This window comes from Streptomyces sp. NPDC058092 (assembly GCF_042884935.1).
In the GTDB taxonomy this organism is placed as follows: domain Bacteria; phylum Actinomycetota; class Actinomycetes; order Streptomycetales; family Streptomycetaceae; genus Streptomyces.
This window is the reverse complement of sequence record NZ_JBHVSY010000002.1, coordinates 337647-450888: the sequence shown is the minus strand read 5'-3', so window position 1 is coordinate 450888 and position 113242 is coordinate 337647. Positions and strand designations below refer to the sequence as shown.

Here is a 113242-nt window from a genome sequence, read left to right as displayed (position 1 = left end):
CCCGACAGTCGGGTGCCTGACTCCAGGTACCGGACAGCCAGGTCCATGGTCATCACCGCGGCCTTCCGGCCTGCCGTAAACCGGTGTACCGGAGCTCCGCTTCCGAGGGGACAGCTTTGAAACTAAACGAACTGCTGGACGGGCACACCCACCAGGTGCTTCAGGGCGCCGTCGGAACGCGAATCAGCGCAGGAATGCACTTCGACGCCCATCGCATGACCCGTGGCTCGCTGTACATCGCGGTACCGGGCCACCGCGAAGGCGGCCCCGAAGCCATCACGCGTGCCGTGGAACTCGGAGCGGTGGCGGTCCTGGTGGAAGACACGGGCGTCGTCGTCCCGGACGGGGTGTGCGTCGTAGGCGTACCGGACGTCCGGGTTGCGGCCTCGGCCGTCGCCGCCCGCTACTACGGCGAGCCCGGTCGGGCGATGGACATGGTGGCGATCACCGGCACCAACGGAAAGACCTCGGTGTCGTACATGGTCGAGTCGGTCCTCCGGATCGCCGAGGGCGCGAGGGTCGGGGTCATCGGGACGGCCGGCAGCCGCATCGGCGACGACCCGGTGCCGATGCCGCACTCGGTCCTGACCACGCCGGAGTCGCCGGACCTGCAGTACCTGCTCGGTCACATGCGCGACCGCCGCACGGGCAGTGTCGTGCTGGAGGCCACCTCGATGGCGCTGCTGACCCACCGCGTGGACGACGCCCACATCGACGTCGGCGTATTCACCAACCTGACCCAGGATCACCTGGACGACCACGGCACGATGGAGAACTACCGGAACGCAAAACTGCGGCTCTTCCAGGGCCTGTGCCGCCATGCCGTCGTCAACGCCGACGACCCGGTGAGCGCCGGGATCCAGCGCCTGATGCCGGGGGCCGGGGCGGTCACCACGTACGCCCTGGACACCGACGCCGACGTGGACTACCGGGCGACCGACCTCTCCATGGACGCCACCGGCAGCCGGTTCACCCTCCACCACCAGGGGCGTACGTACCCTGCGTCCATCCCCGTCCCCGGACGGTTCTCGGTGTCCAATGCCCTCGCCACGGTCGCCGCCTGCCACGCCCTCGGCCACGACCTGGGCGCCCTCGTCGCCGCCCTACGGCTGATGCCGCCGGTCCCGGGCAGGCTCGAGCGCCACGTAACCCCGCTCGGCACCTCCGTGATCGTGGACTACGCCCACTCCCCGGACTCGCTGGAGAAGGTCCTGACCACGATCCGCGGCTTCGCCACCGCCCGCGTCATCACCGTCTTCGGCTGCGGCGGCGACCGCGACACCACCAAGCGGGCGGCCATGGGAGAGATCGCCGGCCGGCTCTCCGACCTCTGCGTCCTCACCTCCGACAACCCCCGCACTGAAGATCCCGGAGGGATCCTCGACCAGATCACCCCCGGCATCGCCCTGACCGGCACCCCGTTCGAGCGGATCCCCGACCGGAGTCAGGCCATCCGTTTCGCCCTCGCCGGCGCCGGGCCCGACGACGTGGTCCTCGTCGCGGGGAAGGGCAGCGAGCCGCACCAGATCATTGGTGAGGAGCTGCTTCCCTTCAGCGACATGGCCGTCGTACGGCAGCTCGCCGACGAGGTGTCGCTGTCACGGTCCGGGGCTGCTGGTGCCATCCCCCGCTAGGCGGCGTCTGACGAATGTTCACGCTGGGGTTCTCGGAGCCGAAGGATGAGCGAGGCCAAGGCCGGTCGCGCTGCTGACATCCGACAGCGGCGACATGACAAAACTCTGCGGTAATCACGTCCGGATCATCTCCCTATGACTCGTCGGCGGCCCGCGGAGGTGTGTCTCGGCACCTCCTCATCGAAATGGTCATCGGTGTGCAACCGCGGTGGACGGCACAGCGCCCCGATGCTCGTGCCCCATCCGTGCCCAGCCGAGCGGTCAACAGCGGTAGACAGGGGCGCCGAGAGACCACACCGGGAGCACCCCCAGCGCGGTGTAGCGCCAGGTCAGGGCATATGTGGCCGTCGCAGGCACCGGTGATTCCCAAGCTCAGAGCGCGAGTTCGGTTCTCGTCACCCGCTCCACGACGAACCCCCAGGTCAACGACCCGGGGGTTTTTGTTGTCCAGACCATTTTCATAGTGCTCGCCATTCGCGTGCCAATAACAGTGGCGCAATGAGTTGAACTGCCGGTGGATGATCAAGCAGCAGGACCGCTTGAGGAAGGCTTCGTAGCTGCCGGCTCGGCGTTCCCAGCGGATGCGGAGGCGACCACGAGATGCCGTGCGCCTCGCGCAGTTCGGCGGCGATCGCGGACAGCGGCAGGTGCTCCTGTGCCACGGCCCGCGCCGCGACCACGGCCGGCGCAAGCGGCAGGCCGCCGGTACGGGCGACGATCTCGCGGGCGGCGACCGGCTCGGCGCGTGTCCGGTTCGTACCGACCCGCGCCGCGAGCAACGCCAGCGCCTCCTCGTCCTCGGGCGGCTGCAGCACCAGCAGCCGGGCGCCGACGCGGGTGAGCAGCGTCGGAAGCGTCCCGCGGCTGGTGATGACGACAAGGCCGGGGCCGGCGCCGGGGAGCAGGTCGCGCACCTGGTCGGCCCCGGCGGCGTTGTCCAGCAGGATCAGCAGCCTCCGCCCGGTGGTCAGCGTGCGGAACAGCCCGGAGCGCACCGAGAGATCGTCGGGCACCTCGCCGGGCGCGACCCCGAGCGCCTGGAGGAACCGGTCGAGGATCTCCGCGGGCGGCTTCGGATCTCGTCCGGGGCCGAATCCGTGCAGGTCCGCGTAGAGGTGGCCGTCGCCGAACCGGTCGACGATCCGGTGCGCCCCGTGCAGCGAGAGCGTGGTCTTGCCGACCCCGGCCATCCCGGAGATCACCACGACGCCGCCGTCCGGCAGAGCGTCCATCCGGTCCAGTTCCTTCGCCCGGCCGACGCACGCCGCGCCCGGGGCGGGCAGCTGCGCCGGTACCGAGGAAACGGCCGAGGCAGAGAGCAGCGTCTCGTCGGCGCGCAGAATCCGGCCGTACAGCTCCTGCAACCGGGGATCCGGATCCACCCCCAGTTCGCCGCGGAGCAGCTTCAGGCACTCCGGACAGGAGACGATTGCGTCTGCCTGGCGGCCACATCGGTACAGCGCCGTCATCAGCAGCAGCCGCAGGTGCTCGTCCAGCGGATGGGTGTCCACCAGCGACCGCAGTTCCGGCAGTATCCGCTGCTCGCGGCCCAGTTCGAGGTCGATCTCGAGCCGGGTGCGCACCGCCGCCAGGTGCCGCCCGTCGAGCTCCGGCCGGTGCCGGTCCGCGCCGGGGCCGGTCACACCGGTCAGCGCGGGCCCGCGCCACTGGGCGTGTCTGCCAAGGGCGGTGTACGGGACGCGTGGTGATGGATCGTCAGGAGCCCTTGCGGCTGAAGTGTTTCAGGGCCTGCTGAGGCTTCTGGCTGCTTGTGGTTACCGTGTGACCGGGTGGGGTAGCTTCTGCGCGTTATCGAACCTGTGGACCATTTCACGGCTCGCCGGTACCGCCGAGATGCGTGACGTCCCCCGAGAGGAGGTGCAGTGATGAAGCTTCTCTTCGCTATCCGTAACAAGGTCGCAGCTACCAAGAGCCTCAAGGCGAACGCCTGGTACCTCTGGTACTGAACCCGCGCCGCTGCTGTGCGGCCGAGGTGACACCGTTGTCCGGCGCCGCCTGCTCTGGGGAGGCGGCGCCGGACAACGCTCAGCCGCAAGGTTCCACCCGGCTACCCCTTCCCACCGCACCGGAGCCCACGATGCCGCCGTCATCCACAGTGCGCCCGCGCACCACCGTGTTCGCCCCGCGCCTGGCCGCCCTCATCGACGACCACCTGGGCCGGGACGTCTTCCGGCTGGAACCCGACACGATCGGGGTCGCGGGATTCGAGGTCGCCGACCGCATCCTCGCCGCACGCCGGGCCACCGAGACGGAACGCCCCACTTTCAAACCGCTGCACGGACATTCCATATCGCGCGGCGAGGCTTCCGGCGTCACCCGCACGATCGGTAATGACGTACGCGAGGCGCTGGCCAAGCCGGCGCCGAAAGACGTGGACCTCTCCGGTTCCTGGCCGCTGACCGGGCACCTCTTCCTGCGCGACCTCATCCTGGGACAGGATCCCTACCGGCTGCGCCTGCTCATGAGCCGCAACCTCGAACTGACCCCCAAGCTCACCTGGTCGGTCATCGCGGTCGGCGCCGCCCTGCCCGGCTGGCCCCGGCCCGGCGAGCGGCTCACCGGGCTCGCGGGGCGGGCGTCGGGGGCCACCGGCTACCAGGAACGCCGGTACGCGATGGGTATGTACCGCCGGGCGGCCGCCCCGGTGTGCTTCACCGTCTCCACGCTCGTCGCCAACGCCCTGTGGCTCGGATCGCCCTTCGACGACAGCACGCCCAACCGCCACATCATTTATGAGGCGTTGCGGCTGCTGCCGCCCTCCTGGAACATCCTGCGCAATGCCTCGCCCGAATACCCCGTTATCGATGACCGGATCGGCGAGCGGGACGACGTCCTGCTGCTGCCCCTGCTGTCCCACCGGGACCCGGCCTTGTGGGACGCCCCGGACAGCTTCCGCCCGGAACGCTGGAAGGATCTCGACCCCGACACCGCCCCCGGCTACCTGCCCTTCGGTCACTCGTCGGAGCGCTGCTGGGGCCGGCACATGGTGATGCCCCTCGCTGAACTGCTGCTGGACCTCATCCGCGGTTCCGGACTAGTGGTCGACCCGGACCAGCGGGTCGGCAAGGTGCCCCTCCTCGGCCTGCTGGGCGTGGACGACGTACGGCTGACGCACGGGGCCTGAACGGCTCCTCACCCGCGGCCCCGGCCCGCACAGCGGGGAACCCCGGAACCTGCGCCACCACACCCCGCTACCCCACGGCCGGATCATCTCCCTCCGTGGCCGTCCAGCCGTTCCTGATCGCCCGAGACTGGTCGGACGTTGCGACGACCAACTTGTTCATGCCTGTCTGCCGGTGCCGGGGGGCGGGTCTTGATGTCAGTGCGGGCGAGCCTCACTCACCGCACGGGGAAGCCGAAGGAGTATCCCTGCTGCTTCAGCCAGGGCAGGATCTCGCGCAGAGCGGCCAAGGTCTGGGAGCGATCCCCTCCCGCGTCGTGGAAGAGGACGGTCGGCCCGTTGGAGATCTCGCTCTTGACGGTGGCGACCATGGTGTCCACACCGGGACGCTCGAAGTCTTTGGAGTCGACGTTCCAGCCCAGCGGCCGCATCCCCCGGGACGCGGCGAGCTGCCGGCTGTACGGGGTGAAAGCACCGCCCGGGGCCCGGTAATACTGCGGCCGGACGCCTCCGGACGCCTTGGTGATCATGCGTTCGGCATCCAGGATCTGCTGGGACTGGTATGCCTCGGACTTGGTGTCCATGGCGGTGTCGTGCGAGACCGCGTGGTCGCACAGCCGGTGCCCGGCCGCCACGACCTCTTTGACCAGGTCCGGGTGTGCCTGGGCCTGCGTGCCCACCATGCAGAACGTAGCCTTCACACCGCTGTCCTTCAGCAGTTGCAGTACCTGCGGCGTCCAGACCGGGTCCGGTCCGTCGTCGATGGTGATGTTGACGCCCCGGGCGCCGCGGTCCGAGGCGTGCGCGATGTCCGCCGCGACCTTGGCCACGGTCCGGTCCTGAGGCCGGGCGTCCGGCGCCGAGACACGCGCTTGCGGCTGCCGCCCTCCGGCGGGGTCGGCCTGCGCGGTCCACACCGAGGTGGCAGCGGCCACCGCTGTCACCCCGAGCGCCGCCGCGAGAAGCCGCCCGTGCCATCCCCTTCCCTTGTGCCTTGCCATGTCCGCCCACCCCTTTGCTGCCTCCGCCGATGCCCTGCCCTCATGAAGACATACGAACGCCCGCACAGGATCCCTCTGTTACCGATCGCAGACGAATCCGCAGGGTCCCGGCGACAAACGCAGGAGCTCCGCGACAGATGAGGGGGCGCAACGGCCGCGAAAAGGTGCCGGCGAGGGCGGCAGACGCTGATCCGCACGGATTGCGGCGGAGGCACCCACGCATGCGTCGAATGGCTCGCGAAGCAGGGCCGATGGCCGTCCCGCTCGGCCGCCACCCAGCTGATCACCACCGCCCGCCGCCGGCACCTGCGATTCACCCACCACTGGGACCGGACCGACGTCATCACCAGCGCGATCGAGCGACTCGACGCCCTCCCGAACCCCGGTTGACCAGCAGATCCGCCTGTCCCGACGAGCCTGAACCATCCCACCGGAAACATGAACCCCGGCGCCCACCCAGCGCGACAATCGGGCCAGCGGCCTGCCCACACGCCCCAACAAACGAAGAAGAGCCCGTCAGCAAGCTGACGGGCTCCCGCGAAAGATCGAGGCTAACCTGCCATCAGGTCAGATCGTCGGTGTGTCATCGACGATCTCCTTGTGCGGTTCGACAATGAACCTCCAGCCATCGCTGGGCTCCAGGAACCGCACTCGGGTCGGGTAGATGTCCAGGGCACGGCGGTCGCGGTTTTGGCTGTTCGTGTTCTTCCGCCCCCGGGCCGGCTCCTCGTACAGGTCGACCCTGACGTCCGGCACCGCGACGGTTTCCTCGCTCCAACGCTGAACAATCCCCGCGCCGAACGCGTCCCGTGCGGCGGAGTAGAGCGAATCCAGGGATTCCTTGTTCCCGTCGGGCACGAAAAGGGCGAGGTTCAGGAGGACGCCGGCACTCTGGAGAACCTCGATTTCTTCCCCTGCCTTGTCGGCAATCCAGATCCCACGCTCTTCGACATTTTCCGGGAGAACATGAATTTCCTCACCGAAGATCGTCCTCGCAGTGAAGGACCCTCCCTCGAAATTCTTACCCGGCTTCGTAAGGAAAGCCGGGGCGTAGCAGTCGAGAGGAAGGCCATCCATCTCCGCCGAGACGAAGATGCCGTCCTGGAGGCCCAATTCCGAAACCTCTCCGGCCGTAAGACGTCGAGCCGTAACCTTCTCGGTATTCACGCCATTCCCCTTTTTTCGTGGCGTCCTGTAAATTCATTAGGACTATACCATGAAAACGAACGCCCAATCCCTTTACGCACACCTTCGCTCTCACGATAGTACAGTCGACCCTCCGAGTAATTTCTTCCGACAGAACAACAGGCAAATCCTCTCGTATCGCCAGCGAAACGCAGCCCCCGTAGAGAAATACGGTGAGGCCCAAGAGGTGAGGCCCAAGAGGTGACTCACCGCTTCGGCGGGGTTTTCGGAACCAAGTCAGCCGCCAAGTGAAATGCGGGCGGCTTTGTTCGAATGGCAACCCGGCGACCCAATCGAGCGAACCACGGCGGTCGCCTCTCCGATCGGGCCGTGCCCTCCGCGTGCCCCAACTCCGAGAAATGCTCCGGTTAAGCGGCCGCCGCCGCCGCACCACATCGGTGGCGCGGCGGCGGCGAGCCTCGCATAGTGAGATCCGTTTCGTGGGGCCTACGTCACTTCATCGTGGGGAAGCGTTTCGTTTCGTCCGCAAAGTGCTGGGCCATCGGACCACCGACAACTGCGGTCGACACGCGGCATCAGAGCGGATGCCGCTGCGTCCACCATCCTGCGCGGTGACCACCAGGCCGAAGATGAGGTCGCTGAGATCAGCGGGTCTCAACTGGAGGTCACGGGCGACATCGGCCAGCGATGTGCCCTCGGCCCGTATGGCTTTATTCGCGAGTGAGTCGTGAAGTCGGTGGAGAGGCGTAGCTCGTCTCGGGCACGAGGGCGGTGTGCCGCAGGCGGCCGGCGCCTCGGTGCGGGAGCCCAGCAGACGCCAGGCGGGCTGCCGAGAAGGTCTGGACTTCCTGCTACGGGCCCTGCTGCCGCGCTCCGAACTCCGGGCCCGTAGGCGTTGGTCTGCAGGTGGCTACGCGCCGGGGCGGCCGTGTCACCGCAGCGGGCCCGACACCGCTCGGTGTCGGGCCCGTTGGGCGGTCAGCGCGTGGGCCGGGGTGCCTGGTCGGCACCCCGGCTCATGCGTCAGGCGTGGGAGCCGGCCTTGCGACGGCGTACGACGAACACCGCGCCCGCGCCGATCGCCAGGGCCGCGCCGCTCGCGAGGGCGAGCTGCGGCGTCGCGGAGGACGAGCCCGTGGCGGCGAGGCTGCCGCTCACGGGACTGGCCGACGCGCCGCTCTGCGGCTTGAGGTCCGAGGTCTTCGGCTTGGTCGTGCGGGGCTTGGCGTCGTCGACCTTGCCGGGCTTGCTGCCCGCGGCGGCGATCAGGAACTCGTAGCCCTCGAGGTCCGGGTTCCCGCCGCAGGTGCCGTTGTCGTTGAAGTAGTCACCGGCGACGAAGGTGATGCCGTTGCCCGCGGGGGCCGAGGCGTCGACCGTGAGGCGCATCTGGATGTCGGCGTGGGCGCCCGCCTTCAGCGGGCTGATGGCGTCCATGTAGTGCTCGTTGTCGACGGTCTTCCACGTCGAGGACGAGGCGGACGACCACTGCAGGTGCACCAGGTCGTCGATGTCCTTGAGCCCACTCTTGTCGGTCGCGTGGACGTAGGCGAACGGAAGCACCTCGTCCATCGTCTTGTCGGTGCCGTTGGCCACCCGGAGATTGAAGTTGACCTTCGTGCCGGCGACGACTGTGGACGGCAGACCCGTGACGACCGTGGTGAGCTTGGCCTCGGGGACGCAGTCCTCGCCGCCCTCACCGGCCTCCTCCTTCGCCTTGGCCAGCGCCTCGTCGGCGGCGGTCTTGTCAGCGAGCGCCGCCTTGGTGGCCTTCTGCGCCTTGTCCAGCGTCCGGACTGCGGCGACCCGCTCGTCGTCACGCGCGTCCAGGGCCTCCACGACCTTGGCATCGGCGGCGGCCTTGGCATCGGCGGCGACTGCGGCGGCGGCTTCCGCCTCGGTGAGAGTCGTCGCCGCGGCGGTCTTCTCCTCCTCGGTGGCCGTCTCCGGGAGGGCGTCGACCGCCGCCTTGGCGTCGACGACCGCCTGGTCGGCGTCGGTCTTCGCGGTGGCGGCGTCGGCCGCCGCGGCCTCGGCGGCCTTGGCTGCCACGGCCAGGGGAGCGGTGTCGGACAGGAGCGCTTCCAGAGCCGCGTGGGCGGCATTCTCGGCCGCCACGGCGTCGTCGTACGCCGCCTTCGCTGCGGCGGCGGCCTTTTCCAGCTCCGCGACGGACGGCTTCTCCTGCGTCTGCGCTGCCGGCTTGTCGTCGGCGAACGCGGGGGTGACCGACAGCAGGAGAGCAGGCGTGGTCACTGCGGCGGCAACAGCTGTGGCAAGAATCCGGCGAATCTTCACAAGAGCCCTTCGGGGTCCGAAAAGAGAAGAAGGGGTCGCAGTGGAATGGGACACGCAGATGCGACTTGAGGTGATCGTATGGCCGGGGCAACGGTCGACCGTCACGAGTTTTTCACCTGTTCCGGCCAATACCACAACACCGGGACAGACAGAAAAGACGAAAGGGTGCAGTTGCTTTCACTGGCTGTGCTTTCGCTGTGAGGAATGCCACATGACCCTGGTCAGCCGTGATGTCCGTGAGGTCTGGGAGAGCTCCTTCGACGAGCCGGCTCACAGCGCTCAGGCCGCTGCGTGAACCTCACGGACCTGCACCGCCGCCTGCTGACAGACGTGCTCGCCGTGGGCGGTGCCTACCCTCTGGCGCTTACCGGTGGCTACGCGGTTCAGCGCACGGACTGGCCGACCGGCTCAGCCAGGACCTCGACGTCGCGACCGAGAACCCGCAGCGCATGGAGGACATCGCTACTGCCGTGCGCACCGCATGCACGACGACTTGGTGCAGTACCGCAACCAGGATCTGTCGCAACCAGGATCTGCTGATCAACATGTGGCCCGCTCTCCGCACCTTGATCAGCTGCGACATCCGCGACGCCCGGGAGAGCAGCTTCCCAGAGCTGATTCACGACACGGCAGCCGTTACGTGAACCTCACAGACCTGCACCGGCGGCTCCTCGCGGACCGTGCGCACCGGGCTGGAAGAACGTGCCGGCGCGTACGGCCGTTGGAGACCGTTCCACTGCCCCGGGCAGTTGCGGGTGCCACGGGTGCTCCGGGCCGTCAGGCATGCGCTCCTTCTTCGTCCCGAGCCGGCCGGCCGGTCCTGAGGCCCGCCGCCCCGACCCTCCCGTAGGCCCGCGCCGTCACGCCGGTAGTCTCATCTGGCCGTTGTCGTGGCTGGGGGTATTCGCAGATGGAACGAGCACGCACGGAAAGCGCACTTCTGGACGGGTCGCGACGGATCGGCCCGTACCACCTCATCACCCGTCTCGACCCGAGCGGCCCCGGCCAACTGCCGGTCCCCGTACGCCGGTTCATCGGGCGCAGCGCGAACGGTGACCGTACGGTACTCATCAGCGCGCCACTCGACGGCGCCGATCCGGGGCGCTTCCTCGTCGAGGCCGACGCGGGCCGCCGGCTCCTCGGCCCGTGGGTACTGCCCGTCGCCGAGCTTGCCGCCCCGTCCGAGACCCCCTGGTACGCCTCTCCGTACCTTCCCGTACTCCCGCTCCCGGTGGCGCTCGCCGTACACGGCGGCCCGTTGCCCGAGCGCACGGTCCGAGCCCTGGGCGCGGCCCTGGCTGAGACCCTTACGGGCGCGCACGCCATCGGCATCACGCACGCCGGCCTGTCCCCCGCCTCCGTACTCCTCGCCTGGGACGGACCGCGCCTGACCTGCTTCGGCGCGGTCCGCGCGGCGGCCCCGGACGGCGAGCAGCGCACCGGCCTGCCCGGGCTCGAGCCCGGCAGCCTGGCCCCCGAGCAGGCATCGGGCGGGCGGCCCCGGCCGCCCGGCGACATCTACGGACTGGGTGCGGTTCTGGCATACGCGGCGACCGGCCACTCGGTCCCCGACTCCGCGGAACTACCCGAGTCACTGCAGTCGTTGGTCGCGCGCTGCCTGACGCGCGACGCCGCCGCCCGCCCGACCGCGCCCGAGGTGCTGCGCGCGCTGCCCGGAGCGTCGTCCACCCCCATGGCGACGGTCCTGGACTCGGCCGGTGCGCTGCTGGGGCCGGGCTGGCTGCCGAGCCGGGTGGTCGCGGCCATGGCGCGCCAGTCCGCGGAGGTCCTCGCCGCGGAAGTCAGTACTCCGATCTCACGGACGGCCAGGATCTGACGCGATGCTTTCCCCTCTGACCCATGACGATCCGGCCGGGCTGGCGGGCTTTCGGCTGCTCGCGCGGCTGGGCCACGGCGGCATGGGAACCGTCTACCTGGCCCGTTCGACGGGCGGCCGCACCGTCGCTCTGAAGACCATGCACCCGTCCATCGCAACCGACCCGGCGTCGCGCACGCGCTTCCGCCTGGAGACGGACGCGGCCCGCATCATCGGCGGCCACCACGGCGCCGTCGTCGTCGACGCCGACCCCCTGGCGCCCACCCCGTGGCTCGCCACCGAATACGTCCTCGGCCCGCCCCTCGACGACGCCATCGACCTCTGCGGCCCCCTGCCGGAGGGGTCCGTACGCGCCCTGGGCGCCGCACTCGCCGGAGCCCTCGCCCAACTCCACACCTCCGACGTCGTCCACCGCGACCTGAAGCCCTCGAACGTGATGGTCACCGCCTACGGCCCGAAGATCATCGACTTCGGCATCGCCCGCGCCTTTGGCGACGACCACCTCACCCGCACCGGAGCGGCCGCCGGAACCCCTGCCTTCATGTCCCCCGAGCAGGCCATCGGCCAGGAACACACCCCCGCGGGCGACGTGTTCGCCCTCGCCGGAGTCCTTCTTTACGCCGCCACCGGCCACGGTCCCTTCGGCACCGGACAGCCGGCGGACCTCCTCTACCGCGTCCGCTACGCCGACCCGGACCTCACCGGCCTCCCCCAGGCCCTGGCCCCGATCCTCGGCCCCTGCCTGGCCAAGGACCCGGCCCGCCGGCCCACCACCCATGAACTCGCCATCCAACTCCACAGCGGTCAGGGCCACTTCGCCGACCATCTGCCCGATGCACTACTGGCAGACATAGCCCGGCGGGCATCGGAGGTCTGGCAGCACCAGCCGGAGCGGCTTCCCACCCCCGCCGATCACGCAACCGCCGAGACCGTCCCGGTCACCGCCGCGCCCGGCATGAGCCGCCGCAAGCTCCTCACCGTCAGCGGCAGTTCACTGCTGGCCACGACAGGGATCGGCGCGGGTGTGTGGGCAGCGACGAGAGAGCGGGACCCGAACACGCCGAAGTCCACGGGCTCGGGCAACGCTCCTGCGGCTCTGTGGCGGAGAAGCATCGCAACGGCGGCACCCGCCGAGCTGGGGCGTCCGCTGGTGGTCGGCGACAAGTTGATCGTGACCACCGAGGCCGGAGTGAGCGCCGTCGAGGCGTCGAGCGGGCGGAGTCTCTGGTCCGGCAACCCGGTGCTGAGTTCCTGGGACGTGGCCACGGACGGAACGAAGCTCTTCGCGGTGGACTACTCCCTGTCCCCGGGAGAAGGACTGCGTATCGCGCAGATCGACCTCGACGACGGCTCGCTGATGGATCCGGCCGTCAACGAGAAGGCATACAACGGGAAGCTGGTGGGAAATCAGCTTCTCTGCGTCGGCGGTGACGTCGCTTGGCTGCTCACGGCGCGGGTGCGGAAGGAAGACACCGACGAGTCGAGCGGCGTCGGTCCCGAACGAGGCTGGCTCATCGCCTCCTTCTCGCTCTCGACCGGCAAGAGACGCACCGAGCTGGTCCTGGACGAGCCTGTGCCCGGGGAATACCCCTGGGTGACCGGCGTGCGCGCGATCGGCTCGAGCCTGGTCCTCTTCTTCCGTACGAAATCCGGCGGGGTCGACGTACTCGTCTGCGACACGCGCACAGGAACCGGCGTCTGGCGGGCACCCCTCGGCCTCAACGCCGACGATGCCGCCCGCAGTCCCGTCGCCGTGGACAGCAAGCACCTCTACACCGCGTCGGACGCGGTGCGGGCGCGGCGCATGACCGACGGCAAGGAAGCCTGGAGGTACCAGGGAACGAACGTGACCGCGTACGGACCTCCCACGGTGAAGGACGGAGTCGTCTACGCGGTGGAAGCAGCGGGAGCGCCGGGTCTCGTGGCCATCAGCGCAGACACGGGCGCACTCCTGTGGCGGGAGAAGAATCCCGTGTCGTCCGGGCACGAGCTGAAGGTGGCACCCACTGTCGGCGACAAGTACATCTACAAGCACGGTGCGGCGGGGCTGCGCGCGATCGATCTCCGTACCCACGAAACCGCCTGGCTCCACCCGGAGAGTCTCGACAGGTTCACCGCCCTGACCACGACGGGACTGCTCATCGGCGTCGGCGAAGGACCCGTGGTCGCTCTTCCGCTGGAGCCCTCGGACCACGCCTCCTCATAGGCTCCCCACCTCATCACCACGAAGGGCTCGGCTCACACCATGCAACCTCTCGGTTTCGGCGACCCGATCCGGCTGGGGCCGTACCGCATCGCTGGAGTGCTCGGCGAGGGCGGCATGGGCAAGGTGTACGTAGGTCACGACAGTTCCGGCCGCCTCGCAGCCGTCAAGGTGCTGCGTCCTGAACTCGCGCACAACCGCAACCTCGCCCAGCGGTTCCTGCGCGAGGCCCAGACCGCGCAGGCGGTGACCAGCACCGGCGTGGCACGCGTCGTCGGCTCGCAGACCGAGGGCGGGCGCCCCTGGATCGCCACCGAGTATCTGTCGGGGCCGACACTGGAGCAGGCGATCACGGACCACGGACCGCTGGACGACGCCGGCGTACGCGCGCTGGCCGGCGCCCTGGCATCGACGCTGCAGGAGATTCACGCGGCGGGGCTGATCCACCGCGACCTCAAGCCGGCCAATATCGTGCTCACTTCCTCGGGCCCCCGCATCATCGACTTCGGCATCGCACGCCCCGAGCACGGCCTCACCCTCACCACCACAGGCCAGGCACCGGCCACCCCCGGATACGGGGCACCTGAGCAGATTCTGGGTCAGCGGGTCGGCCCGTCGGCCGACGTGTTCTCCCTCGGTGCGGTACTGGTGTACGCGGCAAGCGGCAGGCAGGCGTACGAAGGTGCGCATGTCGCGGCGGTGCAGTACGAAGTGGTGCACGGAAGCCCCGCCCTCGACGCCGTGCCGCAAGCGCTCCGCCCCCTCATCGCCCCCTGCCTGGCCAAAGAGCCCGCACACCGTCCCCACCCCTCGTCGGTCATCCAGGCATTCGCACCCCCTCGCGGCGCACACCGGTTGTGGAAACAAGGCATTCTCGGCAGGCAGATCAAGGAGCACGAGACCCGGACACATCAGCTCACCACTCTGGCCGCCACCACTGTTCCGGGTGCGAAGCCGTCGCGGCGGCGCTTCCTCACCTCGCTCGCCGCCGGCGGAGCGGTGCTGGCACTGGGAGGAGGCACAACAGCCTGGTGGCTGACCAGAGGGCCCGATCTGCCCGACGCCGCGGACGCCGAACCGGCAAAGCTGCTGGCTTCCGGCGAGTACGAGCCGGGCACGCCGCCAAAACCCCTGTGGGGGCCGCTGAAGGCAGCCGCTCCGAGCGCGTCCATGCTGTTGCCGGTACGGGATGTCGTCATGTTCGCCGGCCCGTCGGGAGGACTTGCGGCGCACAGCGTGACCGACGGCCGGCAGAAGTGGTCGCTTCCGGAGGTGTCGCCGTCCGCGGGCTTCCTGCGGCTGACGGCCGAGCAGTTCGTCGCGGCCGATGCCGACGGCAACGTCCTTGCCTTCGACGCGTCCACCAGTGAGCCGCGGTGGAGTGTCCCGGCGAAGGCGGAGAGACTACTGGCCACCGCACCCGACGCGGCGCTCGTGTACGTGCTGACGAAGGACGGCGAGGTGGCCGCGGTCGACACCGAAGCCCGCAAGGTCCGCTGGACCGCGGAGGCCCCCGCGGGCATCGTCATCGACCCGGCGGCCGTGGCCGGTGCGGGATCCGGCCGGCTGGTCGTCTGCACAGCGGACGGGCACTACTTCGCCCTCGACTCGGCCGACGGCAGCAACGCCTGGCAGTTGGACGGCCAGGCCAGGACGGCGTTGACACCGGCCGTCGAGGACCGATTCGTCTACGTCGGCGGGAAATCGCTCCTGGCACTCGACCTGAAGAGCGGCGACGAGGTGTGGTCCGCGGCTTCGCAGTCGTTGAACCCCGATCAGGACGGGTGGGGCTCTCCCGCGACAACCGACGACTCCATCGCCGCCATCGACGACGGCCGTCTCTACCGGGTCGACAAGGCATCCGGCAGCGAAGCCGGTGTCTCATGGCCGGACGGCACCCTCCCGTCCCGCACTCCACCGGTCGTCCAGGGCAACACCCTGTGGATCGTCGAGGGGGGCACCTCGTCAGGCGTATCTGCCTTCGGGAACAGCCCGAGCGGCGAATCGGACGGCCGACTCATGTGGACCTACGAACCCGAGTCGAAAGGTCTCTGGCACATGGCCGCCGCGGGCAACCGGGTGTTCCTGCTGAACAGGGGCTCGGTCGTCGCCCTGCCGGTGTTCTGAACGTACGCTCACTGCCCGGACCCGCCGGTGCCACCGTACGGCGGATGCTGGTGTGGCGGGCCGGTCCTGAGACGGGTACGGACTGGGCGGCCCCGAACGTATGCGACCTTCACCCCGGACGCGTGGACCGTCGTCATGGTCCTCGCCGCACTCCGTGGCCCACCGATCCGACAACGCGGGCGATGACAGCCGGCAGTGCCCTCGAACGGCTCGTCCGAGGGCAGCAGCCGGCGGCGATTCCGGTTGTAATGCCGGCGACAGGGGACGCGGACCGATTCGTTGCTTCGATACCTGTGAAACGCGAAAGGGGTCACGCTGTGCCGGTGATGGAGCGTGTACCGGTCGGGGAGATCGGTGGCGACGAGGGGCAGTGCGCTTCGGTCTGTCCGCGGCGCCGACCCCTAGCGGCCGGACCGTTGCGGAGGGCAATCGCCGGTTCCGCCGCACCGCTGTAGCCGCGGTCGCACCTCGCGTGGCAGGAATGCGTGACCGTCGGCAGCCGCAGTCCGCAACCGGGTCGAGACCGCCGCCCGGGCCTGGAAGAGCCGGCTCATGGATTCCAACCAGTCACCCTGACCAGGAGACCGCTGCAGGTCGGGATGCCCGCATCCGCCCCGGTCGGCTGGGTGGTCTCGGCAACTGAGCCCTCGCCCTTCGGTGTTAGCGTCGCGTCCATGTCCAAGACCGAGATCGACTCAGTGACCGCCGAGTTCTTCGGCGCCTTTGACAATCGGGGCGGCAAGGCTGCCGACGTGGCCCGGATCCGGCGGCTGGTTCTTCCGAACGGCGTGATCGTCAAGACCGCCCCAGAGTTCACGGTCTACACCGTGGACGAGTTCATCGAGCCTCGCCGGCGACTGCTGTCCGACGGTCGACTGGTCGGGTTCTACGAGTGGGAGACCTCCGAGCGGACCGAGGTCGCGGGCGATATCGCGTCGAGGTTCGGCGAATACCGCAAGTCCGGAGTCTTGGACGGTGAGCCGTTCGAGGGTGGCGGGACCAAGACCATCCAGTTCGTCCGTACCTCGGACGGCTGGCGGATCACGGCAATCGCCTGGTACGACCGGCCCTGATTCGTCGTGCACTCCGTCGGGGCTGGATGGCCGGCCGAGAGACACTTCGGTCACCGAGGGAGACGCGTGCCACTACGTGCCGGTCAAGGGGGTCAGGAACCGGTGAACAGTGGTCGACAGGCAGCTCCCCACGACCCGCGGACGCACCACTTGAGAGTATGGGCCCCGGGCTCAGTCGGGCCCTTGGCCCCCCAGTGTGTGCCGCTGGATCAGCTGTGAAATGTCCTTCGCGGTGACGATTCCCACCAGATGGTGCCCGTCCACGACGAGAATGCGCATACCAGTACCCGGGCGGAGCTTGTCGAGAGCCTCACTCAGAAGATCACTCGGGGCGGCAACTGCGCACTGTGACAGCGGGACCGCCACCTCGCGCACCCGCAGCTCCTCCCGGCGCGCTCCCGGTATCCGGGCGAGCTTGCGTATCTGAACGATCCCGCTGGGACGGCCTTCGAAATCGAGCAGCGGCACAGCGGAATGGCGGGAGTTCACTGCCACCTCGTCGATGAAATGCCGGATGGTCAGCCAGTCGGCGCCGGTGGTCACCGGGCTGGACATGGCATCGGCGACCTTGATGCCCCGCAGTGCTGTGTGGATCACGGCGCGCTGCCGTTCGGTGCCGGCGACGACCGTGATGAAGAGACCGACGAAGATGAGCCACAGCCCGCCCGGCGCCCCGCGCAGGAAGGAGATCCAGCCGAAGGCCATCAGCAGCCCGCCCATGACCTGACCGCTTCGGGAGGCCGCCCGATCCGCACGTTCCCGGTCTCCGGTGCGCCACCACAACAGCGCCTGCACCACCCTTCCGCCGTCGAGCGGCGCAGCGGGAAGGAGGTTGAAGGCGCCCAGGAACAGGTTCGCCCAGCCGAGCCACACCAGAACGGCGGCGGGCACCGCCCAGCCAAACATCGCGTGCAGCCCGATTCCCGCTCCGAGCGCGACGCTTCCGATGGCCAGGCTGGTGAGCGGCCCGCTGATCGCCACTGCGAAAGCCACCGCGGCCGTCGGCGGTCGCCCCATCCGGGTCATCCCACCCAGCGCCCACAGCGTCACATCCTGTACCGCGATCTTCTTCCTGCGGGCAGTCGCAGCGTGTGCCGTCTCGTGGAGCAGGAGGCTGCCCATGAGCAGCAGGGCCCCCACGGCACTGGCGAAGGTGTACACCGCATCCGAGCGCCCTGGAGTCCATGCGGGGAGGGTCTGGCGGCCGAGACCGTACGCGAACAGGACCACCAGCAGCGGCACGCTCCAGTGCATCCGCAGTGGTACCCCGACAACTTGTCCGACACGGACCGAGCCGTTCATCGTCGTCTCCCGCCGGCTCGGCACCCGGTCCACCGGGCAGGACCTCGCGACCTGACTCCATGAACCGACCAGCACGGCACCCACCCACCATTGTCGCTCTCGGAATCTCCCGCAGTCGGCCAGGGACCAGGACGCGTTCCCTCCTCAGTTCCGTGGACCCCGTTCAGCGCGTCGCTGCGTAGATACGGTCGGGGAGGGCGCCGGATCTGGGCCGGACCTGCCGACAGCACTGTGGAGGTGCGTCATGGGGCGCAGCCATCACTTCCACCTCGATCAGGGTGACCACTCGATCACCGTGAACGTCGGGCCCGGAAGACACGGAGAGATCGAGCTCCTGGTCAACGGCAAAGTGGTCGCGTGCCGGAAGCAGCACGCCCCCGGGACGAGCTTGCTGACCGGCGAACTGCCCGAAGAGCCCGCCAGCACCTCCAAGGATGCGGACGCCGCATGAGTGAGCGCATCGAAACCGTCGTGCTGGACTCGGAAGGGCTGTCGGCCTGGATGGCACTGGACCGCCAACGGTCCGGGGCTTCGTCGTTGTCCAGACCTGCCGGGGCTCGCGTTGCGCCGATCCGGGTCGGGTGACCGGACCGGTCAGGAATCGAGAAGCGCCGGTCACCGGACCGCAACTAGCGTGATGGCCATGGACCTCACCATTCACACGACCATCCTCCCGCACGACGACCCGGACGCCGCCGTGGCCTTCTACCGCGACACCCTCGGCTTCGAGATCCGCACCGACGTCGGACAAGGCAAGATGCGCTGGATCACGGTCGGCCCCGTCGACCAGCCCGGCACCTCCATCCTCCTGGCGCCACCGGCCGCCGACCCCGGGGTCACCGAGGACGAGCGCCGCACCATCGTCGAGATGATGGCCAAGGGCACCTACGGCTGGATCCTGCTGGCCACCCGGGACCTCGACGGCACTTTCGAGAAGGTGCAGGCCGGCGACGCCGAGGTCGTCCAGGAGCCGACCGAGCAGCCCTACGGCGTCCGCGACTGCGCCTTCCGCGATCCCGCGGGCAACCTGGTCCGTATCCAAGAGCTTCGCTGAGGCGTTCGGCAGTCGGTTCGGCCTCGGTGGCCGGCGCCACGATCACCTCGCCGCCTGTCTCGGGAGGCAACCCACGTGCTCGCGAACATCGATGAAGGGAGTTCTCTCATGTGCCATCCTGCCTGGATGAGCGCACTTACCGCGGCGCAGCGCCTGAGCGACCTGGCGCGGCTGCGCCGCGTTCGCGATCGGATCGACCGGGAGTACGAGCAGCCGTTGGACGTCGAGGCGCTCGCCCGCGGCGCGAACATGTCGGCCGGACACCTCAGTCGCCAGTTCCGGCTGGCCTACGGCGAGTCGCCGTACGCCTATCTGATGACGCGGCGCATCGAGCGCGCGATGGCGCTCCTGCGCCGTGGCGACCTCAGCGTCACCGAGGTCTGTTTCGCGGTCGGCTGCTCGTCACTGGGCACTTTCAGCAGTCGCTTCACCGAGCTGGTCGGTGTGCCTCCCAGCGTCTACCGGCGCCGGGAGGCGGGCGGTGCGGCGGGGATACCGTCGTGTGTGGCGAAACAGGTGACCAGACCGGTCAGGAATCGAGAAGCGCCGGCGACGAGCCGTAACTAGCTTGGCCACTATGACCTCCATCGAGTCCGTCACCCTTGAGGTGGCCGATCCCACGGCCGCCGACCGCTTCTACACCGCCTTCGGTTCGGGTATTCAGGTGCACCTGCGAGCCTCAAAGGCGCCGACGACCGGGTTCCGTGGGTTCGCGCTGTCGCTCACGGTGTCCCGGCCTGCCGACGTCAGCAGCTTCATCGGGGCCGCCCTCGACGCCGGTGCCACGCCGCTGAAGCCTGTCTCGAAGTCGTTCTGGGGCTACGGCGGCGTCGTACAGGCTCCGGACGGGACCATCTGGAAAGTCGCGACATCCGCGAAGAAGGACACCGGCCCGGCCACCGGGCAGATCGAGCAGACCGTGCTCCTGCTGGGGGCCACGGACGTGGCCGCGAGCAAGCGGTTCTACGTCGACCGCGGCCTCGCCGTGGCGAAGAGCTTCGGCAGCAAGTACGTCGAGTTCGTCTCACCGGCGGGTTCCGTCAAGCTGGCGCTGTACGGGCGCCGTGCCCTTGCCAAGGACGTCGGCGTCCCCATCGACGGCAGCGGCTCGCGCCGGCTCGTGCTGGGCAGCGATGCCGGGTCTTTCACCGACCCGGACGGGTTTGCCTGGGAGGCCGCGTCGGTGACGCCCACGCCCTGATCCGTCCTCGCTGTCCGCCCGACCCGGCTGCCGGTCACGGGACGACCGCCCCGACGGATTCCTGCCCCTGGAGGGGCAGCGGAACACTCGCGCGAAACAGGACCGAGACCTCGTGCGCAACGGCCGTCGGCTCGGCTTCCCGCCGCACGGGAACACCCCCGGGTCCTGCTCACCCGTCCGCACCGCTGAGGGCGCGGAGTCACTGGTGCTCGTAGGCCAAGTGGTGTCGCCGGTGGGCGTCGAGGTCACTGGTGCTGTTCTCACCCGGACGACAACCGACCAGTTCTGAAGAAGTCGGCGCCGCAGCGGATCCCTGGCATCAATGGGTCCTGCTCAAGCCGCCGCGAGAAAGGAATCCCGCGATGAAGAGCACGCAGACATCCATCAGGAGCACCAGCGCAGTCGACGAGAAGTACGACGGTTTCACGGACACGGAACGAGGCGCGATGAAGGAGCGCGCCCAAGAGCTGAAGAAGGCCGCGCGCCGCGGTCCGCGTGCGGCCAAGGCGGACGGGGAGAGCGAGGTGCTCGGGAAGATCGCCGAGATGCCGGAGGCGGACCGTGTCCTCGCCGAGCGGATTCATCACATCGTCAGGACCAACGCGCCGGGCCTCTCGCCGAAGCTCTGGTACGGGATGCCCGCGTATGCCAAGAACGGCAAGATCATCTGCTTCTTCCAGAGCGCGCAGAAGTTCAAGGCGAGGTACGCCACGCTCGGCTTCAGCGACCAGGCGAATCTCGACGAAGGCACCATGTGGTCCACCGCCTACGCCCTGACGGAACTCACCGCCGCCGACGAGGCACGCATCGGCTCGCTCATCAAGAAGGCGATGAGCTGAGACCGGTCCTTTCCCCGGAACTGTCCGCCCAGTCGTCCCTGAACGGGGTGAAGGACCTCAGGACCATGGACGAGGTGACCGCCGTGAACAGGCTTGCCGAGGACTGGGCGGTCACCCGCCCGCTGATCGAACAACGTCTCGCGGCCGACGTCCTGCTCATCGGCACGCCCATGTACAGCTTCTCCGTCCCCGGCGCCCTGAAGACCTGGACCGACCGGGTGACCCTGCCTGACCGACCCGCTGTCAGCGGGGCCGATCGTCACCGAACCGGCGCCCATGCAAAACGCCCGGCTGGGAAACCCCAGCCGGGCGTCTGTCCGAACTGCTCGCGGCCCGGACAACCGGCCACGCGTTGCAACGACCACGGGAAACCGCCGCGTGCGGTCCCGGCCCCTCGTCGTGTGTACGTACTTACGCCGGCTTCTCCTCCAGGCGGGGGAACAGCACCGCGCCCTTCGTCACCGTCGTACCCACCGGGAGCCGGCCCCAGGTGCCCGCGTCCTGTACGCGCTGGTCGGACAGCGCGCCCAGGGACGCCTCGGCGCCGAGGGAGTCCCAGAGCTTCTGCGAGGTCTCCGGCATCACGGCGTTCAGCAGGACCGCGACACCGCGCAGCGACTCGGCGGCCGTGTACAGGATCGTCGCGAGGCGGGCCTGGCCCTCGGGGGACGTGTCCTTGGCGACCTTCCAGGGCTCCTGCTCCGTGATGTAGCCGTTGACCTGCTTCACGAAGCCGAAGATCGCCAGGATGCCGGCCTGGAAGTCCAGCTCCTCACCGATCTTCTCGTCGGCCGTCGCGACGGCCTTCGCCAGCCCCTCCTGGACCGCCTTCTCGGCGTCACCCGCGGCCGTGGCCTCGGGGAGCGCCCCGCCGAAGTACTTGCCGACCATGGCGGCGACGCGCGAGGCGAGGTTGCCGTAGTCGTTGGCGAGCTCGGAGGTGTAGCGGGCGGAGAAGTCCTCCCAGGAGAACGAGCCGTCGCTGCCGAACGCGATGGCGCGCAGGAAGTACCAGCGGTACGCGTCCACGCCGAAGTGCGAGGTCAGGTCCTGCGGCTTGATGCCGGTCAGGTTCGACTTCGACATCTTCTCGCCGCCGACCATCAGCCAGCCGTTGGCCGCGACCCGGCCCGGCAGCGGCAGACCCTGCGCCATCAGCATCGCGGGCCAGATCACCGCGTGGAAGCGCAGGATGTCCTTGCCGACCAGGTGGACGTCGGCGGGGAACGTCCCGTCGAACTTCTCCTGGTTGGCGCCGTAGCCGACCGCCGTGGCGTAGTTCAGCAGGGCGTCGACCCACACGTAGATGACGTGCTTCTCGTCCCACGGCACCGGGACGCCCCAGTCGAAGGTCGAGCGGGAGATGGAGAGGTCCTGCAGGCCCTGCTTGACGAAGTTCACGACCTCGTTGCGGGCGGACTCGGGCTGGATGAAGCCGGGGTTGTTCGCGTAGAACTCCATCAGCTTCGGGCCGTACTCGCTCAGCTTGAAGAAGTAGTTCTCCTCCTTGAGGATCTCCACCGGCGTCTTGTGGATCGGGCACAGCTTGACGCCGTTCTCGTCCTCGATGAGGTCGCCGGGGAGCTTGTACTCCTCGCAGCCCACGCAGTACGGGCCTTCGTAGCCGCCCTTGTAGATCTCGCCCTTGTCGTACAGGTCCTGCACGAACTCCTGCACCCGGTCGGTGTGCCGCTTCTCCGTCGTACGGATGAAGTCGTCGTTCGCGATGTTCAGGTGCTCCCAGAGGGGCTTCCAGGCCTCCTCCACGAGCTTGTCGCACCACTCCTGCGGGGTGACGTTGTTCGCCTCGGCAGTGCGCATGATCTTCTGACCGTGCTCGTCCGTGCCGGTGAGGTACCACACCTTCTCACCGCGCTGGCGGTGCCAGCGCGTGAGCACGTCGCCTGCGACGGTCGTGTAGGCGTGGCCCAGGTGAGGAGCGTCGTTGACGTAGTAAATGGGGGTCGAGACGTAGTACGCCGTCGCCCCCTGCTTCTCGGATCCAGTGGCCGCCATGGTCGAAATCCTAACGGCCTGCGGAAGATCGACTCACACCGATTACGGTCGGCCGCCCTCGGACCAGGGGGCGAAGGGGTCCTCGGCGTGGACGGAGAAGGCGGGGATGTCCAGCAACTCCGCCGGGGCAGGGACGACCGGGAGGTCGGTGCCGTCGCCATGACCCGAGCGGCAGTTCCGGAAGGGGCCGGTCACCGGGTGCAACAGCACGGTCATATGCGGGTCCAGATGGTGCAGCCACCAGTGCGACAGGCCGAGCCCCGTGTCCTGCCGCAGATATTCGAAGGCGCGCCACAGCACCCCGAGCCTGGCGATGACCTCCGGATGCTTCCACCAGTTCGGGCACCAGGCGCCCACCCCGGTGACGTCACGGTCCCGGAGTATCGGGGCGAGGTACTGGGTGACAAAGGCGTCGAGGGTCGGGAAGACAAGATCGCGCTGCTGTTCCTGACGGGTGACCGCATCGGCGTCGAAGGAGTCGTAGGGGTTCTCGGTGGTCACGGGGGCACTCCTCGTCCGTCACTTCTCGTCGGGCACTTCTCGTCGGGCACTTGCCGGCCATCATTTATCGGCAGTCGTTTGTCGGCAGTCGTTTGTCGGCATTCGTTTGTCGGCGGCCGCTTCTTGGCGGTTGTTCCCGGAGGCAATGGCTCATGCGGCGTGGCGGTGCCGGACGGCTTCGGACTCGGCGACGCGGCCCAGTCGCAGCAGAATTCCGGCGACCAGGGTGACCGCCTCCCGCTGCGCCGTGGTGTACCCGGCGGGGTCGCTGCGGGCCAGGTACCGGTAGAGCGCGAGCGACTCGCGGGCCGGTGCGAGAGCCGCGGCCGTGGCGTGCCAGTCGCCCCGGAGGGCGCCGCGGTCCAGGACCCGGGCCTGTTCCAGGAGGTGCCAGGCCAGATTGCCGAGGCTGCAGGCACCCTCCGCGAGGGCGGCCCGGCAGAGAGCGACCGCGCGTCGGGAGTGGGCCCGCGCCTCGGTGTACGCCCCCGTCCGCGCGTATGCCGAGGCGAGGCAGGTGTGGTCGGTGGCACGGTGGACGGCCGGCCGGGCGTCGGCCCCTGCGGCCGTCTCCAGCAGACGCAGCCCGGTGCGCACCGCGGCCCGGTGGCGGCCCGTGTTGCTCTGGGCGTTACGGAGGCGGGCGAGCGCGAGAAGGAGCCCGTCACGCGCAGTCTCGTCGCCCCCGGCGCGGAGCATGCCGGCGTACAGATCGACGGCCTCTTCGAGGAGCGGGATCACCTGACGGACGTCCGTCGGATTCTCGCCGAGGGCGCTCAGGCACCGGGCGAGCGCTTCGGCCCAGCTGTCGGGGTCCGCCCGGTGTCTGCGGCGCAGCAGGATCAGCGCCTCCCGCAGCAGGATGCGCTGGGCCACGATCCCGTCCTGCCGGTTGTAGGCGTAGGCGAGTTCGGTGAGGACGTAGATCAGTTCCCCTTCGCGTTCGTCGTGCTTCCTGGGAACACCGGCGGCTTCCCGCAGAAGCACACGCCGCAGAGCGACGCATTCGCACAGGGCAGTGATCGCCTCCGGGTATCTGCCGATCCGCGACAGGGTCCAGCCCAGATCGGACAGGGTGTCCGCGGTGCGTGCTCGTTCCGGGCCGAGGGGGTTCGGTATGAGGCGTCGCAGGGCCAGGGCGCGCGACGTGAAGTCCAGGGCCTCGGCCCACCGCTCCTCGACCCGGAGCAGGTACGAGATGCGGACGAAGGAGTTGGCCAGTGCGGTGCGTCGGCGTCGCCGCGGTGTCCCGGCGGGCAGTTCCTCGCGCAGCGAGGCGGCTCTGCGGGCGGTCTCCAGCGCCGCGCCCCGGTCGCCCAGGTCCTCGTGCACGAAGCTGAGATTGTGCAGGACCTCCGCGAACGGTGCCTGGTGGACGGCGGGGCGCTCGGCCGCCAGCGGTTCAAGGATGCCCAGGGCCTCGTCCGCCATGGCCATGGCCTCCGCCAGCCGGCCCGCCGTGTTGTAGGTGACGAAAAGGGACTGCAGTGAGTGCGCCAGGCGTGTCGCGTAGCCGTCACGGTTGGCCGCGGTCAGCCGCCGCAGCAGGGCCACCGACTGTTCGTCGGCGGCGATGGCCTGGTCGTACTCCTCGTCGTGCCAGTGCCCGACGCTCAGATCCCGCAGGCTGTAGGCCAGCAGGTCCTGATGCCGTCCCGGCTGCTCCTCGTTCAGCCGTTCGCTCTCCTCCCCCGCCCTCCGGCTGTGCTCGTCCGACTCCTCCCGCCGGTCCATCCGCCACAGGACGGAGGCCACCTGGCGTTCCGACTGGATGAGGTCTCGCCGGTGCGGGGCCGGGTCCTGGGCGGCGAGCCGCAGCCGCAGGCGGAGCGCGTGGTGAGCGGCCCGGGACTGGCTCTCCAGGTCGTCGTCGGAGAGGGCCATCGCGTACAGGTACAGCGCGTGGGCCAGATCGGCCTCGTGGTCGCCCGGTTCGTCCGCGACCGGGCCGAGGCAGAGCTCCACGGCCTTGCTGCCGGCCGCCAGCGCGGTCTGCTCGTCCGCCATGTCGAGGCTGCGTGTGGCCAGATTGCGGTACGCCCACGCCAGCACCGTCGCGGGCGTACCGGGCTCGGTGGCGTACCGGTCCAGGAGCATCCGCGCGATCCGCAGGGCCAGCGGGGCCAGCACATGGGAGCTGTCGGGCAGCGCGGCCGCGCACGCCCGGAGCACCGGCGCGGCGACCCGTACCTCGTCGAGGGTGCCGTTCAGCTGGGACAGGAGCTGCTCCGCCATGGTGGAGCGGCCCGCGTTGGCATGGCCGACCACCGCCCGGGTGAGCACGTCCAGGGTACGGATCTGCTGTTCCGGCGATCCGTCCCGGAACAGCGCGGTCAGCAGGCCGTCCGTTTCGATGAGGGTGCGGCTCGCGTGGTACTCCGCGATCCGGTCCGGGTGCAGCTGGCCCCAGTAGAGGGTGTTCTGCGGGGACGGATACAGGGCGCGCAGCCACTCGGCGACGCGGGTGCGCAGACCGGACGGGATGCCCGGGATCCGGCCGGCCGTGGCCACCGCCTCCGCCGGGCCGGACGCGCCGCACAGGGTCGCGGCGGTGACGGCCCGGGACAGCTCGGCCTCCCCGAGCGGGATGCCCACGGCGGCGGCGGACCGTACCCAGTAACGCTTCTCGTGCCTCAGAAGCGCCATCGGCAGTGGCTCGGTGGCGGGGGCGGACTGTGCCCGGTCGTGCCGGAGCAGGGCCAGCAGGGCACTCATCTGAATGGTGAGCGCCGCCTCGAAGACGGGCCGGTCCGCCGTGGGCGGCGGGGACACCGAGCGGGCCACCGACGGCCAGTCCACGCCGTGGTGGTCCGGCACCTGCCCCAGCAGTTCCGCCAGGTCCTTCGCCGCCTGTACGAACGCGGAGTCACGGTCGACGACCGAGTCGTCGAGGGCGGGCAGGAGGGTGAACGGGGCGAGGTCCAGGAGTTCGTGCACGGAGGCGGGGGCGTCCCTCGCCTCCGTCTTCCACGTGCCGATCGAACGGGACAGCAGCAGGACCCGGACGGGGTGGGCACACTCCAGCGACTGGCGGATCAGCTCCCGTATGAGATTCGGCCGGGACTCGGCATAGTCGACGACGAACACGGCGGGGTGCTGGATCCGGGCGAACCCGCCGATGTGCGGGAGCAGCGCCGCGGCGGTGTCCGGCAGCTCGCTCCGGATGAATCCGGCGGCCCAGCCGAGCGAGCGCATCGTGGTCACCAGCCACCTGGCGAGCCGGGTCTTGCCCTGGCCGCCGGGCGCCACCAGGACCTGCACGGCGAGCTGTCGGCCCGGCGCCTCGCACCAGGCGCGGAGCTCCTCGCGCTGGTCCGTCCGGCCGCGGAACGACACGGCCTCGACATCGGCCCGCAGCAGTGTCGCGGGGGAGACGAGGGCACGCTGCGGGGGCGCGGGCGAGAGCAGGGCGGCCAGGTCCGCGGCCTCGGCCTCGGGGCGCAGACCGGTGTGGGCGGTGAGTGTGCGGACGAAGGCGTCGTCCCGCAGCAGCTCATGACTGCGGGTGGCGGAGAGCCGGGCACCGGTGCGGGCTCCCCGGTCGTGCCGGACCACCCCGAGCAGCAGGGGGCCGCTGAACACCGCGGCGCCCGACATCCCGGACCACGGGGACACGCCGTCGTGCGGCGTGCCACCGCCGGGGCCACCGAACGTGGAGGCCGTCCCCAGCAGCTCGTAGCGGCCCTTGGCCCTGCCGGTCAGCGGATTGACGGTGGCCGACAGCTGCTCGACGCCGCTGCCGGAGGCGTCGCGCTGCATACGGGGGTAGCCGACACAGGAGACGGTGTGCCCCGTGGTGTCGGTGACCAGCCGCCCCCAGCGCTGGATGCGGAAGTCCCCGGACCCGTGCGAACAGGCGGGCGGCCGCCAGGCGGCTGCGGTGATGTGCAGCAGCGCCGCGTCGACCGTGTCGTCGAGCCGGGACCATACGGACGGGGCGGGCCACTCGGTGAAGGGCGGTGAGTCGGTGAAGGGCGGCGCGTCGGGATTCGGCGGTGCGGCGGGGTCCGGTGGCGTGGCGGGGATCGGTTGCGCGGAGGCGTCCGGTTGCGCGGCGGGGATCGGTGATGCGGCGGGGTCCGGGGGCGCGGAGGCGTCCGGCTGCGCGGAGAGGTCCGAGGGGACGGCGACCAGCGGCTCGGCGTCCTCGGCCAGCAGGTGTGCCGCGGTCAGCACCAGCCGGGGTGCGACCAGATAGCCCGAGCCGGTGCGGGTACGTCCGTCACGGTGGCGGACATGGATGCGGACCACACGGTGTTCGTCCACGGCACCCCACCCCCGTACGTCTCGTCCGCCGTGCCCGGCGCGTCCCGCCCGGAATCCGGGTCACCTACTCCCAGTCGCCGATCTGTACGTCCCCACCGCCCGGCCGCTCCGGTTTCAGCGTCAGGCTCACCCGCTGCACCGACCTCCGGCCGCTCTCCTGGCGGGCCTTCGCGTCGGCGACGCCGAAGCGGAGACCGCCACCGCCCTCCCGGGTCCGCATCAGCTCCAGCTCGAAGTCGACGGTGATCTGCTCCACACCGAAACGGACCTCGGAGCGCTGGGCCCTGCGCTGCGACTCGGCCACCTGGGAGCGCAGCAGATCGAGGGCGTCCGCCAGGTCGAGCCAGTCGTCGCCGTCTGTGGAACCGGTCACCGCACCCCTCCGTTTCATACACGGGTCCAACACCTTGAACATGTAACGCGCTTGAGGCCGGAGTTGGTTCCGGGAGCCCGGTGACAGGCTGTGCGGAGACCTTTGCGAAACATCCCTTCCGGTAACAAAGACGCATCCTGGGAGGGAGTGGACACGCATGCACGAGGCAGGGGACATCACGATGCGGGTACTGGTCGCCGAGGACGAGGAGATACTGGCGGAGCTGGTCGCCACCGGGCTGCGGCGGGCCGGGTTCGCCGTCGACACGGTGTACAGCGGCGATGCCGCCCTCGCCTACCTGGGGCTGCACGACTACGACGTCGTCGTCCTCGACCGCGATCTGCCACGGGTGCACGGTGACGACGTGGCGCGCGGGCTGGTCGCCTCCGGCTCCCGGACCAGGATCCTGATGCTCACCGCCGCCGGTTCCATGGAGGACCGGGTCGCCGGCCTCGATCTCGGCGCCGACGACTATCTGGGCAAGCCGTTCGAGTTCCCCGAGCTGGTGTCGCGGGTACGGGCGCTGCGGCGACGCAGCGCCCGCCCCGTACCGCCGCAGCTGGAGCGGCACGGCATCCGGCTCGACACCGTGCGGCGCACCGCTTCCCGGGAGGGGCGGGAGCTCGACCTCTCGCCGAAGGAGTTCTCAGTGCTCCAGCTGCTGCTGGAGGCGGACGGCGGGACCGTCAGCGCGGAGGAGCTGCTGGAGCGGGCCTGGGACGCCAACGCCGATCCGTTCACCGGCGCCGTACGCGTCTGTATGAGCAAGCTGCGGGGGAAACTCGGGGAGCCGGCCCTGATCCGTACCGTGCAGGGCGTGGGGTACGCCCTGTGAACCGCCCGCCGCGCGGCCCGTCGGTCCTGCGCGTCCTGCGTGTCCAGCGCGTTCCACGCGTCCCGCACGTCCAGCACTCCACGATCCGGACGCGGATCGCGCTCGTGTACGGCGGGGTGTTCCTGGTGCTCGGGACGGCGCTGCTCGCCACCGTCAACCTCGCCTCCCGTGCCGGTACGGACTCCCAGGCTCGCGCCATCGCCCGCACCGCCGCGGTCGTCCAGCCCGGCTACGCGGTGAACGGCCCCCTCGTCACCCGGCGGACTCTCGGCCCGCCCACCGTCTACGACCTCACCGACCACGTCAGCGACGCGGCCGGTCATCAGTTGCTCGTATGGTCCGTGGCCGCGCTGCTCGTCATGACGGCCTGCGCGGTCGCGGTGGGGTGGTGGACCGCGGGGCGGGTCCTGCGGCCCGTCCACGCCATGACCGCGAAGGCGCGCCGGCTCTCCGAGCACACCCTGCACGAACGGATCGCGTCCAGCGGCCCCGACGACGAGCTGAAGGAGCTCGGCGACACGCTCGACGCGCTGCTGGCCCGGCTGGAGAAGGCGTTCGACAGCCAGCGCCGGTTCATCGCCAACGCCTCGCACGAACTGCGCACCCCCCTCGCCACCCAGCGGGCCGCGATCCAGATCGGTCTGGACGACCCGTCCCAGGAGGATCTCGTACGGACCCGGCAGACGCTCCTGGACAACAACCGGCGCAGCGAGCGGCTCATCGAGGGGCTGCTGGTCCTGGCCCGCAGCGAACGCGGACTCGCGGCGAGCGAGCGGGAAGCGGTGGACCTCGCGCAGGTGGTGGCGGAGGAGGCGGCCCGGCACCCGGGCGTGAACGTCGACGCCGGGCCGTGCGCGGTACGGGGGAACCGGCTGCTGCTCGCACAGCTGGTGGCGAATCTGCTGGCCAACGCCGTCACGTACAACGTGCCCGACGGGACGGTGGACGTGTCCCTGGTGACGGCCGGCGGCGGGGCACTGCTGGAAGTACGCAACACCGGGCCCGTGGTCGACGCGGCGGACATCCCCGGGCTGTTCGAGCCGTTCCGGCGGGGCGAGGGCAAGGACCGGATGGGGCGGGGCTCGGGTCTCGGTCTCTCGATCGTGCGTTCTATTGCGGTGGCGCACGGCGGTACGGTCACGGCGGTGCCGGGCCCCGCGGGCGGGCTCGCCGTGACCGTACGCCTGCCGGTGGCTCAGCCTTCGGTCGCCGCTTCGGTCGCCGCTTCGCGCGCCGCGACCCAGGCGGGGAGGGCGGCGAGGACCTCGCGGTAGAACGTGGCGTCCGCGACCTCACGGGGGGCGGGGCCCGCGTGGAAGAACCCGGCGTTCGGGACGTCCAGCTTCCGCAGGAAGTCGAAGCCCTTCGCGTCCTCGTCGCCGAACGCGACGAACTGGAAGAACAGCGGCAGCCGCGCCGCGTCGGCCAGCGCCTGCTTGGCGGGCTGCTTGGCGTCCGGCGGGCCGTCCGTCTGGAAGATCACCAGAGCGGGGCCGGTCGCCCCCGACTTCTCGTAGTGCGCGACGACCTCTTCGACGGCGCGGTGGTAGTTCGTACGGCCGAGGCGGCCCAGGCCCGCGTTCAGTTCGTCGATCCGGCCCTCGTGGGCGGCGAGGTCGACCGTGCCGGTGCCGTCGATGTCGGTCGAGAAGAAGACGACGGGGACGGTGGCGCTCTCGTCCAGGTGCGCGGCGAGGGCCACGGTGCGGTCGCCCAGGTGCTGGGCGCTGCCGTCCTTGTAGAACGGCCGCATGGAGCCGGAGCGGTCGAAGACCAGGTAGACGGTGGCACGCAGCCCGGTCAGCCCGTGCGCCTCCAGCGCGGCCTGGGCGGCCTCGTACGGCTCGACGAGCCCGGGCGCACCGGACTTGACCCGGGCGAGGGGGAGGGCGGGCGCGGGGGCCGGGGTTGCTTCGGGGGCGGGGTCGGGGGCCGACGTGGCCTCCGGCTCGGTCTCGGTGGCGGGTGCGGGTGCGGGTGCGGCCTCCGGCTCCGGCTCGGTGGCGGCGGCGGCGACGGGCTCCAACTCCGGCTCCGGTTCGGTGGCGGGCACAGTCTCCGGCTCGGCGGGAGCCTCCGCCGTGGCGGGTTCGGGCTCGGTGGCCGGCTCCGCCGTCGGCTCGGAGGCGGTGGCGACGGGCTCGGCAGCGGTGGCGACGGGCTCCGGCCCCGGTTCGGTGGCAGGTGCGTCCGGCTCGGTGGCCGGGTCCGCCGTCGGCTCGGCGACGGCTGCGACGGGCTCGGGCTCGGCGGTGACGGGCTCGAGCTCGTCCACGGCAGCGGCCTTCGGCTCGGCCTCGGCAACGACGGGCTCCGGCTCGGTGGCCGCCTTCGGCTCGGCCTCGGCAACGACGGGCTCCGGCTCGGTGGCGGGTGCGGTCTTCGGCTCGGCGGGGGCCTCCGCCGTGGCCTCGGCCTTGACGGGCTCGGCCTCCGGCTCGTCCTCGGCAGGAACGTCGGCCTCTGCGACGGCCGTGGCCTCCGGCTCGGTCTTGGGGCCCTCCGCAGCAACCATCTCCGGCTCGGTCTCGGTCTCGGTGGCGGGCGCGGCCACCGGCTCCGTGACCTCGGCCTCCGCCGGCTTCGGCTTCGGCTTCGGCTTCGGGGCCGAGCCCTGGGAGGGGACCGTGGCCAGGGACGCCTTGTCGAAGGCCGCTGCCACCAGGTCGGATGCCAGACCGCTGTCACCGGTGGCGGGCCGGGGCGAGGCGGGGGCCGGTACCGAGGCCTTGGTGGCCGGGGCGGTTTCGCGCACCGGGGCGGATTCCGTAGCGGGCTCGTCCACCGTCGTCGTGACCGGCTCCGACTCCGCGGGCGCGGTGCGTTCGGTCTGGGGCGGGACCGTGGCCGTCGGCGCCGACGCCGGCGCGTCCTGCTCCGCGCGGTCGCGGCCGAACACCTTGCGCAGCAAGCTCCGAATGCCCATGGGCGAGGCCTTTCGCGTGAGTTGGGTGCGATAAATGTCCGACCTGCGGGATTCATCCCTGGCCAGGGCGGATACGTAAGGTTAGCGGCCGGATCCGGCCGTTCGGTGGTGCGGCCCGCCCGTGGGAAAACTGAGCCGCAACCGAGCTCCGACCGAGTCCTGCGCGCATGCCGTGCGGACCTGATGTACGTCGTTCACATGTGCCCACGTGGTCCCGAGTTGCCTGGTCGGCGTGAGCGGAAGGTGTGCCTGACCAGCAGTCAGGCGCACCGTTGCCTGTTATCCGGCATCGCCGTGGCGGGCGAGGTGATCAGTGGTTTCGGCTGATCCGCAGGAACTGATCCGGACCGGGATCCGACCGGATCAAAATCTGACCGGATCAGGCCTGTCGGGATCAGGACCTCACCGGATCAGGGCCTGGTTCACAGGACCTGGTCCGCGTCGCGTGACCTGACCCGGGGCCCGCACCGCACTAGAGTCGGCTGCATGGTTTCCGGTGAGGCGCCGCAGGCGGAGGGCAGCGTTCGGGTCGACGTCTGGATCTGGTCGGTCCGGCTGACGAAGACCCGTTCGCAGGCCGCTGCCGCCTGCCGCGCGGGTCATGTGAAGGTCGCCGGCGAGCGGGCCAAGCCCGCCCAGGCGTTGCACGTCGGCGACGAGGTGCGGCTCCGGCACGCGGGCCGGGACCGGATCGTCGTCGTGTCGAAGCTGGTCAAGAAGAGGGTCGGCCCTCCAGTGGCGGCGGAGTGCTTCGCCGACAACAGCCCGCCCCCGCCGCCGCGCGAGGCGGCAATCCAGGTTCCGGTACGGGACCGGGGCGCGGGGCGTCCCACGAAGCGGGACCGGCGGGAGATGGAGCGCCTGCGGGGGGCCGGGCCCACCGCCTGACGAGGAGAGCGCGGGCTGCGGCTACGGCTGCGGTGACGCGATCGCCCGCGCCGCCGCCACCTCCTGGCGCAGCGGAGCCAGTACCCCCTCCTCGTCGCCCGGCAGTTCCGCGCGTACGCCGACCAGGGTCTCGCTGGCGCGTATCCCCTCGGCCAGTTCCCGCAGTTGCCGCTGGATCCCGGCCACTTCCGCGGCGGGCGGTTCCGGTGCTCCGTGGTCGACGCGGACCCGGGCCGCCGTCGTCGCGTCCACGATGCGTTCGACCGCGACGACCAGCGGCCACCAGGCAGCGGCCCGGGTGCCGACCGGCGGCGGTTCGGTCAGGGCGCGCTGGAACTCGGAACGTACGACGGACAGGTCGCGGTAGATGCGGCGCCGGGCCCTCACCCGTTCCGCCCGGTCGCCGGGGCCGCCCGGCTCGAACGCGTACGCCACGTAGTCGGCGATGTCCGTCACCGCGTCCGCGAGCCGGTGGCCGATCCGGACGTGCCAGCTCTCCGGCCACAGCAGGTAGCCCGCCACGAGCACGATGGCGCAGCCGATCAGGCTGTCCAGGAAGCGCGGCCAGACCAGGTGGAAACCCTGGTGGTTCAGCAGGTCGGACAGGAGCAGGATGACCGGGGTGATGGCCGCGGTCTGGAACGCGTACCCCTTCGCCGTGAACGCCGGGATCAGTGCCGCGAGCACCACCATCACCGGCACGTCCCACCAGCCGATCGGCACCGCGGCGAGGATCGGCGCGGCGATCACGAGACCGGCCGCGGTCCCCACCGAGCGCAGCACGGCCCGCGAGAACACCGAGCCGAAGTCCGGCTTCAGGACGAACGTGACGGTCAGCGCGACCCAGTAGGAGCGGGGCACCGGGATCAGCGAGGTCAGCGCCTGCGCCAGGCCGATGCAGAGGGCCAGGCGCAGCCCGTACCGCCATGAGGGCCCGGAGAGCAGCACGTCGCGTGCCGTCCGCCGGATCCGTACCCCGAGCGCGGCGGGGCGGCCGAGCCGGTCGTCGACGTTGTACGGGTCGGGGTCGGCCTTGTGGACGACGGCCGCCGCGTGCCGCAGCGCGCTGTCCACCGCCCGGGTGGCGGGTGAGTCCGGGGCGGGCAGGGTGAGTTCGGCGTCGCCGGTGCGGCTCTCCTCGACGGCGGCGGCGAGTTCGCGTACCGCCGCCGGGATCTCGTCCGGGAGCGGGCACCGCCGGACGTGTACCGCGGGCGCCGCCTCGACGAGCGGGATGACGACGTTGAGCTGGGCGAGCAGCCGCACCATGGCGTTGCTGCGGCCGTGGTAGCGGGCCCGGCGGGCCAGGATCAGGTCGTAGGACGTGTTGAGGGACTGGGTGACGGCCTGCCGCCGCTCCTCGTACGCGTCGGTGCCCGCGGCGGCAAGCAGGTCGGCGACCGCGAGGTAGGTGCCCGCGACCGCGACCCGTTCCGGCAGTTTGCGCCGCAGCGGCCACGCCAGCAGCGTCATGGTGAGGACGAACAGGCCGCCGACCGTCAGCAGCAGCGGCGCCACCCACCAGGGTTTCGGCATCGGGAGCCCCGCGCCGACCACCGCGTTGAGCAGGAGCAGCAGCCCGGACACGGAAGCGACGGCGCCGATCGTCGACATCATGCCGGAGACCAGAGCGACCAGGGTCAGCGCGGCGACGGCCGCCCAGCCGGTCCCGAACACCAGCGTGCCCAGCATGATGCCGAGCGCGCCGAAGAGCTGCGGTACGGCGATGTTGAGGATGCGCATCCGGTACGCGTCGGCGGTGTCGCCGATGACGCCGGAGAGCGCCCCCATGGAGACGAGCGCGCCGTACGCCGGCCGGTCCAGCGCGAAGCCGGCGGCCAGCGGGCCGGCCAGGGCGAGAGAGGCGCGGACGGCCGCGGCCCAGGGGACGGGCGTGGCCGGCTGGGGGCGGAGTCCGCTCAGCAGCCAGGGGGGCGGTGCGGCACGCCTGCGTCCGGCTCCGGCCTCCGTGTCGGTCAATGCGTCCCCCTGTGTGGTGCGTTCAGCCCTCGTAGCCCTCGACCTCGTCGGCCGGCCGTACCGTCGCCGCGGACGGGTCCTCGCCGAACTCCCTGAGGGCGCGGCGCTGTCGCAGCAGGTCCCAGCACTGGTCGAGCCGGATCTCCACCGTACGCAGGCGGGACATCTGGTCCTCGGTGAGGCCCGATTCCCCGGTGGATCGGTTGCGCAGGTCCCGTTCCTCGGCGATGAGTCCGCCGATGTTGTCGATGATGTCGTGTTCGATGTCGCGTTCCCGGTCGTCCATGGCGTCTCCTTACGGGTCTGCGCGCGTGGTCCGGGACCGGAGTGCGATGACGGTCTTGCCGCGTCCGCCGCCCGTCCGGTTCCGGTCGAGGGCCTGCGGGGCCTTCTCCAGCGGGAGTTCGATGTCGATGGGCACGCGCAGTACGCCTTCGGCGGCGCCCGCGGCCAGGACGTCGAGCAGGACCGGGCTGGGTTCGAGCCGGAAGTCGATGCCGGTCACGTCCGCGGGGAGCGCGGCTCCGGCGGCGACGCCCCGCGTGGTGAGGGCGATCCCGCCGGTGCGTACCAGCGCGGCACGGGCGGCGAAGGCTTCGGGGATCGTGGAGACCAGGTCGACCAGTGCGTCGACGCCGTCCGGGCAGCTCTCCCGTACCGCCGCTTCGAGGGGGCGTTCCGTGGTGTCGATCGTGACGGTGGCGCCCAGGGCCGCCATCCGCTGGTGTTCGTCGCCGCGCACGGCCGCGATCACGCGTACGTCGCGGGCCGAGGCGAGCTGGGTCAGACAACTGCCGACGCCGCCCGCCGCCCCGATGACCAGCAGGCTCTCGTGGCCGCGGAGCACCGCGCTCTCCAGGATCTGGGCGGCCGTCATCCCGGCGGACGGCAGGGCGGCCGCGGTACGGAGGGGGAGGCCGGCCGGGACGAAGGTGATGGCGGAGTCCTGCGGCACGGACACGTAGTCGCAGTAGGTGCCGGCGCGGGCCGTCGGCCCTCCGGCCCGGCCGAAGTCGTGGGCGTCGCCGATCCGGCCGAAGACCTGGTCGCCGACCCGGAAGCGGTTCGCGCCGCGGCCGATCATGTCCACCCGGCCCGCGAAGTCCACGCCGACGACCAGCGGGAACACGCGCCGGGCGGGTCCGGCGTCCGGGGAGCCCTGGGCGGCCTGCCAGTCGCACGGGTTGAGTGCGGCGTACTCGATCCTGACCCGTACCTCCCCGGCTTCCGGCTCGGGCTTGGGCAGCTCGACCAGTGCGGGGTCGGCCCCGAACGCGCTGACGGCTATCGCTCGCATACGGAAGACCTCTCAGTCGCCCCGATCCGGCAGTCACGAGAACCACTCTTCCCCGGCGCGCCCGCCGCCGCACGTCGAACCGGGCCCGCTACACAACCGTCCGCCGCCGGGCCGCCCACCACCTCCCGAGCACCGCGCACACCGCCACCGCCAGCCCCGCCCCGAACACGATCCACGCCGTCGTGCGCAGGGAGCTCGTGAGCGCGTCGTACACCGCCGCCGCAGCGCCCGTCTCGCTGGTGGGCACCTCGGCGAGCACCCGGTCGCGGGCGACCGCGATCACCGCACGCAGCACGAGCGCCCCCAGCGCGAAACCGGCCCCGGCCACCGCCGTGGCGAAGAGCGCGGCGCGCCCGGAGCGCCCGCGCCCCGGCCCGCCGCGCACCCAGGCCACGAGCACCGTCAGGACGGCGAACACGACCGTGCCCACGGCGGGCCGGACGCCGGCGGCGCGCAGCCACCGGAAGGTCTGGCGCAGCTGGCCGGCGCGGTCGGCGGAGATGAGCGTGATGTCGGTGTGCTGGACCGGAATCCGGTCGGCGAACGGCACCCCGTTCCCCTCCAGGTTCTGTTTGACCTGTTGGGTGATGGGTGCCAGGTCGATGGTCACGGCCTCGCCGGTGTTGCCGTTCAGCGCGGCGCTGACGGCCTCGTGGGCGGTGCGGTTGGCGGCGTTCCACGCGGCCCGGAAGGCGTCCGTGGTGGTGAAGGACATGACCGCCTGGTGCAGGAAGTCCCGCACGGTGCTCTGGAGCGGACCGGCGTCGACCTGCTGCATCGTCGCGTCGGTGATGAGGTCGCCGACGGTGCCTTGCACGTCCGGGTCGGAGGCGAGCGGGGCGACCGCGGCGACGTAGCGGTCCGTGTTGTCGATCTCCAGATCCGCCCAGGCGGAGAGCGCGCTCAGCGGGACGAGCACAGCGAGCAGCACCAGTACCACCGCCGTCGGAGCCGCCGAGATGTACGTCCGCATCCCTCCAGGGAATCCCGTACGGAGCCGGTGCGCCCCGGGCCGTACGCCATCCGAGTTGCCGGGTGGTGCGGCCGGGTGTGCTCTGGAGGGACAAAGGGGCGACGGAAGGAGTTCTCCGCCATGGCCACACATGCAGCGATACCGACACGCGGACGGCCCCGAAGACGGTCACGTACACGTCAGCACAGCGCGCGCGCCTGGGCCGTTCCCGTCACGCTGGGTGCGGCGTACGGCCTCTACGCGTCGTTCGTCCTCCGCAACAACGGCGCGAGCGGCGGCCGGCAGTTCTGGTACGGCCTGATCACCGCGGTGGTGCTCGCTGTCCTGTGCTTCGCGCTGGGCCGGATCCAGCACACCCTGCTGCCCCTGGTGCGGGCGGCGGCGTACGGCGCGCTGACGGCCGCGGCGATCGGCCTGCTGGTCGGGGTGACCGGTTCGAGCGTGCTGCGGTCCTCGGCGCTGGGACTGGCGGTCGGCCTCGGGATGTTCATCACGACGTTCTACATCTTCTACACCCACGAGCGGACGTGAGCGCGCCTCCCGTGACATGAGGACGGGCCCGCGCTCGGCGCGGGCCCGTCCTCATGTCCTCCCCTGTGCCCGGTCGTGCTCAGTCGCGTACGACCGTCACCGGGCACGGTGCGTGCTGGGTGACATGGAGGCTGACCGAGCCGAGCAGCGTCGCCTTGAAGCCGCTGTAGCCGCGCGCCCCGACGACCAGCAGGTTCGCGCCCTTGGCGCGTTCCAGCAGGGACTGCGCCGGGTTGCCGATGACCACGACCTTGCTGACCTCGGCCGCGCCCTCGGCGCCCAGGGCCTCCTCCAGTGCCTCGGTGAGGGACACGGTCGCCACGGCCTGCGGGTCGAAGTCCTCCGGCATGCCCGGCATCATGGACGCCCAGCTCGTCGCGGGGTACTCCCAGCTGTTGACGGCCTCCACCTTGTCGCCGGTCAGTTCCGCCTGGCGTACGGCCCAGTGCAGTGCCTTGATCGACGACTCGGAGCCGTCAACGCCCACCACGATCCTGCCCATCTCTGCCTCCAGCTCGTTTCGGCTCAGTGCGCAGAGGCGTCGTGCGAGAAAACCCCGCACGACGCATCTTTCGATCCAACTCTAATCAAACCGGACAGGGCTTCGAGCGGCGGGGCCACTCGGGCGGGCCACTCAGTCGAGCCGCAGATCGGCGAGCTGCTGCTCGAACGGCACGACCTCGTCGTCGAGCCCGAGCGCCCTCGACGCCCCGGAGACCGCCCGGCCGCCCGCGATCATGGCCGCGAGCTCACCGCCCGCGCGCCGGATGCGGGACGGCAGGCCGTCGGTGTACTCGTCACCGGACGAGCCCCAGTCCTCCGAGGCCGCGTACACGGAGGTCGGTACGACGGTGGCCCGCAGGTAGGCGAAGAGCGGGCGCATCGCGTGTTCCAGGACGAGCGAGTGGCGGGCGGTGCCGCCCGTCGCCGCGATGACGACGGGCTTGCCGGTCAGCGCCGTGTTGTCGATCAGGTCGAAGAACGACTTGAACAGTCCGCTGTACGAGGCGGTGAAGACGGGCGAGACGGCGATCAGTCCGTCCGCCTCCGCCACCTCCTTGATCGCCCTTTCCAGGGCGCTCGGCGGGAATCCGGTCACCAGGTGGTTGGCGATGTCGACGGCCAGGTCGCGCAGCTCGATCACGTGGACCTCGACCGTGCGGTCCTGTTCGGCCAGCAGGCGTTCGCGGGCGGCGCCGGCCAGCCGTTCGGCCAGCAGCCGGGTCGAGGAGGGGCTGCTGAGCCCGGCCGATACGGCGACGATCCGCAGGGGCTCGGTGGCGAACACGGTGGACGTGGTGGACACGGCGATCAGACCTCCTTCGTGGCCGTACGGGCGGCGGCGACGGCCGGGTGCACGGGGGCGGAGTCCGGGACTCCGGCCGGCCGCAGGTTGGCGAACTCCTTGCGCAGCACCGGGACGACCTCCTCGCCGAGGATGTCGAGTTGCTCCAGGACCGTCTTCAGCGGCAGTCCCGCGTGGTCCATCAGGAACAGCTGGCGCTGGTAGTCGCCGACGGCATCCCGGAAGGACAGGGTCCGCTCGATGACCTCCTGCGGGGAGCCGACGGTCAGCGGGGTCTGCCGGGAGAAGTCCTCCAGGGAGGGCCCGTGCCCGTAGACCGGCGCGTTGTCGAAGTACGGGCGGAATTCCCGTACCGCGTCCTGCGAGTTCTTCCGCATGAACACCTGGCCACCGAGGCCGACGATGGCCTGCTCGGCGGTGCCGTGCCCGTAGTGCGCGTACCGCTGCCGGTAGAGGTCGACCATCTTCTTGGTGTGCTCGATGGGCCAGAAGATGTTGTTGTGGAAGAAGCCGTCGCCGTAGTACGCGGCCTGCTCGGCGATCTCCGGGGAACGGATCGAGCCGTGCCAGACGAACGGCGGGACGCCGTCCAGGGGGCGGGGGGTCGCGGTGAAGGACTGGAGCGGCGTACGGAACTTGCCCTCCCAGTCGACGACGTCCTCGCGCCACAGCTTGTGCAGCAGGGCGTAGTTCTCGATGGCGAGCGGGATGCCCTGGCGGATGTCCTTGCCGAACCACGGGTAGACCGGGCCGGTGTTGCCGCGCCCCATCATCAGGTCGACGCGGCCGTCCGCGAGGTGCTGGAGCGTCGCGTAGTCCTCGGCGATCTTCACCGGGTCGTTGGTGGTGATCAGCGTCGTGGACGTGGACAGGGTGATGCGGTCGGTGCGGGCGGCGATGTAGCCGAGCGTGGTCGTCGGGGAGGACGGGACGAACGGCGGGTTGTGGTGCTCGCCGGTCGCGAAGACGTCCAGGCCGACCTCCTCCGCCTTCTGCGCGAGCGCGATGGTGGCCTTGATCCGCTCGTGCTCGCTCGGTGTCCTGCCGGTCGTCGGGTCGGTGGTGACGTCTCCGACGGTGAAGATCCCGAACTCCATGGCGCCCGCCTCCAGGTTGGTTGAACCTTGAACTATCTTTCGCATCCTACAACGGGGCACCCCCCTGACCTATTCCGCCGAGGTGGGGCGGGTGGGAGCCGTGCGTACCCTGGACCGGGTTTCGAGGCGACGCGGAGGGCCGCAGGCGTCCGCGCGTGCCCCTGCCGGACGGAGGCTGGGTTGTGAGCGGGAGCAGCGGCGGCGGCAGCGAGCGCTGGAAGGAGCGCGGCGTGGCGCTGCGCGTCTTCGTGCACGTCTTCGCCACGCACCTCTTCGCGGGCTTCGTCTGGATCCTTTTCTACGTGGGCGAGCACGCCAAGAAGTGAGCCGGGCGGGGGCGGCGGTCGTCCCGGCCGGGCTTCGGCGCGAGCACTCCGGGGGTCGTTGTTCAACGTGACACTCGGGGGTGTGTTCGTCACGTTGAAAAGCGACCGCGTCGTGGTTCAGCTGTTGCGCCGGGGGTGCACGGAGGGGCATAGGTCTTCGGACGCAGGAGGCCGTACGCCCGGACCAGGACTGTGTGCCGATGCAGGCGAGGGGGCCGCGTGCCAGTCCGATCATGGCCATCGCCACCAGCGCGACCAGCATGGTCATGACGGTGAAATTGCGGTCGCGGAAGAGCGTGAACGGCACCAGCGGCTCCTGGTCCTGCTTGCCGCGCTGGTTCAGCAGGAAGCCCGCGACGAGCCCGGCTCCGGCGGCCAGCAGCGCCCAGATACCGGGGCCCCAGTGGTAGTGCTCGCCCTCCTGGAGGCCGCCGTCCGGTCCGTCCTGATCGCGGTGAGCGACATTGCCGCTCATCCGGACAGTGCCGTCGGCGAGATCGCCGCACGCACCGGCCTGCCGCAGAGTCAGGTGTCCACCGCCGTCGCTCGCCTCAAGGAGACGGGCGCGATCACGACAGCACCCGACCCCGCGGACCGTCGCCGCCTCTTGGTCCGACAGTCCCCCGGCCTCTCGGACCGGGTGGCGCAGGTCCGGGCGACCACGATCGACGACGCACTCGCCAAGGCGCTCGGTGCCGACGATCCGAAGCGGATTCAGGAAGTCGCCGATGCCCTTGCCGTACTCGCCCGACACCTGACTCCGCAGGCGCTGGCCAACCTGCGCCCGTAGGTGGGCGAGGAGTGGTCGGGCCGAGAACCGGTTTCGGCGGGAGCGGCGGCGGGTGTGGTGGCCGGCTCAGCAGGGTGTCGAGGCGGGGCCGAGCCTCGTTCTCGGCGGGGCGGTGGGCCGATGAGCGAGGCGGCCGACCGCACCGTCGTGCTCCGCTGGAGCCGGCATCCGCGTTGTGTATCGCTGGCCCGGGCGGAACTGCGCACCGCACTCGCGGGCTGGGGGCTCTGCGCCCTTGAGGAGTCGGCGGTACTCGTGCTCTCCGAGCTGCTGACCCATGCGGGGCAGCACGCCCGGGTCTCGCCGGGGCGGGAGATCGAGACCCGGTTCCGGCCGATGGCCGACGGGGTGCGGATCGAGGTTCACGATGCCTCGGACGTACCGCCCGATGTGCACGCGCCGGAGCCCGGCGCGTGCGGCGGGCGGGGGCTGGTCCTGGTGAGCGCGCCGGCGGACCGTTGGGGGTACGGCGCGCGGGGCGGGCCGGGAAAAGTCGTGTGGGCGGAGTTCGCCTCCGTTAGACTCGCCCCATGACCTCCGTACCGTGCCGAAACTGGTGGCGCTCCTCCTAGGAGCGGCCGCCTGATCTGCACGGAACCAGGGCCGTTCGATATGGACGGCCCTTTTTTCTGCCCTCGTACGGGTACGGAAGCCGATCCCGGCGGGCCGTCCTCCACGCAACCAGCACCCGCGAGGAGAGCCCCCATGACTACTACTGCCACAGTCGCCACCCCCGCCGCAGACACCGTCGATGTCGCCGCGTCCGCCCGGCGTCACAGTGCCGAGCTGGAGCGGCTGATTCAGCAGACCCCCGGCCGGTTCCGGGTGATGACCGGAGACCGGCCCACCGGGCCGCTCCACCTCGGGCACTACTTCGGCACCCTCCACAACCGCGTCCGGCTCCAGGACCTCGGCGTCGATGTCTTCGTGATCATCGCCGACTACCAGGTACTGACGGACCGGGATCTCGCCGAGCGGCTCTCCGAGCACATGGAGGGGATGCTGTTGGACTACCTGGCCGTCGGGATCGACCCGGAGCGCTCGACGATCTTCAACCACAGCGCCGTTCCCGCGCTGAATCAGCTGATGCTGCCCTTCCTCAGCCTTGTCTCCGTCGCAGAGCTGAACCGCAACCCCACCGTCAAGGACGAGATCGCGCACTCCCGGCAGGCGGCCGTCAGCGGGCTGATGTTCACGTATCCCGTGCACCAGGCCGCCGACATCCTGTTCTGCAAGGGCAACCTCGTCCCCGTAGGGCAGGACCAGTTGCCGCACCTCGAAGTGACGCGGACCGTCGCGCGGCGCTTCGACGAGCGGTACGGCCCGGTGTTCCCCGAGCCGGACGCGCTGCTCTCCGCCGCGCCCATGCTCCTCGGCACCGACGGCACGAAGATGAGCAAGAGCCGGGGCAACTCCATCGCGCTGGGCGCCACCGCCGACGAGACGGCGCGACTGATCAAGGGCGCGAAGACGGATGCCGAGCGGCGCATCACGTACGAGCCGGAGACCCGGCCCGGGGTGTCCTCGCTCGTGCTGCTGGCGGCGCTCTGTCTGGACCGCGATCCGCATGCCGTGGCCGAGGAGATCGGTGGCGGGGGCGCCGCCGCGCTCAAGCGGACGGTGACCGATGCCGTCAACAGCCGATTCGCGCCCATCCGGGCCCGGCGGGCGGAGTACGCGCGGGATCTGGCGTACGTACGCTCGGTGCTCCGGGCCGGCAACGAGCGCGCCAATGAGATCGCCGAGGCGACGCTGGACGAGGTGCGGGGGGTGATGGGCGGCGTGTTGTAGGCCCGGCACCCGGTCGGAACGCGGTCGTCCGGGCGCCCCGTGCCGCCACCTCCAGGATCGGTGCCGCTGCGGGCCGGCACCCGGATGTCGCGGGCCCGCCGGGCGCCCGAGAGCTCAGCGGTGCGTCACCGAGCCCCGCCTGCGCAGCAGTTCGGCCAGGCCCCGGCGGGTCGCGGCGATCACCACGCGGTCCTCGGGGCGCAGTACGTAGCCGGGGTGCAGGTCCCAGACCAGGCCGGACGGGCTGTCCGGGGAGAGCGGGGCCAGGTCCGGGCGGCGGTCGCCGGGCGGGGTGGCGTCCAGGGCGAGGACCCGCCAGGCGCCCGCCCGGAACGCCTGCTCCACCGTGTGGCCCTCCAACTGCCGGTGGCCCGCCACCTCGACCGCCGCGAACAGCATCACCTTGCGCTCGACCGGGATCGCGCCCAGGATCTGGCGGCCCATCATGGCGACCGCGAAGGCCGGGGCGGCCAGGTGGGAGACGGAACGGGAGCGGGTCACGGCCTGGGGGTGGGCGGTGCGCAGGGTGCGGTAGACGGCGGTGGCGAACTCGTCGTCGAACAGGCGCAGTGCCACGCGCAGGTCGGGCTTGACCGAGCGGGCGTAGAGGGCCGCCTCCAGGTTGGTGGTGTCGACGCTGGTCAGGGCGAGGAGGGCGCGGGAGCGCTGGATCTTCGCCGCTTCCAGGACGCCTTCCTGGGTGACATCGCCGAGGACCACCGGTACGTGCAGCCGGCGGGCGACCGGGATGCCGCGCGCGTCCGGGTCGTCCTCCACGCATACCACCGGTATGCCGAGTTCACGCAGCCGGACGAGGACCCGGGTACCGATCTTGCCGAGGCCGAGCAGCACCACATGGCCGGACAGGCCGCGTGGCGGGCGGCGCAGGGAGGAGGCCGTGCGGAGCGAGCCGAAGGCTTCCAGGACACCCGCGACCAGGAGCGGGAGCAGCATCAGGCCGGCTACACCCGAGAGGATTTGGATGATTTGGCGAGCCGTCTTGTCGCCGATCGCCGGGTCGCCCATCGCGAAGAGGTCGAGCAGAGTCAGGTAGGTGGCGTGCAGGGGGTCGTCGCCGGTGGTGAGCGTGGAGGCGATGGCGAGGCCCAGCACGGCCAGGCCGACGCCCAGCGCCGACCAGCGCAGCCGTCGCGAGAAGACCTGGCCGAGCGGTGCGCCCCGGCCGCCCATCCGGGGCGGCGGGCCGGGCGGGCCGGCCTGGCTGACCGCTTCCAGGACGATCGTGCCGCGGCCCGTCGCCGCCGCCACCTGCCGTTCGTCGGGCAGCAGCCGGGGGCCCTCGTCGCCGCTGCTGTCGGAGCCCTCGGTGCCCGCCGGGTCATGGGTGGTGGAGGAGAGCAGCGCGAGGGTGCACAGGCCGGGGTCGGCGATCTGGCCGCCCCCGGGCGGGGTGCGTTCGGCGGCGCGCAGCAGCAGGCCCTCCGCCTGGATGACCTTGCTGGAGCCGGTGAGGACGGTGGCCGCGAGGGCGGGGGCCGCCGTGTCGGCGTCGGAGAGGACGGTGGTGGAGGCGTCCAGGGCGGCCCGGTCCAGGCCGGGGGTGGCGACGGCGGCGGCCTGGTCGAGCAGCGTCTCCAGGTGCTGGCCCAGCTTGCGGTTGTAGAGCCGGATGACCAGCCGGAGGCGGGGGTTGAGGCGGCGGGCGGTCAGCGCGGCGCGGATGTTGCGCTCGTCGTCGTCGTACACCAGGGCCAGCGCGGCGGCCGAGGCGACGCCCGCCTCCTCGAACGCCTCGTCGGAGGGCTCCGGCGCCTCCAGGATGCGGACCGCCTCGACCCCGGCGTTGGTGTCGTCGCCGAGCGAGTCGGCGCCGCCGCCTCCGCCGTTGCCGCCGTTGCGGTTCATCGCCGAGGACATGCGACCGAACAGTGCTGACGCCAACCCACGTCCGGTCAGCGGCAGTTCGGGGCGGCGGGCGTCGCGTCCGGGCGGTAGTACGAGGGTTACCCGCTCCCCGTACACGTAGCGCAGTTCGACGGCGAGCCGCCGGGCCAGCGCGTCGTCGCCGCAGACGACCATGTGTCCGCTGAACGGGAAACGTTGGGGCTGCTGGGGAAGTGGGGGCACGTGACTCAGCATGCCTTGTTCCTCTCCCGTATATCTGGCGGGTCAGTGATCTTCTGACGGTCCGGCGGGCAGCAGTCCGGCGGACGGGGGTGCCGCGTGCCGGGCCTGCGGGTTGGTGAGCAGATGGCGCGGGTCCGCGACCCGGACGATCGCCGACTCGACCGCCGCGATCCGGTCCGCGAGCAGCCCCAGCGCCGCGACCGCCCGCGTCACGGGGTCGCCGTCCGGGCCGCCGAGCGTCTGCGTACGGACGTAGGAGGCGCTGATCGCGGACCAGCGCGCGGACTGTTCGGCGGTGAGACGGCCGCGCAGCGCGGCGAGTTTCAGCAGGTTGGACTCCGCGCCGGTGGTCAGCGTCTGGGCCTCGCCCGCGTAGTGGTCGTCGATGACGTCGGACAGCTCCGCCTCGTTCATCACCGGCACGATCCGCTCGGCGATCTTGTTCATGTTGCGGTACGAGCCCTGGAGCCGGAACGGGGGCTCGGTGCGCGTCGCGTCCGTCTGCGCGGCGGAGGCGATGTACGCGGCGTTCACGGCGAGCACCGTGTCCCGGGCCCGCAGCAGATGGCGCAGGACCGCGACGATCCGGTCCACCTCGGCGGGCGCGTACGGATGGTCGAGCCGGTCCGCGCCCGCTGCGCGGTCCGTGCCGGAGGCGAGCCGTACGAACAGGGTGAGATCGTCGCGGGAACGCCCGGCGAGCGGCGCCAGCACCGGGTTGGCGGTCAGCGCGTTCTCGATGAAGCTCAGCGCGAAGACGTCCTCGCGGCCGCTCAGCACCTCGCCGAGATTCCAGACGTCGGCCCGGTTCGCGAGCATGTCGGGGACACGGAACCGGGCCCCGGACTCGGTGTACGGATTGCCCGCCATGCACACCGCGAACCGCTTGCCCCGCAGGTCGTAGCTGCGGGGTTCGCCGTCCCGGACGCCCTCGATCCGGCGGGTGGCGTCGCAGAGCGGGATGAACTTCTGGAGCAGTTCCGGCGAGGTGTGCTGGATGTCGTCGAGGTAGAGGAGCGTGTTGTTGCCCGACTCCAGAGCGAAGTTGATCTTCTCGATCTCCTGGCGGGCGGTCGCGGTGCGCGCCTGTGCCGGATCCAGGGAGGTCACGTCGTGGCCGAGGTTCGGTCCGCTGATCTTGACGAGGACCAGGCCGAGCCGGTCGGCGACGTACTCCATGAGCGTCGTCTTGCCGTAGCCGGGCGGCGACACGAGCAGCAGCAGGCCCTGCGAGTCGGTGCGCCGGTCGGCGTCGGCGGTGCCGATCTGTTTGGCGAGGCTGTCGCCGATCAGTGGCAGATACACCTCGTCCAGGAGCCGGTTGCGGACGAACGCCGACATGACGCGCGGCCGGTGGTCGTCCAGCCGCAGCCGGGCCCGCTCGGTGGTGACGAGCGAGGTGCGCAGGCGCTGGTAGGCGCGGAAGCCGGGAACGGCAGTGGTACGGAACTCGGCGGTGCGGGCGAGGAGTTCGTCGAGGCGGACGGTGAGCCGGCCCCGGTCGATGCGCGGGTGGGTGCCGAGCAACCCGTCCACGGTGGCGGTGAGCGGTGCCTCGCACTCGTACCGCGCGAGCACCGGCTCCGGGCAGAGCTCCACGGCGACGGCCTCCGCCAGATCACCCGCGTCGGTCTCCGTGCCGCTCGCGGCGGCGTACGAGGCGAGCCAGCCCTCGACCAGCTGGCGCCGGGCGGGGAGGTCGTCGCGGAAAGCGGCGAGGTCCTCGTCGTACGCCGAGGAGCCCGTCGCACGACGGAACTTGTCCAGGAACTCCACGACGGCGGCGCTCGTGACGAATCCGGCGGGGCCTCTCGTCAGCTCCTCGAAGAGATACGCGGCGACGGCCCGGGAATCGTCGGGCCGGGAGGCGTCGGAGCGGAAGGGCCGAGATTCTCGTCCCCCGGAGTCCCCGCCCCGGGAGCCGTCGGCCCGGATGACGTCCGCCCACTCCTCCTGAAGGGCCGCGATGGCCGGAGAGAGGCCGAACGTCTCGCGGGCGCGGGCCAGCGAGAGGGCCCGCCGGGTCCAGGAGGTGCGCCGGGCCTCGTCCGTCCCGTACGCCCAGAAGAGCTGCGCCGCCGCTCGTACGGCGGGCGGGCAGCGCAGCAGTCCGGCGCCGGAGTGCAGCGCGAGCAGGGTGGTGAGGATCGCGGTGGCGTCCTCGTCGTGGACCCCGCGCTGGTAGCCCTCGTCGTACGCGGATGCCGCCGCCTCCCGTACCAGTGCGGCCAGTTCGCCGGCGTCCAGGGCGGCGAGCGTGTCGGTGCCGTGCTCGTCCAGGAGCCGGGCGGCCAGGTGCTCGGCCCGGCAGACGTGCGGGGACTCGGAGGGCAGCGTCCGGTCCCAGTACGGGCGGGTCGCCTCGAACTCCGGGTCGGTGACCGGCGCCCGGTAGTCCGTGCCGGTGAGGGCGAACGCCAGCCGGTCCCCGTGCGGGACGAGCGTCAGGTCGAAGGGCTGGGTGTTCACGGCGAACCGGTGCCGGCCGAGGCGGATCGTGGCACCGCCGTCCGCGTACAGCTCACTGCGGTCACGGAGTGCTCGCCCGGCCTCCTGCCGGGCGGCCAGCAGCTGCCCGTCCAGCTCCTCGGCGCGCACCGGGTCGCCGAGTTCGCGCAGCTCCTCGGCGGTGCGGCGGACCTTGGCGACCATCGGGTCGGAGGCGAAGTACGTGTGGACGGCGTCCAGGTCGGGCAGGGCGGCCAGCCGCCGGGAGACCGTCTCCAGGACCCGGGCCGCCGAATCCGCCAGCCGCTGCGCCCGTCGGGCGCGGGCGTCCTGCAAGGTCTGCTTGCGGGCCGAGAACGCCTCGTACACCTCCGTGCGCCGCTCGGCCAGCTCGGCGAGGAAGTCGTCGAACTCCGCGAACCGTGACTCCAGGTTCTCCAACTGGAGCAGCAGCCGCGCCAGTTGCTCGTCACAGGCGTCCGGGGTGTCCGCCGCGGCCAGCGCTCCCGTGACGGCCTGCCCGAGCAGCGCGAACTCGGCCGCGAACTCGGCGCGGCCCTCGTGGTCCAGGAGCTCGCGGCGGCGCGCGTCGAGCGTGGCGCGGGCCCGGTTGACCCCGCCGAGCACCTCGGCGATCCGCTCCAGGATCGACGTGCGCACCGTCGCGTCACCGATGTCGAGCCCGGCGACGACATCCGTGACGGTGCCGAGGCCCTCCGTCATCTCCGTCAGCCGGTCGCCGAGCACCGTCGCGTCCACGACGCCGGTGAGCGCGGACGCCTCGGCGGTGAGGCGGGCGATGTCCTCGTGGTAGCCGGCGAACGCGTCGTCGCGGCCGAGGAACGCGACGGCGCGCCGGCCGGCCGTTTCGATGTCCTCGGCCGTGGCGGCGGTGAGTTCGGCGATCCGCTCGGTGTCCGCGTACCGCATCTCGGCCAGCGTCGCCAGATGGCCGTGTGCGCGGCGCAGTTCGGTGAGCCGGTCGACCCAGGCGGCGGCCGAGCGCGGGGCCTCGCCCCGGATGCGGCGGACGAGTGTGGTGAGCCGGTCGGCCGTCTCGGTGAGTGCGTCGGCGGCCTGCCGGGTCAGCTCCCGCACCGTCTCGAACTCGCCGAGGACCTGCTGCGCGGTGTCCCGCAGCTCCGCCAACGGGTCGGCGAGTGCGCCGAGTCCGGGCTCGGTCAGCCAGTGGTAGCGGTCACGGGCGCGGGTGCAGTCCGCTACGAGCCGCGCGTACACGGCGGCGGTCGGGGTCGTCTCGGCGGCGCTGTGCGCGAGCGCGAGGCAGTCGGAGATGCCGCGCACCAGGTCGGCGTTGCCGACCCGGGCGAGGGGGCCGCTCCCGGCGGGGCGGGAGGCGGCGTAGGTGTCGGAGACGTACGGGGTCTGCCAGCGCTGCAACGGGTGGACGCGGGCCGGTTCGTCGCCCGTGGTGCCGGCCCGCAGGAGGACGAGCGTGCCGGTGTCCAGCAGGGCGTGGCCGCGGCCCTGGAGGGGAGTGGCGACCTCCTGCCGGATCAGGTTGTAGGGCAGGAGCAGGCTGCGGCCGTCGTCGGGGGAACGGAAGACGTAGAGGACGTCCTCGCCGTTCGGGGAGCGGACCGCGCCCTCGAAGACCGGGTCGGTGAGCGGTTCGGCGATGTCGAAGGTCTTGGCGGTGCCGGTGGTGAGGTAGTAGCCGCCGGGGAAGATGATCCCCTGGTCCTCCGGGAGCCGGTGGCAGGCGGGCCCGATGAGGTCCAGGCGCAGGACCGTGCCGAGCAGCGAGTTGAAGACCAGATACCGCCAGGACTCCTCGTTGTACGGGCGGACCCGGAGCAGGACCAGCGGGCCGATCACGGCATGCTCGACGTCCGCGTCGGCAAGGGACTGGAGGGGTTCGGCGACCGGCTCCTCGTAGATCCCGTCGGGGGTGTCGGTGTCGTCGACCGTCTTGACGGTGAGGGTGCCGCCCAGCGTGTCGACGAAGAGGACGGCGCCCGTGCCGTCGCCGTCGCCGCCCACCGCGATGTGCGGGTGCCGGCCGAGGACGTGGGACTCGCGGCCCGCGACGGTCCAGCTGAAGTCGTGCGACGGCGGGAAGACGTGGTCCCGGTCGCCGCGCGCGTCGAGGAACGCGCCGGGCGAACCGTCCGGGCCGAGCGCCCAGCGCAGCACCCGGATGCCGTCGGCGCTCTCCCCGGTACGGAAGACGGCGAGCAGCCTGCCGTCCACCCGGCGCAGCCGCAGGAGGCGGGCGTCGCGGTAGTAGCGGTGCAGGGCGGTGAATTCGCGTACGAAGGCCTCGTCGTCGAGCAGGCCGCCCTCGCCTGCGGGCAGCTCCTCCAACTCGGGTCCGTACAGGGCGAGTACGTCGCCCACCCCGGCCAGGTCCGCCGCCCCCGGGCCCCGTTCGAACCCGAACAGCAGCCGGCCGCCGACGGCCACCAGGTCGCGGGGTACGGATGCCTGCTCGGTACGGATCTGCTCGGCGCCGGTCAGCCGGAGCTCGGTCGAGCCGAACTCCTCGGTGCGCCGCGCGTTGAGCGCCTCGGCGCGGCTCACGAGTTCGGCCGCCCGGTCGTTCAGCCGGCGCCGCAGCACGTCGTACGTCCCCGCGTCCACGGGGCCGCCGGCGGCCGGTGCGGTCGTGGTGTCGGTTTCCATACGTACGGCTCTCCCTACGAGGTGTGTGGTGTGGGCCACTTCAGCCCGTCCGGCGATTGAGGACGGACGGTTCGCCGGAGCAGGCCTGACTCACGGAACGGTCCGGCAGAATCAAGCCCGTCCGGCGATTGAGGACAAAGCGGCCACCGGACGGGCTCGGGTTGGCCCTACGCGACCGGCGACCCGTTCCGCGAGGCGGGTACCTCGGAGACGTCCGCACCCGTCATCGCGGACACCGGCACGTCCGCCAGACCCAACTCCCGTGCCGCGGCCAGCAGCTGCTGCACCTGGCCCGGCGCGACCCCGGCCCCCGGCGCCCGCATCATCCGCATGAGCAGCGCGGACACCGTCAGGTTCTGCACGTCCCCCGTCGACACCGACCCCAGCACCCGCGTCAGATCGTCCGTGAACGACGACGTGCCGTTCAGCCACGGCCCCGCGAGCGCCTTCGCCGTGTCCGAGTTCTCGACGAACCCGTCGAGGCTCTTGCCCATCGAGATGGACGAGACGAGCCGGTCGAAGAAGACCGACTCCCCGCCGACGATGTCGATGTCGGCGTTCTCCAGCCCCGCGGCCAGCACCGTCGCCTGCGCCTCGGCGACCTGCCGCTGCACATCGAGCCCGGCCAGCCGGATCTCCTTCTCCGCGGCGAGCCGCAGCCGGTACTCCTCGTGCCCGCGCGAGGCGTCGTCCAGCGCCGCCATCGCGGCGGCCTTCTCGGTGAGCCCCGCCGCCTCGGCCTTCAGCTTCTCGCCGATCATCGCCGCGTCGGCCGTGGCCTGGGCCTGCGTACCCTCCGCCGCGGCGAGCGCCTTGAGCCTGGACCCCTCCGCCTCGGCCTTGAGCCGGGCGGACGCGGCCTCGGCCTCGGCGAGACCGGTCTTCTCGATGACGTCGGCCTCCGCGTCACGCACCTGGACCTCCGCGAGGCCGGGCGCCGCGGACTCCGCCTGGATGCCCTCGGCCAGCCGCAGCTTGGCCTGTGCGTCCAGGTCCGCGGTCTTCAGCCGGGCCTCGGCGAGCGTCAGCTGCTCGGCGGCCAGGTGGGTCGCCGCCGCCTCGGCGGCCTCCGCGGCCTTGATGTCCTTGACCAGCTTCTCCTGGGCCTCCGCCTCGGCGGCGATGATGACCGACCTGCGGGTGCGCTCCGACTCCTCCACGGCCCGCAGCGTCTTGATGGACTCCTCCTGCTCCGCGACCGTACGGTCCACGGCGATCCGCTCCCGGATCACATCGGCGACCTCTCGGCGCTCGGCCTCGACCTCCTTCGTCGCGGCGATCCGGTCGAGTTCGGTCTGCCGCTCGCGCCCGATGACCTCGATCAGCCGGTCCTTCTCGATGCGCTCGTTCTCCACGGCGATGACCCGCTCGCGGTTCTTCTGCGCGACGGCGATCTCCCGGGCCTGGTTCTCGCGCTGGATGCCGAGCTGCTCCTCGGTGCGGATGAACGCGGTCTGGGCGCCGAGCCGTTCCTCCTCCTGGACCCGGGCGGTCGCGGACTCCTCGCGGGCCCGCAGCGTCTCGACCTCGCGGCGCTGCTTGATCTCGGCCTCGGCCTGCCGGCGCTCCAGTTCCAGAATGGTCTCCCGGGCGTCGACGTTCTGCCGGGTGATCTCCTTCTGCTCGGTGCGCTGGTACTCGTTGGTGCGGACGTGCTCGATCGCGGTCAGCTCGGTGATCTTGCGAATGCCCTGCGCGTCGAGGATGTTGGCGCCGTCGAGCTGCGTCATGGGCGTCTGCTCAAGGAAGTCGATCGCCGCGTCGTCGAGGTGGTAGCCGTTCAGGTCCGTGCCGATGACCCGGATGATCCGGTCCCGGAACTCCTCGCGCTTGGTGTACAGATCGACGAAGTCCAGCTGCTTGCCGACGGTCTTGAGCGCCTCGGCGAACTTCGCGGCGAAGAACTCCTGGATCGCCACCTTGTCGCTGGCCCGCCCCGTACCGATGGACTGGGCGACCTTGATGACGTCCTCGACGGTCTTGTTGACCCGGACGAAGAAGGTGATGTGGATGTCGGCGCGGATGTTGTCCTGGCAGATCAGGCCCTCGCGCCCGGTGCGGCGGATCTCGATGGTCTTCACCGAGATGTCCATGTACTCGGCCTTGTGCAGCACCGGCAGGACGACGGCCCCGGTGAAGGTGACATCGACCTTCTTGGTCTTGGAGATGATCAGTGCCTTGCCCTGTTCCACCTTGCGGAAGAGCCGGCTGATGACGAGGAGCAGGGCGACGGCGATGAGCAGGACGACGGCTACGAGCACACCGAAGCCCAGGGTGATGGCATCCATGGCAGTCCTTGGCAGCTGGTGAGAGGAAGGTGAAGAGGCGGGTGGGTCCGCCGGAAGGTTTCGGCGCGGCGGTTCCGGTGGGACGGTTCCGGCGCGGTGGCGGTGGCGGGCGGCCAGGTCAGCCGGAGCGTGGTGGTCCCGGATCCAGCGCCCTGTCGTACGGCGAGACCCAGAAGAACTCGCCCTCGTCGTCGTACGCGTACAGAAGCCCGGCACTGCCCGAGGTGAGTGCGGTGAGTTCCGCACCGTCCGCGCTGTCCGCGCCGTCCGCGGCATCCGCGCCGTCCGCGGCATTCGCCGGGCGAAGCAGTCTGACCTGGACGATCGCGGTGGAACCGTCGGCCGCCGCGACCTCGGCCTGGCCGAAGTCGGAACTGACGGAGCCGGTACGGATCGTGCAGATCCGGCCGAGGAAGTCCTGCCGCGACGGAGGTGGCTCCTCCGGAAAGCGCCGGCGCATCAGGCGCACCAGCACCCGCATCACGGCCCAGGCGATCAGCAGTGCCCCGGCGAGCACGGCGCAGGCGAGGCCGGCGCGGGTGAGGCCGGTGACACCGCTGCGGTGCAGCAGGACCGTACCGGTCAGGCTCGTGAACCAGCCGACGACGACCATCACGGACACCGTGACGGTGACCGGCACTCCGCCGACCCCCGCCATGCCGGTGCCGAGATCCCCGTCGAAGGAATGGTGGTCGGCGGCACCGACCAGTACGAGAAGCCAGAAGAAGACGACCACGGCCAGCGCGGCGCCGAACAGGACGGCCGGAAAGGCGGTTCCCGCGTTCAGGAACTCCTGCATCGGCCCACCCCCTGTCTGTTCATGCGGGCGATCTTCGTGCGGGGGCCGTTCATGGGCTGTCCGGTGGTGGGTGGCTCCGGTGCTGCGGCACCGCGATGCGCGGTGCCGCAGCAGCCAGATCTCCCCCGTACCCCCGTACCCCCCGTGTTCCCCCGTGTGGTGCTGACCGGATCGTCTCAGTCGGGGCCGTCCGTCGCACTGCCGGAATCCGGCAATCTTTATAGGCCCTTGATGCCGGGCACCGGCATTAGCCCGTATGCGTTGAGTGGGTGTCGATGTCGTGCCAGGACTTGAGGAGTGCGCGTGCCGGAGCCGGAGATTCCCGACGAGTATGTGGGGGACTATGCCCGCATCCTGGCCGATGTAGCCGCCACCGGCCGCCGGTTGACCCGGGACGAGCTGGAGGCGCGCCGGCTGCTGGGCCGGGAGGCCGCCGAGGCCGGATTCCAATTGCGCGCCCTGGTCGGCCTCCATCTCGCGGCGACCCGTACCGCCTGGCCGCGCACGGCCTCCGCCGATGCCGCGTCCACCGACTGCGTGCTGGCCGCGGTCGAGCAGGCCGTCGACGCCTTCGCCGAGGGCTTCGAGCGGGCCCAGCGGCTCACCGTGCGGCGCGAGGAGGCGGCGCGGCGCGAGTTCATCGACGATCTGCTGTACGGGCGCAGCGACCTGGGGCGGCTCGCCGAGCGGGCCACCCGGTTCGGGCTGCGGCTCTCGCGCGCCCACGCGGTCGCGGTGGCGACGGGCCCGGAGACGTACACGGAGACGGACTCCGTGCCGCGCACGGTCGAGGCGGCGCTGCTCGCGCGATTCGGCGGCCGGAAGATCCTGATCACGACGAAGGACGGGCGGCTGGTCTGCATCGCCCCCGCCAGCCAGCCCGATGTCCTGCGGTATTTCGCCAAGCAGTCGCACGCGGCGACGGACGGCGGCCGGGTCGCGGTCGGCCGCTCTCACCATGGCCCCGGGGGCGTGGTCCACTCGTACGACGAGGCGCTCGAAGCGCTCGATTTCGGGGAACGGATGGATCTGGACGAGCCGGTGCTGTACGCCGCCGACCTGCTCGTCTATCCGGTACTGACCCGGGACCGGCAGGCGATGGCCGATCTGGTGCGCAGTCAGCTGGGCCCGCTCCAGCGGGCCCGCGGCGGTGCCGAGCCCCTCCTGAAAACGCTCACGGTCTACTTCGACGCGGGCTGTGTCGCCGCGGAGACGGCGCGCCGGCTGTCGCTGAGCGTGCGGGCGCTGACCTACCGGCTGGAGCGGATCCACCAGCTGACCGGCGCCGACCCGTCCGACCCGATGCACCGCTACACGCTGCAGACGGCGGTCATCGGCGCCCGGCTGCTGGACTGGCCGGCCAAAGAGGTGTGACAGCGGACAGGTTTCAGGAGTCCGGGGGCCCGGAAGAAAGTGGCCGGAGGTGCGCATCGGGGGAGTAGCGCACCTCCGGCCTGCCGGGCGCGGACCGGTGGTCAGTCGGTCCGCGGTCTCCCGGCGGTATGGGGGCGAGGCGGGGATCCGCCGGCCGGCCCGCCCGGCAGGGGCGAGACCTACAGGTCGAACTCGTGCGGCGGAAGGTCGAGCGCGAAACACGCCTCCCGAACGACGGCCTGCTCCGACTTGTCGAAGTCGCCGTCGGCACCGCCGATCACGATGCCGATCTGGATGACGGCACGCGCCTCGGCGGGCTTCTTCTTCGCCTTGCCGATCTCCTGGAGCACGCTGACCTTGCCGAAGGCGAAGTCGGCGGTGAGCTTGTTCACGTAGTCGTTGAAGCGGCGCTGCAGATCGTCCGCCGGGAAGTTCTGCAGGACCTCGTTGGAGGCGATCAGCGAGGCGACGCGCTGGCGTTCGGACGGGTCGATGGAACCGTCGGCGGCGGCGACCAGGGCGCACATGGCCATGCTCGCGTCGCGGAACGCCCCGCTCTTCAGGTCGTTCTTCTTTGCTTCCAGCTGCGACTGCATCGACGAAGCGGATTCCTTGATCCGATCCCACAGTGCCATGTCGTCGTCTCCATACGTTGCGTTGCGTTGTGTTGCCGGAATGAGAACCAACTCTACAGACGTGTAGAAGTTAGCAGGATGGGTGCCTGCTGTGTCCCGGAAACAGCAGTAAGTAGGATGCTGCGACGCCGCGGCTGACGCGGTATCGCAGAAGGGCGGATCAGATGGACTCGGCCAGGCCCGGCCACCCACCGGAGAACGAACCGCCCCACGAAGAAGTGCCCGGCCCGGTACGCCCCGATCAGGCACGCACCGATCCGGTACGCACCGACCGCGTACGCCCCGACACCCGGCGGCTTCGCAGGCGCGGGCAGGGCGAACTGGAGGCCCAGGTCCTCGCCGTACTGCACTCGGCGAACGGCCCGGCGACCGCCGGCTGGGTGCAGGAACACCTCGACGGCGACCTCGCGTACACCACCGTCATCACGATCCTCTCCCGCCTCTACGCGAAGAACGCCGTGACCCGGTCGCGCGAGGGCCGCTCCTACACCTGGACGTCCGCCTCCGACGAGGCCGGTCTCGCGGCCCTGCGGATGCGGCGCGTACTGGACGGCGAACGGGACCGGGACGCCGTGCTCGCCCACTTCATCTCGGCCCTCTCCCCCGGCGACGAGGAACGGCTGCGCGCGCTCCTGGCGCGGGCGGCGGCACCGGACGACCCCGGTGAGCCGGCCGGCCCGGGCGGCCTGCGCGATCCGTCCGATCCGGGCAACTCCCCCGACCCGGAAGGCCGATAGCGGTCCGATGGGTGTCTTCGTCTGTCTGCCGCTCGTGCTCCCGCTGACCGCGCTGCCGGTCGCGCGCCTCGCCGAACAGCATCTGCACCCGCGCAGCGCGACCCTGCTGCTCACCGTCGTCGGCACGCTCCTCGCCCTGTGCAGCACGCTGTGCCTGGCCCTGCTGATGGTGGTCGGCACGGCCCAGCTCCCGGGCAATCCGCTGCCGGACAGCTGGTCGGACCCGGAGGTACGGGAAGCGGTGCCGTACGAGGTGAAGGCGGGCATCGTCGCGATCGGGGCGCTGGCGGCGGTGCTCGGGGCGTGCGGGTGGACGGTGTACCGCCATGTACGGCTGCGCGTCCGGGCCGGCCGCGCCCTGTCCGCCGCCCCCTCCGTCACCGAGGGCGACGTCGCCGTACTCCCGGACCCGGAGCCGTACGCCTACGCACTGCCCGGAAAACCGGGCCGGGTCGTCGTCTCGACCGCGATGACCGAATGTCTGGACGCCCGTGAGCGCCGGGCCCTGATCGCCCACGAGCGGGCCCACCTGGCCGCCCGTCACCACCGCTACCTGCTGGCCGTCCAACTCGCGGCGCGCGCCAACCCGTTCCTGCTGCCGTTGCGTACGGCGGTGGCGTTCAGCACCGAGCGGTGGGCGGACGAGGAGGCCGCGCGGGCGGTCGGCGACCGGCGGGTGGTGGCCATCGCGGTCGGCAAGGCGGCGCTCTTCTCGCACCGGGCGCCGGACGCCTCGGTCGGCTTCGCGGCCTTCGCCGCCTCCACCTCCGCTCCCGCCCCGGCCTCCGCATCCGCTGCGGGCCCCGTACCGCGCCGGGTGGCGGCGCTGCTCGCCCCCGTTCCGTCGGCGCGGCTGTGGCCCCCGTCGTCCGCCCATGCCGCCCTGGCGGCGCTCGTCGCGACAGCGGGCACGGCGGGCTCGGCGCTGTCGTCGCTCAACGCGACGGTGACGCTCGTGCAGATCCTGCACGCGGCGACCCCGCTGTGAGCCGCACGAAGCAGCCGGGCGCCGCCACGGTTCGGCTCAGTCGGCCGAGGAGGCGAACTCCTCCTGCGCGGCGGGCGCCGGACGGCCCGCGGGAACGCTGTCGCCTTCCGTACCGCCGCCTCCTGTTCCGCTGCCGCCGTCCCGGCCCCGCCACGCCTGGATCCTGGCCACGACCGGCTGGGTCCAGCGGGCGGTGAGCGGTCCGACGATGACGAGGATGAGGACGTACGCGGTGGCGATGGGCCCGATACGCGGCTCGGTCGCCACGGCCAGACCGGCGATGACGATGGAGAACTCACCGCGGGCGACGAGCGTTCCACCGGCCCGCCACCGCCCGCGCGAACCGATCCCGGCCCGCCGGGCCGCGTACCATCCGGTGCCGATCTTGGTGAGGACGGTGACGACGGCCAGCAGCGCCGCCGGAAGCAGCACCGGCGGAATCTCGGACGGATCGGTGGAGAGTCCGAAGAACACGAAGAAGACGGCGGCGAACAGATCCCGCAGCGGCGTCAGCAGCTTGCGTGCCCCCTCGGCGACCTCGCCCGAGAGCGCGATCCCGACCAGGAACGCCCCGACGGCCGCCGAGACCTGCAACTCCTGTGCCACACCGGCCACCAGCACCGTCAGCCCGAGCACCACCAGGAGGAGCATCTCCGGATTGTCGGAGGACACGGCCCGGCTGATCAGCCGCCCGTGCCGCAGTGCCAGATAGAGCACGAACCCGACGGTGCCGAGCGCGACGAGCAGCGCGATGCTGCCCCCGGCGAAGCCCACGCCCGCGAGCATCGCGGTGAGCAACGGCAGATACACGGCCATCGACAGGTCCTCGATGACCAGCACACCGAGGATGACGGGCGTCTCCCGGTTTCCCAGCCGACCCAGGTCGGTGAGCACCTTCGCGATGACCCCGGACGACGAGATCCAGGTGACCCCGGCCAGTGCGACGGCTCCCACGGGCCCCCACCCGAGCAGCAGCGCGGCCACCGCCCCCGGGGTCGCGTTGAGCACGAAGTCCACGGCGCCGGAGGGGTATTGGGTCTTGAGACTGGTCACCAGTTCCGATGCGCTGTACTCCAGACCGAGCAGGAGCAGCAGCAGAATGACCCCGATCTCGGCGCCCACGGCGGTGAATTCCTCACTGGCGCCGAGCGGCAGGAGCCCGCCCTCCCCGAAGGCGAGCCCCGCCAGCAGATAGAGCGGAATCGGCGAGAGCCCTACCCGCCCGGCGAACCGCCCGATGATGCCCAGGCCCAGAATGACGGAGCCGAGCTCCACCAGCAGTGCGGTCGTGTCGTGCACGGTCAGCCCTCCGCAATGATCTCGGAGAGCGCGTCGACGCCCTCCCTCGTACCGACGACGACGAGCGTGTCCCCGATGGCCAGCCGGAAGTCCGGCCCGGGTGACGGATGCGCGCTGTGCGTCCGCAGCACGGCCACGATCGAGGCCCCCGTCCGCGTCCGCGCCTTCGTGTCCCCGAGCAGCCGCCCGCCGTACGGGGAGCGCGTCCCGAGCGGTATGTGCTCCGTGACGAGATCGATGCCCTCGGTCCGTACGGCGTCGATGGGCGCGGCGTCGATGAGGTGTGCGAGACCGGTGGCCTCCTGTGGTGTCAGGGGCACCGACAGGCGGCACGAATCGGGATCGTCCTGGTCGTAGAAGCCGATGAACCGCCGCCCGTCGTGGTGGACGACGACGGAGATGTGCTGTCCCGACTCGGTCGTGTAGTCGTACTGCACACCGACTCCGGGCAGCGTGGTGCGGTGGGTTCCCATGGCTTCCTCCCGAGTGGTGCGGCGGCGTGGCGACGCACTTGGTGATCTCTTTAGCTGCGCATTACCTTATCCGGAGGGTCCCGCCGCTCCTGCCGCACGGCGCGGAGCGGGGCCCACGGCTACACTCGCCCGGGCCGGACGGCGGCCGAGGCCGCCGTCCGGACGACCGCAGCAGTCGGCGAAAGGGCCGAGAATGTCGCGTAGCCGAGAGCTCAAGTTCCGGGTGGTCACGTCGTTCCAGCGGCATGTCGCCAACCCGCTCACCAGACGGTTGCGTTCCCAGACCCTCCTGGAGACGACGGGCCGCACGTCCGGCCTCCCGCGCCGCACCCCGGTCGGCGGCCGGCGCGTGGGCCAGGCGTTCTGGCTGGTCTCGGAGTACGGCGAGAAGTCGCAGTACGTCCGCAACATCCAGGCCGACCCCCGGGTCCGGGTCCGGATCAAGGGCCGGTGGTACCCGGGCACCGCCCACCTGCTCCCCGAGGACGACGCGCGCGCCCGGCTCAAGGCGCTCCCGCGTTACAACAGCGCGGCGGTGCGGGCCCTGGGGACGAACCTGCTGACGGTGCGGGTGGATCTGACGGAGTGACGCCGGGGCGGCGGCCGCCACGAGCCCGGACATGCCCGGGACATGCTCGTACCCGGGACGTACGCGGGCCCCGGACATGCGCGTGCCCGGCCGGTGGGGTGCCGGCCGGGCACGAGCGGGGTGTCGGCCGGATCAGTCGGTGATCTCGATCTTCCCGTCGGGAGATGCGGCGGCGCCGCTCGCCGCGTCCTTGGCCTGAGCGGGCGGACCGGCCGACGTCACGGCTGCGGCACCACCCTTGAGGTTCTTGAGCAGGGCTGCCAGGTCGACTCCCGTGGTGGAGCTGAGGAGTTCCATGCCCTGGGCGACGTTGTCCGTGACCGTGCGCGACAACTGGCTGGCGCCGTCCGTGGAGATGACGGTCATCTTGTCGATGGCGCTCAGCGGCTCGGCCGCCTTGGCGACGACCTGCGGCAGCACCTCGACCATCATCTGGAGCACGGCCGCGTCGCCGTACTGCGCGAACGCGTCCGCCTTCTTCTGCATGGCCTCGGCCTCGGCCGCACCCTTGGCCGCGATGGCCGCGGCCTCCGCCTCGCCCTCGATGCGCACGGCGTCGGCGAGGGCCGAACGGTGCAGCTTCTCGCCCTGACCGGTCAGCCGGGAGCGCTCCGCGTCCGCCTCGGCCTCCTTGACCTGGGCGATCCGGCGGGCCTCGGCCTCCTGCTCGGCCTGGTAGCGGGCGGCGTCGGCGGGCTTGCGGACCTTGGTGTCGAGTTCGCGGTCGGTCAGCGCGGCCTGGCGCTGGGCGACCTTCTCCTGCTCCTCCAGGACTTCCTGCTGGCGGGCCGCCTCGGCGAGCGGGCCCGCCGCGTTGGCCTTGGCCGCGGCGGCTTCCGTCTCGGCCTTGATCTCGGCCTGCTTGAGGTAGAAGGTCCGCTCGGCGACGGCGATCTCCTCGGCCGCCTTGAGCCGGGCCTGCTCGGAGGCGCGCCTGGCGATCGCCTCGGCGATGTCCGCCTCCTGCTTGGCGCGGGCGGCCTCGGGCCGGCCGAGGTCTTCGAGGTAGGAGCCCTCGGTGGTGATGTCCTGGATCTGGAAGGCGTCCAGGATCAGGCCCTGCCCGGACAGGCTGGCCTCGGCCTCCTCCGCGACCTGGCCGGCGAACGCGGCACGGTCGCGGATGATGTCCTCGACGGACATCCGGCCGACGATGGCGCGCAGCGCGCCGGAGAGCACTTCCTGGGTGAAGCCGACGATGCCGTTCTGCTGCTGGAGGAAGCGCTGGGCGGCGGCCCGGATCGCTTCCTCGCTGCCGCCGACCTTGACGATCGCGACGCCTTCGAGGTGCGACTTCACCCCGCGCAGGGTGACGGCTCCGCGGACGGCCACCGGGATGTGCCGGCTGGACAGGTCCAGGGTGAACTTCTGCTGGACGAACGGGACGACGAAGACTCCGCCGCCGACGACGACCTTCTGGCCGCTGTTGTCGATGCTGGTGCGGCCGGTCACCGGGTCGGTCGACTTCTTGCCGCGGCGTCCGGTGATGATGAACGCCTCGCTGGGCCCGGCGACCTTGTAGCGGGTGATGACGACGAGGGCGAGCAGTACCAGGAGTACGACGACTCCTATGACTGCGGTCACGACTGGGCTCATAAGGGTGTCCCCCCCTGCCTCCCTGCGGGGACGGCAGCTTGTTTTCGGGTGGTGTATCGGCCGGCGGTGATCAGCGCTCGACGGGGCGGACCGCGACCGAGGTGGTCGACAGCGTGGCCTCCACCCAGATCTCGGTGCCGCGTTCGACCGGCACCGGGCTCTTCGCCGCCAGCTTCACGGTCTGGCCCGCGAGGCGCAGCAGGACCTCGCCGTAGCCGTCGGCCGGGATCGCGGTGACGACCGACCCGGACGTGCCGACGAGATCGTCGCCGCGCGGGGTGGTGCTGGTCTGGTCCCGCATCAGGGCCCGGCTGAACTTCCAGGTCAGCCAGGCCGCGACGATCCCGGCGAGCACCCCGGCGGCGGTCGCGGCGACCGTACCGACGCCGGTGGTGCCGAGCACGATCGCGCCGCCGAAGCCGAGCATCGAGAGGAACCCGGCGATGACGGGGAGAGAGAGGAGGCCGTCGAAGAGGCCGTCCAGTACGCCTCCGAAAAGACCTTCGAGGATGCCGTCGAAGATCAAAGACAGGGCGAGCAGGACGATTCCCGCAATGCCGAGACCGAGAAACAAGGTCACGCGATCACCCTCCCCGATCCACGAATTCCATCGAACTGGCTGGATGATCCCATATACGCCCGGCAACGGATACTGCCGGGTTACGGCAATCTTTTACTCGCTTTTGATGCCGGATGGCTGTCCGGGTTCGGTGCCGGATGGCTGTCCCGGCCGGAGAATCTGTCCACAGCCTGTGGATAAACCTCGAGTTCTCGCCTCACCGGCTGGGCCACGACCGGCCCGGAAGCCGGTCCCGTTCGTCGTGCAGGGGCGGTGGAACGGGAGCACCCTGGTAGAGAGGTGATCGTCATGATGCACACAGCAGTCGGGTGGCATGTGGAGATGGAATTCGAGGAGGACACTCAGCGCACCCGTGCGGCCGCACTGGTGCGGCTTCCGGACGGGGCCGAGGTGCGCGCCCACGGATATGCGAGCCGTCACCCTTCCGACAAGCAGCAGGCAAGGGTCGGCGAGGAGATCGCCGGGGCCAGAGCACTCAATGAGCTGGCGATGAAGATGCTGACGAAGGCGCACGACGAGATCGACGAGGCGTCCGGCCGGACGTCGCACCCGCTCGCCTGAGCCGGGATCGCGGAGCCCCGGGCGTTCACCCGCCCGGGCCCTGTGGGTAGTACACGGACCGTAGGTGTGCCGAGGGGCCGGGCCCCGGGCCCGTCCTGCGGATGAGGACGTGTCGGGGGACGGCTGCGGATGCGCGGCCGGGGTGGGCGGCCGACGATGAAGGGCCGGGCGGCGGGAGGTCCGCGCCCCCGCCCCAGGAGGTTGATGTGCCGGCCGATGCGTACGCCCCCGGCGTCGTGCCGTTCGACGCCGCGACCCTGGCGGCCCTGCTCGGCGACTCCATGGCCGGGGTGGGCGTGCTCGACACGGGGCTGCGCTATGTGTACGTCAACCCGGCCCTCGAACGGATCAACGGCGTCCCGGCCGCCGCACACCTCGGACGCACCGTCGCCGAGGTGCTTCCCGGGGTCGACGCGCGCGAGGACCTGATGCGGGCCGTGCTCGCCGACGGGAAGCCCCGCGAGATCACGTCCAGCGGGTACACCGCTTCCTCCGGGGGCAAGGTCCGGCGGTACTGGCACGGGGCGTTCCACCGGCTGGAGGTCGACGGGCGGGTCGTGGGCCTGGCCGGGATAGTGCTGGAGGTCATGGCCTCGGACCAGGTACGGCGCGAGCTGGAACAGGCCCGGCGGCGCATGACCATGCTCGACATCGCGGCCGCCCGGATCGGCACCACGCTCGACATGGACACCACCTGTGCGGAACTCGTCGACCTCGTCGTGCCGGGGCTGGCCGACCTCGCCACGGTCGAGGTGTTCCCGCCCGACGTCGCCGCTCCGGTGCGCCCCGCACCGCCGGGTGTGCTGCGGCTGCACAGAGCGGCGCTGACAGCGGTGGCCGGACTGCGCGCCCAGCTGCCGGGGTTCGGGCTGACCGGTGAGTACGTCGACTACCAGGAGGGCGCGGCCGTGGCACGCTGCCTGGCGACCAATCAGCCGGTCGTGGAGAACCACACCACCGACGAGGAGCTCAGGCGCTCGGCCCCGGCCCCCGAACGGGTCGCCGCCTACCGTGCCCTCGGGATGCATTCGGCGGTCATCGTGCCCGTCGCCGTACGCGGCAGCCCGCTCGGCGTCCTCGGCCTGATCCGGGCGGGGGACTCGCCACCCTTCACGGACGAGGACGTGGTGATCGCCCGCGAGCTCGCGAGCCGGGCCGCCGTCGATCTCGACCACGCCCGCCGGTACGGCCACGAACACACCATCGCCCTGGAGCTGCAGCGCTCCCTGCTGTCCGAGCCGCACCCACCGCACCCGCACATCGAGGTCGCCACCCGCTATCTGCCCGCCGACCGGAGCGTGATGGTCGGCGGCGACTGGTTCGACGTCATCCCGCTGCGGGACGGGCGGCATCTGAAGGCGATGGGCGATGTGATGGGCCACGGGGTGGAGGCGGCGGTCGCCATGAGCCATTACCGCTCGTTGCTGAGGATGTTCGCCGATGACGATCTGCCCCCGCACCGCATCCTGGAACAGCTGGACCGGATGGTCGAAAAGTCCGGCCTCGACCGGGCGGCGACCTGCCTGCTGGTCGTCGTCGACCGGTTCGGCGGGGCCTGCGAGGTGGCGAGCGCCGGACATCTGCCGCCGGTATTCATCGATCCGGGGACGGCAGGAGCCAGGGTGTGCGACGAGGTACCGGTGGGCCCGCCGCTCGGCACCGGTGTCGGCGGGTACCGGACGGCGCGGCTGAGGCTCGGGCCGGGCACGGTGCTGTTCCTGTACACCGACGGCCTGGTGGAGCGGCGCGGCGAGGACATCGACGTCTCGGTCGGCCGGCTCAGGGAACTGACCCTGCCCGTGAGCGGCAGCCTCGAGGACCTGCTCGACGAGGTCCTCGAACGGTTCGGACCGGGTGCGGAGGACGACATAGCGGTACTCGCCTCGCGCACCCGGCCCCGTACTGCCGGCACCATCGGCTGATCCGGGCCGCCGCCGGAAGGGACGGCACGTCAGCCCAGCTCCAGGCTCGTGATCCCGAAGAGACCGGTGTGGTCGACGTCCGGCGACGGGCCCGTGTACATCCGGGCGGTCTCGAACGACGGGCCGAGGCCCAGCTGTTCCGCGAGGCGCACGGCCGCCGGGTTGATGTCGGGTACGTCGATCGCCACCGGGGTCTGCGGATCGGTGGCCGCGAGCGCGCCGACCAGGGCGCCGGCCACCTCGGGCGACTCCGCGTACACCGGGCCGATGCGGGACGACGTGCGGCAGGGACGCAGCACGGCGAGGCCCCGCAGCTCCCCGTCGCGGACGGCGGCGAGCGAGGTGCGGGCGGGCCCGGCGATCCACGGCGCGAGGAAGCTGTCGCGCTCGGCGGGGAAGAAGCGGCGGTCGTACGCGGCCAGCCGGCCGAAGGGGATGCTGCGGGCATCGACGAGAACGGTGCCGGGCGGGGCGGGCAGGCCGGCGGGCGGCCGGCCCTCGTAACGCATCGTCGTCCAGACCGGACGGAAGCCGGATTTGCGGTAGTTGGGCTGCTGGGCCACCACCCCGTCCAGCCCGACGTTGCGCCCGTCCAGCCGTGCCATGCCGGCCTGCCAGAGCCGGCTGCCGTAACCCTGCCCGCGCAGCTCGGGGCGGGTGAGGTAGAAGCCGAGGAACCCGTGGCCGGAGCCGTAGCGGATCACGGAGACGCAGGAGACCGGATCGCCGTCGAGCCGGCCGGTCAGGAAGCCGCGCGGGTCGGCGGCGAAGAAGGCGTGGCGGTCGGTCAGTCCGGGATTCCAGCCCTCCGCGTGGGCCCATTCGGCCAGCATCGTGAGGTCGTCGGCGCTTGCGGTGGTGATCTCGAAATTCGGCACGGGGCACCTGTACCCGCGGGCGATCGGTTCGACGCCCGCCCCCGGACCGGTCGCCCGCGCCCGGATCACACGAAGAGGAACGCGCCCGCCGTCGCGGCCCCCAGCGACGCACCGGCGACCGTCTGCGCCACCGAGTGGTACCCGAGCGCGACCCGCGACCAGCACACGGCGACCGTCATCGCGTACGCGAGCAGCCACCACGGCGAGTGGACCGCGGCGGACAGCGCGACGACGGCCGAGGCGACCGCGGCGTCCACCGAGATCTTCCAGGCAGTGTTGACGGCGAGGAGGATCACGGTCATCGCCCAGAGGGCGAGCATCGCCACGAGGATGCCGGTGGGGGCGTGGCCCAGGACCATCACCAGCGAACCGGCGCCGATGGAACCGAGGATGACGAAGAAGATCGGTGCCCGCTTGGTGCGGTCGACGACATGGCGGTCGCCCCAGGTGCCACGCCCGCGCTCCCATTCGATGTACCCGGCGGGGACGAGTCCGGCACACAGGGCGCCGAGGAATCCCCAGAGGAGGCCGGTCCAGTGACCGGCGGCGGCCAGGCCGATGCCGAGCATGCCGACCAGCAGGACGTTGCGGGGCTGGAACATGTCGGTGACGGTGCGCGCGGCGCCGGTGCGCGGCGATACGGGGGCGTCGGCGGTGTCGGTGGTGGTCATGCTGTCTCCTCCGGGGTGGGCGTGGGGGTCGTCCCGGTGGCGTCGGCGCTCGCCGCGGACCTGGCGTGTTCCAGCACCGCCTCCGCCCGGTCCTCCGTGACCGTCCGGTACGCGGCGGCCACCCGTACCAGCCAGGCCACCTCGTCGTCCTGGTCGGTGGCGTGCTGGGTCCCGACCGTGGCGGCGGTCGTGGCGGGCGCTCCGGCGTTCCTGGCCCGCAGCGCCGCCTTGATCCAGTACGCGTCGGCGAGCGGTCCGGCCTTCTCGCGGTCGGGGGTGCCCTCCGCGGCGGCGGCCTCGGCGGCCGGGAGCAGCGTGTCGGGGACGTAGTGGCGCAGCTTTTCGACGGCGTCCGCGATATCCGCGGCCCAGCGGTCGACGCGCAGGTCCGCGGGGGTGTCGAAGCGGGTCAGTTCGCGGGCCAGCGAGGCCGGAGGGTCGAAGGGCTGGTCGGGGAAGGCCGTCATCAGCTCGCGCCAGAGGCCGTGCAGTTTGACCTGGGCCCGCCACAGCTTCGCCCGGCGCCTCCCCTTGCTGAGGGCGGGGATGGAGGCGCCCACGGCGAAGAAGGCGAACAGCACCACCTGCGCGGCCTCGGTGACCTCGTCGAACCGGAGGGCGAAGGCCTCGCTCGGGGTGTCGACGACGCTGACCCACAGGAACAGGGTCCGGCTGACGGTGTATCCGACCCCGATGAACATGGCGAAGGTCATCATCCCGAGGCCGACGCGCAGATGACGCGTCCCGGCACCGGCGGTGGCCAGCGCCCACTGGTACGCGCAGACGGCCGACGCGGCACCCAGGTAGAGATAGAACACGCTCATGTACAGCGTGGCGCCCCACTGTCCCGCGTGGTCGGCGACGAAGCGGTCCGAGGGCGCGGACCGGTCGACGACGGTGAAGAACAGCACCGTCAGCAGGATCAGCGTGGCGATCGACGCCTTGGCCGCGACCTGCTGGATGGCGCGGGCGAACCGTACGTGCCGCGGAACGGTTCCGGCGTCGGGGTACCGGCCGTAGATCGCGACGATGTAGCTGAGGATCGCCAGGATCGCGATCGTCGCCGTGTAGTGCTTGATCAGGACGGCGAGGTCGGTGACGGCGCTGTCGTTGAGCGCGATGCGCACGGCCCGGGTCTTGGTCCACAGGGCGGCGGCGAAGCCCGCGTAGCAGCCCCACAGGGCCCGGCGGCGCTTGTCTTCTTCGTCGCCCCACAGAGCGGCCGGCATGCGCCAGAGGGCGACGGCCGTCATCAGGGCCGCTATGAGATAGCCGGCGAGGTCGAGCGGGTTCACGGCGGAATCCTCGGGGGTGGGGGAAAGGCGGGAGGTGCGGTGTCAGGTACGGCGGAACAGGCCGCGGCGGCGGCTGGCGACGGGGCGGGAGAGGGAGTTGGCCAGCCGCCCCACCATGTCGTCGCTCGTGACGTCCCTGGCCATCCGGGGAATGAGCGACGCGCCGAACTCCGCCATGCGTTCGTCGTGGGTGTCGTACTGCGCGCGGGCCTGTACGGTGCCGTCCCCCGCCACGATCGCGTCGGCGATCGAGGCGGCCACCGGCGGCGGGGCGGTGCCGGTGGGCCGCGGCGGGGGGTCGGTTGCGAGGACCCGGCTGATCAGCGAGGTGTCGAAGACCGGCAGCAGCCGCCGGAGCTGTTCCGGGTCGAGCGAGGTGCCGTGGTCGAACCATTCGTGGCACAGCTCGTGCAGGATGACGTGCTGGGTCCGGTAGGCGGTCGGCCGGCGCCGGTAGAGCACGAAGCTGGTTTCGCCGGTCTTCAGCCGCAGACCGCAGGCGGCGTTGACGCGCGCCAGCCGGTCGGGCATCTCGTGCAGCACGATGGTGCGGCCACGGGCCGCCTCCATGTTCGCCACCAGTGCGTCGATGGAGAAAGGTGCGGGGATGGGCAGGTCGGCCAGCCCGGCCTCGCACTCCTTCCGTAGTTCGCGCAGGGACATGGAGACCTACTTCTCCGGCTCGCCATGCGCGGCGGCGCCGCCGCCCGCGCCCTGCCGGCCCCTGGCGTCCTCCAGCAGGGAGAGCGCGAACTGCAGCAGCTCCGGCGGGAGTCCGTCCTCGTCGAGGCCGCGCCCGGCCAGTCCGCTGATCTCCCCCGTACGCCGCTTGGCGAGGAACTGCAGACCGGCGACGACGTCGTCGACGACCTCGGACTCCTCCTTGAAGAACCGCCAGTCGACGCCGAAGCCCAGACCGAGCGCCTTGAGGATGTCCTCGGACGGCTGGGTGACCTTTCCGGCCAGGATGTTGGAGAAGTAGCTGTGCGAGAGGGAGCCGCCGCGCTCCTTGACCAGATCGGCGAAGACCCGCCCCGAGATCTTCTGACCGGGGAACGTCTTCTCCACCATGTACTCGGCCTTCTGCTGCAACGTCCGCAGCTCCGGCGCGCGTTCCTCTCCGCTGCCCATCCGGCCCCCCAGGTGTCCGTCCCCGTCCGACCGGTGCCGCACGGTCTTCGATTCCGTCAACGGGGTCGTACTGTAACGACCCCCGCCGCGGTGTCCTCTGCGCGGGCGGCCGTACGGGAGTGGGCTTGCGTAAACACTCTACGTCACTGTTAACTCGAAAAAACATGGGCAGGGGGCCACGAGGGGAGTCCCCTGCCCGCGAAGTCGACTTGAATAAAAGGGACATGCTCCACATATGAGTGTATGGGTGTAGCCCTTCACGACGGGGGATGCGTGAAGGGCTACCCGTTCATTATGACCGCTGGTCAGGTCGGCATCAACTGACCGCACAGTCAGTGGGACGACGGGGCTGAGGAAAACCGGAAGTTCCGGACGTGCGGTGCGCGTTCGGCGATCCGGACGGAGCCGGGTCGGCCGTGCGCCGACGGTGCGGGTCCGCCCCTCTTCCGCTACCGCCCGCCCGCGACCCGCAGCACCGCCCCCGTCACGTAGGACGCCTCGCTCGACAGCAGCCACGCGATGGCGGCCGCGATCTCCGGGGCCGCTCCCGGGCGGCGGAGCGGGATGCCGGACGCGGCCGCGGTCGCGCGGTCGGGGTCGCCCGCGGTGGCGTGCATGTCGGTGTCGATCATTCCGGGCGCGACCGCATTGACCCGGATGCCGTCGGGCCCCAGTTCCTTGGAGAGTCCGATCGTCAGGGCGTCCGCCGCCGCCTTCGTGGCGGCGTAGTGGACGAAGTCCCCGGGGCTGCCGAGGGTGGCGGCGGCCGAGGAGACATTGACGATCGCGCCGGAGCCGGTGGCCGTCATGTCCCTCGCGGCCCGCCGGCAGCACAGCAGACAGCCGAGGAGATTCACGTCGAGGACCCGGCGCAGCGTCTCGGTGGACGTGTCGACGAGCCGGCCGAGCGGGCCCGTCACCCCCGCGTTGTTGACGAGCCCGGTGACCGGGCCGAGCTGTGCGGCCGCGGTGTCGAAGAGCCGTTCCACATCGGCCTCCACGGCGGTGTCCACCCGCACCGTGACACAGCGCGCCCCCGCGGCCCGCACCGCCGCCGCGGTCCGCTCGGCGGCCTCGGCGTCGTGCACGAAGCCCAGGGCGAGGTCATGCCCTTCGGACGCCAGCCGGACACAGGTGGCGGCACCGATGCCGCGACTGCCGCCGGTGACGACCGTGACGGGGCGCGACGACGCAGGAGCGGTGTTGCTGACGGCCACTGGAGGAACCTCTCACTCTCGGGTCATGTGTGCACGTCGCATCGTACGGAGAGCGCCTGCCGTTGGAGTGGCGCCCGGCGGGCCGCCGGCGTGGTGTGCGACGGGGCGGCGCTCCCGTGCCTAGGGTCGGCGGCTGACGGACCGCTGCCGGCGTGGAACGGGTCGAATCGCCCGGGACCGGCGGCGGTTCCTCCCCAACGGCGTTCCCCTGCCACCGCCTCGCATCGCGGTGGCAGGGGACGCCGACCGACGCTGCGTTCGCGCTGTGCCAGTCCTCCAGCGAGGCGCTGCTCGGCCGGTTCGGTTCGCGTCCGCTGCTCACGGCCGCCGTCGCGTTCGTCACCGCGGGCGCCTTCCCCGGCGGATGCTAGGCTCGCGCGATCCTGCGCAGAGAACGACGCAAAAGAGCCTCAAGCGGACATGGGGGAATGGCCGTGGAGAAGACCTCACCGAAGACCGTGGTGGTCGTGCCCACCTACAACGAGCGGACGAACCTGCCCGTCCTCGTGGATCTCCTGATGGATCTGGGCCTGCCGGACCTGCACATTCTCGTGGTGGACGACAATTCGCCGGACGGTACGGGCGAGGTCGCGGACAAGCTCGCGGCCGGCACCGCCGGGGTGGTCGGTGTGTTGCACCGCAAGGAGAAGGACGGGCTGGGACGCGCCTACGTGGCGGGGATGACGCGTGCGCTCGCCGAGGGCGCGGACGTGGTGGTCCAGATGGACGCGGACCTCTCCCACCCGGCGTCCAGGCTCCCGGTCATGATCGAGACGCTGTTCGCCGAGGACGCCGCCGTGGTGATCGGTTCCCGCTACGTCGCGGGCGGTTCCCTCGCCACGGAGTGGCCCTGGCACCGCAAGGCGCTCTCCGCATGGGCGAATTTGTATGTGAACGCGATCCTGCGGCTGGGGGTGAAGGACGCCACCGCGGGTTTCAAGGCCTGGCGGGCGTCGACGCTGAAGGCGATCGATGTGTCCTCGGTCCGCAGCAACGGCTATTCCTTCCAGGTGGAGATGAACTACCGCACGTTCACACGCCACTTGAGGATCGTCGAGGTGCCGATCCGGTTCGAGGAGCGGGTCGAGGGCGAGTCGAAGCTCGGCCTGGGCGTGCAGATCGAGTCCGCCATCGCCCCGTGGAAGCTGCTCTTCGGCAGGAAAAGCCGCTGAGTGACCGGGAGTTGGCCCGGGGGCTAACCCCACCGCGTACCGGCATGCCTCCCGGATGGGCTGCGGCGTTCGGCTCAACAAGGCTTGCACCATGACGACTTACCGCAGATCTGTCACGTTCCTCGCCCTGTCCATCACCGCTGCCGCCACCGCCCTCACCGGGGCTGTGACCCCGCCGGCCCACGCCGAGGGTGCCGTGCCCGCACTCGACTGGCAGCCCTGTGCCGCGTCCGGCGGCCCCGCCGCGCAGGAGTGCGCCGAACTGCCCGTACCGCTCGACTACCGGAACCCGGACGGCCCGCGGATCGGCCTCGCGGTGACCCGGCTGCGCAGCGACCGCCCCGCGGCCCGGCGCGGGACTCTGCTGGTGATCGCCGGCGGCCCGGGCGGGTCGGGGGTGCAGCGGGTGACGCAGAAGGGGGCGCAGCTGCAACAGGAGACCGCGGGACAGTACGACATCGTGAGCCTCGACCCGCGCGGGGCCGGCGGCAGCGCGAAGGCGAGCTGCGGGCTCGCCCCGGAGGACCGTGAGCTGGTGAACCTGCGGTCCTGGCCCGCCGCCGACGGCTCGATCACCGAGAACACCGAGCGGGCGCGACGGGTCGCCGAGGCGTGCGCCCGCAACGGGGGCGAGCGGCTGCGGAGCCTCACCACGGCCAACGAGGTACGGGACATCGACCGCTTCCGGCAGGCGCTGGGCGAGGAGAAACTGTCGGCCTGGGGGACCTCGTACGGCACCTACGTGGGCGCGGTGTACGCGCAGAAGTACCCGCAGCACACGGACCGTTGGGTGCTGGACAGCAGCGGTGACCCGGATCCGTCCCGCGTCGCGCAGGGGTGGCTGGCGAACATGGCGGTGGGCGCGGACGACCGGTTCCCCGACTTCGCGCGATGGGCGGCGGACCCGGCCCGGGAGGCGGAGGGGCTGCGACTGGCGAAACAGGCCGAGGACGTACGGCCGTCGGTCCTGGCGCTGGCGGCGCGACTGGACCGTGAGCCGAAGGAGTCCACCACGGCGGGCGTCCCGCTGACCGGCAACCGGCTGCGGCAGGCGCTCCAGAACGCCCTGTACGACGACGACGCCTTCGCCGAGTTGGCGGGGCTGATCCGGGCGGCCCGGGACGCCTCCGCGAAGCCCGTCCTGCCCGCCGGGCTGGACCAGCCGCTGACGGACCAGGACGCTGCGGTCACGATCGGCGTGGTCTGCAACGACGTGCACTGGTCGGGCACGCCGTCGTCGTACCGGCGCGCCGTGGCCGACGACCGCGTGAAGCACCCGCTGACGGCCGGGATGCCGGTGAACATCACGCCGTGCGCGTTCTGGAAGGACGTGCCCGTGGAGCAGCCGGCCAGGATCACGGACGAGGGGCCGTCCAACATCCTGATGATCCAGAACCTCCGCGACCCGGCGACCCCGTACTCCGGCGCCCTGAAGATGCGCGAGGCCTTCGGCGACCGGGCCCGCATGGTCGCGGTCGACCACGGTGGACACGGTGTCTACCTGGGCAACGGCAACGCGTGCGGCGACAGCACGGTCACCACGTTCCTGACGACGGGAACGCGGCCGGAACGGGACACGTACTGCGCGAACTGAGCGCGCGGAGCGGGGGCGGACCGGGGCGCGGAGCGAGCAGGCGGACCGAGCGGGCTTCCCCCGCTCCCCCTGTCCCCGCCCCCGCTCCCCCCTACGACGCCGAGCGCCAGCCCCGCAGCCAGTCGGTCGCCCTCGCCGCGCGCCGGGCCGGGCGGATGGGCGGGCAGCTGAGCGACCCGATGGCTGTCGCCCTGCGCGACACCGCGCTCCGGCCGGCACCGTCGGGCGTCACGGTCCGCGCGATCCTGCGCCACGCCGCGTGGACGCCGCCGTCGCTCGGCCCGCACCACGGGAACCGAGCACCACGGGAACCGGGACGGCCGCCGGCCCGGTGCCGCCCGTCCCCGTCCCTCAGTCGGTGCCGGGCGTCATGTGCCCGCGCTGCCTGGCCTGTGCCAGCAGGGAGATGACCTCCGCGTCGGAGGTCTGCCCGAAGTCCCGGTACCACTCGCCGACGGCGTAGAACAGGCGCGGCATGGACAGACACACCACGTCGTCCGCGCTCTCCCGCAGTCGGTCGACCGCGTCCGGCGGCGCCACCGGTACGGCCGCCACGATGCGTGCGGGGTGCTGTGCCCGTACCACCCGGCAGGCGGCCTCGGCCGTGGCGCCGGTCGCGATGCCGTCGTCCACGACGATCACGGTCCGGCCCTCGACCGGTGTCCGCGGCCTGCCCGCGCGGTACGCCTGCGCCCGCCGCGCGAGTTCCGCCGCCTCGACGCGTTCGATCGCCGCGAGATCCTGCTTCCCGACCCGGATCTGGCTGACGACGTCCTCGTTGAGGACGCGTACGCCGCCCTCGCCGATGGCTCCGAAGGCCACCTCCTCGTGGTGCGGCACACCGAGCTTGCGGACCACGATCACATCGAGCTCGGCACCTAGTGTCTGCGCGACCTGGAAGGCCACCGGGACTCCGCCGCGGGGCAGGCCCAGCACGACGGGGCTCTCCCGCTCCAGCTCCCGGAGCGCCTCGGCCAGCTGCTGTCCCGCGTCCGTACGGTCGGCGAACAGCACGGCGGTTCACCCCCAACCAGGGGAGAAAGGGACGGCACGGGTACGTGCACGGGTACGTGGGTGTCCCCTTCGCTTCCCTTCTTCGAAACAACCCCAAGTGCGGCGGGCGCGCAACTCGGGCAGGGTCGGTTGCATGGAAGGAATCGGAGCGGTCCTGATCGACATCGACGGTGTCCTCACGGTGTCCTGGAAGCCGCTGCCCGGCACCGTGGCGGCCATGGAACGGCTGCGCGAGGCCGGGCTCCCGCTGGCACTGGTCACCAACACCACCTCCCGCACCCGCGCCTCGATCGCCGGGAAACTGGCCGGCGAGGGTTTCCCCGTCTCGGCCGACGACATCCTCACCGCCCCCGCCGTCACCGCCGCCCACCTGCGGGAGCACCACCCCGGCGCCCGCTGCCTGCTGATCAACACCGGCGACATCCGGGACGACCTGACGGGCGTGACACTCGTCGACGAGCACGCATCCGGTCCGGCTCACGGCGACGAGCCGGACGTCGTCGTCCTCGGCGGGGCCGGGGACGCCTTCACCTACGCGGCGCTCAACCGCGCCTTCCGCCATGTCCGGCGCGGCGCCCGGCTCGTCGCCATGCACCGGAACATGTACTGGCGCACGGCCACCGGCCTCGACCTCGACACCGGAGCCTTCCTCCTGGGGCTGGAGCGGGCCGCCCGCGTCGAGGCGGAGATCACCGGAAAACCCGCCGGATCGTTCTTCGCCGCGGCCCTGGCCCACCTCGGTGCCACCCCGTCCCGGACCCTGATGGTCGGCGACGACATCGAGTCCGACGTCCTGGCGGCCCAGCGCGCCGGGCTCACCGGCGTACTCGTCAGAACCGGCAAGTACCTCCCCGAGACCCACCGGGCGGCCACCGGCACCCCGGACCACGTGATCGACTCCTTCGCCGATCTGCCGGCCCTGCTGGAGCGGCTGGGGGCGTGACGGCCGGCGCGGGCGCCCGCCCCCACGCGCCCGCGCCCCCCCCTCACGCATCCCGCAGCCGGAACACCGCCGCCCCCGCCAGCAGCGCCGCTCCCGCCCAGGCCGCGAGGACGCCGAGGCCCGGCCAGGGGGCGATCGGCAGGGTGTCCAGGTTCCGGGTGGCCTGGACCGCCAGGCCCGCCGACGAGGGGGCGAGCTCCTGCAGGCGCTCCCGCCAGGTCTCGTCGGCGACCATCAGCGCCACCACGGGAAAGGCGTACAGCAGCCCGAGCACGGCCGTGATCGCGCCGGCCGTGTCCCGTACGACTGTCGCCGTCCCCAGGGAGAGCAGGGCGATGAGGGCCAGGTAGAGCACCGAGCCCGCGGCGGCACGCAGGGTCGGGAGCTCGGCGAGGGAGAGCGCGGCCGTGCCGAAGCCGTTGCCGGGGAGGAGGAGGCGGCCGGCCAGCAGTGAGCCGAGGACCGCGAGTGTGCCCGCCGCCACGGCGGCCCCGGTGACGACCGTCGCCTTCGCGGCGAGGACCCGGGCGCGGCCGGGCACCGCCGCCAGCGTGACGCGGATGGTGCCCGTGCCGTACTCGCTGCTCATCGCCAGCACCGCGAGAACGGCGACCGCCGCCTGGCCGAGCCAGACACCGGTCAGGCAGAGCTTGACCGTGTCCTCGTGGCACTCGGCCGGGGACGGGCACTGGTCGGCCGAGACGGAGCCGGTGGCTGCCGCGCCGAGCGCCACCGTGAGTGCGGCGACGGCGAGCAGCAGCCACCACGTGCTGGGCAGAGTACGGAGCTTCGTCCACTCCGCGTGCAGGGCGCCCCTCATACGTCCCGCCTGCGCAGCCGCCACATGGCGAGGCCCAGGGCGACAGCCGCGTACGCGCACGGCACCGCGAGTCCGGTCCACGGACCCTGCGGGTAGCAGCTGTTCTCGGGCAGGCAGACGGTGCTCACGAAGTCGTATCGCGGTGTCGTCTGCTGCACGGCGAACCCGGCGAGCGGCGTCACCTTCATCACCCAGTGCGCCGTGCCCACGGGCAGCCCGGCGAGCAGGACCATCGGCAGTACGAACACCACCACGATCAGCGTCACCGCGGCGGCCGTGTTCCGCAGCAGTGCGCCCACGGCCAGCGCCAGCACGGCGACGGCGGCCAGCAGCAGAGCGGTACCGAGGACGGCACGCAGCACCGGGCCGTCGGTGAGCGCCGCTTCGGGGTACGACCCGGGGTTGGGTCTGTTGTTCCGCAGTGCCGGTTCGGCGAGCAGGAAGGAGAGCACGGCGGCGAGCAGCCCGGTCAGGAAGGCGATTCCCGCGAGTACGAGAGCCTTGGCGGCGAGCATCCGGCCCCGGCGGGGGCCCGCCGTCAGCGTCATACGGATCATGCCCCGCCGGTATTCGGCGGTGATGAACAGCACCCCCAGCGCAGCCAGCGGGATCAGTCCGATCTGGGCCCCGCTGAGGGACCGTTGGGTGAGATCGACGTCCGGGGTCAGGGGGCCGATCTCGCCGGAGCCGGTCAGGGTCCAGGTGCCGGAGGTCCGCGCCGAGCGGTCCGGGCTCCCGGCGGCCCTGGTGGGATCGGCACCGACCCGGTCCTGGTGCCAGGTGCCGGTGCCTCGGTCGGTGCCGACGACCGCGCTCCGGTCGCCGTCGGCGGCCGTGCCCCGGTCGCTGTCGACCGTGATCCGGTCGAAGGAGGCGGTGACCTCGGACGGGCCGCCGCCGACGGAGGTGGAGCCGAAATGCCTCTGCACGGTGACGAGTTCGGGTGTGGCTACGAAGAGGCCCGCCTGGACGGTCTCCGGCAGCCCGGCCGGGGTGGCCCTGCCGACCTCGGCCCACTTCTTGCCGTCGGCCGACTCGGACGCGGTGAGTACGCTGCCGGAGCGGGTGAGCCGCAGCCAGCGTGGTTCGGTGCCGGAGGCGCTGCTGCCTGCCGTGTCGTGGGTGAAGTCCGACTGGAGCCGGACCCCGTGCGCCGGTGTGAGCATGACGGCCGCGTACGGCGATCCCGGCTCGGTACTCGCCTTGAGGATGACCCCGGCCTTGGCCCAGGGTGCGATGTGCCCTTCGCGGCCGGTGAGCGGTGACACCCGGGCCGTGATGCTGCCGTCGCCGGTCAGCCGCTGGTGGACGAAGGGGAAGCTGTCGGTGACGGGGGTGCCGTCCGGGCCCTTCGGTGGTGGCGGCGGACTGCCGTTGACGTCGAAGCTGCCGCTGAGGGCGGAGAGCAGCGAGACGAAGACGGTGATCACGACGGCGGCGAGCAGCGTGAAGCTCCACCGGCGCACGCTGCGGGCCTTGGTCCACTCGGAGCGCAGAAGCTGCGGGAATCCGTCGCGTGCGGGCGGCAGTTGGGAGCGGTAGGGGGTGACGGTGGGGGCGGTCATGGGGTCAACTCCTCGCCGTCGCGGGCGGTGGCGGCCGGGACCTCATCCGTGGCCGGAAACCCCTCCGCGGCCGGAAACCCCTCCGCGGCCGGAAACCCCTCCGCGGCCCGGAACTCCGCCGCGTCGCGGGTCAGTTCCATGTACGCCTCCTCCAGCGTCGCCCGGTCGGAGCCGACTTCGGAGAACGGCACCCCGGCCGCGCCGAGCAGCGCGGTGATCCGTTCCGCGGGCAGGCCGTTGACGGTCAGCGAGTCCGGCCCGTTGGCGGCGACGGTTCCGCCCTCCCGGGCCAGGAGCGCCATGGCGTCCGTACGCGCGGAGGTGCGCAGCGCGACCCGGTCGCCGGATGCGGCGGCCAGGAGTCCGGCCACGGAGGTGTCGGCGATGAGCCGGCCGCGGCCGATGACCAGCAGATGGTCGGCGGAGTCCTGGAGCTCGCTCATCAGATGGCTGGAGACCAGCACCGCACGGCCCTCGCGGGCCAGCGCTCGCAGCAAGCCGCGGATCCACCGGATGCCCTCCGGGTCGAGCCCGTTGACCGGTTCGTCGAGCAGCAGCACCGGCGGGTCGCCGAGCAGCGCCGCCGCGATCCCCAGCCGCTGCCGCATGCCCAGCGAGTAGGTGCCCGCCCGCCGCCGCGCCGCCGACGCGAGACCGACCTGTTCCAGCACCTCGTCCACCCGTCGGCCCGGCAGCCCGTGCGTGTGCGCCAACCACAGCAGATGGTCGCGGCCGCGTCGGCTCGGGTGCACGGCCGCCGCGTCGAGCAGGGCCCCGACCTCGGTCAGCGGCCGACGCAGCGACGCGTAGGGCCGCCCGCCGATCAGGGCGTCGCCCGCGTCGGGCGCGTCCAGGCCGAGGAGCATACGCATGGTGGTGGACTTGCCCGCGCCGTTGGGTCCGACGAAACCGGTGACCTGACCGGGGCGCACGGTGAAGGACAGGTCGTCGACGGCGACGGTCTGCCCGAACTGTTTGCGCAGTCCCCGGACTTCGATGGTTGCTGCCACGGTTGTTTCCATAATGCAGAAGGCTAGGGAAACGGCAGGCCCGCGGTCGTCACGCGACGGAGCGCTCTTCGGCATCCCTTGCACGGGGGACTGCGGCTGCCGGCATCCCTCGCGCAAGGGATGGCGGGGACGACCGGTGAGGGGGACGCCAAGGGACGCCGACGCCGTGACAATGGCGTGCATGAGCGATAGCGCGTGCATGAGCGAAGGAATCATGCGGAAGGCGCGGAGGATTGCCGTCTCGCCCGACGGCCCGGTGGTGTCCGCGGTGGCACTGGGGCTGCTCGCGGCCGTGGAGAGCGCCGTCCGCGCCGCGGCCGGACAGCCGGATCTTCCGCTCACGCTGCCGCTCGCCATACTGCTCGGCCTGTGCACCACGCTGCCGCTGGCGCTCCTGCGCGTCCACCCCGCCACCGCGGCCACCGCCGTCACCGCGGCAAGTCTCCTGGCACTCGCGGGCTACCGGGACCTGACCCTCGCCGGGCTCGTCGCCCAGCTGCTCGCCCTGCACCACCTCGGCAAACGCGGCTCCCGCCGCCTGGCCGTGCTCCTCGTGGTGCCGTACGTCGCGGTGGCGCTCACCGACCCCGACGACACGGTCCTGCGCGTGTACGAGGTGACGGCCGCCGTACTCGCGGCGGCGGCCGTCGCGGACGGCATCGGCCGCCGCACCCGCGCCGAGGCGGTGGCCCGCGACGCCACCGAACGGGCCATCGCGGACACGCTCCTCGAACACGTGGCGCGCGGCGAACGGGCCCGCATCGCCCGCGAGCTCCACGATGTCGTCGCCCACCACATCTCGGTGATCTCCGTCCAGGCGGAGACGGCCCGCCTCACCACCCCCGGCATGCCGGAGGCCGGGGCGAAACGGCTGCGGGACATCGGCGACACGGCACGCACCGCACTGACGGAGATGCGACGACTGCTCGGCGTACTGCGCGAGGACGCGGGCGCACCACCGGTCACCCGGAAGCCCCAGCCCGGCCTCACCCAGCTCAACGAACTGCTGGACGAGGCCCGTGAGGTCGGCGGCGCGGGCGCCCGGCTGATCGTCAGCGGCCCCGTGAGCCCGCTCGACCCGGGCATCGAGCTCACCACGTACCGAATCGTCCAGGAAGCCCTCACCAACGCCCGCAGACATGCGCCCGGCGCGGCCGTGGACGTCGAGCTGCGCTACGCCCCGCAGACCCTGGACCTGCGTATCAGGGACAACGGCCCGGGACCGGACCGCTCCACCCCCGGCCACGGCCTGCTCGGCATGCGCGAGCGCGTCGCGGCGGTCGGCGGCGAACTGCGCGTGGGCCCGGCGCCGGGCGGCGGCTTCCTCGTCGAAGCACGGCTCCCCGTCGACACGAAGGAGGCCCTGCGATGACCGCGACGACCACACGGATCGTCGTCGTGGACGACCACGAGGTGGTGCGCGCCGGATTCGCCGGGCTCCTGGACACCCAGCCGGACTTCATGGTGGTCGGGACGGCGTCCGACGGGGCGGAGGCGGTACGCGTCTGCGCCGAACAGCGCCCCGACGTCGTGCTGATGGACGTCCGGATGCCGGGCACGGACGGCATCGAGGCCACCGCGCGGATCCGGGCCGCCGTCCCGGACGGCGGCGGCCCGCGCATCCTCATCCTCACCACGTTCGACCTCGACGAGCATGTCTACGACGCGCTGGCCGCCGGGGCGGGCGGCTTCCTGCTGAAGGACGTCACCGCGGAGCGTCTGTTCGACGCGGTACGCGTGGTCGCCACGGGCGAGGCCCTGCTCGCGCCCACCGTCACCCGCCGCCTCATCGGCGAATTCGCCCGCCTGCGCCGCAAGGCCCCGGCCGCGCCGACCGCCCCGCTCACCGCGCTCACCCCGCGTGAGACGGAGGTACTGCGCCTGATCGCCGAGGGCCTGTCCAATCCGGAGATCGCCGCCCGGCTGGGCGTCAGCGAGGAGACGGTCAAGACCCATGTCAGCCGCATCCTGAACAAACTCGGTCTGCGCGACCGCACCCAGGCGGTGGTCGCGGCGTACGAATCCGGTCTGGTGGTGCCGCGGACCGGGAGGTGAGCCGGGGCACGGACGCGTGGCCCCGGACCACGTCAGGACACCGGGGACGTCCTGGGCACCTCGCCCTCGGTCGTGTTGACGTCGATCACGGAGAACGCCGCGCCCTGCGGGTCCGTCAGTGCGGCGAAGCGGCCGAAAGGAATGGTCATCGGGCCGAACCGCAGGACCGCGCCGCGCTCGGTGGCCTTCGCGACGGCCGCGTCGCAGTCCGGGACGGTGAAGTACACATTCATGTACGGCGGCACCTCGGGCGGGAATTCGTCGCCCATCTTCATCCGCCCCATGACCGTCTTGTCGCCGAGGTTGAACATCCTGAAGTCGACGTGCTCGTCCTCCATCTTCACCACGCTGTACGGGAAGACGGCGGGGAAGAACGCATCGGACTTCTCGGGCTCCCGGGTGAACACCTCGGCCCAGCAGTACGCACCGGGCACGCGCTGGGCCTCGAAGCCCTCATGGGTGCCCGCCTGCCACACGCCGAAGGTGACACCGCTGGGGTCGCGGGCCAGCAGCATCGTGCCGAACCCGCCGACCTCCATGGGGTCCATCAGCGTCTCGCCGCCGTTCTGACGGATCTTCGCGGCGGTGGCGGCGGCGTCCGGCGAGGCGAGGTAGAGACACCAGGCCGGCTGTCCCTCCTGGCCGGGCATCGGGGGCACGACGGCGGCGACCGCCTTGCCGCCGGCGTACGCCTGCGTGTAGTTGCCGAACTCCGTCGAGGACTCGCCGAACGTCCAGCCCAGCACATCACCGTAGAAGCTCTTCGCGCCATCGAGGTCGGGGAACATCGCGTCGGCCCAGCACGGGGTGCCCTCCGGTTGTACAGCCATGACGTCGACTCCTTCGTCTTCTTCGTACTCGCGTGTACTCGTGCTCGGTGGGTGGTACGGCTCTTCACGCTAGCCAGCCCACCGGTTCCCCGCGCGCCGGACGCGGGCCGCCACACCGACGGCGTACCGGTACGAGCCCCGTACCCCGGCAGCCGCACGAGGCGCTGAGCCCCCGCGCCGAGGTGGGGCACACGGGTGAGTGAGCCCCACCGACGCCCCTCGCGCGCCGGGAGGAGCAGGCGGAGGCCGCTCGTGCGCCACCGCGGCCGGCCCGCCCTCGGCGCCCGGTGCGAGGCCCGTGACGACGCCCTTTAAGATCCACTTCTGTTGGCGAGCGGCAACGAGCGGCAACCGGTCTGCGGGGCACCGTACTTCTGCGAGGAAACGAATCACACCATGTCCGAACAGGTCGCCGCTCACTTACGGCGTGAGATCGCCGTACGCAGCCGTCGCGTCGTGGACTCCTCGGCCTTCGCCGGCACCGTGTTCTGCCTCATCGTGACCAACGCGGCGCTGCTGGGAGTCGAGACGTACAGCGGCGTCGTGCAGCAGTGGCACGACGTCCTCAAAGTCACGGAGCACGCCTTTCTCGCCGCGTTCACCGCAGAGCTCCTGCTCCGTGCCGCGGCCCACGCCGACCGGCCCCGGGACTTCTTCCGCGACCCCTGGAACGTGTTCGACGTACTCGTCGTCGCCCTGGCCTTCCTGCCGTTCGCCCGCGAGAACGCGACGGTGCTCCGGCTCCTGCGGCTGGCCCGGGTGCTGCGCGCCGCGAGGTTTCTGCCCCAGCTGCGCATCGTGATCGTGGCGGTCGGCAAGAGCCTCCCGGGCACGTTGAGCTTTCTGCTCGTCGGGGCGCTCCTGCTCTACGTGTACGCCATGGTCGGCTGGGTCTTCTTCGCCGGCGACAATCCCGAGCGCTTCGGTTCGCTCGGCCGCGCCGCGCTCACCCTCTTCCTCCTCATCACCCTCGACGGCCTCGGGGACGCGGTCCGCGCGGCCCTGGAGATCTCCCGCTGGACGATCCTCTACTTCGCGTCGTTCGTCCTGCTCGGCTCCTTCCTGCTCGTCAACCTCCTCATCGGCGTCGTCATCAACTCCCTCGAAGAAGCCCGCGAGTTGGAGAAGGAACGCGAGCTGGAGGAGAGCGCGCGGGACGCGACGCCCCCGGGACCCCGGTTGCCTCCCGCCGACACCGCCGAGGCGCTCCGGGCGCAGATCGACGCCGCTCGCCGGGCCCTGGACTCCATCGAGGCGAACCTCGCGGAGACCCGGCACCCGTGCGGCTGCCGAGGTGCGGGTGAGGGAGAAGGGGATCTCGTGGCGGCCGGGGAGCGCGGTCCGTAGGCCGGTCCTCGCCCTCGCGTCGTCGGCCGCCGTCGGATCACGGCCTCACCGGGTCAGAGGCGGCCCTTCGCCGGCTCGTGCAGCATGTGGTCCTTCACGGCGCTCATGCCGATGCGTTCGATGAGTCGTTCGGCGGTACGCCGGTCCGTCGTCGCCGGCGTCCTTCCCATCGCGGCGAACGCAGAGTCCCGCTCGTGATCCGTCTCGATGGTCAGGGCGATGCGTTCGGCCTCACGGGCGTTGACCGCGACCAGTTGTTCCGCCAGTACCCGCACCGAGAAGTCCCGTCCGTTGCGCACGACTTCGTCCTCGTACGTGATGGAATTCGCGATGCGTTCGGCCTCGGGAATGTCGCCTGCGACGACGGCCACGTACACGGCCAGGTCACTCGGAGCGGATGCTCTCCGGCGCGGATCGGGCATGGCACGTCCGCTCGACTTTGCGCATCTCGTTCCTGATGCGGCGGCGTCCGGCCATGGCCTCCCCCTGTGGCACAGGCGATCGGAGTGTCTGAGGGCACCGTGCCCCCGGCCGCTCACAAGACACCGAGGAGTGAGGATTCGGCCGGCAACTCGTCGGGTCCTGACCGTTTCCGGCTGCCTCGTCTTCCGGGCGGGCCCGGCCGAGCTGGGTGACGGCAACGCGATGCTCCTGCTGGACCCGTCGACCGACGACCGGCCCGCGCGGGCCGGCACCCGGCTGTGACCGAGCGGGGTGTTCACCGGACCGCACCGAAGTCCTGCGTCCAGTAGTTGCCGGGCTGGGCGACGCCCACGCCGATCTCCTTGAACGAACAGTCCAGGATGTTGCGCCTGTGACCGGGGCTGTTCATCCAGCCCGCCACGACGTCCTCGGGGGTGGTGTAGCCGCGGGCGACGTTCTCGCCGTACGTCCTCCAGCCGTAACCGGAGCCCGTGATGCGGTCGCCCGCGGCCGATCCGTCGGAGCTCGTGTGGGACATGTTGCGGTGGGACGCCATGTCCGCGCTGTGGGCCCGGGCCGCCTTCGTCAGCTTCGCGTTCCTGGCCAGCGGCGAGCACCCGGCCTCGGCGCGTGCGCGGTTGACGAGCGTCAGTACGCGGGCGGCGGCAACGGACGCCGGAGCCGCGGGCTTCGGGACGCTCACGGGTGCGACGGGCTTCGGCGCGCTCACCGGTGCGACGGGCTTCGGCCTGCTCACCGGCGCGACCGGCTTCGGCGCGCTCACCGGTGCGACGGGCTTCGGCGCGCCCCCAAGCGCGGTGTGGTGTGCGGTGTGGGGCCACCATGCCGCCGCGGCCGGCTTGTCCTGAGGGGCGTAGGAGGCCATGGCGGCGGAGGGCACGCCCACGGCTCCCACGGCGACGACAGCGACGGTGATCTTCCGGTAGGACGTCTTCCTGCGGTGCTTCCTCATGAGTGACCTCGCTCGATAGTCGCGGAGCGGCCCCGTACAGCCGGCATCGACGGCGCCCTGCGGTCGTCATTCCTGGAACGACCTCCGGAACGGGCAACAAGCGGAAGTACTGCCCGGCTCCGTAGAACCGGACGGGGCTTGAAACGGGCGCGCAGGCGTGCTCGCGGCGGGCGGGCACGCCGGACCTGCGCTGGTGTTCCGTCAGAAGTCCGTGCCGTCCGGTGGAAAGGGCGAGAGTGCCTGGCGGGGCGCATGCCGACGAACGTAGCGCGCGCATACCTGCGCCAAGACGGACAGACATCACCATGCCGTCCAGGTGGCGGCTACTAATCAGCGCCCAGAGTGGCAAAAAGCTCCGTGGCTGATGTCACCGGCCGGTTGTACACCCCTCGGCTTCGGCGCCGGCTGCGGGGCGGACGGTCCGGCCTCTCACACGTACCGCGTCCTCGACCGCGCCCAGTACCACGCGGGCACGGACCACCACCCCGGCACCCACCACGTCCTCGACCGCCTCGCCGGCGTCGTCGGTCTCGCCGAGGGCTAACGCACGGGTACGGCCCCCGCGCCCGTGCCCCCGGCGTCGCGGGTCCGGCGGGTCGCGGCCGCGACGGTGGCCATCAGCTCCGCGTCCAGGACGGACGGGTCGGCCAGCCGCGTCGCGGCGGCGTACGAGTTGAGCAGCGCCTTCGTGACGCGCAGGGCCGCCTCGGGCCGGCGCACGATGGGCTTGGCCCACGCGTCGACCGCCGCGTCGAGCTCGTCCTCGGGCACGACGCGCTGGAGGACCGACAGCTCGTACGCCTCCGCCGCCTTGAAGGGGCGCCCGGTCAGAATCAGTTCGCGCACCCGGGCGGCGCCGACCTCATGGAGCAGGCGCGGCAGCATTCCGCCCCAGGCGGTGGGCAGGCCGAGTGCCAGTTCCGGCAGCCGGAATCCGGCGGTGTCGGCGCCGACGCGCAGATCACAGGCGAGGGCCAGTGCCATGCCGGCGCCGATCGCCTTGCCCTGGACCCGGGCGATGGTGACCGCCTGGCTGGTGGTGAGCGCCTCGCAGACGCGGCGGCCCTTCTCGGCCGCGATGCGGATGCCCCGCCCGGTGGGGTCCTCGTCGAGCCAGTCGACGAACTCGTTGCGGTCCCCGCCCAGCGAGAAGTGCTCGCCGGCCCCGCTGAGCACCACCACCCGGACATCGGGGTCCGGCAGGGTCAGGATCGCCAGCAGATCGTCCAGCATCGCCTCGGTGACCGCGTTGCCGGTGTCGGGGCTGTTCAGCTCCACGCGCAGGATGCCGCCCTCCCGCGCGGTGCGTATGGGGCTCGGTGCCGCCCGGTACGGCGACAGGTACTCGGTGAGGGAAAACTTCATATCGCTACATTCATGGAGGTCACACGTCTGAAGACCAGACGGGACGCATAGCTGGGCGCCGTCACGGCGCGCAGGGCGGGGAAACGTTTCAGGAGCTGGGCCAGGAGCGTACGTGCCTCCAGACGGGCGAGAGCCGCGCCCAGGCAGTAGTGCACACCGCCCCCGAAGGTGAGGTTGGTGCCGGTGCGCGTGATGTCGAAGGCGTCCGGGTCCTCGTTGTGCCGGGGGTCGTGGTTGGCGGCGCCGAACACGACGTGGACCATGGTGTCCTTCGCGATCGGCACGCCCGCCAGGACCGTGTCGTCGGCGGCGACCCGCGTGTTGATCTGGATCGGCGGGTCGTACCGGAGAACTTCGTCGACGGCCGCGTCGATGTATCCGGGGTGCTCCTGGAGCCACTCCCACCGGCCGGGCTCCCGCAGCAGCAGGCCCACCATGCTCGTCAGCAGCGTCGCGGTGGTTTCCAGTGAGGCGATGGTGACGAACATGGTGAGGCGGTAGAGGATCTCGTCCGCCGCCTCGCGGTCGGGCTCCATCGCGTCCCAGGTGTGTATCCAGCCGGTCACGACATCGTTGCCGGGGTTCGCGCGGCGCTGCTTCACCATCTCGGTGAAGTACGCGCGTAGATGCAGGGTCGCTTCTTCGGATACGGCGAGTTCGCTCTTGGTGGGCAGCAGCTCCTGGGCGTGCACCTGATTGTGGGTGATCTCCAGGATGTGGGCGTAGTCCTCGGGCGGGATGCCCAGCCAGGTGCCGATGGTGCTGATCGGGAGCTGCTCGCTGACCGTACTGACGAAGTCGGCCTCGCCCCAGCGCAGTTTCTCGGCCAACTCGTCGAGAAGGCGGGTGACGTGCTCCTCGATCTGCGGGGTCAGCCGCTCGATGGTGGAGCGGTCGAAGAGGTTGCCGAGGCTGCGGCGCTGGCAGGTGTGCTCGGGCGCGTTGAGGCGCGCGAGCGTCTTGGTCATCTCCTGGGTGGCGATGGCGTCCCATTTTCTGGCGTCCTCCTGGCGCTCCTGCCAGGCGAAGTCCGGCGCCAGCCAGTTGCGGCCGCGAAGCACCTCTCTGCACGCGTCGAAACCGGTGACGAAGTACGCGTCCCAAGGAGCGCGTACGACGTCCCCCATGGATCTCAGCTCCCCCAGAAGGGGGTAGGGATCAGCCTGTCCCTCCGGTGATTTGAGACGTCTCAGGAGGGAGATGAGGGCACGACGGTCGACGGCAGGCCGGTCGGTGCCACATATAGCACTCACGCAGAGTTCCTTGCCTTGGGCTCATGGTTACGGCCAGAACCTACCCCTCCGCATATATCTGCCAAGCGTCGATCTCTGTTGCCCGTGTCACAGGGAAATGTGTCGCTGACCCCTTGTCATATGCCGAGTTGCCGTCAACTCCCCTTGCTGCCAAGGCCTGTTATGCGTACATGCCATCTGAATTCCGGTCGCCGCACGGCGTCACACCCGGAACACGTCCAGGAAGGAGCTCCACCAGCCCTTCGTCTTCTTCTGCGGCTCCATGTGGTCGTACCGCGCGGCGGGAACCTCCTCAAGGGCGGTGGTACGGGACGGAACGGGCGACTGGGGCGCCGCCTTCGCTGCTCGGCGGGCCGGACTCGGGCTGAACCGGACCGGCAGGGACACCAGGGCCCGGTGGAACGGTCCCGGCCGCCATTCGACCCCGGAGGCCGGAACGGCGAGGGTGAGGTCCGGCACGGAGTTGAGGATCTTCTCGATCGCGGTGAGGGCGATGAGCTGCGCGGGGGACTTCGCCGGGCAGACGTGCGGCCCCGCGCCCCAGGCCAGATGGGCGCCCTTGCTCAGGGTCTGGCGGGCATCGGTGAGCGCGGGATCGCTGTTCGCGGCGGCGAAACTGATCAGTACGGGGGTGTCCGCCTTCAGCGTCACGCCGCCGAGGTCGATGTCCTGGACCGGGTAGTGCGTCGCGTAGTTGGCGATCGGCGGGTTGTTCCACAGCACGTCGTCGAGGGCGTCCTCGACCAGCAGCCCGGTACCTCGCCGCTGCGAATTCCCGGTGTCCTCGGACAGCAGGAGAAGCAGCGCGTTGGCTATGAGGTTGCGTTCCGGCTCGATGCCCGCGCCCATCAGCATGACGAGCTGGTCCTTGAGCTCCTCGTCCCGCAGGCCCGCCGGGTGCTGGATGAGCCAGGAGGTGATGTCCTCGCCGGGCTGGCGCCGCTTGAGCGCGACGAGTTCCATCAGGCACTCGGTCAGCTCGGCGTTGGCCCGCAGTACGTCCTCGCCGTCGAAGATCGCGGACATGCCGCGGGTCAGCCGGTCGCCGATCTCACCGGGGCAGCCGAAGAGCTGGTTGAACAGCAGCAGCGGCAGCAGCTTGGCGTAGTCGCCCAGCAGGTCGGCGGAGCCGCGTTCGATGAACTGGTCGATGAGGTAGTCGGCGATGCGCTCGACGTCCCGGCTGAGACGGGTGCTGTTGAGCCGGCCGAGGCTCTCGGTGACCGCCTTGCGCAGCCGCAGATGCTCGGTGCCGTCCGTGAACAGGCAGTTGGGCCGGTACGCCATCATGGGCACCACCGGACTGTCGAGCGGTACGCGCCCCTCCCGCAGTGCCGCCCACCGCCGCGAGTCCCGGGCGAAGTAGGAGGGGTTCTGCAGAACCCGGAGCGCGGCCTCGTGCTGCACGATGAGGGTGGCCTCCACGCCGGGGGCCAGCTCGATCGGAGCGGCGAGCCCGTGCGCCCGGAACTCGTCGTACACACGCTGTGGATCGGACGCGAACTCCGGCCCGTAGAGCGACGTCTGCCGCTCACCGTGCATCGGGCACCCGGTGGGGGCGCTGTACGGGGTGGCTCCCGGCGACGAGTCCATGTGTGATTCCTCGGTGTGATCGCGGGCCTCGCAGGACCCGGACGGCGGACGGCGGACGGAGAACGGGGATCGGGCCGCCCTCCCCGTTCGTACCGCGGACGGAGAACGGGGACCGGGCGACCCTTTACGTGCGTACCGGCGGCCGGAGAATACGGGTCGGGCCACCCGTACCGGAAGACGGCGGGCGGAGCAGGGTCAGGCCACCCGTGCGAGCAGGTGCTGGACCAGGGTGATCAGGGCCTGCGCGGACGAATTCTCGTCCCGGGCGTCGCAGTACACGACCGGGGTGTCCGGCAGCAGGTCGAGCGCCTCGCGCAACTCCTCCTCGGCATGCCGGGAGTACGGGTCGAAGCTGTTGACCGCGACCGCGTACTCCAGCCCGTACGTCTCGACCAGGTCGATCACCGGGAAGGTGTCGGAGAGACGGGCCGGGTCGACGAGGAGCAGCGCACCGAGCGAACCCCGCGCCATGTCCTCCCACAGCTCGACGAAGCGCTGCTGGCCCGGCGTACCGAACAGGTACAGCACCAGCTCGTCGCTCAGTGTCAGACGGCCGAAGTCCAGCGCGACCGTCGTGGTCACCTTGTCGGGTGCGCCGCGCAGATCGTCGATGTGCGCGCCGGCCTGCGTCATCCGCTCCTCGGTGCGCAGCGGAGTGATCTCGGAGAGGGTGCCGATGAGCGTCGTCTTGCCCACGGCGAAGTGTCCGACGACGAGGATCTTCGCCGCACGCTGTACCGCGTCCGACACATAGATGCTCTCAGCCGAACCGGACGTGGAGTCCATGCAACACCTCTTCGAGGATCTTCCTGTCAACGAGTTGAGCCGGCGGTGGCGCCTTGCGGCGTATCAGATGACCTTGTTCCGCTAAATCGTTCAGCAGCAGCCGCGCCACTCCGACGGGCAGCTCCAGATGGCCCGCGACCTCGGCCACCGACAGATAGCCGCCGGAACACAGGTCCCAGATCGCCCGGACCTCGGGGCTCGGGTTCGGGGGCCGCAGCCGGTCGGGGGCGATCATGACCAGAGTAACGAGGGAGAGACCCTCCGCGTCGGGCAGACCCCGACCGCCGGTGATGACGTAGGACCGGACGAACCCGCTGCTGACCGCCTGCTCCTCGCCCGGCGTCGTCATGCTTCGCTTCCGGCGTTCTGGCGGGGCGGCGTGGTCATCGCCTTCCCCAGCGCGGTGACCTGCTGCTGCATGCGGAAGGACATGGCCTCCATGTCCACGTCGGCCGCGGCGGCCGCCGCCAGGTAGGCGCCGGTGCCCGCGGCGATCAGGAAGATCCAGCCGTGCTCGTACTCAAGGAGGGTCTGCCGCCAGCGGCCGGGGGTCTGGGCGCCGATGAAGGGGGCGACGGCCCGGCTCAGCGACTGCATGGAGCTCATCGCCGCTGCCACGGTCTCGGCGTCGTCCCGGCCGATCTGGCTGGAGTTGGCCAGTAGCAGGCCGTCGGCGGAGACGAGGATCGCGTGCCGCGCGCCGGGTACCTGGAGCACATCGTTGAGCACCCAGGACAGATCGGGGTTCACTGGATCTCGGGTCCTTCCATCGTCGTCATGTCACGTCCGGACCGGGTTCCGCGCTGGAACGCACCCAGGCGGGAGGCGGTCTCCTCGTTGCTGCGCGCCGGCCCGGGTTCGGCCGACGGCACCACGGACACCGGACTCTTACGACGACGCTTGGGCAGGCCGCCGGCGGTGGTGAAGGACGCCGCGGGCTGCGAAGCGGGGGCCGGCTGTGCGGCCGGGGGGAACAGCGGGGTCGGAGCCGGTGCGGGCGCCTGGCGGTAGGGAAGCGCCGCCACGTCCGCGTCGCGGCCACCGGCGGCCGCGGGGGCCGGTGCGGCGGCCGGGGGCGCGGGCGCATCGCCGGTGAGAAGCTCGTCGGGCAGGAGAACCACCGCGCGTACGCCTCCATAGGGGGATACGGAGTCCACCGAGACCTTGAACCCGTAGTGGGAGGCCAGCACGCCGGAGACGGCGAATCCGAACTGCGGGGGAATGCCCAGGCTGGAGACGCTGATCGCGGCCTGGGGCGCGAGGAGAGCCGCGGCGCGGTCCTTCTCCTCCTGGCCCATGCCGAGGCCCGCGTCGTCGACGATGAGGCAGACGCCCATCGGGACAGCCTGGATGTTGATCTCCACCGGGGTGCCGGGGGCGGAGTAGTTGGTGGCGTTGGCGAGCAGCTCGGCGAGGACCACCGCGACCGGCTCCACGGCCTTGCTGACGACGGAGAAGTTGACCTGCCCGTTGACCCGGACCCGGTCGAACTGCCGGATACGGCCCTGGGCGCTGCGGGCCACGTCGAAGACGGACGCGACGGTCTCCCGGCGTCCGAGCCAGCCGCCGCACAGCACCGCGATGCCCTGCGCCCGGCGGCCGAACTGGCTGTTGGCGTGGTCGATGGCCATCAGGTCGGCGAGCATGTTGGGGTCGTCGCCGTACTTCTTCTGGGCGTTCTCGAGGACCACCTGCTGCTCGTCCGCGAGCCCCTGAAGGGTGCGCACGGCCGCCTTGAGGACGGCCTTGGTCTCCTCTTCGGCGTCCTTGCGGACCTCGACCATTTCAGCGGCCTGCCGGTGCAGCAGACCGGTGTGGGCGGCGTGGAGCTCGTCCCGCTGCCGGTGCAGCGCGTCGCTCTCCTCCCGTAGCCGGGAGTTCTGTCTGCGAAGCCCGATATTGGTCTTGCGAGCCCGCAGGACGGCACCGACAGCGACCAGTGCTACGACAACCAGCGCCCAGAGGAGCAGGCCCTGTGCAAATGTCATGAGACTCACTTCAAGTGCCATGGCTGGAAAACGGCTTGACGCTTCCTCATGTGCTGTGCAAGCCGGGCTCATTGAGCCACGGCATGGGTCACGCAGGGAAGGCCCCTCCGAAGGTGGGGCCGAGGAATTCATCCCTTTCGGAATGCCCCCATACGCCATCAGCCCACTGGAAGTAAGATGATCTTAGCATCGGCCTGTCGGGTAAATGTCAAGACCAACACGCCAGTTGCACTCTTGACGCGGAATGTTCACATCCGGGGTGCGGATCCCGCCCCGCTCGCAGGTGCGCCGCAGGGCGCCGGCTCGGGCGTACCGCGGCGGTGAGCACCGGCGGACCACGCCTGACAGCCCGTCGGGAGCCCCATACGGTGTGCAGTTCAAGACACCGGCCGCGCTCGCGGCGTGTGCCGGCACCGCCCGGCCGCACAGGTGCGGAGGGGCGGTGCGCGTTTCCGTCAGGGCGAGCAGACGCCGGCGTGCGAGGGCAACGGGGCCATCAGCCGACGCACAGGACGAGCAGGCACAGCTGCTTCCGCGGTGCCGGCTCGGCCGCCGCCGTTTCCGGCAAAGGGTTCGCAGTCGATGTGTCCGCGCCGGTCCGCTCGGTGGAAGCGGGCGCGGTCGTCCCGGGGACTGCGGCCGGGACGGGGGCCGGGGCTGTGGCGGCGGCGTTGTCGACGTGCGTCACCTTGGGCGACTCGGGTGCGGCGTGCCGCGCCGTGTTCGTGGTCGCGGGGGATTGGGCCACGGCGGCGGCCGTCGGCTGCCGGTTCGTCCGCACCGTGGAAGGCGTGGCGACGGTGATCTTCCGATGCCGGCCCGTCGCCATGGACGGATCAGAGCCGCGATGCCCCGAAACCCCGGCGTCCGGCTGCTCCGATACCGAGTCGGTGGTCGCCGTCCGTGGCGCCGCGGTCACCGGGTCCGGCAGGGAGGCCGCCTGCGTGTGGCCGGCCGAAGGCCTGGTGGTCGGCATCGCGGCAACGGTCAGGCCGCCACCGACGAGAGCAATGGTCGTAGCGGCCAGGGCCCGACGCCGGTGCTTCTTCCAGCGCGCCAGCTGCCGGCGCCGGGCCGCCCGGCCCTGACCGGTACCGATGGGGACAGCGCCTTCGAAGCCGCTGAGTGATTCGGTGCCCGGTTCAGTACCCGACGCAGTGTCCGACGCAGCGCCCAACACGGTGTCCGACGCACCCGACATCGTGTCTTCGAAATCGCCGCCACCCATCGGTGCCGCATCGGAGCGATGAATGCCGAGGTAGGACACCGAAGCGGGGACCTCCTCCGGACGCCAGGCCTCCCCCGCCGCCGCGATAGTGGCGACCGTGCCGTGGAAGCGTCGGGCAGGTGGGGCGATGTCCGGAGCGTACGCGCCGCACCCTGGACACACGAGTGCCCCATTGAGATTCCGGCGGCACGTGGAGCAGTAGTCCATCTGCGATCTTTCTGTGCTGACTGTGCCGCCGGGGCCCGGCGACCTGTTTCACGTTCGCACGCGGGGTCGAGCGGCCAGTAACGCTAACCGCACCCGCCGAACGTGGTGCGCAGCCCTTGTGGTGCTCCTGCGAAGATTCGCCGACGGTGGCATGCCGTATTCCCGGACATGTCGTCACGCATGCCGGGATGAGGCTCCGGGTCGCGAGGTGATCTTCCTGTTCGACCCCCGCACTCGATCACCCATCCGCATACCGCTGATCGATGTCAGTGATCGCTGCCATGATGCCCGGCAACATCGACAGCACAGGAGCAGAGCATGGTGGAACAAGCGATACGGCCCATAGTCGAGGCGATCGTCGCGAACGCACCGAGCGGCTGGACGGAGGCAGTACTGCACAGCCGGGCAGGGCGGGGCGGCTCCTCGGTGACCGGCCACTACCTCCCGCAGGGGGACTCCTGGGGCGCCCGCGTGCCCAACCCCTACGCGGAACTCATGGCACTGGCGCAGACACTGCGCAAGGACCACGGCTGGGAACCCGTCAACCTGGAGATCCGGTGCCGGCCGTCCGGGGAGTACCGGCTCGTCGCCTTCCATGACGCCCTCACCCGGGTGACGGGGCTGAACAGCGGCTTCCAAGTGGTCCTGGACCCCGACTACCGGTTGCCCCAGCCCGGTCGGCACCAGGAGCCCGGAACCGCGGCACCGGCAGGCGACGCGGAGCTGGCCGTCGCCCGGTTCCGCGCCTACCTCGAAAAGCGCGCCGCGATCCTGGGACACCCCGACGAACTGCCCCCGCCCGCCACCGCCGCCGCGATCGACGAAGCCGAACACCGCCTCGGCCGCCGCCTGCCCGCCGACCTGCGGGCGCTCTACCTGATCGCCGACGGCGACGGCATCGGCTACGAGCACCGCTACCTGTTCCAGGGCAACGCCTGGCTGTCGCTGGAGAGCCTCGTCGACGAGACCACCGACTGGGGCTCGGGCGAACGGCCCTGGTTCGGGTGGGACTTGGAATGGGACGCGGTCGTCTTCGACACCACTCCCGCCGATACCGTACGCCGCTGCGGCAGCCACCCCGGCTGGCTGCGCTTCGCCACCGGCGAGGACGGCAACTACCTGGCCGTCGACACGGCCCCGGCCCGGTACGGCCGCCCCGGCCAGCTCATCCGCACCGGCCGCGACTACGACGACGGGCCCGCCTACGTCGCCGACTCGGTCACCTCACTCCTCGGCCACTACCTGGAGCTGCTGGACCAAGGCGCGTACGAGAAGCACGGCGACCACGTCTCCCTGCTCGAACCCGACCGTGAGCCGGACCCCCAGCAGATCATCGGCGACATTCCCGACGAGGTCCCGCCCACCCTCCAGGCCATCCACATCAACGACGCCACCGGCCCGGTCGACCTCGCGCCGCTCACCGCCGCCCCCGGCCTGCGCCGACTGCACCTCAACCGTTCCACCACCAGCGACCTGCGACCGGTGCGCGAACTGCCGGTCGAGTCCCTGCGCATCACCCTCGACGGCGGTGACCTGACCCCGCTCGAAGGCCACCCCCACCTCGCCTCCCTCGGCCTGACCACCACCGTCCCGGCCGACCTCGCCCCGCTGCGCACAATCCCCCACCTGCGCGGCCTGAACCTCTCCGGAGCCGACGTCGCCGACCCGACCGTCCTGGCCGACCTGACGGGCCTGCGCTACCTCTCCCTCACCGGACGTCAGTGGACCACCCTGCTGACCGAGGGCCAGATGCCACCCGCCCTTACCGCCGCCCACCTGGCCGACACGGACGCCACCCTCGACGAAGCCCTCGCCTGGGCAGCCCGCCTCGGGCTCACCACCGAGAACGCTCTCCGCGTGACCGGCACCCTCAAGGCCGTCGACGGGTGAAAGCGCCGGCGCACTGAACACGTGGGCTGCGCCCCGAATGCGTGGGCGGCGCCCCGCCCGCATCCCGGTTCACCGCTCCAGCGCCTCCACGTCCCCCATCACGACGACCGGCTTCTTCTCCGGGTCGAGGATGCGGAGCAGTTCCCTCATCCGGTCCTTGGGGAGCGAGATGCAGCCCTGGGTCGGACCGTCGTGGTCCACATGGATCCAGATACCGCCACCGCGTTCCTGGCCGAGCGGGCGCTCCGGGTCCAGGGGGGAGGCACCGGAGACCCGGTTGTAGTCGACGGCGACGACATAGTCGAAGGAACCCTCCAGAGTCTCCCCGTCGAACCCTTCACCGCTCACCGCGAACTCCGGGCGCTGCTCGTACGGGAAAGCGGTCTCGGGGGGTTCGAAGCGACCGCCCGCCGCCGTCAGCCCGTAGACCCCCACCGGGGTGCGGAGGTCGCCTTCCCAGTGCTCGTCGGTCCAGCCGTTCAGGGCGTTGTGGGCCGGCCAGCGGTCCGTGGCCGCGCGCCAGCCCACGGTGGGATCGTCACGGGTATAGAGGACCGCGGTGGACAGGCTGGAGCCGTAGGAATCGCCCGTGATGACGAGTGCCTGCCGGGCGTCCGCCGGGATCTCGCCCCTCGTGCGCGGGCCCAGCGCGGGGATCTCAAGGGGGCGGACGCGTGGCGCGTACGGACCGGGGGCGGTCCGTACCCGGTCCCAGGTGGCCTGTGGACCCGCGACACCGGCGGAAGCCGTGGCCGCCGCCCGGACCTCGTGGGTGCCGGCGGCGGTCTCGGAGGTATTGCCGCAGGCGGTGAGCAGCAGAATCGTTCCTGCACACGTTCCGGCACAGACGGCGTACGGGGGGCGCCGGGCAGCCGATGGGCGGGTCGCGGACACGGGCGCTCCTCAGCGGTCGTGGGTGAAGACGGCACAGGCGGGGCTCCCCGTCACGCTTCGTCCCGCCGAGCCCAGTTAACGCCGCGTCGCCGATGCGCGAATCCGCACGGGGGCCATACGGCTGTATCGCCCGCCGGACACGCACATGAATGGGGCCCGGAACCATGTCGGTGGTGTAGGTTCCGGGCCCTTCCCCTCCGTGGGGGAACGAAGGCTCGACCGTCGCCGAGTCGAGGACCGCGGACTCCGCGAAGAAAACTGCCCGGTGTGACAGGTGCGCCCGCCCTCGTACCCGGCGTGCAGCACCACGCGAGGCAGGTCGTGTGTGTGCGTGCAGACCTCAACCGCGGCAACGTGCCTGCTCACGTCCTGGCCGTCCACGCCGAGGACGTACGAGCGACCTTCAAAGGTTATTCGGAAGCGATTCTGTGTCGTCACCGGCGGAGCCCATGCCCGGCTCAGCCCGCGTCATTTTCACCCTCGCCGGCACGCCCACGATCCCCGTTCCGCCGAGAGCACCCTGTTTGCGAGCTCAACTGAATACCACCCACCGGATCCCCAGCAGCCCTTCTCGGTCGACTTCAGAATCGATTTCGGACAGGACCGTTTCGCACAGTGAACGTTTTCTCATGCCAAGACATCTTTGACCGCGACCAGTCATCAAGCTCTTGGGGGAAACATGCGCATGCGCGCATTGCACAGACGCATCATCGTCTCGGCATTAGCCACAGCGCTACTGTCCGCCGGCACCGCCGCGTCAGCGGATTCTGCGGACCAACCTTCGACGACGCCGAATTCAGGCCAACTCTCTCAGCTGGCCGAGCGCTACCTGCAGCAGCGGGCCGACGCGGTGACGACGAACCCGGCACGGTTGCGTTCGGCTGACGTCCTGTCCGCGGCCACGGGGCCGATGAGGGCCGAACTACAGAATGACCTTGCCGCACTGGCCCGAAAGGGCAACGTCTACAAGAAGGTCGACGGAGGCTATACGTACGCCGAGGTCGACGTGACCGTGCTCGACACGACGACCAACGGGGACACCACGACCTCGCACATCACCGAGGACGGCCGCCTCCATCTGCCGTTCACCGCAGCCGAGGTGGCCGACGGGGCGCCGGAGTACGAGGAGTACTCAGTCCCCCACATACTGACGTTCACGCGGGACGCGTCCGGCGCATGGCTGCTCGCAGCGGACAAGGCCGAGCTCGATGGCGGGCCCGTGCCGAGCACTCAGATCGCCGAACCTGTCGACGCCCCGGCTCCGGACTCGGAGAACGAAGGCGACAAGGGCACGGCCTCCGCGACGACCGAACTGCCCAGCGGCTCGGTTGATCCAAAGGCCACCCCTGATGTCAAGGTTTCCGCAACCACTTCGTACAACTACAGCGCCATGGTGCGCTACGCCAACAAGTACTGGAAGACGCCGAGCGACGACTTTCGCACCTACGGGAACGACTGCACGAACTTCGTCTCGCAGGTGATGCGGGCCGGCGGCTGGAAGGCAACCTCCGGCAGCTACGCCAGCCGCAAGGACAACAAGAAGTGGTTCTATGCAAGCCACACTTGGACCACCAGCTACACGTGGGCGGGTGCCGAGAACTGGTACTGGTTCGCGGTGAAGCACTCCAAACGGACCAAGTCCCTCAACAATGTCTGGAAGCTCGCTTCCGCCGATGTGCTCCAGGCGAACTGGAAGCCTCGGAACGACAACATCATCGATCACACCATGGTCGTCACCAAGCTCTACAAAGGCACCCCGTACCTCACCTATCACACGGGGAACACCCACAACAAGAGCCTCCGAAAGCTGCTCGCCGACCACCCGAACGCTGCCTGGTACGCACACCGGACCTGAAGACCCCTGCCTGGCATCCAGGCTGAACCACCTGTGAGGGACACATGAACAGGCGCTACTTCGCCGGCGTCACCCTCGCCGCGCTGCTCGGCCTGGCCGGGTGCGACAGCGGCGACTCCGAGCCGAGGGCGAGCAGTGACCGCGAGACGGTCGAGGCGTACATCACCGCGCTCAACGAACGTGACACGGACGCCCTGTTGAAGCTGGACGGGGCAACCGGCCCGGCCGCTGAGCGGGATGCCGAGAAAGTCATCAAGGAAAAGGGCGGCCGCGGCCTCAAGATCGACGACATCCGGATCAACTACGATCTGGGCCCCGATGTCGGGTCCGCGAAAATCACCGCCAAGGACAGCAAGGACGCCGACTACAACGAGAGTCTCACAATCACCCGCGATGGCGGGGAGTGGCACCTCACCATTCTGCCGGCGCCGAAGCAGGACCAGAGCGGAAAGACGCCGGCCGAGACGGGTATGCCGTCCGACGGCGTCGGCCCGTCGAAGTCCGCGTCCGGCTGACCCCAGCACCCACGAGGGGCGTGTGTGCGGGCTGTGCGTTGCTGTGATGTGAGGCCGCGGCCGTCACACCCGGCCGAGCCGCCCGCCCTTCACATCCCGGACGAACCCGGCGAACGCCACGGACGTGACCACCAGCTCCGTACCGGGATCATCGCCCTCGCGGAGCCGTATCCGGTCTCCGGCGGCGGCGAGCTCGACGCAGTTGGCCGAGTCGCCCCCGCCGGAGAACGAGGACTTCTGCCACACGACGCCCTTTGTCATGACGAGACCTTTCACATGCTCCGCACAAGGCGATGGATGAAGTCCCTCGACTCTATGGCGCCCAGTGAGACCGCCTCCAGCTTGCGCACGACCTCGCGGTACCGGCGGAGCTGCGCCTGTGCGTCCAGAAAGGCGCCGCCGTGCGGGGTGTCCATGAGAACGGTGTCGAGCGATGGCACAGGCCCACCCGCGTACACCAGGGGATCACCTATTCCTGCGAACCCGTCCAGGTCGAAAGGAATGACCCGTACCGTCACGTGCGGCAGCTCGGACTGGTCCAGGATGTGTAGAAGCTGGCCTCGTGCGACCTCGACGTCAGCAACCCTGATCCGCAGAGCGGCTTCATGAATCACCGCTTCGTAGTGGCCCATCTGCCCCTCGGCAAGGGCCTCCTGCCGCCTCAGCCGGAACCTCACCCGCACCGCCAATTCCTCCTCGGACAGCGCCGGCACTGTCGCGGCAAAGATGGCCCGGACCTGCTGCTCCGTCTGTAGCAGCCCCGGCACATGCACGGTCTCGAAGTTCTTCACCCAGGCGGCATGGTGCTCAAGCTCGGCCAGGTCCAGGTACCCGGAGGGCACCCGTTCCCGGTATTCCTCCCACCATCCGCGTACGCGCTCGACAGCCATGCGTGCCAGAGCATCGATCAGTGCAGCGTCCTCGCACGCGTATTGGCTGGCCAGGTGGCGCACTCGTTCAGCACTGACACCGGCCCGGCCCGCCTCCATGCTGGACATTTTGCTTTCGGCCACGCCCATGGCCCTTGCGGCATCACGGCCGGTCAGACCTGCCCGCTCCCGAAGCTTGCGCAGCTCGGCCCCCAACCGTTCTTGGCGTGCCGTGATGACGCTTCTACCGGGCATGTTGCCTCCCATTCAGGCGAGTTGACCGTATGAGTATCACAGTCACGCTTGACCGGGGGAAAGCTTTACCCCTACCGTCAGTGACGTGCCGCACACGCTGCGAGACGCCGGGAGCCCGGAAGCGCACCGCCCCGCCATGCCATGACGGGTGCGACATGCCACCGCCCACAGACCGCCGCGCCCCACACCCCCTTACGCACCAAACGGAGTTCCCGTATGCCGAACTCACCCATGAGCACCGACGCCCCCTGGGAATACACGCTCTACATCCCCCACGACCCCCGCGCGGTCACGGTCTCCCGCCGCACCCTGCGCCTGATCCTTACCCTGCACGGCCTACTCCCCCTCTCCGAAACCGCCGAACTCGTCGCAACCGAACTCGTCGGCAACGCGGTACGCCACACCAAGGGCCCGGCCGCGTTACGTCTTCGCTGGGCGGGCCGCGTACTACGCATCGGCGTCTGGGACGCGGACCCCACCCCACCGGCGCCACCGCTGTCCGCATCCGCAGAAGCCGAAGACGGGCGCGGCCTCGACCTCGTCCGCAACTGCACTGACAGCTGGGGCTGGTATCAGCTCAGCAGCAACGGCGACTCCGGCAAGTTCGTCTGGTGCGAACTTGCCTCTGCCTAACATCAGTTATCAGATCGGCGACCGCGGCTGCCCACCCTGGACCGGCTTATCCGCCAAGGGTGGCGCTCAAGCAACACCGCCGCTGTGATCGACTTCCTCGAAGTCGGCCTCGGCCACATCCCTGAACTGAGGAAGTCATCAGGATTCCGGCACGAATGGTGACGCTGCCCGGCATGGGCACCAACACCTACCACCTCATCCCGCCCAGTGTCCCACTCCGCGCTCAGCCGAGGTAAGGGATGACACGTTGATCTGTGTGCCTGAGACTGCGCCGGGCTGTACCTGGGCACGGACCAACTCATGAACGGTGCAATGGCGAAGTGGGCGTACGCGGTAGCCGAGGCAGAGTTGAGTGACCCGCTTCCCCTTCGGTGGGCACACTCGCAGGGGGTCGCGCAGCGCGCGGCCGAAGTGGCAGCGGTTCTGCGAGGCAACGCGGAGCTCCTGGCCTCTGCGGCTCTTTTGCACGATGTGGGCTACGCTCCGCGGCTGGCTATGACCGGCTTTCATCCGCTGGATGGCGCTCGGTTCCTTCGTGACATACATGCTGCGGATGACCGGCTGGTTCGCTTGGTGGCAAACCATTCGTTGGCGTTACTGGAAGCTGAGGAGCGCGGGCTGCGGGACGTGCTGGAAGTCGAGTTTCCGCTGCTCGACGACCAGCGGCTTGTGGACGCCCTGATCTACTGCGATATGACGACAACGCCGGATGGCAAGGTCACCTCTGTCGAGGCTCGACTGGCTGAGATCACCGTCCGATACGGTTCTGACAGCCTGGTGGGCCGGTTCATCCGTCGGGCGGCGCCGGACGTCCTTGCGGCTGTGGGGCGGGTGGACACGGCGTTGGCGGATCAGCCCAGGTAGGGGTACGTGCCGGCGAGGTAGTCGCCGATCTGCTGGCGCATGCTGGGGTGGATGTCGTACTGGTCAAGGTCGGATGGCTGGATGTAGCGGACGCCGTCAGCTTCGTCGTTGATGGTGGGCTCGCCGCCCACTGGGCGGCCGATGTACGTGTTCTCGTACTGCTGGCGGATCTCACCGTCGGTGTAGGCCACGATGTGGTTGGGGTTCGTATAGACCCCCAAAAAGCCTGTGATCTCCGCAATGATGCCGGTCTCTTCGAGGCACTCGCGCACCGCGCACTGTGCCGCCGTCTCGCCAATGTCCTGGGCGCCACCAGGCAGGGCCCATTGGCCGGTGTCTCGACGGCGCTGGAGCAGGATGGCGCCGCTATCGTCGACGACGAGCAGGTTATTGGCGGGAATGAGCGTGTTTGCCTTGGGGGCCTTGGGATCGTTGTAGAACTCAGTCCTGCCCATGTGACGAGGGCCCCTCCTGGTTTGGCGTCCAGGGCCCAGCGGTGGCCCAGACAGCTTCGAAACTCTGAGCGTAGTTGTCGAACCACCCTGCAGCGTCAACTCGCTTGAGATGCAGCAGAGGGTTGGCACTGGCCGGCTGTCCCCAGACATGCGGGTTGACCAGTAGGTCGTTGTCGTAGCGGAACAGGGAGGTGTAAAGCGTGGTGTCGTGCAGCCTGACCTCACAGCCCGCCTCGGACAATAAGGGCCGGTAGTAGGTCAGGGAGGCGCGGATCTTGGCGGCAAGCGTGTCGCCGATGCCCTCTTCGCGGCCGCGGATAGCCACAGCTCGGCCGCTCGACTCACCGAAGCAGAGCCGTACTTGCACCCCGTCCGCCGCCCGCTCGGCAAGCATCTTGGCGACGTGGGGGTTGGACTGGGCGAAAAACGTGCCGGAGAAGACGAGGACACTGATCTGCTCCTGGGCTCCCTTCAGCAGCGAGAGCCACATGTCCCGCGGAACACTGGCCCGGTTCTGGTAGGTCCCGACCAGCTCCAAGCCTGACCCGGAAGTGGGCTGTCCGGCACTCGGCACTGGAGCCGGCCAAAGGAACAACTCCTCCACACGCAAGTGCTGGGCGGCGCGGAATCTGTGGTGCGCATGGGGAACGCGCCCTCCGAGCCACCGACCGACGGTCTTGGGGTCTACCTCGCAGACTTCAGCGAGTGATTCTGGCGAGACGCCGCGTTGGGCGAGTACGGAGTGCAGTCGCTCGTTCACAGCCGCCATACAAGTCGAAGCGGCCAGGAGCGGGCAAGGACGTTATGGGACGTTCCTCAGAGCCGGAGGCTCCGCCCCCCGGTACCTACGCTGGCCGTATGGAGCTCATCGTCCTGTGGGACATCGACCACACGCTCATCGAGAATGCAGGGGTCAGCAAGGAGATCTACGCCGCCGCCTTTACGGCGCTGGCGGGAACCGGTCCGGCCGAACCGGCGCGGACAGAGGGCCGTACAGATCGCCTGATCATGCACGACATGTTCCAGCGGAACGGTCTTGCCGAGCCGGACTGGGCTGCTGTCGAGGCGGCTCTTACAGGCGCAGGGGAGGAGCGCCTCCACGATCTCAGCCAGCGAGGAACGGCCCTTCCCGGCGTGCGTGACGTCTTGAAGGCGGCCTCGGTACACGATGCCTGGGTGTCCTCGGTTCTGACTGGCAATATCGCGGCCAACGCCCGCGTGAAGGTATCGGCCTTCGGTCTGGACCCCCTACTGGATTTGTCTGTTGGCGCCTACGGGGCTGACGCTCTCCAGCGTCCGGGCTTGGTCGCTGTTGCCCGGGAGCGTGCCCAACGCCTCCGAGGCGTGCGGGATGACGTGCCTGTCGTACTCGTGGGGGATACCCCGAGGGATGTCGAGGCTGCGCTTGCCACCGGCTCAGGGATCATCGCGGTCGCCTCTGGCGTCCACAGCGCCGAAGAGCTGGCCGCTGCTGGCGCGCAGGTAGTGCTACCGAATCTGATGGACACCGCGCGCGTTCTCGGGATTCTGGAGACCTTCTCGGTGCACTGAAAACGTCCCAGGACGTCCCCGGGGCGTCCGGATACGCGGTGATGCTGTCCGTACTCGTTCCGCCAGCATCAGGTCTCCCACCAGGCAACTGCCCAAGGAGACCCACGTGATCGGGGAAGTCACCGGGATCCGCAGGATCCGGATGCTGTACCTGCAGCTGTTGTACCGCTGCAACTTCGAGTGTCTGCACTGCTTCCATGGCAAGAGGCTCAAGCACGCCGATGCCTTCGCTGCGGACGAGGCCATCAACCTCCTCACACTCATGCACGCCCAGTACGGCACCGAGGCTGTCACCCTGCTGGGCGGCGAGCCGTTCGTCTACAAGGACCTTGCCTACGTCGTCCGGTACGCCAAGCAGGAACTGGGCATGCAGGTCGAGATCTGCACCAACGGCTATCGGATCGAGCGTCGGCTCACCGAGATCGCCCCCCACCTGGACCTGCTGCGGGTATCGCTGGAGGGCATCGGCTCGACCAACGACCACGTCCGCAAGTTCGGGAGCTACCAGAGTGCGCTGAGCGCACTCGACATCGCCCGGGGACTCGGTGTCCGCACCGGTGCGACCCTGACGGTCACCTCTCGCAACATCGGCGAGGTGGTCCCGCTTGCCCGCACCCTCCAGAACTACGGGGCAGAGCAGTTGAAGCTTCACTGCCTCCGGCCGGTCGGCAACGCAGCAGATCACCCCGAGCTCCTCGTCACCGACTCCGCCGCCTACATCCGCCTACGTGAACAGCTCCAGACCGCCGACCTGACCATCGAAGTGATCGCCGACGAGGACTTGTCCGAGAACGGCGCCCCGGAGATTTGCGCTCCTGCAGGTGGCCTGACACAGATCGATCGGATCGAGGCCGACCCGCGCGGCGCACTCACCATGTCCTGCAAGGCCGTCGGCAAGGACTCCCACGCTTTCTGGTACGACAAGCTCGCTGACCACATCGGCCACCGGCCATCCGCCACCGACGAACTCACGCTCGCGGTACCGGACGTCGTGTACGGCCGTGTCTGACGCCCCGCTGTTCGAGAGCCTCGAAGGACTTCGCGGCACCGGCAAGTCGACCATCGCACCGATGCTGGCAGCAGCCCGTGAAGCTGTTCTGGTCTCGACCGTGCCGCTCTTCTACCAGCCTCTGCGGCGCGAGGTGGACCTGCGGGGGAATACCGAGGCCCGGATGTGCTTCTACCTGTCCGCGCTGTTCACCGCGGCCGATGAGATACGGCGCCACCTGTCCTCGGGTACCCCGGTCGTCGTGGAGAGCTACTTCGCTCGCTGCCTCACCACCCACCGCGCTCTCGGTGCCCGTCTTGGGGTAAGTCTGCCGCCCGACCTGCCGCAGCCCGTGACCTACCAACTGATGTGCGACGAAGACGAGCGCCAGCGTCGGCTCGCTGAGCGGACCAAGCCGGTCTCCCGCTGGGACACCCTCGTCGAGGGCTCTGGCGACCGGGTTACCGACGCCTATGCCCAGTTCCCGATGCACCGCGTGGACACCACGCGCCTGGACCCCGCCGAGGTCCTCCAGGCGATCCTCGCCACCGACACGCAAGGAGCCCACCACCGTGCAAACGCAGAGCCTGTGGGAGCACACGCTCACCTTCTTTCCCCAGTTCCTCGCCGCGCTGAAGGAGCGTGCCACTCCTGACGCCACTGTCGCGGTTATCGGCGCGAGTGACGGCAAGTTCATCCTGCCGCTGGCCGCCGCCGGCTACCGAGTGATCGCCGTAGAACGCGACCGTCTTGCTCTCCACGGTGGTGAGGTCACGCTCCCGGGTGAAAACCGGGCCCACGCGATGGGCCTCATCGACCGGCTCAAGCTCGAATCGCTATACGACCGAGTGCAGGTCGTGGAGGAGGACTTCCTTCGATGGGAGCCTCTGGACATGCCCTGCGACGCCATCTGGACGAGCTGCTCGTGGCATTACAGTGCCAACCACCATCGCCCGCTCGCCGAGTTCATCACCCGCATGCAGTCGTCCGTACGCCAGGACGGTCTGTTCGGCGCTGAGTTCATGATGCCTGTAACCCAGCGCCAGCACCTGATCGAGCACTACACGTCCCCCGAGAAGCTCAGGCGTCACTTCATCGGCGACTGGGACGTTCTGCTGACCCTGCGAACGAATGAGTTCGCCGAGCGAGCCCACATCGGCCAGCTCCAGGACCACACCCACCGGATGGGCCTGCTCCTCGCGGCCCGCACCTCCTCGTAACGCAAAGGAAAAGCCCATGAAGCACGAGTACGAGGCCAAGTTCCTCGCCATCGACGTCGCCGGCCTTCAGGCCAAGCTGACTACCCTGGGCGCCGCCCAAGCGTTCCCGCGCACCCTTCTCACCCGCAAGATCTTCGAGAACGACGCCCTCGAAGGAGGTGCCTGGGTGCGGCTGCGCGACGAGGGCACCCGATCGACGCTGACACTCAAGCAGGTCACGGACGCCACCACGATCGACGGCACCACCGAGATCGAAACCGAGGTCACGGACCTGCACGCCATGGCCGAGATCCTCCGCAGCCTCGGCATGCGCGAGGTCCGGTATCAGGAGAACTACCGCGAGGAGTGGCGCCTCGGCGAGGTCGCCTTCGACTTCGACACGTGGCCGGACCTCCCCGCCTTCGTCGAGATCGAAGGTCCTGATGAAGCATCGGTCCGACAGGCAGCCGCACTGCTCGAACTCGACTACTCCGAAGCCCGGTTCGGCAGCGTGGATGAGATCTACAAGAGCGAAGCCGGCCGCGACATCCTGGCCGAACCCACCCTCCTCTTCGCGGACGCCGACACGGATGGGGCAGCTTCCGTGGCCGCCCGGGGTCGCTGACCTTGAGAGCTGAGCTGCGCTTATGGAACTGGCTGTGCCGCACCGGGTGATACCAGGGATCGCCGAGTTCGTCCGTGGCGGTCTGCCCGCGCCGACGGGTGCCGACGGCGGCAAGGCGCTGGACCGCCCGCCGAAACCGTGGCCGACGGTTTACGAGTCCGCTGCCACCTACGCCCCCGTACACCCGCCGGAAACGGCGAACATCCCCCGGCCGACCCGGCCGGGGGATGTTTCACGTGGAACGAGGAGAAGAGCCTCCAGGAGGAGGAAACGGGCGGCTGCTACTTCTCCGCCTTGTCCTTCGCCGATGCCGCCGGCTTGCGGAGCTGGATGTTCAGCTCGCGCAGGCGGGACTCGTCCAGCTCCGTCGGGGCGCCCATCATCAGGTCCTGGGCGTTGCCGTTGAGCGGGAAGGCGATCGTTTCGCGGATGTTGGGCTCGTCGGCCAGGAGCATCACGATGCGGTCGACGCCCGGGGCGATGCCGCCGTGCGGCGGGGCGCCGAGGCGGAAGGCGCGGAGCATGCCCGCGAACTCGTGCTCGACGGTCTCGCGGTCGTAGCCGGCGATCTCGAAGGCCTTGAGCATCACGTCGGGCTCGTGGTTGCGGATGGCGCCGGAGGACAGCTCGATGCCGTTGCAGACGATGTCGTACTGCCAGGCGAGGATGTCGAGGGGGTCCTTCTCCTCCAGGTCCTTCATGCCTCCCTGGGGCATCGAGAAGGGGTTGTGGGAGAAGTCGATCTTCCCGGTGTCCTCGTCCTTCTCGTACATCGGGAAGTCGACGACCCAGCAGAACCGGAAGACGCCCTCCTCGAAGTGGCCGGCGCGCTTGGCGGCCTCGACGCGGACGGCGGACATGACCTTCGAGACCTCGTCGAACTCGCCCGCGCCGAAGAAGACCGCGTGGCCGGGGACGAGGGACAGACGCTCGGTGAGGGTCTTGATGTCGGTCTCGGTGAGGAACTTGGCGATCGGGCCGGTGAGGCCGCCGTCCTCGCCGACGCGGACCCAGGCCAGGCCCTTGGCGCCGTGCTGGACGGCGTAGTCGCCGAGGCCGTCGAAGAACTTCCGGGACTGGCCGGCGGTGTCCGGGACCGGGAGGGCGCGGACGTGCTTGCCGGCGAAGGCCTTGAACTCCGAGTCGGCGAAGATGTCGGAGATGTCGACCAGTTCCAGCTGGGCGCGCAGGTCCGGCTTGTCGTTGCCGTACTTCAGCATCGCCTCGCGGAACGGGATGCGCGGGAACGGCGAGGTGACGTGGCGGCCGTTGCCGAACTCCTCGAAGAGCTCGGTCATCAGCTTCTCGATCGGCCGGAAGACGTCCTCCTGCTCGACGAACGACAGCTCGACGTCGAGCTGGTAGAACTCGCCGGGCGAACGGTCGGCGCGGGCGTCCTCGTCGCGGAAGCACGGCGCGATCTGGAAGTAGCGGTCGAAGCCGGAGATCATCAGCAGCTGCTTGAACTGCTGCGGGGCCTGGGGCAGGGCGTAGAACTTGCCCGGGTTCAGGCGGGACGGGACGACGAAGTCACGGGCGCCCTCGGGGGACGTCGCGGTGAGGATGGGGGTCGCCATCTCGTTGAAGCCGAGGGCCACCATCTTGGAGCGGATGGAGGCGATGACGGCCGAGCGCAGCATGATGTTGCGGTGCATGCGTTCGCGGCGCAGGTCGAGGAAGCGGTACTCCAGGCGCCGCTCCTCGTTGACCCCGTCCTCGATGTTGATCGTGAAGGGCAGCGGGGCGGCCTCGCCCAGCACCTCGACCTCGGTGACCTCGATCTCGATCTCGCCGGTCGGGAGCTCCGGGTTCACGTTGTCGGCGCCGCGCGCGGAGACCTTGCCGTCGATCCGTACGACGGTCTCCTTGGTGAGCTTCGCCAGGGCCTCGTTGCCGGGGGTGCCGGGACGGGCGACGAGCTGCACCAGACCGTAGTGGTCGCGCAGATCGATGAAGAGGATGCCGCCCAGGTCTCGGCGATTGTGCAGCCAGCCGCTCAGCCGGACGTCGGTGCCGACGTCAGAGGCGCGGAGCTCGCCGCAGGTGTGGGACCTGTACCGATGCATTCTCGTTCATCCAGTCTTCGCGGTTCGGGGTGGATTCAGCCTCCCCAGGCTACCGCCCGCACCCGCACCAAATCATTGACATTGACATTTCAAGATCATCCGGCACCGGGCGGAGGGGCGACGGACCGTGCCTGGAGGGGTCCGGGCCGCCGTCCTCGGTGCCGTTCGCGGAACAGATCTCCTTGAAGTGGGGCAATACACACCGAGGACGTCCTGGCCGCGACCGCGACCGGTCTGTGGCGCCGGGACAACGCAGCCGGGACCGTCACACTCGACGCGGAGGCGGCCCGGGGGCTGAGCCGGGCCGCCGGGGTCGGGCCCGGGAGCTGAGCCGGGCCGCCGAGGTCGGGGCCGGGGGCTGAGCCGGGCCGCCGAGGCCGGGGCCTCCCGATGGGCGGTTTCCGCCCTCAGCCGCCGGAGGGGCTGGAACTCCCGCCCCGTCTGCCGCGCAGTTCGCCGAGGATGCCGAAGGCCGCCGCGCAGGCCGGCACCGCAAGCAGCATGCCCAGCAGGCCCGCCACACTGGCGCCCGCGGTGATCGCGATCATGATGGTGGCCGGGTGCATCTGGACCGTACGGCTCTGGATCAGCGGCTGCAGCACGTGGCCCTCCAGCACCTGTACGGCGAGCACGACCCCCAGCGCCCAGAGCGCGATCACGACCCCCCGGTCGGCGAGCGCGACAAGCACCGCGACCGCGCCGGAGATGAACGCCCCGAGGTAGGGGATGTAGGCGCCGACGAAGACCAGCGCACCGAGCCCCACCGCGCCCGGCACCCTCAGGATCAGCAGGCCCACGGTGATGCACACCGCGTCGATCAGCGCGATGAACGTGGTGCCGCGCATGAAGCCCTGCACGGCTTCGAAGGCCCGCCGCCCCATGGCCTCGACCAGGTCCCCGGTACCGCGCGGGGCGATCGAGTGGGCGAGGCCCGCGGCCTTGTCGGAATCGCGCAGGAAGAAGAAGGTCAGCAGGAGGGCGAGGACGCTGGTCGCGATCAGCGAGCCGATCAGGCTGATCCCGGAGAGGAGCCCGCCCGCCGCGCTCGCGCCGAACCTCTGGAAGAGTTTCTGGGCGTTCGCGGCGAGGTCGTTCACATTGGTCCGCTTGCTGATCCCGAAGTGGTCGACGACCCACTGCCCGGCGTCCTTCAGCGAGCGGACGATCTGGTCGCCGGTGTCGACGAGCGCGGTGACGACGATGTAACCGGCGCCGCCGACCACCGCGACGAGCAGGACGCAGGTGAGCCCCGCGGCCATCGAACGGTTCATTCCGCGGCCGGTCAGCCGGCGGTGCACCGGTCCGAGCAGCGCCGTACCGAGCAGCGCGAGCAGCACGGGTGTGACCGCGGTCTTGAAGACGACGCACAGCCAGACGGCGACCGCGGCGACCCCGGTGACGAGGAGAACAACAGCGCACCAGGCGGCCGCACGCCGCGCGCCGTCGGGCAGGAGGGGCTTGGGGGTCTGCACCCTCCCACCCGATCACGGCGCGGGTGTGATGTCCCGCCCGTGCAGCCGTACGGGTTACGGAACGTCACACTCCGGCGCCGAGTGTCACATTCCGTGGACCGCGGGCACCGTACCGAGACGGCCGGCCTGGAAGTCCTCGAAGGCCTGCTTCAGTTCGGCCTGGCTGTTCATCACGAACGGTCCGTAGTGCGCCATCGGCTCGCGGATCGGACGGCCGCCGAGCAGGACGACCTCCAGGTCCGGGGTGTTGCCGTCCTGCTTCTCGTCCGCGCGGACGGTCAGCGAGGAACCGGCGCCGAAGACCGCGGTCTGCCCCATGTGGACGGGGCGGTGCTCCGCGCCGACGGTGCCGCGCCCGGCGAGGACGTACGCGAGTCCGTTGAAGTCCTCGCGCCAGGGCAGGGTCACCTCGGCGCCGGGGCGGACGGTGGCGTGGATCATCGTGATCGGGGTGTGCGTGATGCCGGGGCCCTCGTGCCCGTCGAGCTCACCGGCGATGACGCGGAGCAGCGCGCCGCCGTCCGGGGAGGCGAGGAGCTGGACCTGGCCGCCGCGGATGTCCTGGTAGCGGGGGGCCATCATCTTGTCGGCCTTGGGCAGGTTCACCCAGAGCTGGAGGCCGTGGAAGAGGCCGCCCGACATCACGAGGGACTCCGGCGGCGCCTCGATGTGGAGGAGGCCGGATCCGGCGGTCATCCACTGGGTGTCGCCGTTGCGGATGGTGCCGCCGCCACCGTTGGAGTCCTGGTGGACGAAGGTTCCGTCGATCAGGTACGTGACGGTCTCGAAGCCGCGGTGCGGGTGCCAGGGGGTGCCCTTCGGCTCTCCGGCCGCGTACTCCACCTCACCCATCTGGTCCATCATGATGAACGGGTCGAGGTGCTTGTAGTTGATCCCGGCGAACGCGCGGCGAACCGGGAAGCCTTCGCCCTCGAATCCGCTCGGCGCCGTGGTGACGGCGAGCACGGGTCGGGCCGTGGCGTCGCCCGGGGCGGCGACTTTGGGCAGGGTCAGCGGGTTTTCGACGGTCACTGCGGGCATGGGAGCCACCTCCGGGATTGTCCTGAGCCCAATTTAGTTGAATGGTGAACATCCCGCAAGGCGGCATTCATTCCCGCACCCCGCCACCACGACGAGAAGGGGCCCGTACCTGGCAGTACGGGCCCCTTCTCGGACGAAGACCGGACGTCAGCCGTACATACGGCGCATCGCGAAGTCGACCATCTGCTCCACGGCCTTGGCGTCGAAGACCATGCGGTGCTCGCCCTCCATGTCGAGGACGAAGCCGTAGCCGGTCGGCAGCAGGTCGATCACCTCGGCCCCGGTGATCACGAAGTACTTGGACTCCTTGCCCGCGTACAGCCGCAGCTCCTTGAGCGTGGTGAACATCGGGATCACCGGCTGCTGGGTGTTGTGCAGCGCGAGGAACCCGGGGTTGTCGCCGCGCGGGCAGTAGACCTTCGACGTCGCGAAGATCTGCTGGAAGTCCTCGGCGGACAGCGAGCCGGTCGTGAAGGCCCGTACCGCGTCCCCCAGGGACGGCGGCGAGGGCTCGGGATACAGCGGCTGCTCGCCGTAGCCGCCACCCATCTGCTGCTGTGCGCCGGGGTTCTGGTCGTAGCCGTACATGCCGCAAAGAGTAATCGGACACATCAGGCCCTTGAGGGGTTGCGTCTTATTACTGGCGGGTAGCATCATCGTAGAGGTCAGCTGATATGCGCACCGCCAGCTCGTCGCCCACCCGGCCCACGCCCTTTCCCGGGGTGCTGCACGCCACTGCTATTGATTACGGAGCCTTCCCATGGGGCACTACAAGTCGAATCTCCGCGACATCGAGTTCAACCTCTTCGAGGTCCTCGGGCGCGACAAGACGTACGGCACCGGCCCGTTCGCCGAGATGGACGTCGAGACGGCGAAGAGCATCCTCGACGAGGTCGCCCGCCTCGCGGAGAACGAGCTGGCCGACTCCTTCGCCGACGCCGACCGCAACCCGCCGGTCTTCGACCCGGAGACCAACACCGCACCGGTCCCGGAGACCTTCAAGAAGTCGTACCAGGCGTTCATGGACTCCGAGTACTGGCGTCTGGGCCTGCCCGAGGAGATCGGCGGCACCACCTCCCCGCGCTCCCTGATCTGGGGCTACGCGGAGCTGCTGCTCGGCTCGAACCCGGCCGTCTGGATGTACTCCTCCGGCCCGGCGTTCGCCGGCATCCTCTTCGACGAGGGCAACGAGGCGCAGAAGAAGATCGCCGAGATCGCCGTCGAGAGGCAGTGGGGCTCGACGATGGTGCTGACCGAGCCGGACGCCGGTTCGGACGTCGGCGCGGGCCGTACGAAGGCCGTCGAGCAGGAGGACGGCTCCTGGCACATCGAGGGTGTGAAGCGCTTCATCACCTCGGGCGAGCACGACATGTCCGAGAACATCATCCACTACGTCCTGGCCCGCCCCGAGGGCGCCGGACCCGGCACCAAGGGCCTCTCGCTCTTCATGGTCCCGAAGTTCCACTTCGACTGGACCACCGGCGAGCTGGGCGAGCGCAACGGCGTGTACGCGACGAACGTCGAGCACAAGATGGGCCTCAAGGCCTCCAACACCTGCGAGATGACGTTCGGCGACCGGCACCCCGCCAAGGGCTGGCTGATCGGCGACAAGCACGACGGCATCCGCCAGATGTTCCGCATCATCGAGTTCGCCCGCATGATGGTCGGCACGAAGGCCATCGCGACCCTGTCGACCGGCTACCTGAACGCGCTGGAGTACGCCAAGGAGCGCGTCCAGGGCACCGACCTGTCGCAGTTCATGGACAAGGCCGCCCCCAAGGTCACCATCACGCACCACCCCGACGTGCGCCGCTCCCTCATGACGCAGAAGGCGTACGCGGAGGGCATGCGCTCCCTCGTGCTGTACACCGCCTCCGTCCAGGACGCGATCCAGGAGAAGGAGGCCGCGGGCGAGGACGCCAAGGCACTGCACGGCCTCAACGACCTGCTGCTCCCGATCGTGAAGGGCTACGGCTCCGAGAAGTCGTACGAGCAGCTGGCGCAGTCGCTCCAGACGTTCGGCGGCTCCGGGTACCTCCAGGAGTACCCGATCGAGCAGTACATCCGTGACGCCAAGATCGACACGCTGTACGAGGGCACGACGGCGATCCAGGGCCAGGACTTCTTCTTCCGGAAGATCGTCCGTGACCAGGGCGCCTCGCTCAACGCGCTCTCCGAGGAGATCAAGAAGTTCCTCGCGGGCGCCCAGGGCAACGAGGAGCTGTCCGGTGCGCTGGACTCGCTCGCCAAGGCCGCCGTGGACCTGGAGGCGATCGTCGGCACGATGATCACCGACCTGACCGCGACCGGCGAGGACGTCAAGAACATCTACAAGGTGGGCCTCAACACCACCCGCCTGCTGATGGCCTCCGGCGATGTCGTCGTCGGCTACCTGCTGCTCAAGGGCGCGGCCGTCGCGGCCGAGAAGCTGCCGGCCGCCGCCGCGAAGGATGTCGCCTTCTACCGGGGCAAGATCGCCGCCGCGAAGTTCTTCGCCGCGAACGTCCTGCCGGGCGTCTCCACCGAGCGGGCGCTCGCCGAGTCCGTCGACAACTCGCTGATGGAGCTGGACGAGGCGGCGTTCTAGTACTCCAGCAGGATTTCGCTGTCTGAGCTGGTCTTTCGCCGGGTGGCGGGAGTGTAGCGGGACTTCGGTCGTGCGGGGGCGGTCTCACGGCGACCGCCCTTCGATCGTGCGACAACGCCGCAGGTAGTGACAGCGGCGGGCGACGGCTTGGCGTCGGCGGCGCCAGTTCGACCAGCTCAGCGCGTGGTGTAGCCCTCGGTGTCCGCTCAGGTGCGGGGGCCGGGGCCGACAAGCTGCCAGGAGTCGCCGAACCTCCGCCACTGTGAGCCCGATGCCCCCGGCTGTCTCACCGGTTCCGCCCCTTTTTCCGGGGGCTGGTGCGCCGTGGCGGCCAGGAAGGCGTGCGCGAGCATGGCCAGGGTGATGTGCCGGTACCAGCCCACGTAGCGGCGGACCTCGTACTGGTCCAGGCCGCACTCGTTCTTCGCGGCCTGGAAGCACTCCTCGATCGCCCAGCGTGCCCCGGCGACCCGCACCAGCTCCTGAACCGTGGTCTGCAGGGGTGCGTAGGCGAGGTGGTAGGCGATCTCGTCTGGCTTGCTGATGCTGCGACGGGCCAGTGCCCACCGCATCCGGTGAGGCACCTCGCCCTGGTAGTCGAACTCGGCGACGGCCGGCAGCCGCACCGCTGCCCAGTGGTAGATGCGGGGTCCCTTCGCGCCGTCGCCGCATGAGATCTTCTCCCACGCCTCGTCCGGTGCCTGCGCGAACAGAACATCGATCCGTGAACAGCCCACGCTGAATTGAGACGTGGGGACGGCCAGCACGTAGCCGACGCCCGACTGTTCCAGCAGCCGGCGGAAGCGGTTGTCCTGACCGTAGGCAAAATCCGCGGTGACCCAGGTAATGGGCAGCGGCGAGGCGAGAGCCCGCAGCACCATGTGCCGGGCCAGTTCGCCCTTGGTGGCGAACTCCCGCTCGTCGGGGACCCTTGCGGTGCGGCAGCGTTCCCGGTCCTCGGTCCAGGATTTCGGGAGGTAGAGCTCGCGGTCGACCAGGGCCCGGCCGCGGGCGGAGGCGTAGGCGGCGAAGACGCCGATCTGGCAGTTCTCGGTCCGGCCGGCGGTTCCGGAGTACTGGCGCTGGACCCCGGCGGAGGTGATGCCCTTCTTGACGAAGCCGGTGTCGTCGATGATCAGGACGCCGCCAGCCTCGCCGAGCTTGCCGGCGACGTATTCCTGCAGGTCGTCGCGGATGTCATCGGATTCCCACTTCGCACCGGCGAGGAGGTGCTGCAGGCCGTCGGGGGTGGCGTGACCGGCCTGTTCGGCCAGCTGCCAGCTGTTCTTGCGGGCCACCGGGGCGAGCAGCCCATGCACGTAGTCACGCATGCGGCGGCGAAGCTCCACACGGCCGAAATGATGGCCGATGGTCAGGAAGAGATCGTCCAGTTCCAGGTCCCACTGCGCGGTGGCAGATTCGGTGATCACCCTTGGAGGCTGCCCCGCCGCTGTCACTACCTGCGGCGTTGTCGCACGATCGAAGGGCGGTCGCCGTGAGACCGCCCCCGCACGACCGAAGTCCCGCTACACTCCCGCCACCCGGCGAAAGACCAGCTCAGACAGCGAAATCCTGCTGGAGTACTAAGGCTCGATTTACCGGCTCCCGCGCCTGCTATGGAGCGGTCCCCGTGTCTGATGGAGCGGTCCCCGTGTCTGATGGAGCAGCCCCCGTGTCTGATGGAGCGGTCCCCGTGTCTGATGGAGCAGCCCCCGTGTCTGATGGAGCAGCCCCGGACTGACAGCTGCCGCATGCGCCAGCCTGTTCGGGAGTAAGCCCTAGCACTCCCGCGGCTACTGACGCGGCCCCAGGCGAGATGGTGGTCTGCGTGGTTTGCGGTACACCGGACTCTGTCAGTGGAGATGCTATAGGGCTTCCAGGAATCTTTCCGAGCGGAGACGCTAGAGGGTTTCCAGGAACGTTTGTTAGCTGTGAATAAGGTCCACTCTGCTGGGGCCCAGAAACACTTTCAGGCCCGGTCGCGGGCGCGGTGGTCGATGCCGAGGACCCGGTCGACTGTGCGCCGCCCTGCTGCGGAGCTGCCGCAGGCGCGGTAGTCGCTGCGGAGGGCCCGGTCGACTGTGCGCCACCCTGCTGCGGAGCTGCCGCAGGCGCGGTAGTCGTTGCCGAGGGCGGGGCAGTCACCAGAGCATGCGACATTCCGTAGATTCCGACGTTTCCCAATGCTTTTGCTTCGTTGTAACCGAAACCGTACCCCACGACCTGGCCGCGGTACTTTCCAAGGTCGTATTGGTCCATATACCCCGAGGGGGCCAGAACGGGCGTGTACTTCCCGCTGTAATAGTCGGTCTTTCCTTGCTGTACGCCGAGGCGATAACCAGCCTTGTA

At 70.5% G+C, this 113242-nt stretch carries 101 protein-coding genes and 7 pseudogenes; 50 read left to right on the top strand and 58 right to left on the bottom strand.

Annotated elements, in window-relative coordinates; translation table 11 throughout:
- Positions 1-116: 116 nt before the first annotated feature.
- Positions 117-1634 carry a UDP-N-acetylmuramoyl-L-alanyl-D-glutamate--2,6-diaminopimelate ligase gene (locus ACFVV1_RS05790; protein WP_389984952.1) on the top strand — a complete coding sequence of 506 codons (1518 nt, stop codon included), beginning with the start codon at positions 117-119 and terminating at the stop codon, positions 1632-1634.
- Positions 1635-1686: 52 nt separating this feature from the next.
- Positions 1687-1773: pseudogene (locus ACFVV1_RS05785) on the top strand (DNA-binding protein); the annotation flags it as partial.
- 354 nt (positions 1774-2127) lie between these two features.
- On the opposite strand, the pseudogene ACFVV1_RS05780 reads toward ACFVV1_RS05785, so the two are convergent.
- Together ACFVV1_RS05780 and ACFVV1_RS05775 are read right to left on the bottom strand one after the other, a co-directional pair.
- Positions 2128-2226 (bottom strand): annotated as a pseudogene (locus tag ACFVV1_RS05780) (IS5/IS1182 family transposase); the annotation flags it as partial.
- An 88-nt stretch (positions 2227-2314) separates the two neighbouring features.
- Positions 2315-3295, bottom strand: a pseudogene (locus tag ACFVV1_RS05775) (BTAD domain-containing putative transcriptional regulator); the annotation flags it as partial.
- 225 nt (positions 3296-3520) lie between these two features.
- Here ACFVV1_RS05775 and ACFVV1_RS05770 point away from each other — a divergent pair.
- Both ACFVV1_RS05770 and ACFVV1_RS05765 read left to right on the top strand, forming a co-directional pair.
- Positions 3521-3601: a tryptorubin family RiPP precursor gene (locus ACFVV1_RS05770; protein ID WP_351032151.1), complete on the top strand. Its 81-nt coding sequence runs from the start codon at positions 3521-3523 to the stop codon at positions 3599-3601.
- A gap of 131 nt (positions 3602-3732) precedes the next feature.
- On the top strand, positions 3733-4779 hold the full coding sequence (locus ACFVV1_RS05765; RefSeq protein WP_389984949.1) for a cytochrome P450: 1047 nt from the start codon (positions 3733-3735) through the stop codon (positions 4777-4779).
- 215 nt (positions 4780-4994) lie between these two features.
- On the opposite strand, the gene ACFVV1_RS05760 is transcribed toward ACFVV1_RS05765, so the two are convergent.
- From ACFVV1_RS05760 to ACFVV1_RS05750, 3 genes are all read right to left on the bottom strand, one after another.
- Complete coding sequence (locus ACFVV1_RS05760; protein WP_389984946.1) at positions 4995-5777, bottom strand: polysaccharide deacetylase family protein; 783 nt, start codon at positions 5775-5777, stop codon at positions 4995-4997.
- A gap of 567 nt (positions 5778-6344) precedes the next feature.
- Complete coding sequence (locus tag ACFVV1_RS05755) at positions 6345-6944, bottom strand: hypothetical protein (protein ID WP_389984943.1); 600 nt, start codon at positions 6942-6944, stop codon at positions 6345-6347.
- A gap of 1002 nt (positions 6945-7946) precedes the next feature.
- Positions 7947-9221: an LAETG motif-containing sortase-dependent surface protein gene (locus ACFVV1_RS05750; protein WP_389984940.1), complete on the bottom strand. Its 1275-nt coding sequence runs from the start codon at positions 9219-9221 to the stop codon at positions 7947-7949.
- Between the two features lie 291 nt (positions 9222-9512).
- On the opposite strand from ACFVV1_RS05750, the pseudogene ACFVV1_RS05745 reads away from it, so the two are divergent.
- The 5 genes and pseudogenes from ACFVV1_RS05745 to ACFVV1_RS05725 form a co-directional block, all read left to right on the top strand.
- Positions 9513-9697 (top strand): annotated as a pseudogene (locus ACFVV1_RS05745) (nucleotidyl transferase AbiEii/AbiGii toxin family protein); the annotation flags it as partial.
- 434 nt (positions 9698-10131) lie between these two features.
- Complete coding sequence (locus tag ACFVV1_RS05740) at positions 10132-11058, top strand: serine/threonine protein kinase (RefSeq protein WP_389984937.1); 927 nt, start codon at positions 10132-10134, stop codon at positions 11056-11058.
- 4 nt (positions 11059-11062) lie between these two features.
- Positions 11063-13264, top strand: a complete 2202-nt coding sequence (locus ACFVV1_RS05735) for a protein kinase (RefSeq protein WP_389984934.1) — start codon at positions 11063-11065, stop codon at positions 13262-13264.
- Positions 13265-13303: 39 nt separating this feature from the next.
- Positions 13304-15388, top strand: a complete 2085-nt coding sequence (locus ACFVV1_RS05730; RefSeq protein ID WP_389984932.1) for a protein kinase — start codon at positions 13304-13306, stop codon at positions 15386-15388.
- A gap of 674 nt (positions 15389-16062) precedes the next feature.
- Positions 16063-16461, top strand: coding sequence for a DUF4440 domain-containing protein (locus ACFVV1_RS05725; protein ID WP_389984929.1), 399 nt, complete (start codon positions 16063-16065; stop codon positions 16459-16461).
- Between the two features lie 171 nt (positions 16462-16632).
- Here ACFVV1_RS05725 and ACFVV1_RS05720 read toward each other — a convergent pair whose 3' ends face one another.
- Positions 16633-17763: a site-2 protease family protein gene (locus ACFVV1_RS05720; protein WP_389984926.1), complete on the bottom strand. Its 1131-nt coding sequence runs from the start codon at positions 17761-17763 to the stop codon at positions 16633-16635.
- Positions 17764-18007: 244 nt separating this feature from the next.
- Between ACFVV1_RS05720 and ACFVV1_RS05715 the strand changes: the two genes are divergently transcribed.
- From ACFVV1_RS05715 to ACFVV1_RS05685, 7 genes and pseudogenes are all read left to right on the top strand, one after another.
- Positions 18008-18214, top strand: coding sequence for a hypothetical protein (locus ACFVV1_RS05715; protein WP_389984923.1), 207 nt, complete (start codon positions 18008-18010; stop codon positions 18212-18214).
- Positions 18211-18282: pseudogene (locus tag ACFVV1_RS05710) on the top strand (DNA-binding protein); the annotation flags it as partial. The gene ACFVV1_RS05715 and the pseudogene ACFVV1_RS05710, both read left to right, overlap by 4 nt.
- Positions 18283-18406: 124 nt before the next feature.
- Positions 18407-18817: a VOC family protein gene (locus ACFVV1_RS05705; protein WP_389984920.1), complete on the top strand. Its 411-nt coding sequence runs from the start codon at positions 18407-18409 to the stop codon at positions 18815-18817.
- Between the two features lie 126 nt (positions 18818-18943).
- Positions 18944-19384, top strand: coding sequence for a helix-turn-helix transcriptional regulator (locus ACFVV1_RS05700; protein WP_389984917.1), 441 nt, complete (start codon positions 18944-18946; stop codon positions 19382-19384).
- A 10-nt stretch (positions 19385-19394) separates the two neighbouring features.
- Entirely contained in the window at positions 19395-20018 is a 624-nt protein-coding gene (locus tag ACFVV1_RS05695; protein WP_389984914.1) for a glyoxalase, read from the top strand.
- A gap of 362 nt (positions 20019-20380) precedes the next feature.
- The gene (locus tag ACFVV1_RS05690) at positions 20381-20857 is read left to right on the top strand and encodes an iron chaperone (protein WP_389984911.1); all 477 of its coding nucleotides are present in this window, start codon (positions 20381-20383) and stop codon (positions 20855-20857) included.
- Positions 20858-20922: 65 nt separating this feature from the next.
- Positions 20923-21081 (top strand): annotated as a pseudogene (locus ACFVV1_RS05685) (NAD(P)H-dependent oxidoreductase); the annotation flags it as partial.
- Positions 21082-21268: 187 nt separating this feature from the next.
- Here the strand turns inward: ACFVV1_RS05685 and metG are convergent.
- The 4 genes from metG to ACFVV1_RS05665 form a co-directional block, all read right to left on the bottom strand.
- The gene (gene metG, locus ACFVV1_RS05680; RefSeq protein ID WP_389984908.1) at positions 21269-22873 is read right to left on the bottom strand and encodes a methionine--tRNA ligase; all 1605 of its coding nucleotides are present in this window, start codon (positions 22871-22873) and stop codon (positions 21269-21271) included.
- A gap of 42 nt (positions 22874-22915) precedes the next feature.
- Positions 22916-23374, bottom strand: coding sequence for a DUF4913 domain-containing protein (locus ACFVV1_RS05675; protein WP_389984906.1), 459 nt, complete (start codon positions 23372-23374; stop codon positions 22916-22918).
- 150 nt (positions 23375-23524) lie between these two features.
- Entirely contained in the window at positions 23525-27640 is a 4116-nt protein-coding gene (locus ACFVV1_RS05670) for a tetratricopeptide repeat protein (protein ID WP_389984903.1), read from the bottom strand.
- A gap of 64 nt (positions 27641-27704) precedes the next feature.
- Positions 27705-28013: a trypco2 family protein gene (locus tag ACFVV1_RS05665; protein ID WP_389984900.1), complete on the bottom strand. Its 309-nt coding sequence runs from the start codon at positions 28011-28013 to the stop codon at positions 27705-27707.
- 181 nt (positions 28014-28194) lie between these two features.
- Between ACFVV1_RS05665 and ACFVV1_RS05660 the strand changes: the two genes are divergently transcribed.
- Together ACFVV1_RS05660 and ACFVV1_RS05655 are read left to right on the top strand one after the other, a co-directional pair.
- On the top strand, positions 28195-28848 hold the full coding sequence (locus ACFVV1_RS05660; RefSeq protein ID WP_198677111.1) for a response regulator transcription factor: 654 nt from the start codon (positions 28195-28197) through the stop codon (positions 28846-28848).
- Positions 28849-28874: 26 nt separating this feature from the next.
- Positions 28875-30122: a sensor histidine kinase gene (locus tag ACFVV1_RS05655; RefSeq protein WP_389985171.1), complete on the top strand. Its 1248-nt coding sequence runs from the start codon at positions 28875-28877 to the stop codon at positions 30120-30122.
- Here ACFVV1_RS05655 and ACFVV1_RS05650 read toward each other — a convergent pair.
- Positions 30044-31774 (bottom strand): VWA domain-containing protein, encoded by a 1731-nt coding sequence (locus ACFVV1_RS05650; RefSeq protein WP_389984897.1) that lies wholly within the window; start codon positions 31772-31774, stop codon positions 30044-30046. The genes ACFVV1_RS05655 and ACFVV1_RS05650 overlap by 79 nt on opposite strands.
- 486 nt (positions 31775-32260) lie before the next feature.
- Between ACFVV1_RS05650 and ACFVV1_RS05645 the strand changes: the two genes are divergently transcribed.
- The gene (locus tag ACFVV1_RS05645; RefSeq protein ID WP_389984894.1) at positions 32261-32662 is read left to right on the top strand and encodes an RNA-binding S4 domain-containing protein; all 402 of its coding nucleotides are present in this window, start codon (positions 32261-32263) and stop codon (positions 32660-32662) included.
- A 21-nt stretch (positions 32663-32683) separates the two neighbouring features.
- Here ACFVV1_RS05645 and ACFVV1_RS05640 read toward each other — a convergent pair whose 3' ends face one another.
- The 4 genes from ACFVV1_RS05640 to ACFVV1_RS05625 all read right to left on the bottom strand — a co-directional run bounded on the left by ACFVV1_RS05640 (position 32684) and on the right by ACFVV1_RS05625 (position 36912).
- The gene (locus tag ACFVV1_RS05640; RefSeq protein WP_389984891.1) at positions 32684-34642 is read right to left on the bottom strand and encodes an FUSC family protein; all 1959 of its coding nucleotides are present in this window, start codon (positions 34640-34642) and stop codon (positions 32684-32686) included.
- Positions 34643-34664: 22 nt separating this feature from the next.
- Entirely contained in the window at positions 34665-34928 is a 264-nt protein-coding gene (locus ACFVV1_RS05635) for a DUF2630 family protein (RefSeq protein ID WP_389984888.1), read from the bottom strand.
- A 9-nt stretch (positions 34929-34937) separates the two neighbouring features.
- Positions 34938-35939 (bottom strand): NADP-dependent oxidoreductase, encoded by a 1002-nt coding sequence (locus tag ACFVV1_RS05630; protein ID WP_389984885.1) that lies wholly within the window; start codon positions 35937-35939, stop codon positions 34938-34940.
- An 88-nt stretch (positions 35940-36027) separates the two neighbouring features.
- Complete coding sequence (locus ACFVV1_RS05625) at positions 36028-36912, bottom strand: hypothetical protein (protein WP_389984882.1); 885 nt, start codon at positions 36910-36912, stop codon at positions 36028-36030.
- A gap of 120 nt (positions 36913-37032) precedes the next feature.
- Here ACFVV1_RS05625 and ACFVV1_RS05620 point away from each other — a divergent pair, with 120 nt between their 5' ends.
- Positions 37033-37443, top strand: coding sequence for a hypothetical protein (locus tag ACFVV1_RS05620; protein ID WP_389984879.1), 411 nt, complete (start codon positions 37033-37035; stop codon positions 37441-37443).
- A gap of 79 nt (positions 37444-37522) precedes the next feature.
- Here the strand turns inward: ACFVV1_RS05620 and ACFVV1_RS05615 are convergent, their stop codons facing one another.
- From ACFVV1_RS05615 to ACFVV1_RS05605, 3 genes are all read right to left on the bottom strand, one after another.
- Positions 37523-37945: a universal stress protein gene (locus ACFVV1_RS05615; RefSeq protein ID WP_389984876.1), complete on the bottom strand. Its 423-nt coding sequence runs from the start codon at positions 37943-37945 to the stop codon at positions 37523-37525.
- A gap of 132 nt (positions 37946-38077) precedes the next feature.
- Complete coding sequence (locus ACFVV1_RS05610; RefSeq protein ID WP_389985168.1) at positions 38078-38731, bottom strand: FMN reductase; 654 nt, start codon at positions 38729-38731, stop codon at positions 38078-38080.
- Between the two features lie 23 nt (positions 38732-38754).
- A complete protein-coding gene (locus ACFVV1_RS05605) occupies positions 38755-39846 on the bottom strand; it encodes an LLM class flavin-dependent oxidoreductase (RefSeq protein ID WP_389984873.1) in 1092 nt (363 codons plus the stop codon).
- A 182-nt stretch (positions 39847-40028) separates the two neighbouring features.
- On the opposite strand from ACFVV1_RS05605, the gene ACFVV1_RS05600 reads away from it, so the two are divergent.
- From ACFVV1_RS05600 to trpS, 4 genes are all read left to right on the top strand, one after another.
- Positions 40029-40172 carry a DUF6126 family protein gene (locus ACFVV1_RS05600; RefSeq protein WP_389984870.1) on the top strand — a complete coding sequence of 48 codons (144 nt, stop codon included), beginning with the start codon at positions 40029-40031 and terminating at the stop codon, positions 40170-40172.
- Between the two features lie 82 nt (positions 40173-40254).
- Positions 40255-40962, top strand: coding sequence for a MarR family transcriptional regulator (locus ACFVV1_RS05595; protein WP_389984867.1), 708 nt, complete (start codon positions 40255-40257; stop codon positions 40960-40962).
- Between the two features lie 120 nt (positions 40963-41082).
- Positions 41083-41496, top strand: a complete 414-nt coding sequence (locus tag ACFVV1_RS05590) for an ATP-binding protein (protein ID WP_389984864.1) — start codon at positions 41083-41085, stop codon at positions 41494-41496.
- 171 nt (positions 41497-41667) lie between these two features.
- Positions 41668-42753, top strand: a complete 1086-nt coding sequence (gene trpS, locus ACFVV1_RS05585) for a tryptophan--tRNA ligase (RefSeq protein WP_389984862.1) — start codon at positions 41668-41670, stop codon at positions 42751-42753.
- A gap of 114 nt (positions 42754-42867) precedes the next feature.
- Here the strand turns inward: trpS and ACFVV1_RS05580 are convergent, their stop codons facing one another.
- The 4 genes from ACFVV1_RS05580 to ACFVV1_RS05565 form a co-directional block, all read right to left on the bottom strand.
- The gene (locus ACFVV1_RS05580) at positions 42868-44853 is read right to left on the bottom strand and encodes a potassium channel family protein (RefSeq protein ID WP_389984860.1); all 1986 of its coding nucleotides are present in this window, start codon (positions 44851-44853) and stop codon (positions 42868-42870) included.
- 30 nt (positions 44854-44883) lie between these two features.
- Positions 44884-49935, bottom strand: coding sequence for a DNA repair ATPase (locus tag ACFVV1_RS05575; protein WP_389984858.1), 5052 nt, complete (start codon positions 49933-49935; stop codon positions 44884-44886).
- 167 nt (positions 49936-50102) lie between these two features.
- Complete coding sequence (locus ACFVV1_RS05570) at positions 50103-52223, bottom strand: flotillin family protein (RefSeq protein ID WP_389984856.1); 2121 nt, start codon at positions 52221-52223, stop codon at positions 50103-50105.
- Positions 52224-52341: 118 nt separating this feature from the next.
- The gene (locus ACFVV1_RS05565) at positions 52342-53022 is read right to left on the bottom strand and encodes a hypothetical protein (RefSeq protein WP_389984853.1); all 681 of its coding nucleotides are present in this window, start codon (positions 53020-53022) and stop codon (positions 52342-52344) included.
- Between the two features lie 303 nt (positions 53023-53325).
- Here ACFVV1_RS05565 and ACFVV1_RS05560 point away from each other — a divergent pair, with 303 nt between their 5' ends.
- Positions 53326-54396 (top strand): PucR family transcriptional regulator, encoded by a 1071-nt coding sequence (locus tag ACFVV1_RS05560; RefSeq protein WP_389984850.1) that lies wholly within the window; start codon positions 53326-53328, stop codon positions 54394-54396.
- Positions 54397-54575: 179 nt separating this feature from the next.
- Here ACFVV1_RS05560 and ACFVV1_RS05555 read toward each other — a convergent pair whose 3' ends face one another.
- Positions 54576-55031, bottom strand: coding sequence for a tellurite resistance TerB family protein (locus tag ACFVV1_RS05555; RefSeq protein WP_093899464.1), 456 nt, complete (start codon positions 55029-55031; stop codon positions 54576-54578).
- Between the two features lie 320 nt (positions 55032-55351).
- Between ACFVV1_RS05555 and ACFVV1_RS05550 the strand changes: the two genes are divergently transcribed.
- Positions 55352-55768, top strand: a complete 417-nt coding sequence (locus tag ACFVV1_RS05550; protein WP_389985165.1) for a BlaI/MecI/CopY family transcriptional regulator — start codon at positions 55352-55354, stop codon at positions 55766-55768.
- A gap of 7 nt (positions 55769-55775) precedes the next feature.
- The gene (locus ACFVV1_RS05545) at positions 55776-56756 is read left to right on the top strand and encodes a M56 family metallopeptidase (RefSeq protein ID WP_389984847.1); all 981 of its coding nucleotides are present in this window, start codon (positions 55776-55778) and stop codon (positions 56754-56756) included.
- Positions 56757-56792: 36 nt separating this feature from the next.
- Here ACFVV1_RS05545 and ACFVV1_RS05540 read toward each other — a convergent pair whose 3' ends face one another.
- Positions 56793-58055 (bottom strand): cation:proton antiporter, encoded by a 1263-nt coding sequence (locus ACFVV1_RS05540; RefSeq protein WP_389984844.1) that lies wholly within the window; start codon positions 58053-58055, stop codon positions 56793-56795.
- A gap of 2 nt (positions 58056-58057) precedes the next feature.
- Positions 58058-58528, bottom strand: coding sequence for a cation:proton antiporter regulatory subunit (locus ACFVV1_RS05535; RefSeq protein ID WP_383752239.1), 471 nt, complete (start codon positions 58526-58528; stop codon positions 58058-58060).
- Positions 58529-58721: 193 nt separating this feature from the next.
- Here ACFVV1_RS05535 and ACFVV1_RS05530 point away from each other — a divergent pair, with 193 nt between their 5' ends.
- Positions 58722-59117, top strand: coding sequence for a nitroreductase/quinone reductase family protein (locus ACFVV1_RS05530; RefSeq protein WP_389984841.1), 396 nt, complete (start codon positions 58722-58724; stop codon positions 59115-59117).
- Between the two features lie 132 nt (positions 59118-59249).
- Here the strand turns inward: ACFVV1_RS05530 and ACFVV1_RS05525 are convergent, their stop codons facing one another.
- Both ACFVV1_RS05525 and ACFVV1_RS05520 read right to left on the bottom strand, forming a co-directional pair.
- Complete coding sequence (locus ACFVV1_RS05525) at positions 59250-60713, bottom strand: flotillin family protein (RefSeq protein WP_389984838.1); 1464 nt, start codon at positions 60711-60713, stop codon at positions 59250-59252.
- Positions 60714-60783: 70 nt separating this feature from the next.
- Positions 60784-61293, bottom strand: coding sequence for a hypothetical protein (locus ACFVV1_RS05520; protein WP_389984835.1), 510 nt, complete (start codon positions 61291-61293; stop codon positions 60784-60786).
- A gap of 288 nt (positions 61294-61581) precedes the next feature.
- Between ACFVV1_RS05520 and ACFVV1_RS05515 the strand changes: the two genes are divergently transcribed.
- Positions 61582-61854 (top strand): DUF1876 domain-containing protein, encoded by a 273-nt coding sequence (locus tag ACFVV1_RS05515; RefSeq protein WP_389984832.1) that lies wholly within the window; start codon positions 61582-61584, stop codon positions 61852-61854.
- Positions 61855-62135: 281 nt separating this feature from the next.
- Positions 62136-63776: a SpoIIE family protein phosphatase gene (locus ACFVV1_RS05510; RefSeq protein WP_389985162.1), complete on the top strand. Its 1641-nt coding sequence runs from the start codon at positions 62136-62138 to the stop codon at positions 63774-63776.
- A 29-nt stretch (positions 63777-63805) separates the two neighbouring features.
- Here ACFVV1_RS05510 and ACFVV1_RS05505 read toward each other — a convergent pair whose 3' ends face one another.
- From ACFVV1_RS05505 to ACFVV1_RS05480, 6 genes are all read right to left on the bottom strand, one after another.
- Positions 63806-64654, bottom strand: coding sequence for a GNAT family N-acetyltransferase (locus ACFVV1_RS05505; protein WP_389984829.1), 849 nt, complete (start codon positions 64652-64654; stop codon positions 63806-63808).
- A gap of 65 nt (positions 64655-64719) precedes the next feature.
- Positions 64720-65325, bottom strand: coding sequence for a hypothetical protein (locus ACFVV1_RS05500; RefSeq protein ID WP_389984827.1), 606 nt, complete (start codon positions 65323-65325; stop codon positions 64720-64722).
- Positions 65322-66620, bottom strand: a complete 1299-nt coding sequence (locus ACFVV1_RS05495) for an MAB_1171c family putative transporter (protein ID WP_389984824.1) — start codon at positions 66618-66620, stop codon at positions 65322-65324. The genes ACFVV1_RS05500 and ACFVV1_RS05495 overlap by 4 nt, the downstream gene beginning before the upstream one ends.
- A 42-nt stretch (positions 66621-66662) precedes the next feature.
- Positions 66663-67283, bottom strand: a complete 621-nt coding sequence (locus ACFVV1_RS05490; protein WP_389984821.1) for a toxin — start codon at positions 67281-67283, stop codon at positions 66663-66665.
- 6 nt (positions 67284-67289) lie between these two features.
- Positions 67290-67751, bottom strand: coding sequence for a hypothetical protein (locus tag ACFVV1_RS05485; RefSeq protein WP_389985159.1), 462 nt, complete (start codon positions 67749-67751; stop codon positions 67290-67292).
- 449 nt (positions 67752-68200) lie between these two features.
- A complete protein-coding gene (locus tag ACFVV1_RS05480; protein ID WP_389984818.1) occupies positions 68201-68968 on the bottom strand; it encodes an SDR family oxidoreductase in 768 nt (255 codons plus the stop codon).
- A 152-nt stretch (positions 68969-69120) separates the two neighbouring features.
- Between ACFVV1_RS05480 and ACFVV1_RS05475 the strand changes: the two genes are divergently transcribed.
- The 3 genes from ACFVV1_RS05475 to ACFVV1_RS05465 all read left to right on the top strand — a co-directional run bounded on the left by ACFVV1_RS05475 (position 69121) and on the right by ACFVV1_RS05465 (position 71734).
- Positions 69121-69339 (top strand): hypothetical protein, encoded by a 219-nt coding sequence (locus ACFVV1_RS05475; protein WP_389984815.1) that lies wholly within the window; start codon positions 69121-69123, stop codon positions 69337-69339.
- A 57-nt stretch (positions 69340-69396) separates the two neighbouring features.
- Entirely contained in the window at positions 69397-70140 is a 744-nt protein-coding gene (locus ACFVV1_RS05470) for a polyprenol monophosphomannose synthase (protein WP_389984812.1), read from the top strand.
- Between the two features lie 91 nt (positions 70141-70231).
- The gene (locus tag ACFVV1_RS05465) at positions 70232-71734 is read left to right on the top strand and encodes an alpha/beta hydrolase (protein ID WP_389984810.1); all 1503 of its coding nucleotides are present in this window, start codon (positions 70232-70234) and stop codon (positions 71732-71734) included.
- Between the two features lie 387 nt (positions 71735-72121).
- On the opposite strand, the pseudogene ACFVV1_RS05460 reads toward ACFVV1_RS05465, so the two are convergent.
- Positions 72122-72748 (bottom strand): annotated as a pseudogene (locus tag ACFVV1_RS05460) (phosphoribosyltransferase); the annotation flags it as partial.
- A gap of 133 nt (positions 72749-72881) precedes the next feature.
- Here ACFVV1_RS05460 and ACFVV1_RS05455 point away from each other — a divergent pair.
- Positions 72882-73691, top strand: coding sequence for an HAD-IIA family hydrolase (locus ACFVV1_RS05455; RefSeq protein ID WP_389984807.1), 810 nt, complete (start codon positions 72882-72884; stop codon positions 73689-73691).
- A gap of 43 nt (positions 73692-73734) precedes the next feature.
- On the opposite strand, the gene ACFVV1_RS05450 is transcribed toward ACFVV1_RS05455, so the two are convergent.
- Genes ACFVV1_RS05450 through ACFVV1_RS05440 form a run of 3 tightly spaced genes read right to left on the bottom strand, consistent with a single transcriptional unit; the run spans position 73735 to position 77086 of the window.
- Positions 73735-74511 carry an ABC transporter permease gene (locus tag ACFVV1_RS05450; RefSeq protein ID WP_389984804.1) on the bottom strand — a complete coding sequence of 259 codons (777 nt, stop codon included), beginning with the start codon at positions 74509-74511 and terminating at the stop codon, positions 73735-73737.
- Entirely contained in the window at positions 74508-76076 is a 1569-nt protein-coding gene (locus ACFVV1_RS05445; RefSeq protein ID WP_389984801.1) for an ABC transporter permease, read from the bottom strand. The genes ACFVV1_RS05450 and ACFVV1_RS05445 overlap by 4 nt, the downstream gene beginning before the upstream one ends.
- Complete coding sequence (locus ACFVV1_RS05440; protein WP_389984798.1) at positions 76073-77086, bottom strand: ABC transporter ATP-binding protein; 1014 nt, start codon at positions 77084-77086, stop codon at positions 76073-76075. Before ACFVV1_RS05440 ends, ACFVV1_RS05445 begins: the two co-directional genes overlap by 4 nt.
- 181 nt (positions 77087-77267) lie before the next feature.
- Here ACFVV1_RS05440 and ACFVV1_RS05435 point away from each other — a divergent pair, with 181 nt between their 5' ends.
- Both ACFVV1_RS05435 and ACFVV1_RS05430 read left to right on the top strand, forming a co-directional pair.
- Entirely contained in the window at positions 77268-78458 is a 1191-nt protein-coding gene (locus ACFVV1_RS05435) for a sensor histidine kinase (RefSeq protein WP_389984795.1), read from the top strand.
- Positions 78455-79141 (top strand): response regulator, encoded by a 687-nt coding sequence (locus ACFVV1_RS05430; RefSeq protein WP_389984792.1) that lies wholly within the window; start codon positions 78455-78457, stop codon positions 79139-79141. The genes ACFVV1_RS05435 and ACFVV1_RS05430 overlap by 4 nt, the downstream gene beginning before the upstream one ends.
- Before the next feature lie 32 nt (positions 79142-79173).
- Here ACFVV1_RS05430 and ACFVV1_RS05425 read toward each other — a convergent pair whose 3' ends face one another.
- The gene (locus ACFVV1_RS05425; RefSeq protein ID WP_389984789.1) at positions 79174-79971 is read right to left on the bottom strand and encodes a VOC family protein; all 798 of its coding nucleotides are present in this window, start codon (positions 79969-79971) and stop codon (positions 79174-79176) included.
- Between the two features lie 396 nt (positions 79972-80367).
- Here ACFVV1_RS05425 and ACFVV1_RS05420 point away from each other — a divergent pair, with 396 nt between their 5' ends.
- A complete protein-coding gene (locus ACFVV1_RS05420; RefSeq protein ID WP_389984786.1) occupies positions 80368-81318 on the top strand; it encodes an ion transporter in 951 nt (316 codons plus the stop codon).
- A 53-nt stretch (positions 81319-81371) separates the two neighbouring features.
- On the opposite strand, the gene ACFVV1_RS05415 is transcribed toward ACFVV1_RS05420, so the two are convergent.
- On the bottom strand, positions 81372-81740 hold the full coding sequence (locus ACFVV1_RS05415; RefSeq protein WP_389984783.1) for a hypothetical protein: 369 nt from the start codon (positions 81738-81740) through the stop codon (positions 81372-81374).
- A gap of 130 nt (positions 81741-81870) precedes the next feature.
- Between ACFVV1_RS05415 and ACFVV1_RS05410 the strand changes: the two genes are divergently transcribed.
- A complete protein-coding gene (locus tag ACFVV1_RS05410; protein ID WP_389984780.1) occupies positions 81871-82023 on the top strand; it encodes a hypothetical protein in 153 nt (50 codons plus the stop codon).
- A gap of 13 nt (positions 82024-82036) precedes the next feature.
- On the opposite strand, the gene ACFVV1_RS05405 is transcribed toward ACFVV1_RS05410, so the two are convergent.
- On the bottom strand, positions 82037-82714 hold the full coding sequence (locus tag ACFVV1_RS05405) for a CAP domain-containing protein (protein ID WP_389984777.1): 678 nt from the start codon (positions 82712-82714) through the stop codon (positions 82037-82039).
- 364 nt (positions 82715-83078) lie between these two features.
- Between ACFVV1_RS05405 and ACFVV1_RS05400 the strand changes: the two genes are divergently transcribed.
- Positions 83079-83258: a hypothetical protein gene (locus tag ACFVV1_RS05400; protein ID WP_389984774.1), complete on the top strand. Its 180-nt coding sequence runs from the start codon at positions 83079-83081 to the stop codon at positions 83256-83258.
- Here ACFVV1_RS05400 and ACFVV1_RS05395 read toward each other — a convergent pair.
- From ACFVV1_RS05395 to ACFVV1_RS05360, 8 genes are all read right to left on the bottom strand, one after another.
- The gene (locus ACFVV1_RS05395) at positions 83255-84079 is read right to left on the bottom strand and encodes an enoyl-CoA hydratase/isomerase family protein (protein WP_389984771.1); all 825 of its coding nucleotides are present in this window, start codon (positions 84077-84079) and stop codon (positions 83255-83257) included. The two genes, ACFVV1_RS05400 and ACFVV1_RS05395, sit on opposite strands and share 4 nt — an antisense overlap.
- Positions 84076-85206, bottom strand: a complete 1131-nt coding sequence (locus ACFVV1_RS05390) for a cytochrome P450 (protein ID WP_389984768.1) — start codon at positions 85204-85206, stop codon at positions 84076-84078. Before ACFVV1_RS05390 ends, ACFVV1_RS05395 begins: the two co-directional genes overlap by 4 nt.
- A gap of 327 nt (positions 85207-85533) precedes the next feature.
- Positions 85534-86925 carry a cytochrome P450 gene (locus ACFVV1_RS05385; RefSeq protein ID WP_389984765.1) on the bottom strand — a complete coding sequence of 464 codons (1392 nt, stop codon included), beginning with the start codon at positions 86923-86925 and terminating at the stop codon, positions 85534-85536.
- A gap of 195 nt (positions 86926-87120) precedes the next feature.
- A complete protein-coding gene (locus ACFVV1_RS05380) occupies positions 87121-87711 on the bottom strand; it encodes an ATP/GTP-binding protein (RefSeq protein ID WP_389984762.1) in 591 nt (196 codons plus the stop codon).
- Positions 87686-88060 carry a DUF742 domain-containing protein gene (locus ACFVV1_RS05375; protein WP_389984759.1) on the bottom strand — a complete coding sequence of 125 codons (375 nt, stop codon included), beginning with the start codon at positions 88058-88060 and terminating at the stop codon, positions 87686-87688. Before ACFVV1_RS05375 ends, ACFVV1_RS05380 begins: the two co-directional genes overlap by 26 nt.
- On the bottom strand, positions 88057-88461 hold the full coding sequence (locus tag ACFVV1_RS05370; protein WP_389984756.1) for a roadblock/LC7 domain-containing protein: 405 nt from the start codon (positions 88459-88461) through the stop codon (positions 88057-88059). The genes ACFVV1_RS05375 and ACFVV1_RS05370 overlap by 4 nt, the downstream gene beginning before the upstream one ends.
- Positions 88458-89699 (bottom strand): ATP-binding protein, encoded by a 1242-nt coding sequence (locus tag ACFVV1_RS05365; RefSeq protein WP_389984754.1) that lies wholly within the window; start codon positions 89697-89699, stop codon positions 88458-88460. The genes ACFVV1_RS05370 and ACFVV1_RS05365 overlap by 4 nt, the downstream gene beginning before the upstream one ends.
- 496 nt (positions 89700-90195) lie before the next feature.
- The gene (locus ACFVV1_RS05360; RefSeq protein ID WP_389984751.1) at positions 90196-90675 is read right to left on the bottom strand and encodes a hypothetical protein; all 480 of its coding nucleotides are present in this window, start codon (positions 90673-90675) and stop codon (positions 90196-90198) included.
- 777 nt (positions 90676-91452) lie between these two features.
- Here ACFVV1_RS05360 and ACFVV1_RS05355 point away from each other — a divergent pair.
- Positions 91453-93024, top strand: a complete 1572-nt coding sequence (locus ACFVV1_RS05355) for an SMI1/KNR4 family protein (RefSeq protein WP_389984748.1) — start codon at positions 91453-91455, stop codon at positions 93022-93024.
- Positions 93025-93093: 69 nt separating this feature from the next.
- On the opposite strand, the gene ACFVV1_RS05350 is transcribed toward ACFVV1_RS05355, so the two are convergent.
- A complete protein-coding gene (locus ACFVV1_RS05350) occupies positions 93094-93918 on the bottom strand; it encodes a L,D-transpeptidase family protein (RefSeq protein ID WP_389984745.1) in 825 nt (274 codons plus the stop codon).
- A 910-nt stretch (positions 93919-94828) separates the two neighbouring features.
- Here ACFVV1_RS05350 and ACFVV1_RS05345 point away from each other — a divergent pair.
- Together ACFVV1_RS05345 and ACFVV1_RS05340 are read left to right on the top strand one after the other, a co-directional pair.
- Positions 94829-95773 (top strand): amidase domain-containing protein, encoded by a 945-nt coding sequence (locus ACFVV1_RS05345; RefSeq protein WP_389984742.1) that lies wholly within the window; start codon positions 94829-94831, stop codon positions 95771-95773.
- A 44-nt stretch (positions 95774-95817) separates the two neighbouring features.
- Entirely contained in the window at positions 95818-96288 is a 471-nt protein-coding gene (locus ACFVV1_RS05340) for a hypothetical protein (RefSeq protein WP_389984739.1), read from the top strand.
- A gap of 63 nt (positions 96289-96351) precedes the next feature.
- Here the strand turns inward: ACFVV1_RS05340 and ACFVV1_RS05335 are convergent, their stop codons facing one another.
- Together ACFVV1_RS05335 and ACFVV1_RS05330 are read right to left on the bottom strand one after the other, a co-directional pair.
- Positions 96352-96549, bottom strand: coding sequence for a DUF397 domain-containing protein (locus ACFVV1_RS05335; protein ID WP_389984736.1), 198 nt, complete (start codon positions 96547-96549; stop codon positions 96352-96354).
- An 11-nt stretch (positions 96550-96560) separates the two neighbouring features.
- Positions 96561-97424 (bottom strand): helix-turn-helix domain-containing protein, encoded by an 864-nt coding sequence (locus ACFVV1_RS05330; protein WP_389984733.1) that lies wholly within the window; start codon positions 97422-97424, stop codon positions 96561-96563.
- A gap of 204 nt (positions 97425-97628) precedes the next feature.
- On the opposite strand from ACFVV1_RS05330, the gene ACFVV1_RS05325 reads away from it, so the two are divergent.
- Both ACFVV1_RS05325 and ACFVV1_RS05320 read left to right on the top strand, forming a co-directional pair.
- Positions 97629-98045, top strand: coding sequence for an ATP-binding protein (locus tag ACFVV1_RS05325; protein ID WP_389984730.1), 417 nt, complete (start codon positions 97629-97631; stop codon positions 98043-98045).
- A 282-nt stretch (positions 98046-98327) separates the two neighbouring features.
- The gene (locus tag ACFVV1_RS05320) at positions 98328-98909 is read left to right on the top strand and encodes an HD domain-containing protein (protein WP_389985156.1); all 582 of its coding nucleotides are present in this window, start codon (positions 98328-98330) and stop codon (positions 98907-98909) included.
- On the opposite strand, the gene ACFVV1_RS05315 is transcribed toward ACFVV1_RS05320, so the two are convergent.
- Together ACFVV1_RS05315 and ACFVV1_RS05310 are read right to left on the bottom strand one after the other, a co-directional pair.
- A complete protein-coding gene (locus tag ACFVV1_RS05315; RefSeq protein ID WP_389984727.1) occupies positions 98897-99364 on the bottom strand; it encodes an NUDIX hydrolase in 468 nt (155 codons plus the stop codon). The genes ACFVV1_RS05320 and ACFVV1_RS05315 overlap by 13 nt on opposite strands.
- Entirely contained in the window at positions 99351-100124 is a 774-nt protein-coding gene (locus ACFVV1_RS05310) for a helix-turn-helix domain-containing protein (RefSeq protein WP_389984724.1), read from the bottom strand. Before ACFVV1_RS05310 ends, ACFVV1_RS05315 begins: the two co-directional genes overlap by 14 nt.
- A gap of 98 nt (positions 100125-100222) precedes the next feature.
- Between ACFVV1_RS05310 and ACFVV1_RS05305 the strand changes: the two genes are divergently transcribed.
- The 5 genes from ACFVV1_RS05305 (at position 100223) to ACFVV1_RS05285 (ending at position 103727) form a co-directional block, all read left to right on the top strand.
- Entirely contained in the window at positions 100223-100915 is a 693-nt protein-coding gene (locus ACFVV1_RS05305) for an HAD family hydrolase (RefSeq protein WP_389984721.1), read from the top strand.
- A 106-nt stretch (positions 100916-101021) separates the two neighbouring features.
- Positions 101022-101924, top strand: a complete 903-nt coding sequence (locus ACFVV1_RS05300) for a radical SAM protein (RefSeq protein WP_389984718.1) — start codon at positions 101022-101024, stop codon at positions 101922-101924.
- Complete coding sequence (locus ACFVV1_RS05295; RefSeq protein ID WP_389984716.1) at positions 101917-102558, top strand: hypothetical protein; 642 nt, start codon at positions 101917-101919, stop codon at positions 102556-102558. The genes ACFVV1_RS05300 and ACFVV1_RS05295 overlap by 8 nt, the downstream gene beginning before the upstream one ends.
- A complete protein-coding gene (locus ACFVV1_RS05290) occupies positions 102476-103123 on the top strand; it encodes an SAM-dependent methyltransferase (protein WP_389984713.1) in 648 nt (215 codons plus the stop codon). The genes ACFVV1_RS05295 and ACFVV1_RS05290 overlap by 83 nt, the downstream gene beginning before the upstream one ends.
- A gap of 16 nt (positions 103124-103139) precedes the next feature.
- The gene (locus ACFVV1_RS05285; protein ID WP_389984710.1) at positions 103140-103727 is read left to right on the top strand and encodes a class IV adenylate cyclase; all 588 of its coding nucleotides are present in this window, start codon (positions 103140-103142) and stop codon (positions 103725-103727) included.
- Between the two features lie 281 nt (positions 103728-104008).
- Here ACFVV1_RS05285 and aspS read toward each other — a convergent pair whose 3' ends face one another.
- The 4 genes from aspS to ACFVV1_RS05265 form a co-directional block, all read right to left on the bottom strand.
- On the bottom strand, positions 104009-105793 hold the full coding sequence (gene aspS, locus ACFVV1_RS05280) for an aspartate--tRNA ligase (RefSeq protein WP_389984707.1): 1785 nt from the start codon (positions 105791-105793) through the stop codon (positions 104009-104011).
- A gap of 407 nt (positions 105794-106200) precedes the next feature.
- Complete coding sequence (locus tag ACFVV1_RS05275; RefSeq protein ID WP_389984704.1) at positions 106201-107265, bottom strand: AI-2E family transporter; 1065 nt, start codon at positions 107263-107265, stop codon at positions 106201-106203.
- 84 nt (positions 107266-107349) lie between these two features.
- On the bottom strand, positions 107350-108306 hold the full coding sequence (locus ACFVV1_RS05270) for a pirin family protein (RefSeq protein WP_389984701.1): 957 nt from the start codon (positions 108304-108306) through the stop codon (positions 107350-107352).
- 147 nt (positions 108307-108453) lie between these two features.
- On the bottom strand, positions 108454-108894 hold the full coding sequence (locus ACFVV1_RS05265) for an SseB family protein (protein WP_072487501.1): 441 nt from the start codon (positions 108892-108894) through the stop codon (positions 108454-108456).
- A gap of 172 nt (positions 108895-109066) precedes the next feature.
- Here ACFVV1_RS05265 and ACFVV1_RS05260 point away from each other — a divergent pair, with 172 nt between their 5' ends.
- Positions 109067-110893, top strand: a complete 1827-nt coding sequence (locus tag ACFVV1_RS05260; RefSeq protein ID WP_389984698.1) for an acyl-CoA dehydrogenase — start codon at positions 109067-109069, stop codon at positions 110891-110893.
- 206 nt (positions 110894-111099) lie between these two features.
- Here the strand turns inward: ACFVV1_RS05260 and ACFVV1_RS05255 are convergent, their stop codons facing one another.
- The gene (locus ACFVV1_RS05255; protein ID WP_389984695.1) at positions 111100-112323 is read right to left on the bottom strand and encodes an IS701 family transposase; all 1224 of its coding nucleotides are present in this window, start codon (positions 112321-112323) and stop codon (positions 111100-111102) included.
- Between the last annotated feature and the right edge of the window lie 919 nt (positions 112324-113242).

Coding starts and splice junctions, on each gene's coding strand:
- ACFVV1_RS05770 (WP_351032151.1), top strand. CDS start 3,521: ATGAAGCTTCTCTTCGCTATCCGTAACAAGGTCGCAGCTACCAAGAGC.
- ACFVV1_RS05765 (WP_389984949.1), top strand. CDS start 3,733: ATGCCGCCGTCATCCACAGTGCGCCCGCGCACCACCGTGTTCGCCCCG.
- ACFVV1_RS05760 (WP_389984946.1), bottom strand. CDS start 5,777: ATGGCAAGGCACAAGGGAAGGGGATGGCACGGGCGGCTTCTCGCGGCG.
- ACFVV1_RS05740 (WP_389984937.1), top strand. CDS start 10,132: ATGGAACGAGCACGCACGGAAAGCGCACTTCTGGACGGGTCGCGACGG.
- ACFVV1_RS05735 (WP_389984934.1), top strand. CDS start 11,063: ATGCTTTCCCCTCTGACCCATGACGATCCGGCCGGGCTGGCGGGCTTT.
- ACFVV1_RS05730 (WP_389984932.1), top strand. CDS start 13,304: ATGCAACCTCTCGGTTTCGGCGACCCGATCCGGCTGGGGCCGTACCGC.
- ACFVV1_RS05725 (WP_389984929.1), top strand. CDS start 16,063: ATGTCCAAGACCGAGATCGACTCAGTGACCGCCGAGTTCTTCGGCGCC.
- ACFVV1_RS05720 (WP_389984926.1), bottom strand. CDS start 17,763: ATGAACGGCTCGGTCCGTGTCGGACAAGTTGTCGGGGTACCACTGCGG.
- ACFVV1_RS05715 (WP_389984923.1), top strand. CDS start 18,008: ATGGGGCGCAGCCATCACTTCCACCTCGATCAGGGTGACCACTCGATC.
- ACFVV1_RS05705 (WP_389984920.1), top strand. CDS start 18,407: ATGGACCTCACCATTCACACGACCATCCTCCCGCACGACGACCCGGAC.
- ACFVV1_RS05700 (WP_389984917.1), top strand. CDS start 18,944: ATGAGCGCACTTACCGCGGCGCAGCGCCTGAGCGACCTGGCGCGGCTG.
- ACFVV1_RS05695 (WP_389984914.1), top strand. CDS start 19,395: ATGACCTCCATCGAGTCCGTCACCCTTGAGGTGGCCGATCCCACGGCC.
- ACFVV1_RS05690 (WP_389984911.1), top strand. CDS start 20,381: ATGAAGAGCACGCAGACATCCATCAGGAGCACCAGCGCAGTCGACGAG.
- metG (WP_389984908.1), bottom strand. CDS start 22,873: ATGGCGGCCACTGGATCCGAGAAGCAGGGGGCGACGGCGTACTACGTC.
- ACFVV1_RS05660 (WP_198677111.1), top strand. CDS start 28,195: ATGCGGGTACTGGTCGCCGAGGACGAGGAGATACTGGCGGAGCTGGTC.
- ACFVV1_RS05650 (WP_389984897.1), bottom strand. CDS start 31,774: ATGGGCATTCGGAGCTTGCTGCGCAAGGTGTTCGGCCGCGACCGCGCG.
- ACFVV1_RS05645 (WP_389984894.1), top strand. CDS start 32,261: ATGGTTTCCGGTGAGGCGCCGCAGGCGGAGGGCAGCGTTCGGGTCGAC.
- ACFVV1_RS05635 (WP_389984888.1), bottom strand. CDS start 34,928: ATGGACGACCGGGAACGCGACATCGAACACGACATCATCGACAACATC.
- ACFVV1_RS05630 (WP_389984885.1), bottom strand. CDS start 35,939: ATGCGAGCGATAGCCGTCAGCGCGTTCGGGGCCGACCCCGCACTGGTC.
- ACFVV1_RS05625 (WP_389984882.1), bottom strand. CDS start 36,912: ATGCGGACGTACATCTCGGCGGCTCCGACGGCGGTGGTACTGGTGCTG.
- ACFVV1_RS05620 (WP_389984879.1), top strand. CDS start 37,033: ATGGCCACACATGCAGCGATACCGACACGCGGACGGCCCCGAAGACGG.
- ACFVV1_RS05615 (WP_389984876.1), bottom strand. CDS start 37,945: ATGGGCAGGATCGTGGTGGGCGTTGACGGCTCCGAGTCGTCGATCAAG.
- ACFVV1_RS05605 (WP_389984873.1), bottom strand. CDS start 39,846: ATGGAGTTCGGGATCTTCACCGTCGGAGACGTCACCACCGACCCGACG.
- ACFVV1_RS05590 (WP_389984864.1), top strand. CDS start 41,083: ATGAGCGAGGCGGCCGACCGCACCGTCGTGCTCCGCTGGAGCCGGCAT.
- trpS (WP_389984862.1), top strand. CDS start 41,668: ATGACTACTACTGCCACAGTCGCCACCCCCGCCGCAGACACCGTCGAT.
- ACFVV1_RS05580 (WP_389984860.1), bottom strand. CDS start 44,853: ATGCTGAGTCACGTGCCCCCACTTCCCCAGCAGCCCCAACGTTTCCCG.
- ACFVV1_RS05575 (WP_389984858.1), bottom strand. CDS start 49,935: ATGGAAACCGACACCACGACCGCACCGGCCGCCGGCGGCCCCGTGGAC.
- ACFVV1_RS05570 (WP_389984856.1), bottom strand. CDS start 52,223: ATGGATGCCATCACCCTGGGCTTCGGTGTGCTCGTAGCCGTCGTCCTG.
- ACFVV1_RS05565 (WP_389984853.1), bottom strand. CDS start 53,022: ATGCAGGAGTTCCTGAACGCGGGAACCGCCTTTCCGGCCGTCCTGTTC.
- ACFVV1_RS05555 (WP_093899464.1), bottom strand. CDS start 55,031: ATGGCACTGTGGGATCGGATCAAGGAATCCGCTTCGTCGATGCAGTCG.
- ACFVV1_RS05545 (WP_389984847.1), top strand. CDS start 55,776: ATGGGTGTCTTCGTCTGTCTGCCGCTCGTGCTCCCGCTGACCGCGCTG.
- ACFVV1_RS05535 (WP_383752239.1), bottom strand. CDS start 58,528: ATGGGAACCCACCGCACCACGCTGCCCGGAGTCGGTGTGCAGTACGAC.
- ACFVV1_RS05530 (WP_389984841.1), top strand. CDS start 58,722: ATGTCGCGTAGCCGAGAGCTCAAGTTCCGGGTGGTCACGTCGTTCCAG.
- ACFVV1_RS05525 (WP_389984838.1), bottom strand. CDS start 60,713: ATGAGCCCAGTCGTGACCGCAGTCATAGGAGTCGTCGTACTCCTGGTA.
- ACFVV1_RS05515 (WP_389984832.1), top strand. CDS start 61,582: ATGATGCACACAGCAGTCGGGTGGCATGTGGAGATGGAATTCGAGGAG.
- ACFVV1_RS05510 (WP_389985162.1), top strand. CDS start 62,136: ATGGCCGGGGTGGGCGTGCTCGACACGGGGCTGCGCTATGTGTACGTC.
- ACFVV1_RS05500 (WP_389984827.1), bottom strand. CDS start 65,325: ATGACCACCACCGACACCGCCGACGCCCCCGTATCGCCGCGCACCGGC.
- ACFVV1_RS05490 (WP_389984821.1), bottom strand. CDS start 67,283: ATGTCCCTGCGCGAACTACGGAAGGAGTGCGAGGCCGGGCTGGCCGAC.
- ACFVV1_RS05485 (WP_389985159.1), bottom strand. CDS start 67,751: ATGGGCAGCGGAGAGGAACGCGCGCCGGAGCTGCGGACGTTGCAGCAG.
- ACFVV1_RS05470 (WP_389984812.1), top strand. CDS start 69,397: ATGGCCGTGGAGAAGACCTCACCGAAGACCGTGGTGGTCGTGCCCACC.
- ACFVV1_RS05465 (WP_389984810.1), top strand. CDS start 70,232: ATGACGACTTACCGCAGATCTGTCACGTTCCTCGCCCTGTCCATCACC.
- ACFVV1_RS05455 (WP_389984807.1), top strand. CDS start 72,882: ATGGAAGGAATCGGAGCGGTCCTGATCGACATCGACGGTGTCCTCACG.
- ACFVV1_RS05450 (WP_389984804.1), bottom strand. CDS start 74,511: ATGAGGGGCGCCCTGCACGCGGAGTGGACGAAGCTCCGTACTCTGCCC.
- ACFVV1_RS05445 (WP_389984801.1), bottom strand. CDS start 76,076: ATGACCGCCCCCACCGTCACCCCCTACCGCTCCCAACTGCCGCCCGCA.
- ACFVV1_RS05435 (WP_389984795.1), top strand. CDS start 77,268: ATGAGCGATAGCGCGTGCATGAGCGAAGGAATCATGCGGAAGGCGCGG.
- ACFVV1_RS05430 (WP_389984792.1), top strand. CDS start 78,455: ATGACCGCGACGACCACACGGATCGTCGTCGTGGACGACCACGAGGTG.
- ACFVV1_RS05425 (WP_389984789.1), bottom strand. CDS start 79,971: ATGGCTGTACAACCGGAGGGCACCCCGTGCTGGGCCGACGCGATGTTC.
- ACFVV1_RS05420 (WP_389984786.1), top strand. CDS start 80,368: ATGTCCGAACAGGTCGCCGCTCACTTACGGCGTGAGATCGCCGTACGC.
- ACFVV1_RS05415 (WP_389984783.1), bottom strand. CDS start 81,740: ATGCCCGATCCGCGCCGGAGAGCATCCGCTCCGAGTGACCTGGCCGTG.
- ACFVV1_RS05405 (WP_389984777.1), bottom strand. CDS start 82,714: ATGAGGAAGCACCGCAGGAAGACGTCCTACCGGAAGATCACCGTCGCT.
- ACFVV1_RS05400 (WP_389984774.1), top strand. CDS start 83,079: ATGTCACCGGCCGGTTGTACACCCCTCGGCTTCGGCGCCGGCTGCGGG.
- ACFVV1_RS05395 (WP_389984771.1), bottom strand. CDS start 84,079: ATGAAGTTTTCCCTCACCGAGTACCTGTCGCCGTACCGGGCGGCACCG.
- ACFVV1_RS05390 (WP_389984768.1), bottom strand. CDS start 85,206: ATGGGGGACGTCGTACGCGCTCCTTGGGACGCGTACTTCGTCACCGGT.
- ACFVV1_RS05385 (WP_389984765.1), bottom strand. CDS start 86,925: ATGGACTCGTCGCCGGGAGCCACCCCGTACAGCGCCCCCACCGGGTGC.
- ACFVV1_RS05380 (WP_389984762.1), bottom strand. CDS start 87,711: ATGGACTCCACGTCCGGTTCGGCTGAGAGCATCTATGTGTCGGACGCG.
- ACFVV1_RS05375 (WP_389984759.1), bottom strand. CDS start 88,060: ATGACGACGCCGGGCGAGGAGCAGGCGGTCAGCAGCGGGTTCGTCCGG.
- ACFVV1_RS05365 (WP_389984754.1), bottom strand. CDS start 89,699: ATGACATTTGCACAGGGCCTGCTCCTCTGGGCGCTGGTTGTCGTAGCA.
- ACFVV1_RS05360 (WP_389984751.1), bottom strand. CDS start 90,675: ATGCCGACCACCAGGCCTTCGGCCGGCCACACGCAGGCGGCCTCCCTG.
- ACFVV1_RS05355 (WP_389984748.1), top strand. CDS start 91,453: ATGGTGGAACAAGCGATACGGCCCATAGTCGAGGCGATCGTCGCGAAC.
- ACFVV1_RS05345 (WP_389984742.1), top strand. CDS start 94,829: ATGAGGGCCGAACTACAGAATGACCTTGCCGCACTGGCCCGAAAGGGC.
- ACFVV1_RS05340 (WP_389984739.1), top strand. CDS start 95,818: ATGAACAGGCGCTACTTCGCCGGCGTCACCCTCGCCGCGCTGCTCGGC.
- ACFVV1_RS05335 (WP_389984736.1), bottom strand. CDS start 96,549: ATGACAAAGGGCGTCGTGTGGCAGAAGTCCTCGTTCTCCGGCGGGGGC.
- ACFVV1_RS05330 (WP_389984733.1), bottom strand. CDS start 97,424: ATGGGAGGCAACATGCCCGGTAGAAGCGTCATCACGGCACGCCAAGAA.
- ACFVV1_RS05325 (WP_389984730.1), top strand. CDS start 97,629: ATGCCGAACTCACCCATGAGCACCGACGCCCCCTGGGAATACACGCTC.
- ACFVV1_RS05315 (WP_389984727.1), bottom strand. CDS start 99,364: ATGGGCAGGACTGAGTTCTACAACGATCCCAAGGCCCCCAAGGCAAAC.
- ACFVV1_RS05305 (WP_389984721.1), top strand. CDS start 100,223: ATGGAGCTCATCGTCCTGTGGGACATCGACCACACGCTCATCGAGAAT.
- ACFVV1_RS05285 (WP_389984710.1), top strand. CDS start 103,140: ATGAAGCACGAGTACGAGGCCAAGTTCCTCGCCATCGACGTCGCCGGC.
- aspS (WP_389984707.1), bottom strand. CDS start 105,793: ATGCATCGGTACAGGTCCCACACCTGCGGCGAGCTCCGCGCCTCTGAC.
- ACFVV1_RS05270 (WP_389984701.1), bottom strand. CDS start 108,306: ATGCCCGCAGTGACCGTCGAAAACCCGCTGACCCTGCCCAAAGTCGCC.
- ACFVV1_RS05265 (WP_072487501.1), bottom strand. CDS start 108,894: ATGTACGGCTACGACCAGAACCCCGGCGCACAGCAGCAGATGGGTGGC.
- ACFVV1_RS05260 (WP_389984698.1), top strand. CDS start 109,067: ATGGGGCACTACAAGTCGAATCTCCGCGACATCGAGTTCAACCTCTTC.